Origin of the sequence: Acinetobacter sp. NIPH 817 (genome assembly GCF_000368405.1) — a bacterium.
GTDB lineage: Bacteria > Pseudomonadota > Gammaproteobacteria > Pseudomonadales > Moraxellaceae > Acinetobacter.
Map to the genome: position 1 here is coordinate 1,998,817 of NZ_KB849420.1, position 115,343 is coordinate 2,114,159.

94 protein-coding genes, 2 tRNA genes and 1 other RNA gene (1 of these 97 running past the window's edge) are annotated in these 115,343 nt (G+C 38.9%); 54 read left to right on the plus strand and 43 right to left on the minus strand.

Annotated features, from left to right (window positions below; genetic code table 11):
- Nucleotides 1-408, minus strand: the 5' portion of a protein-coding gene (locus F968_RS13170; protein ID WP_004793785.1) for a TetR/AcrR family transcriptional regulator. It extends 213 nt beyond the left edge of the window; 408 of the gene's 621 nt are visible here — the first part of the coding sequence; its start codon is at nt 406-408; the stop codon falls past the left edge of the window.
- 524 nt (nt 409-932) lie between these two features.
- On the opposite strand from F968_RS13170, the gene F968_RS13175 reads away from it, so the two are divergent.
- The 4 genes from F968_RS13175 to F968_RS13190 all read left to right on the plus strand — a co-directional run bounded on the left by F968_RS13175 (nt 933) and on the right by F968_RS13190 (nt 5,326).
- Nucleotides 933-1,892, plus strand: a complete 960-nt coding sequence (locus F968_RS13175) for a metal-dependent hydrolase (RefSeq protein ID WP_004793786.1) — start codon at nt 933-935, stop codon at nt 1,890-1,892.
- A gap of 65 nt (nt 1,893-1,957) precedes the next feature.
- Nucleotides 1,958-2,791, plus strand: coding sequence for an SDR family NAD(P)-dependent oxidoreductase (locus F968_RS13180; RefSeq protein WP_004793787.1), 834 nt, complete (start codon nt 1,958-1,960; stop codon nt 2,789-2,791).
- A 22-nt stretch (nt 2,792-2,813) separates the two neighbouring features.
- Nucleotides 2,814-4,337, plus strand: coding sequence for a flavin-containing monooxygenase (locus F968_RS13185; protein WP_004793788.1), 1,524 nt, complete (start codon nt 2,814-2,816; stop codon nt 4,335-4,337).
- Nucleotides 4,338-4,450: 113 nt separating this feature from the next.
- A complete protein-coding gene (locus F968_RS13190; RefSeq protein WP_004793790.1) occupies nt 4,451-5,326 on the plus strand; it encodes a class I SAM-dependent methyltransferase in 876 nt (291 codons plus the stop codon).
- 10 nt (nt 5,327-5,336) lie between these two features.
- On the opposite strand, the gene F968_RS13195 is transcribed toward F968_RS13190, so the two are convergent.
- Nucleotides 5,337-6,350 (minus strand): AraC family transcriptional regulator, encoded by a 1,014-nt coding sequence (locus F968_RS13195; RefSeq protein ID WP_034596331.1) that lies wholly within the window; start codon nt 6,348-6,350, stop codon nt 5,337-5,339.
- 136 nt (nt 6,351-6,486) lie between these two features.
- Here F968_RS13195 and F968_RS13200 point away from each other — a divergent pair, with 136 nt between their 5' ends.
- The 4 genes from F968_RS13200 (at nt 6,487) to F968_RS13215 (ending at nt 11,529) form a co-directional block, all read left to right on the plus strand.
- A complete protein-coding gene (locus tag F968_RS13200) occupies nt 6,487-7,974 on the plus strand; it encodes a flavin-containing monooxygenase (RefSeq protein ID WP_004793793.1) in 1,488 nt (495 codons plus the stop codon).
- Between the two features lie 44 nt (nt 7,975-8,018).
- Entirely contained in the window at nt 8,019-8,873 is an 855-nt protein-coding gene (locus F968_RS13205) for an SDR family NAD(P)-dependent oxidoreductase (RefSeq protein WP_004793795.1), read from the plus strand.
- A gap of 70 nt (nt 8,874-8,943) precedes the next feature.
- Nucleotides 8,944-9,837 (plus strand): alpha/beta hydrolase, encoded by an 894-nt coding sequence (locus F968_RS13210; protein ID WP_004793797.1) that lies wholly within the window; start codon nt 8,944-8,946, stop codon nt 9,835-9,837.
- 27 nt (nt 9,838-9,864) lie between these two features.
- Nucleotides 9,865-11,529 carry a GMC family oxidoreductase gene (locus tag F968_RS13215; protein WP_004793799.1) on the plus strand — a complete coding sequence of 555 codons (1,665 nt, stop codon included), beginning with the start codon at nt 9,865-9,867 and terminating at the stop codon, nt 11,527-11,529.
- Nucleotides 11,530-11,594: 65 nt separating this feature from the next.
- Here the strand turns inward: F968_RS13215 and F968_RS13220 are convergent, their stop codons facing one another.
- From F968_RS13220 to F968_RS13230, 3 genes are all read right to left on the minus strand, one after another.
- Complete coding sequence (locus F968_RS13220) at nt 11,595-13,793, minus strand: OsmC domain/YcaO domain-containing protein (RefSeq protein ID WP_004793801.1); 2,199 nt, start codon at nt 13,791-13,793, stop codon at nt 11,595-11,597.
- Nucleotides 13,794-14,045: 252 nt separating this feature from the next.
- Nucleotides 14,046-15,326, minus strand: coding sequence for an OprD family outer membrane porin (locus F968_RS13225; protein WP_004793803.1), 1,281 nt, complete (start codon nt 15,324-15,326; stop codon nt 14,046-14,048).
- A gap of 31 nt (nt 15,327-15,357) precedes the next feature.
- Nucleotides 15,358-16,704, minus strand: coding sequence for an MFS transporter (locus tag F968_RS13230; RefSeq protein ID WP_004793804.1), 1,347 nt, complete (start codon nt 16,702-16,704; stop codon nt 15,358-15,360).
- A gap of 373 nt (nt 16,705-17,077) precedes the next feature.
- Here F968_RS13230 and F968_RS13235 point away from each other — a divergent pair, with 373 nt between their 5' ends.
- The 5 genes from F968_RS13235 (at nt 17,078) to F968_RS13255 (ending at nt 23,208) form a co-directional block, all read left to right on the plus strand.
- Nucleotides 17,078-18,763 carry an arylsulfatase gene (locus F968_RS13235; RefSeq protein WP_004793806.1) on the plus strand — a complete coding sequence of 562 codons (1,686 nt, stop codon included), beginning with the start codon at nt 17,078-17,080 and terminating at the stop codon, nt 18,761-18,763.
- Between the two features lie 25 nt (nt 18,764-18,788).
- A complete protein-coding gene (locus F968_RS13240) occupies nt 18,789-19,742 on the plus strand; it encodes a formylglycine-generating enzyme family protein (RefSeq protein WP_081399666.1) in 954 nt (317 codons plus the stop codon).
- Between the two features lie 12 nt (nt 19,743-19,754).
- Nucleotides 19,755-20,942 carry an OprD family outer membrane porin gene (locus F968_RS13245; RefSeq protein ID WP_004793809.1) on the plus strand — a complete coding sequence of 396 codons (1,188 nt, stop codon included), beginning with the start codon at nt 19,755-19,757 and terminating at the stop codon, nt 20,940-20,942.
- Nucleotides 20,943-21,174: 232 nt separating this feature from the next.
- Nucleotides 21,175-22,251 carry an aromatic ring-hydroxylating dioxygenase subunit alpha gene (locus tag F968_RS13250; RefSeq protein ID WP_004793810.1) on the plus strand — a complete coding sequence of 359 codons (1,077 nt, stop codon included), beginning with the start codon at nt 21,175-21,177 and terminating at the stop codon, nt 22,249-22,251.
- Nucleotides 22,252-22,263: 12 nt separating this feature from the next.
- Nucleotides 22,264-23,208 carry a PDR/VanB family oxidoreductase gene (locus F968_RS13255; protein WP_004793812.1) on the plus strand — a complete coding sequence of 315 codons (945 nt, stop codon included), beginning with the start codon at nt 22,264-22,266 and terminating at the stop codon, nt 23,206-23,208.
- Nucleotides 23,209-23,251: 43 nt separating this feature from the next.
- Here F968_RS13255 and F968_RS13260 read toward each other — a convergent pair whose 3' ends face one another.
- The 3 genes from F968_RS13260 to mhpT form a co-directional block, all read right to left on the minus strand.
- Entirely contained in the window at nt 23,252-23,944 is a 693-nt protein-coding gene (locus F968_RS13260) for a GntR family transcriptional regulator (RefSeq protein ID WP_081399546.1), read from the minus strand.
- Between the two features lie 123 nt (nt 23,945-24,067).
- Entirely contained in the window at nt 24,068-24,523 is a 456-nt protein-coding gene (locus F968_RS13265) for a MarR family winged helix-turn-helix transcriptional regulator (protein WP_004793816.1), read from the minus strand.
- 70 nt (nt 24,524-24,593) lie between these two features.
- Nucleotides 24,594-25,826 (minus strand): 3-(3-hydroxy-phenyl)propionate transporter MhpT, encoded by a 1,233-nt coding sequence (gene mhpT, locus F968_RS13270; RefSeq protein WP_004793819.1) that lies wholly within the window; start codon nt 25,824-25,826, stop codon nt 24,594-24,596.
- Between the two features lie 248 nt (nt 25,827-26,074).
- Between mhpT and F968_RS13275 the strand changes: the two genes are divergently transcribed.
- The 9 genes from F968_RS13275 to F968_RS13315 all read left to right on the plus strand — a co-directional run bounded on the left by F968_RS13275 (nt 26,075) and on the right by F968_RS13315 (nt 36,762).
- Nucleotides 26,075-26,914 carry a p-hydroxycinnamoyl CoA hydratase/lyase gene (locus F968_RS13275; RefSeq protein ID WP_171056853.1) on the plus strand — a complete coding sequence of 280 codons (840 nt, stop codon included), beginning with the start codon at nt 26,075-26,077 and terminating at the stop codon, nt 26,912-26,914.
- 37 nt (nt 26,915-26,951) lie between these two features.
- A complete protein-coding gene (locus F968_RS13280; RefSeq protein WP_004793820.1) occupies nt 26,952-28,403 on the plus strand; it encodes an aldehyde dehydrogenase in 1,452 nt (483 codons plus the stop codon).
- A gap of 82 nt (nt 28,404-28,485) precedes the next feature.
- Nucleotides 28,486-30,372: a feruloyl-CoA synthase gene (locus F968_RS13285; protein WP_171065151.1), complete on the plus strand. Its 1,887-nt coding sequence runs from the start codon at nt 28,486-28,488 to the stop codon at nt 30,370-30,372.
- Between the two features lie 75 nt (nt 30,373-30,447).
- Nucleotides 30,448-31,587: an acyl-CoA dehydrogenase family protein gene (locus tag F968_RS13290; RefSeq protein ID WP_004793822.1), complete on the plus strand. Its 1,140-nt coding sequence runs from the start codon at nt 30,448-30,450 to the stop codon at nt 31,585-31,587.
- An 81-nt stretch (nt 31,588-31,668) separates the two neighbouring features.
- Nucleotides 31,669-32,919, plus strand: coding sequence for an OprD family porin (locus tag F968_RS13295; protein WP_004793823.1), 1,251 nt, complete (start codon nt 31,669-31,671; stop codon nt 32,917-32,919).
- Between the two features lie 57 nt (nt 32,920-32,976).
- The gene (locus tag F968_RS13300) at nt 32,977-33,513 is read left to right on the plus strand and encodes a DUF3237 domain-containing protein (RefSeq protein WP_004793824.1); all 537 of its coding nucleotides are present in this window, start codon (nt 32,977-32,979) and stop codon (nt 33,511-33,513) included.
- 39 nt (nt 33,514-33,552) lie between these two features.
- Nucleotides 33,553-33,942 (plus strand): PaaI family thioesterase, encoded by a 390-nt coding sequence (locus F968_RS13305; protein WP_004793825.1) that lies wholly within the window; start codon nt 33,553-33,555, stop codon nt 33,940-33,942.
- Between the two features lie 35 nt (nt 33,943-33,977).
- Entirely contained in the window at nt 33,978-35,720 is a 1,743-nt protein-coding gene (locus F968_RS13310) for a tannase/feruloyl esterase family alpha/beta hydrolase (protein WP_004793826.1), read from the plus strand.
- 145 nt (nt 35,721-35,865) lie between these two features.
- Nucleotides 35,866-36,762 (plus strand): DMT family transporter, encoded by an 897-nt coding sequence (locus F968_RS13315; RefSeq protein WP_004793828.1) that lies wholly within the window; start codon nt 35,866-35,868, stop codon nt 36,760-36,762.
- A 14-nt stretch (nt 36,763-36,776) separates the two neighbouring features.
- On the opposite strand, the gene F968_RS13320 is transcribed toward F968_RS13315, so the two are convergent.
- Nucleotides 36,777-37,847, minus strand: coding sequence for an AraC family transcriptional regulator (locus F968_RS13320; protein ID WP_004793830.1), 1,071 nt, complete (start codon nt 37,845-37,847; stop codon nt 36,777-36,779).
- 129 nt (nt 37,848-37,976) lie between these two features.
- On the opposite strand from F968_RS13320, the gene F968_RS13325 reads away from it, so the two are divergent.
- A complete protein-coding gene (locus F968_RS13325) occupies nt 37,977-39,437 on the plus strand; it encodes a coniferyl aldehyde dehydrogenase (protein ID WP_004793832.1) in 1,461 nt (486 codons plus the stop codon).
- Between the two features lie 262 nt (nt 39,438-39,699).
- Here F968_RS13325 and F968_RS13330 read toward each other — a convergent pair whose 3' ends face one another.
- The 6 genes from F968_RS13330 to F968_RS13355 all read right to left on the minus strand — a co-directional run bounded on the left by F968_RS13330 (nt 39,700) and on the right by F968_RS13355 (nt 53,072).
- A complete protein-coding gene (locus F968_RS13330; protein ID WP_004793834.1) occupies nt 39,700-40,590 on the minus strand; it encodes a DUF6882 domain-containing protein in 891 nt (296 codons plus the stop codon).
- 14 nt (nt 40,591-40,604) lie between these two features.
- Nucleotides 40,605-46,994, minus strand: a complete 6,390-nt coding sequence (locus F968_RS13335) for a two-partner secretion domain-containing protein (RefSeq protein WP_004793837.1) — start codon at nt 46,992-46,994, stop codon at nt 40,605-40,607.
- 24 nt (nt 46,995-47,018) lie between these two features.
- The gene (locus F968_RS13340) at nt 47,019-48,758 is read right to left on the minus strand and encodes a ShlB/FhaC/HecB family hemolysin secretion/activation protein (protein ID WP_004793839.1); all 1,740 of its coding nucleotides are present in this window, start codon (nt 48,756-48,758) and stop codon (nt 47,019-47,021) included.
- 124 nt (nt 48,759-48,882) lie between these two features.
- A complete protein-coding gene (locus tag F968_RS13345) occupies nt 48,883-50,346 on the minus strand; it encodes an amino acid permease (protein ID WP_004793843.1) in 1,464 nt (487 codons plus the stop codon).
- 399 nt (nt 50,347-50,745) lie between these two features.
- Nucleotides 50,746-51,840, minus strand: coding sequence for an arginine N-succinyltransferase (gene astA, locus F968_RS13350; RefSeq protein WP_004793844.1), 1,095 nt, complete (start codon nt 51,838-51,840; stop codon nt 50,746-50,748).
- Nucleotides 51,837-53,072, minus strand: a complete 1,236-nt coding sequence (locus F968_RS13355; RefSeq protein ID WP_004793846.1) for an aspartate aminotransferase family protein — start codon at nt 53,070-53,072, stop codon at nt 51,837-51,839. Before F968_RS13355 ends, astA begins: the two co-directional genes overlap by 4 nt.
- Before the next feature lie 136 nt (nt 53,073-53,208).
- On the opposite strand from F968_RS13355, the gene F968_RS13360 reads away from it, so the two are divergent.
- The 7 genes from F968_RS13360 to F968_RS13390 all read left to right on the plus strand — a co-directional run bounded on the left by F968_RS13360 (nt 53,209) and on the right by F968_RS13390 (nt 60,718).
- Nucleotides 53,209-53,631 (plus strand): Lrp/AsnC family transcriptional regulator, encoded by a 423-nt coding sequence (locus tag F968_RS13360; protein WP_002001056.1) that lies wholly within the window; start codon nt 53,209-53,211, stop codon nt 53,629-53,631.
- A 326-nt stretch (nt 53,632-53,957) separates the two neighbouring features.
- Nucleotides 53,958-55,388, plus strand: coding sequence for a gamma-aminobutyraldehyde dehydrogenase (locus F968_RS13365; RefSeq protein WP_004793848.1), 1,431 nt, complete (start codon nt 53,958-53,960; stop codon nt 55,386-55,388).
- Nucleotides 55,389-55,416: 28 nt separating this feature from the next.
- On the plus strand, nt 55,417-56,187 hold the full coding sequence (locus F968_RS13370; RefSeq protein WP_004793850.1) for a nuclear transport factor 2 family protein: 771 nt from the start codon (nt 55,417-55,419) through the stop codon (nt 56,185-56,187).
- Between the two features lie 55 nt (nt 56,188-56,242).
- A complete protein-coding gene (locus F968_RS13375; RefSeq protein WP_004793852.1) occupies nt 56,243-56,962 on the plus strand; it encodes a FadR/GntR family transcriptional regulator in 720 nt (239 codons plus the stop codon).
- A 65-nt stretch (nt 56,963-57,027) separates the two neighbouring features.
- Nucleotides 57,028-57,735 (plus strand): cache domain-containing protein, encoded by a 708-nt coding sequence (locus F968_RS13380; RefSeq protein ID WP_004793853.1) that lies wholly within the window; start codon nt 57,028-57,030, stop codon nt 57,733-57,735.
- A 187-nt stretch (nt 57,736-57,922) separates the two neighbouring features.
- Nucleotides 57,923-59,254 (plus strand): APC family permease, encoded by a 1,332-nt coding sequence (locus tag F968_RS13385; RefSeq protein ID WP_004793855.1) that lies wholly within the window; start codon nt 57,923-57,925, stop codon nt 59,252-59,254.
- A gap of 18 nt (nt 59,255-59,272) precedes the next feature.
- Nucleotides 59,273-60,718: an NAD(P)/FAD-dependent oxidoreductase gene (locus tag F968_RS13390; RefSeq protein WP_004793857.1), complete on the plus strand. Its 1,446-nt coding sequence runs from the start codon at nt 59,273-59,275 to the stop codon at nt 60,716-60,718.
- Nucleotides 60,719-60,817: 99 nt separating this feature from the next.
- Here the strand turns inward: F968_RS13390 and F968_RS13395 are convergent, their stop codons facing one another.
- A complete protein-coding gene (locus F968_RS13395; RefSeq protein ID WP_004793859.1) occupies nt 60,818-61,330 on the minus strand; it encodes a hypothetical protein in 513 nt (170 codons plus the stop codon).
- Nucleotides 61,331-61,671: 341 nt separating this feature from the next.
- Between F968_RS13395 and F968_RS13400 the strand changes: the two genes are divergently transcribed.
- A complete protein-coding gene (locus tag F968_RS13400) occupies nt 61,672-63,030 on the plus strand; it encodes an amino acid permease (RefSeq protein WP_081399547.1) in 1,359 nt (452 codons plus the stop codon).
- 376 nt (nt 63,031-63,406) lie between these two features.
- Nucleotides 63,407-63,766 (plus strand): C1 domain-containing protein, encoded by a 360-nt coding sequence (locus F968_RS13405; protein WP_004793863.1) that lies wholly within the window; start codon nt 63,407-63,409, stop codon nt 63,764-63,766.
- A 94-nt stretch (nt 63,767-63,860) separates the two neighbouring features.
- Here F968_RS13405 and F968_RS13410 read toward each other — a convergent pair whose 3' ends face one another.
- Nucleotides 63,861-64,415, minus strand: coding sequence for a TetR/AcrR family transcriptional regulator (locus tag F968_RS13410; protein ID WP_212749652.1), 555 nt, complete (start codon nt 64,413-64,415; stop codon nt 63,861-63,863).
- A gap of 745 nt (nt 64,416-65,160) precedes the next feature.
- Here F968_RS13410 and F968_RS13420 point away from each other — a divergent pair.
- From F968_RS13420 to F968_RS13430, 3 genes are all read left to right on the plus strand, one after another.
- Nucleotides 65,161-65,610: a hypothetical protein gene (locus tag F968_RS13420; protein WP_228128905.1), complete on the plus strand. Its 450-nt coding sequence runs from the start codon at nt 65,161-65,163 to the stop codon at nt 65,608-65,610.
- Between the two features lie 186 nt (nt 65,611-65,796).
- Nucleotides 65,797-66,885 (plus strand): YjgN family protein, encoded by a 1,089-nt coding sequence (locus F968_RS13425; protein ID WP_004793872.1) that lies wholly within the window; start codon nt 65,797-65,799, stop codon nt 66,883-66,885.
- Nucleotides 66,886-66,905: 20 nt separating this feature from the next.
- Nucleotides 66,906-67,997 (plus strand): M48 family metallopeptidase, encoded by a 1,092-nt coding sequence (locus tag F968_RS13430; protein WP_004793873.1) that lies wholly within the window; start codon nt 66,906-66,908, stop codon nt 67,995-67,997.
- Nucleotides 67,998-68,151: 154 nt separating this feature from the next.
- Here the strand turns inward: F968_RS13430 and F968_RS13435 are convergent, their stop codons facing one another.
- From F968_RS13435 to F968_RS13460, 6 genes are all read right to left on the minus strand, one after another.
- The gene (locus tag F968_RS13435; protein ID WP_081399669.1) at nt 68,152-68,469 is read right to left on the minus strand and encodes a hypothetical protein; all 318 of its coding nucleotides are present in this window, start codon (nt 68,467-68,469) and stop codon (nt 68,152-68,154) included.
- Between the two features lie 381 nt (nt 68,470-68,850).
- Complete coding sequence (locus F968_RS13440) at nt 68,851-70,599, minus strand: FAD-dependent oxidoreductase (RefSeq protein WP_004793875.1); 1,749 nt, start codon at nt 70,597-70,599, stop codon at nt 68,851-68,853.
- Between the two features lie 355 nt (nt 70,600-70,954).
- Nucleotides 70,955-71,299, minus strand: coding sequence for a DUF3969 family protein (locus F968_RS13445; RefSeq protein ID WP_004793876.1), 345 nt, complete (start codon nt 71,297-71,299; stop codon nt 70,955-70,957).
- Between the two features lie 240 nt (nt 71,300-71,539).
- A tRNA-Ser gene (locus F968_RS13450) sits at nt 71,540-71,629 on the minus strand.
- An 85-nt stretch (nt 71,630-71,714) separates the two neighbouring features.
- Complete coding sequence (locus F968_RS13455; protein WP_004793877.1) at nt 71,715-73,745, minus strand: NADPH-dependent 2,4-dienoyl-CoA reductase; 2,031 nt, start codon at nt 73,743-73,745, stop codon at nt 71,715-71,717.
- A 127-nt stretch (nt 73,746-73,872) separates the two neighbouring features.
- Complete coding sequence (locus tag F968_RS13460; RefSeq protein WP_004793878.1) at nt 73,873-74,208, minus strand: hypothetical protein; 336 nt, start codon at nt 74,206-74,208, stop codon at nt 73,873-73,875.
- 230 nt (nt 74,209-74,438) lie between these two features.
- On the opposite strand from F968_RS13460, the gene argG reads away from it, so the two are divergent.
- Nucleotides 74,439-75,797 (plus strand): argininosuccinate synthase, encoded by a 1,359-nt coding sequence (gene argG, locus F968_RS13465; RefSeq protein WP_081399548.1) that lies wholly within the window; start codon nt 74,439-74,441, stop codon nt 75,795-75,797.
- A gap of 61 nt (nt 75,798-75,858) precedes the next feature.
- Here the strand turns inward: argG and F968_RS13470 are convergent, their stop codons facing one another.
- A complete protein-coding gene (locus tag F968_RS13470) occupies nt 75,859-77,121 on the minus strand; it encodes a diguanylate cyclase (RefSeq protein WP_004793880.1) in 1,263 nt (420 codons plus the stop codon).
- A 149-nt stretch (nt 77,122-77,270) separates the two neighbouring features.
- Here F968_RS13470 and pyrC point away from each other — a divergent pair, with 149 nt between their 5' ends.
- From pyrC to F968_RS13495, 5 genes are all read left to right on the plus strand, one after another.
- Nucleotides 77,271-78,305, plus strand: coding sequence for a dihydroorotase (pyrC, locus tag F968_RS13475; protein ID WP_004793881.1), 1,035 nt, complete (start codon nt 77,271-77,273; stop codon nt 78,303-78,305).
- Complete coding sequence (gene rnt / locus F968_RS13480) at nt 78,290-78,952, plus strand: ribonuclease T (protein WP_002117536.1); 663 nt, start codon at nt 78,290-78,292, stop codon at nt 78,950-78,952. The genes pyrC and rnt overlap by 16 nt, the downstream gene beginning before the upstream one ends.
- Nucleotides 78,953-78,970: 18 nt before the next feature.
- Nucleotides 78,971-79,046, plus strand: a tRNA-Glu gene (locus F968_RS13485).
- A gap of 185 nt (nt 79,047-79,231) precedes the next feature.
- Nucleotides 79,232-81,355, plus strand: coding sequence for a TonB-dependent siderophore receptor (locus tag F968_RS13490; protein WP_004793889.1), 2,124 nt, complete (start codon nt 79,232-79,234; stop codon nt 81,353-81,355).
- 229 nt (nt 81,356-81,584) lie between these two features.
- Nucleotides 81,585-82,268 (plus strand): glutathione binding-like protein, encoded by a 684-nt coding sequence (locus F968_RS13495; protein WP_004793890.1) that lies wholly within the window; start codon nt 81,585-81,587, stop codon nt 82,266-82,268.
- A 5-nt stretch (nt 82,269-82,273) separates the two neighbouring features.
- Here F968_RS13495 and F968_RS13500 read toward each other — a convergent pair whose 3' ends face one another.
- The 6 genes from F968_RS13500 to F968_RS13525 form a co-directional block, all read right to left on the minus strand.
- Nucleotides 82,274-83,518, minus strand: coding sequence for an NADH:flavin oxidoreductase/NADH oxidase family protein (locus F968_RS13500; RefSeq protein WP_004793891.1), 1,245 nt, complete (start codon nt 83,516-83,518; stop codon nt 82,274-82,276).
- Nucleotides 83,519-83,705: 187 nt separating this feature from the next.
- Nucleotides 83,706-85,301, minus strand: a complete 1,596-nt coding sequence (locus tag F968_RS13505; RefSeq protein ID WP_081399549.1) for an ABC transporter ATP-binding protein — start codon at nt 85,299-85,301, stop codon at nt 83,706-83,708.
- Nucleotides 85,276-86,286 carry an ABC transporter permease gene (locus F968_RS13510; RefSeq protein WP_004793894.1) on the minus strand — a complete coding sequence of 337 codons (1,011 nt, stop codon included), beginning with the start codon at nt 86,284-86,286 and terminating at the stop codon, nt 85,276-85,278. The genes F968_RS13505 and F968_RS13510 overlap by 26 nt, the downstream gene beginning before the upstream one ends.
- A complete protein-coding gene (locus F968_RS13515) occupies nt 86,286-87,338 on the minus strand; it encodes a microcin C ABC transporter permease YejB (RefSeq protein WP_004793896.1) in 1,053 nt (350 codons plus the stop codon). Before F968_RS13515 ends, F968_RS13510 begins: the two co-directional genes overlap by 1 nt.
- A 31-nt stretch (nt 87,339-87,369) precedes the next feature.
- Nucleotides 87,370-89,205 carry an extracellular solute-binding protein gene (locus F968_RS13520; protein ID WP_034596339.1) on the minus strand — a complete coding sequence of 612 codons (1,836 nt, stop codon included), beginning with the start codon at nt 89,203-89,205 and terminating at the stop codon, nt 87,370-87,372.
- 15 nt (nt 89,206-89,220) lie between these two features.
- Complete coding sequence (locus F968_RS13525; protein WP_004793899.1) at nt 89,221-92,436, minus strand: LysM peptidoglycan-binding domain-containing protein; 3,216 nt, start codon at nt 92,434-92,436, stop codon at nt 89,221-89,223.
- A 232-nt stretch (nt 92,437-92,668) separates the two neighbouring features.
- Here F968_RS13525 and dnaQ point away from each other — a divergent pair, with 232 nt between their 5' ends.
- The 3 genes from dnaQ (at nt 92,669) to nudC (ending at nt 96,562) form a co-directional block, all read left to right on the plus strand.
- Complete coding sequence (dnaQ, locus tag F968_RS13530) at nt 92,669-94,045, plus strand: DNA polymerase III subunit epsilon (RefSeq protein ID WP_004793900.1); 1,377 nt, start codon at nt 92,669-92,671, stop codon at nt 94,043-94,045.
- A 130-nt stretch (nt 94,046-94,175) separates the two neighbouring features.
- Nucleotides 94,176-95,819, plus strand: a complete 1,644-nt coding sequence (locus tag F968_RS13535) for a hypothetical protein (RefSeq protein ID WP_004793902.1) — start codon at nt 94,176-94,178, stop codon at nt 95,817-95,819.
- On the plus strand, nt 95,819-96,562 hold the full coding sequence (nudC, locus tag F968_RS13540) for an NAD(+) diphosphatase (protein WP_004793904.1): 744 nt from the start codon (nt 95,819-95,821) through the stop codon (nt 96,560-96,562). Before F968_RS13535 ends, nudC begins: the two co-directional genes overlap by 1 nt.
- 28 nt (nt 96,563-96,590) lie before the next feature.
- Here nudC and F968_RS13545 read toward each other — a convergent pair whose 3' ends face one another.
- The 3 genes from F968_RS13545 to F968_RS13555 form a co-directional block, all read right to left on the minus strand.
- Entirely contained in the window at nt 96,591-97,454 is an 864-nt protein-coding gene (locus tag F968_RS13545; protein WP_004793905.1) for an alpha/beta hydrolase, read from the minus strand.
- A 3-nt stretch (nt 97,455-97,457) separates the two neighbouring features.
- Nucleotides 97,458-98,165: a BON domain-containing protein gene (locus F968_RS13550; protein WP_004793906.1), complete on the minus strand. Its 708-nt coding sequence runs from the start codon at nt 98,163-98,165 to the stop codon at nt 97,458-97,460.
- Nucleotides 98,166-98,242: 77 nt separating this feature from the next.
- A complete protein-coding gene (locus F968_RS13555; RefSeq protein WP_004793907.1) occupies nt 98,243-98,644 on the minus strand; it encodes a YraN family protein in 402 nt (133 codons plus the stop codon).
- A gap of 209 nt (nt 98,645-98,853) precedes the next feature.
- Here F968_RS13555 and rsmI point away from each other — a divergent pair, with 209 nt between their 5' ends.
- Complete coding sequence (gene rsmI / locus F968_RS13560) at nt 98,854-99,690, plus strand: 16S rRNA (cytidine(1402)-2'-O)-methyltransferase (RefSeq protein ID WP_004793908.1); 837 nt, start codon at nt 98,854-98,856, stop codon at nt 99,688-99,690.
- 130 nt (nt 99,691-99,820) lie between these two features.
- Here the strand turns inward: rsmI and F968_RS13565 are convergent, their stop codons facing one another.
- Nucleotides 99,821-100,711, minus strand: a complete 891-nt coding sequence (locus F968_RS13565) for a LysR family transcriptional regulator ArgP (protein ID WP_004793910.1) — start codon at nt 100,709-100,711, stop codon at nt 99,821-99,823.
- Between the two features lie 105 nt (nt 100,712-100,816).
- On the opposite strand from F968_RS13565, the gene F968_RS13570 reads away from it, so the two are divergent.
- Complete coding sequence (locus F968_RS13570; RefSeq protein ID WP_004793913.1) at nt 100,817-101,419, plus strand: LysE/ArgO family amino acid transporter; 603 nt, start codon at nt 100,817-100,819, stop codon at nt 101,417-101,419.
- A gap of 56 nt (nt 101,420-101,475) precedes the next feature.
- On the opposite strand, the gene F968_RS13575 is transcribed toward F968_RS13570, so the two are convergent.
- Nucleotides 101,476-102,117 carry a cation efflux transmembrane domain-containing protein gene (locus tag F968_RS13575; RefSeq protein ID WP_004793915.1) on the minus strand — a complete coding sequence of 214 codons (642 nt, stop codon included), beginning with the start codon at nt 102,115-102,117 and terminating at the stop codon, nt 101,476-101,478.
- A 65-nt stretch (nt 102,118-102,182) separates the two neighbouring features.
- On the opposite strand from F968_RS13575, the gene F968_RS13580 reads away from it, so the two are divergent.
- On the plus strand, nt 102,183-102,584 hold the full coding sequence (locus tag F968_RS13580; RefSeq protein WP_004793916.1) for a MerR family transcriptional regulator: 402 nt from the start codon (nt 102,183-102,185) through the stop codon (nt 102,582-102,584).
- A gap of 61 nt (nt 102,585-102,645) precedes the next feature.
- Here the strand turns inward: F968_RS13580 and F968_RS13585 are convergent, their stop codons facing one another.
- From F968_RS13585 to F968_RS13605, 5 genes are all read right to left on the minus strand, one after another.
- Nucleotides 102,646-102,897: a hypothetical protein gene (locus tag F968_RS13585; RefSeq protein ID WP_004793919.1), complete on the minus strand. Its 252-nt coding sequence runs from the start codon at nt 102,895-102,897 to the stop codon at nt 102,646-102,648.
- Nucleotides 102,898-103,104: 207 nt separating this feature from the next.
- Entirely contained in the window at nt 103,105-104,337 is a 1,233-nt protein-coding gene (locus F968_RS13590) for an FAD-dependent monooxygenase (protein WP_004793921.1), read from the minus strand.
- Nucleotides 104,334-105,542 (minus strand): 2-octaprenyl-6-methoxyphenyl hydroxylase, encoded by a 1,209-nt coding sequence (gene ubiH / locus F968_RS13595; protein WP_004793923.1) that lies wholly within the window; start codon nt 105,540-105,542, stop codon nt 104,334-104,336. The genes F968_RS13590 and ubiH overlap by 4 nt, the downstream gene beginning before the upstream one ends.
- A gap of 31 nt (nt 105,543-105,573) precedes the next feature.
- Nucleotides 105,574-106,893: a Xaa-Pro aminopeptidase gene (gene pepP, locus F968_RS13600; RefSeq protein ID WP_004793925.1), complete on the minus strand. Its 1,320-nt coding sequence runs from the start codon at nt 106,891-106,893 to the stop codon at nt 105,574-105,576.
- Nucleotides 106,894-106,960: 67 nt separating this feature from the next.
- The gene (locus F968_RS13605) at nt 106,961-107,590 is read right to left on the minus strand and encodes a UPF0149 family protein (RefSeq protein ID WP_004793927.1); all 630 of its coding nucleotides are present in this window, start codon (nt 107,588-107,590) and stop codon (nt 106,961-106,963) included.
- 64 nt (nt 107,591-107,654) lie between these two features.
- Here F968_RS13605 and F968_RS13610 point away from each other — a divergent pair, with 64 nt between their 5' ends.
- The 3 genes from F968_RS13610 to ssrS all read left to right on the plus strand — a co-directional run bounded on the left by F968_RS13610 (nt 107,655) and on the right by ssrS (nt 108,869).
- Nucleotides 107,655-108,215 carry a hypothetical protein gene (locus tag F968_RS13610; protein ID WP_004793928.1) on the plus strand — a complete coding sequence of 187 codons (561 nt, stop codon included), beginning with the start codon at nt 107,655-107,657 and terminating at the stop codon, nt 108,213-108,215.
- Nucleotides 108,212-108,496: a cell division protein ZapA gene (locus F968_RS13615; RefSeq protein ID WP_003652859.1), complete on the plus strand. Its 285-nt coding sequence runs from the start codon at nt 108,212-108,214 to the stop codon at nt 108,494-108,496. The genes F968_RS13610 and F968_RS13615 overlap by 4 nt, the downstream gene beginning before the upstream one ends.
- A gap of 189 nt (nt 108,497-108,685) precedes the next feature.
- A non-coding RNA gene (gene ssrS, locus F968_RS19885) (6S RNA) lies at nt 108,686-108,869 on the plus strand.
- Between the two features lie 132 nt (nt 108,870-109,001).
- Here ssrS and F968_RS13620 read toward each other — a convergent pair.
- The 3 genes from F968_RS13620 to F968_RS13625 form a co-directional block, all read right to left on the minus strand.
- Nucleotides 109,002-109,322, minus strand: coding sequence for a hypothetical protein (locus tag F968_RS13620; RefSeq protein WP_004793929.1), 321 nt, complete (start codon nt 109,320-109,322; stop codon nt 109,002-109,004).
- Between the two features lie 92 nt (nt 109,323-109,414).
- Complete coding sequence (locus F968_RS19890; protein ID WP_004793930.1) at nt 109,415-109,528, minus strand: hypothetical protein; 114 nt, start codon at nt 109,526-109,528, stop codon at nt 109,415-109,417.
- A gap of 113 nt (nt 109,529-109,641) precedes the next feature.
- A complete protein-coding gene (locus tag F968_RS13625; RefSeq protein WP_004793931.1) occupies nt 109,642-109,986 on the minus strand; it encodes a hypothetical protein in 345 nt (114 codons plus the stop codon).
- Nucleotides 109,987-110,209: 223 nt separating this feature from the next.
- Here F968_RS13625 and F968_RS13630 point away from each other — a divergent pair, with 223 nt between their 5' ends.
- The 4 genes from F968_RS13630 (at nt 110,210) to F968_RS13645 (ending at nt 115,340) form a co-directional block, all read left to right on the plus strand.
- On the plus strand, nt 110,210-110,794 hold the full coding sequence (locus tag F968_RS13630; RefSeq protein WP_004793932.1) for a 5-formyltetrahydrofolate cyclo-ligase: 585 nt from the start codon (nt 110,210-110,212) through the stop codon (nt 110,792-110,794).
- A 445-nt stretch (nt 110,795-111,239) separates the two neighbouring features.
- Nucleotides 111,240-113,669 carry an endopeptidase La gene (gene lon / locus F968_RS13635; RefSeq protein WP_004793933.1) on the plus strand — a complete coding sequence of 810 codons (2,430 nt, stop codon included), beginning with the start codon at nt 111,240-111,242 and terminating at the stop codon, nt 113,667-113,669.
- Nucleotides 113,670-113,972: 303 nt separating this feature from the next.
- Nucleotides 113,973-114,452 (plus strand): 23S rRNA (pseudouridine(1915)-N(3))-methyltransferase RlmH, encoded by a 480-nt coding sequence (rlmH, locus tag F968_RS13640; RefSeq protein WP_004793934.1) that lies wholly within the window; start codon nt 113,973-113,975, stop codon nt 114,450-114,452.
- Nucleotides 114,453-114,563: 111 nt separating this feature from the next.
- Nucleotides 114,564-115,340 carry a DODA-type extradiol aromatic ring-opening family dioxygenase gene (locus tag F968_RS13645; RefSeq protein WP_004793935.1) on the plus strand — a complete coding sequence of 259 codons (777 nt, stop codon included), beginning with the start codon at nt 114,564-114,566 and terminating at the stop codon, nt 115,338-115,340.
- The last annotated feature ends 3 nt before the right edge of the window (nt 115,341-115,343 follow it).

A 115,343-nucleotide genomic window follows, 5' to 3' on the forward strand; every position in this document is an offset into this window, starting at 1 on the left:
GACTTCCATTAAGGCCTGTTCAATTTTGGGAATGTATTTATCGTACTGCAATTCTCCTGCATAACGTAAAACGGTTAAGTAACGGTCATTATTTTTCTTTAATAAATCACTAAAAGTATAAAAAATCATTTCGATAACAGGCTCTAATTCCAGCTGTAAAATCGTCGGCGTAAGCTCTGTAATCATGTCCAGAATTTCCCGAACAAAAAAATGATTCATCGCATCATAAATTTCTTCTTTATTTTTAAAATATTCATATAAAGACCCGACACTCACGCCTGCAATTTCTGCAATATGACGTGTTGTAGTACCACTTGGTCCATGAAGTGCCACTGCAATAAAACCTGCTTCAATAATCGTGTCGACAGTGACTTTGGCTCGAGTTTGACGAGGTTTACGCGTAGTCATACGATCTAATCAATAATCCGAACATAAAGTCAGATTAGCATGTAATTCGACTGGGTAGAAATAAAAAAACAAAATCCGAATAGTTGTCAAACTTAGCGAAAAAAAATTTAGAAAAACATTCCCAGAGCCATGAGTGAATATGTGTTTCAAGTGGCTATTTTATTAGCTTAAATACAAATTAATTTATTATTTTTCAAATATATAAAATCAAATCAATTAAAAATTTTACTGCAAAAAATGTCTACAAAATACTTTTATATATTTAAAAATTTACCCGAATTGAATCCGAACATAATGTCAGATTAATATGAAAAAATTAAAGAAGAGTCATTAAGTAACTCTTGTCTACATCGGCTCTTCTTCCGTTATTCAGCCAAATAATCAAACAAATAACGGAGCAACAACACCGTAGTCAATGCAGAAAATCATCTGTTTTTGAAAATGGAATTTTATAGTGCTTTGTTGATCATTGAGTTTATCGATTTTCATCAAAATGCACCACTACTTTGCCTCAGGGTGTCGCCATGATCTCGACCGCAGTTAAAAAATCATTCAACAAACTTAAATTTCAGCGTGAAATTGAAGTGCCCGATTTTGCTAGCAAAAGTTCTATCCCAATTCGTCACTTAAATATTGGTTTCGATGGTAAGGAAATTGATGTCAGATTCTATATGGACAACCAATTTGCTACTTTATTTTTTGCCACACTTTCGGTGTTTTTAACCTATGGTGAGGATCTGGTAATTGAAACCGCTCGTCATCACCGTGAATTTATCAAAGATCCTATATTGAAACAGCGCGTTACTTCGCTGATTGGCCAAGAAGCAATTCACTCAAAATTGCACAATGAATATAACGATGCTCTTCAAGATGCTGAATATCCTGTTGCGCTATATCGTTTTCTTGGTTCGAACTTCTTTAAATATGTATTTTTGAAATTTCCACAACCACTAAAATTGTCAATGATGGCAGGTATTGAGCATTTTACTGCGGTACTCGCTGAATACATGATGAAGCATGAAAAGAATTTCTACTACTCAAATGATGAGAAAAGCCGTGCGTTGTGGATGTGGCACATGCTTGAAGAATCTGAACATAAAGATATTGCCTATGATGTTTATCAAATCTTAAATGGCAGCTATCCATTACGAGCTTCTGGTTTCATTCTAGCTCTCATTACCATTTTAGGATTAATTCCTGCCACTACATTATTTGTTCCTGTTTTAAGAAAGCCGCAAGAGATGCTGACTTTAAAATTCTGGAAAGATGCGCGTCGCGGTGTAGGCTTAATCTTTGGTCCAAAAGATGGCGTATTCGGTAGTACGATTGGTCAAATTCTTGACTACTTACGTCCAGACTTTCATCCGAATGATCATGATACAACTGAGTATCTTGAGTATTACAAAAAGAAATTGCTGACCGAAGGCGGTGCAATTGCACCTTACTTTGTTAAAGAATTTACCCCACCAGTACGCATGTCTTAATCGTCCTGTATTTCCAGCTATCGAACAGATAGCTGGTATCTCTTCAAGCTATTTATGGATGAATCATGATTTTATTTGGCAAAAAGAAAGTTAAACCAAGCCAAAAAGCTTATGCCGTAGTAACGGGTGCAGGCAGTGGGATTGGTCGAAGTTTTGCAATGGAACTTGCGAAACGTGGTGGCAGCGTAGTGTGTGCAGATATTAATCTCGAAGCTGCTGAAGAAACAGTAAAACTTCTTGAACAAGAAGGCGCCAAAGCTTTTGCTATGCGTTGTGATGTGGGTAATGCTGAACAGGTTAATCATCTAGCTGAAACTGCTGAAATCTTACTTGGGCATCCTGTGACTCTTGTCATTAATAATGCTGGTGTCGGTTTGGGTGGTAAGTTTGATGAGCTAAGCCTAGAAGACTGGAATTGGGTTATGAATATTAACCTTTGGGGTGTTATTCACGGTTGCCATGCCTTTGTTCCAAAGTTTAAAAAGCTAGGTTACGGCGCGATTATTAATGTGGCCTCTGCTGCATCTTACACTGCTGCACCAGAAATGACCGCTTATAACGTGACTAAAGCGGGTGTACGTGCTCTTTCAGAAACGCTCTCAGCTGAACTGCATAAGTTTAATATTAAAGTGAATGTACTCTGCCCGACGCTGGTTCCAACCAATATCATTAAAAATGGTCGAATTCCCGGACGTTATTCAAAGCTAGCAGACCATGCTCTGATGAACTATGCCCTAACGACAAGTGACGATGTTGCAAGATTAACGCTTAATCGCCTTGATCAGGATGAGTTGTATACCATTCCTCAAATTGATGCAAAGTTATTCTGGCTCATGAAACGTGCATCTCCAAGCTTGTATAACAAGTTCCTTGGCACATCGTACAAATTATTTAAATAAGAAATTTATAGGTAGTACACATATGACTGCTCAAATGAAAACAAATGCTTCAGCAAAAAAAGCTGTCAAATCACCAAACCATATTTTCGATACTTTTATTGTGGGTGCTGGCATTTCAGGGATCGCTGCTGCCATTCGCCTAGATCAAGTTGGTTATACCAATTATAAGATTATTGAAAAAGCTGGCCGCGTGGGTGGAACATGGCGTGAAAACACCTATCCAGGTTGTGGTTGCGATGTACCCTCTGCTCTTTATTCCTACTCATTTGCACCAAGTGCAAAATGGAGCCATTTATTTGCGCGCCAACCAGAAATCTTAAGCTATCTGGAAGATGTGAGTAACGAGTTTAATGTTACGTCTAAAATTGAGTTTAATAGCGAACTGCTCAACGCAGCATGGGATGACTCACGTCATGTGTGGGTACTTGATACTAGTACTGGTCAATATTTATCTAAAACCGTTATTTTTGCCACAGGTCCAATTACCGAAGCTCAAATTCCACGTCTTGAAGGCTTAGAAACATTTAAAGGCGAAATGTTCCATTCTGCTAAATGGAACCATGATTATGATTTGACAGGTAAACGCATTGCCGTGATTGGTACTGGCGCATCTGCCATTCAATTTGTGCCACAAATTCAACCAAAAGCGAAAGAGCTGTTTGTATTCCAACGTACAGCACCTTGGGTACTACCAAAACCAGATACAGACTTAGGTGAATTTAGTAAATCAGTGATTGCTAAATATCCGTCTATTCAGGCGAGCTGGCGTAAAAGTGTAGCGTTAACGCTGAATGCAATTAACTTTGGTTTACGTAATCCACTTGCATTAAAACCAGTAAATGTATTGGGTAAGCAATTACTTAAATTACAGATTAATGATCCTGTGCTACGTAAAAACGTAACGCCAAACTTTGATATTGGTTGTAAACGTATTTTATTCGCTAACAATTATTATCCAGCGCTACAAGCACCAAACACCACCCTAATCCCTCATGGTTTAGTGAAAGTTGAAGGCAATACGGTAGTTGCTGCAAATGGTGAGCGCCACGAAGTTGATGTGATTATTTGGGGTACAGGCTTTGAAGTATCTCACCCGCCAATTGGTAAACGTGTCCATAATGAAAAAGGTCAATGTTTACAAGATATATGGAAAGATAGCTCACCAGAGGCTTACTTGGGGACCAACATTGAAAATGTACCAAATGCATTTTTAGTTTTAGGGCCTAACGTACTGGTCTATGACTCTTTTATTGGTTTGGCAGAAGCACAGCTCGACTATATCGTAGATGGCTTATTGAAAATTAAAAACAAAGGAATTAGCAAGATAAATGTTAAATCTGATGTGATTAAAAAGCATAACGATTTAGTGCAAAAACACCTAAAAACGACTGTATTTAATAGCGGCGGCTGTAAGAGTTACTACCTTGATGCCAACGGACGTAACTTTGCTGCATGGCCTTGGTCATTGAAAAAGCTGAAACAACGTTTGAAAAAAGTAGATTTGAAAGATTATGAAGTGACGTATCAAACCACAAAAACTCACTAATTTGTAATTTCAATCAAATCAGTTGTAAGAAATAGGCAGTGTATTTTAGATTTTCATGAAATACACTGCCTTCTTCGTTGAATATCTTCAAGAAATAAAAAAACAGGATAAAGATGAAAGAAGGTCAATCAAGTCGTACCGCCGAAGCTGCTGCTGCATTACGGGCCAATCATTTTCAAAATACGAAGAACCCTGTATTTTCAGATCCTTATGCTTTTGAACTAACCAGTAAAGGCTGGAAAAAACTGCTCTCTAACCCACTGATTGTTAAAGTCATGAATTCTGCGGTTTTAAACCGTACTTTAGGTCTACTTACTGGGCAAGTGGTCGGGCGCTCGCGTTATGCCGAAGATTTACTTGATCAGGCAGTTCAACAGAACACTCAACAATATGTATTGGTGGGTGCTGGCCTAGACTCTTTTGCCCTACGTGAATCGCACCATTACCCTGCTTTGAAAATTTTTGAAGTGGACCATCCTGACACTCAAGCAGCCAAACAGGCCAAGCTAAAAAAATTAGGAAATATTCCTGCTACCATTGAGTTTGTCGCAATTAACTTTGAAAAAGAGTCAATTTTAGAAGCACTAGCCCGAAGTTTGTATCAGCCATCCGCTCCTGCATTTTTTTCTTGGTTAGGAACGACCCATTACTTAAACCCTCAAACCACCCTACAAACTTTGAAAAGTATTGCGGAATTTGCTGCAAACGGTAGTGAAGTTGTACTCGACTATTCAACCGATTTCCAAGAGTTACACGGTATTGAGCGACTTGGAAGTATGGGCGTTGCACAGTTTACCCACTTGCTGAAAGAACCTTTATTGGGGCAATTTAAACCAATAGATTTACATCAGGCCGTGGAGCAAATGGGATTTGAAGTAGTCGAAGATCTTTCAGGCGAAGCAATTACTGAACGTTATTTTAATGCACGAACAGATGAGATTCGTCACACCTCAGCAACGCGTTTATTACATTTGCGTTTGAATAAATAAAATCTGTTAATTATTGATTGTTTAAGCGCATGGCATGAGGTGTCTTGCCATGCCATCTTTTATAAGCATGAATAAAACTGGCTGTTTCTGCATAGCCTAACCACTCTGCAATCTGCTCAACCGAAGCTTTTGGTAATGCCAAATATTGCTCTGCTAAAACTTGCCTAACTTCTTCCCGAATCTGGATAAACGTCATCTCTTCTTGCGCTAAATGGCGACGTAAAGTGCGAGCATTTAAATGCAATCGATCAGCAACCACTTCCATGGATGGCATTTCACCTCGAATATTCATCAATTGTCTTTGTACCAATGCCGTGAACTTCTTTTGTGACTGACGTTTATCGAGAATTTGCCGACATTGCTCTTCGGCTGTATTTAAAACAAGATCATTGGCCATCTGCAACTTTTGGTCAACTTTGTGCGCATCGAGTAGAACAAAATTCCGACCTGCGCCAAACTCTGGCAAGATACCAAATAAATCTATATAAGGTTGTACATCACCTTTAGGCTGAAAAGAAAAAGCCAAATACTGGCAAAAATTATCTTGCACAAGGTCGCGTTGTACCGTAATAAGCGCGGCGGCATCACGTTGAATAATAAATTGTCTAACCGAAGATGGTATATCTTCATCTGTGAGTTCAATAAGGGGACCGTCTTTAGTGTCTGAAACAATAAAACGGGTAAATGCAAACGTTAATGAAAAATAAGTCAGTGCAAAATCAAGCGCTTCACGGATACTAGCACTACTTATAAGCGCCATACCTAAAGGTCCAAATGTGGTGAAATGATAACGTGTACCTACTTCTAAACCTAAAGTTGGCCGATCTTCAAAGAGTTCGACTAAATTATGGATGAGCTGTAATTCTTGATGTCCCGAAACTACCATATTGGGATCAAGCAACTGCTGCTGGCTAATTCCAGTTCCTTTTAAAATGGTTTGATAAGAAATGCCTGATTCCACTGCAAAATCAGCCATTAACCGAACACTATGTACACTGCGTTCAAATGCCCATGCGTACGTCACTGTACCATCCAAAAATGTCCTCGAATCACAATATTTTGTCCTCATCCATCCTCTAAATCAAGTTAATAAACGATTATGCTGCATACAGGAAATTGCGATTCTTTCGCCCACTGTTTTTAAGGATTTAGAGCAGCCTATGTTTAATTCGTCGACTAATTCAAATAAAAATGTACGCATCGCTATTATTGGCACTGGCTTTGGTGGTCTAGGACTTGCCATTCGTCTCAAACAAGCAGGTTTTGAACAATTTACCCTATTTGAAAAAGCTGCCGATGTCGGCGGTGTCTGGCGTGACAATACCTATCCAGGTGCTGCATGTGATGTGCCTTCTCATCTTTATTCTTTTTCTTTTGAGCAAGAGCTGGGCTGGAAAAATCGCTACGGAACATCTCAAGAGATTTATCAATACTTACGCCACTGTGCGGATAAATATGATATTCGTCCACATGTTCAATTTAATACTGAAATAGCCAGTGCAGAATTTGATGCTCTGCAAGGTGTATGGCACATTCAAAGTACTTCTGGTGAACAGTTCGAAGCTGAATTCTTAGTGGGCGCTGTAGGCCAACTCAACCGCCCTGCCTATCCAAAACTTAAAGGTATTGAAAACTTTAAAGGTAAAGCATTTCACTCAGCACGTTGGGATCATGAATATGATTTAACTGGCAAACGTGTTGCGGTAATCGGTACAGGTGCAAGTGCAATTCAGTTCGTACCTGAAATTGCAAAACAGGTTGCTCATCTCGATGTTTATCAACGCTCTGCACCCTACGTGATTCCTAAACCAGATCGGGTTTACCAACCTTTAGAGAAAAAGGCTTTCCGTAAATTACCAATTTTGCAAAGTCTAGACCGTGCCTTGCAATATGGTCATCATGAAATTCGTTTGCTGGCCTTTACCACTTCATTAAATGAAATGCCTTTGGTCGAATATTTATTCCAGCGTCACATCCGTAAAGTCGTCAAAGATGGGAAGTTGCGTCATCGTTTAATGCCAGATTATCCAATTGGCTGTAAGCGTATTTTAATCTCTAACCATTGGTATGAAACACTGACTCAAGCTCATGTCGATGTGATTAATACGGGCATTCAGGAAATTACCGAAAACGGCATTTTAGATGCGAAAGGAAATCTACGTGAAATCGATACCATTATTTATGGTACAGGCTTTGCCGCAACGGAATTTATGGCGCCAATGCAGATTACAGGTCTTGATGGTCGTACCTTAAAAGACACATGGAAAGATGGTGCAGAAGCTTATCTCGGCTTAACTGTGAGCGGCTTTCCAAACTTCTTTATGCTTTATGGTCCAAACACCAATCTTGGGCACAACTCAATTGTCTATATGATTGAAAGCCAAGTAAATTATATTTTAGATGCCATTCAAACAACCCTACAAAACAAACTTCTGTTCACCAATGTTCGTGCAGAAGTTCAACATGAGTTTAATCAAAGTATTCAAGAAAAAATGAAAAAAACTGTCTGGGCACAAGGTTGTACCAGTTGGTATCAAACTGCTGATGGCAAAAATACCAATAACTGGCCGGGTTTTACCCTTGAATATCGTCAACGTACTCGTCGCTTCGATATTGAAAACTACAGTCAGGTTTCGGCTATTTCTTAAACAAGCTTCACCATAGGAAATGAGAAAAATAAACGGAGAATTTTATGAAGTCTTTTAAAAATAAAGTCGCAGCTGTGACAGGTGCTGGCTCTGGTATTGGACAAGCAATTGCCATTGCACTCGCAAAACAAGGTTGCCATCTGGCACTTTCCGATATTAGTGAAGCTGGATTAGCTAAAACAGTCGAGCTGTTAGCACCCTATTCTGTCAAGGTAACCACTCAGAAAGTCGATGTGGCTAAGCGTGATGAAGTCGCAACTTGGGCAAAGGCAGTTGTAGATGAACATGGCCAAGTTAATTTGATTTTTAATAATGCTGGTGTCGCAATAGGTAGTACGGCTGAAGGTGTGAGCTACGAAGACCTTGAATGGCTGATTGGTATTAATTTTTGGGGCGTGGTTTATGGCACCAAAGAATTTTTGCCTTACTTAAAGCAAAGTGGTGACGGACATATTATTAATATTTCTAGTATGTTTGGCTTAACAGCTCAACCAACCCAAAGTGCTTATAACGCCAGTAAATTTGCCGTTCGTGGTTTTACTGAATCATTACGCCAAGAACTCGATATGCAAAATGCTGGAGTGAGTGCGACCTGTGTGCATCCAGGTGGTATTCGTACCAATATTGCCAAAGCTGCCCGCATGAATAATAGCGTCCAGTCTTTAGGAATGGATCCTTTAAAAAGTCAGGATGCTTTCGATAAATTACTTCGCACCCCTGCTGACGATGCCGCTCAACAAATTTTAGAAGCTGTTCGTAAGGACCGCCGCCGTTTACTTATTGGAGCCGATGCAAAAGCTGTTGATGTCATTCAACGTATTCTTCCACAGGGTTACCAAAAGATTTTTGCAACCGCGACTGCCTTGCAAACTCGTCTACTCAACAAATCAGCAAAATAAAAACAGTGGTCAGCATACTCTTCATTTTAAGAGATGCTGACTGTCATTAGGCTTAGTATGAGTCCTTATTATGAAGCAGCTTCTTGCATGGACTATTCGTACCACACTACGTCCAGCTTTATCCCCTAAAACACCACTAAAGCTACAACGTTTTTGTAGCGATGCAGCCAGTGCAATTGTGCTTGGGCCACGTGGCTATAAAACAAAAAAGCAAACCATCGCTCAAGTACCGACAGTCCATATTCAGCCCAAAACGACTCAATCAGGACGCGGCATTTTGTATTTACATGGCGGAGGCTATGTGGTGGGTAGCTCAAAAAGTCACACTAAGCTTGCTGCTCAAATCGGACATGCAGCTCAAGCACAAGTCTGGTTACCTGAATATCGCCTAGCCCCAGAGCACACAAGCCCTGCTGCTATTGAAGATGTAATTGCAGTTTATAAAGCTTTACTTGCTCAAGGACAAGATCCGAAAAAACTCGTAATCGCTGGGGATTCTGCTGGCGGCGGACTGAGTTTAAGTACTGCAATTGCAATACGAAATGCGGGGTTACCGTTACCAGCGGCATTAGCTTTACTTTCACCTTGGGTTGACTTAAGCCTTTCTGGAAGCAGCATCAAAACTCATGCTGCTCAAGATGCGATGTTGTCAGAGGAATGGTTAGCTTGGTGTGCAAAAAACTATTGCGGACAAAAATCGGCAACCGATCCAACCTGTTCCCCACTCTATGCCGACTTAACTGGATTACCGCCTGTTTTAATTCATGTCGGTACAGAAGAAGTCTTATTAGACGATGCAAAACGCCTTGCTGAACAAACTGAAAAATACGGTATTCCGACGAACTTGAAGGTTTATGACCGAGTCGGACATGTTTTTCAGTTCCACGCGGGTATACTAAATGAATCTAATGACTCGATTGAGCGCATTGGGCAATTCATTGATAAACATACACAGTCAATATAAAAATATCGCCAGAGAGGAGTCCTCGGCATGACAACAAACAATTATGACTATGATTACCTCATTATTGGTTCAGGCTTTGGTGGTAGTGTTTCTGCCTGCCGTCTAACCGAAAAGGGCTACTCTGTTGCTGTAATGGAAATGGGGCGACGCTGGGAAGCTAAAGATTTTGCTAAAAATAACTGGAATACCCGCCGCTGGATTTGGCGCCCGGGCATGAAACTTTTCGGTTATTTCAACATGCGTTTTTTTCGCCATGTCACCATTATTTGCGGTAATGCTGTAGGCGGTGGCTCAATTACCTATGCCAATACCCTACTTGTCCCACCTGAACATATTTGGGATGAAGGCACATGGGCAGATGCGGCGGACTGGAAAAAAGAAATGCCACAGCACTATGCTGAAGCAGAACGTATGCTTGGGGTGACTGATAATAAAATTTTCGGTCCTGCCGACCACATGCTAAAAAAAATGGGCGACGCAGTCGGTGTTGGGCATACATTTAAACCGACTCGTGTTGCAACCTTTTTTCCACCCGAAGGTGAACAAGGCGGCAAGACCTACCCAGACCCTTATTTTAACGGCGAAGGTCCAGACCGCGGAACCTGTACCGCATGTGGCGGCTGTATGACGGGTTGTAAACACAACGCAAAAAATACCTTAGATAAAAACTATTTGTACTTTGCCGAAAAAAATGGTGCCAAGGTTTATGAAGAAACCAAAGTGGTTGATGTTAAACCACTCAATGGTAAAGCCGATGGCAGTGATGGCTATGAAGTCACGACTGAGTGTTCAAGCTCATGGTTTAACAAACAGCGCCGTACTTGGCGTGTTCGTAATGTGATTTTCTCGGCATCGTCCTTGGGTACTCAAGAGATGTTGTTCCGTTTAAAACAGTCCGGTTCTCTGCCAAATATTTCTGATGACTTGGGTAACCGAGTACGTACCAATGCTGAGTCGATTTTAGGCGTTCGCTTTTTTGGTAAAGATGTCGACATGAGTAAAGGTGTTGCCATTGGTTCAAGTATTTACCTTGACCATGACACTCACATTGAAGCGACGCGTTACCAAACTGGTTCAGATGCCATGGGCCTCATGTGTACTTACATGGCTAAAGGTAAACCGGGTTGGACGCGTATATTCTTTTGGTTATGGGCCTTAATCTGCCATCCATTTATTTTCCTTCGCATGAGTAACCCTGTCAGTTTTGCACGTCAGACTTTAATTTTCTTAGTGATGCAAACAGCAGATGCCTCCATTAACATGCGCTTGAAACGTAATTGGTTCTGGCCTTTTGGTAAGGTGTTATCGAGCGAAGGGAAAAAGCTACCTGTTTATATTCCGCAGGCCAATGCATTTACTGAAAAGGTCGCAAAAATGTTTAATGGTCACCCAATGACGACCATTACTGAAATTTTGTTTAACGTGCCTTTTACAGCTCACTGTATGGGTGGCTGTGCAATTGCTTCAAGTGCAGAGCGTGGCGTGGTAGATGGACAAAACCGTGTCTTTAACTATAAAAACTTATATGTTGTAGATGGCTCAATGTTAGGTGCAAATTTGGGGGTTAACCCAAGCCTTACCATTACAGCTCTTGCGGAACGTGCAATGTCTTATATTCCAGCTAAACATACTTTGGATGAGCAGCAAGATCATCAATTAGAAACTGTAGAACTAGCAAAAGTCTCTGCTTAATCTAGCAATTTGTTTTATAAAAAAAGCCTATTTTTAAATAGGCTTTTTTTATTTCGCTTTTTAAATTACATCGCTACGGCTTTAGCACGAGCTGCATGCAACTTTTTATAGCTCTCGATCAGACGTAAATGGCGATCAAGTCCTTCTAGTTTCATGCTTGTTGGCGTTAAACCATAGAAACGAACGCTACCATCGACAGAACCTAATACCGCGTCCATTCGTGTATCACCAAACATACGGCGGAAATTCGTAAGGTAATCTTCAAGCTCTAGTTCTTCATCTAACATCACTTCAAGCACCACGTTCATGCACTGATAGAACAAGCCACGCTCAACGGTGTTGGTGTTGTATTGCAAGTAAGTTTCGACAAGCTCTTTTGCTTCTTCAAACTGTTGTAAAGCAACATAAATCAGCAATTTCAGCTCTAAAATTGTGAGCTGTCCCCAAACTGTATTGTCATCAAACTCAATACCAATCAGCGTGGTGATTTCTGTGTAATCGTCTAGCTCACATTCTTCTAAGCGCTCAACCAACGCCTCAAGCTGCTCATCATCTAAACGGTGTAGATTTAGAATATCTTCACGGAATGAAAGTGCTTTATTGGTATTATCCCAAATCAAATCTTCAACAAGATAAATTTCTGAATAATCTGGTACTAAAATACGGCAAGCAGTCGCACCTAAGTGCTCATAGACTGCCATATATACTTCTTTGCCCATTTCTTCGAGAATGCCGAATAATGTTGCAGCTTCTTCTGCATTCGATTCTTCGTCTTCGCCAGAAAAATCCCATTCCACAAAGTCGTAGTCAGATTTAGAACTAAAGAAGCGCCAAGAGACCAAACCGCTTGAGTCAATAAAGTGCTCAACAAAGTTGTTTGGCTCAGTGACCGCATTACTTTGGAAAGTCGGTTGAGGTAAATCATTTAAGCCTTCAAAACTACGGCCTTGAAGTAATTCAGTCAGACTACGTTCTAACGCAACTTCAAAACTTGGATGCGCACCGAAAGATGCAAACACACCACCCGTGCGTGGGTTCATTAAAGTCACACACATTACAGGGAACTGACCGCCTAGTGATGCATCTTTAACTAATACAGGGAAACCTTGCTCTTCTAAACCTTTAATACCGGCAACAATACTTGGGTATTTTGCTAATACGTCTTCAGGAACGTCTGGAAGTGCAATTTCACCTTCTAAAATTTCACGTTTAACAGCACGCTCAAAAATTTCTGACAAGCATTGAACTTGAGCTTCTGCCAAAGTGTTCCCAGCACTCATACCATTACTTAAGTACAAGTTTTCAATTAAATTTGATGGGAAATAGACAACTTCACCATCAGACTGGCGCACAAAAGGTAGCGAGCAAATACCACGCTCTACGTTGCCTGAGTTGGTGTCATATAAATGTGTGCCAAGTAGCTCATCATCTGGGTTATAAATCTCAAGACAGTATTCATCTAAGATTTCTTTAGGCAATTCACCATTTGGACCCGGTTTAAACCATTTTTCATCTGGATAATGCACAAATTCAGCATTGGCAATATCTTCACCCCAGAACTGGTCGTTATAGAAGAAATTACAGTTTAAACGTTCAATAAACTCGCCCAATGCTGACGCTAAAGCACTTTCTTTAGTCGCGCCTTTACCATTGGTAAAACACATCGGAGATTGTGCATCACGAATATGTAATGACCATACATTTGGGACAATATTACGCCAAGATGCGATTTCGATCTTCATGCCCAAATTTGCCAAAATAGCTGACATATTGGCAATGGTTTCTTCTAGTGGCAGGTCTTTACCTTGAATATAAGTATGGTTTTCAGAAGTTAAGCTTGGCAATAGCAAGGCTTGTGCATCTGCATCAATACTTTCGACTTCTTCAATAATAAATTCAGGACCCGTTTGAATCACTTTTTTAACAGTACAACGGTCAATCGAACGTATAATCCCTTGGCGATCTTTCTCTGAAATATCGGCTGGTAATTCAATTTGAATTTTAAATGTTTGTTTGTAGCGGTTTTCAGGATCAACAATATTATTTTGCGATAAACGAATATTATCGGTTGGGATATCTCGAGCGGCACAATACACTTTTACAAAGTACGCTGCACACAATGCTGATGATGCTAAAAAATAATCAAATGGGCCCGGTGCCGAACCGTCACCCTTGTAGCGAATTGGTTGATCGGCAATTACCGTAAAGTCATCGAACTTAGCTTCCTGTCGAAGATTGTCGAGATAATTAACCTTGATTTCCATGCTGGCACCTAAATATTTTTATGTGTCAGCACAGACACATAAAATTCTAAATATTGAAAAATAAGCCGAATCACAGCGAAGAAATTGACTTAAAAAAATGAGAGATTAAAGCCATGTGTTTAATGAGAGACTCAATTGGCTTTAATAAGATTGGCGCTATTATAGAGTGATTTTGTGCAGTTGATAACTAAAGTTAAAACATTGATGGTCACAATGTTTTAACTTGTCTTAAATTTAGTTAAATATTAATCATTAAAATTTAAAGGTGTAATCGACATTCAAACGCGTTTCATTTGCCGAGTGGAATGTCATATTCGTTGGCATATCGTTGCGGTAGTGAGAAAAACGAGCTCTCATTCCCAAACCTTTCAACTTACCTTCAGGAATTTTATAGCCCAAATCAAATTCCATCGACTCTTCTTTAAAACGCTGATCGCCGTATTGCAATAAATCAATGTCTTCGCCTTTTGCATAGCGGGTCATAAAGCGTAGTCCATTTAACGAAACATCACCTAGTCGCGCATTTTTAAAGTCATATTCGTAACGAATCGAATAGACTTTTTCGTCTTTATTTGAATAGTCAGAGCTCATAAAATCAAGCACGACTGGACTTTCTGTTCCTGACAAAAATGGCAGACCAGTTGAACCAAAAGCCTGCATGTAGCCCAAAGAAACTGTATGGTTTTGATAGTTCAAACCAAATAAACCACTAATATGGCGGTTATCGACTTCTCCTATTTTTTTGCTTCCAGTTTCTTCACTATTAAAAAAACGTACATCACTTAAAAAATTAAGCTGATCATTTAAAGGCTGCTTACCGTTAAAACCCAAAAACTGTTGCTGGTAAATATCTTTGAGTTCAGCATGGTAAGCCCGTAGACGATAGTCCTTTAACTGATAGCTTCCACCCAATGTATAAAAAGAATCGGTAGTTGCCGCTTTGTCAAAACGATGGTTGATATTGTCTGTTCCAACATCGGTATAACGAATTGAATCGCGCTGACGCACTTCATCAACATAAAAGCCTTCGAGTTGAAGATTTGGAATTTCATTTGAAACAAAACGGATACCACGGTAAGTCTGTGGAAACAAACGTGCTGGCGATGAAAATATAGTCGGTAATTGTGGAACTAAATCCCCTACAAAAAGCTCATTTTTTCTAAATTTAGCCTTCCCCGTAATGCCAATTTTTCCATAATAATCATCACGCGAGTTATCGGTATTCACTGGTAATAATCCACTACGCGCATAGTCATCAGCACGGCTTCCCATCAGATTAAAACCTGCCATTGCCAGTACATCTACACCAAACCCAACTGTCCCTTCGGTATAACCAGACTGTCCTTTAAAAATTAAACCCTGCGCCCAGTCTCTGGCTGCTGTATAGGGATATGGGTCTTTTTTATAGTCTCGGTCAAAGTAAAAATTACGTAGTGTCAGCTCAGCTTTACTGTCTGCAATAAACTCGGCATGCACAACTTGACTAAATAATGGGCACAAGCATACCCCCACCCATAATGGTGTCTTTTTCATTTTTTATCTCAACTATTTAATTTTTAATGGATTAAGGTGCTGTTTTAAGAGAGTAGTTTTGCTCTTTTTGACTGCGGTAAAAAGCATTACCTAAACTTAAAATCAGGAAAATAGCCAAAATAAACACCACACCGTAATAGGCATACAGTGTTGCGGGTGCTATACCTTTATCCAGAAAAATGCCTGCGACCGTTGGCGATAAAATTGCCCCAATTCGTCCAAAACCAATTGCATAGCCCACACCGCGACTACGAATTTCGGCATCATAAATTGTTGGAGAAATCGAATATAAACCTGCCACACAGCCATTAATGAGTGTGCCGAGTAATAAGCCGACTATGAGAGCAATACTCACTTGAGCCGAGACTGCGACAAACAGGAAAACACATGCAGACGTTAGTCCTAAAAATAGACTTAAGGCATAGAAAATTTTCATGCGTGATGCCAATAAACCAATAATGGCTGCACCGAAAATCCCACCAATACTAATTAAAATACCGGTACTTACACCTTGTTGTGGTGACATCCCCATTGAAATAAGAATTTTTGGTGTCCAGCTCATCACGAAGTAAAAGCCAAACATCACTAAAAAGAATGCAAACCACAAACAAAGTGTTTGAAATCCAAGTTGTCCAGCAAATAATTTGCCTAGTTCACTACCATTTTGCGTACTGATTTTTTCATAACGCGGCATAATTGGTAATTCATTAAGCCCCATACGATTTACAGTTGCATTAATTCGTTCTAGTGCCTGTTTTGGTCGTTTCGCGAGTAAATAATCTAAAGATTCTGGTAATAACCATGCGCTGATTAGCAGCATTGCAATGGTAGTCACCCCACCTGCTAAAAAGATTGAACGCCAACCTAAATGCTCAATCAATGCCAGTGATAGCACTCCACCGAGTGTCGCGCCAATTCCATAACCAGTAGACATCAAACTCACTGCAAGACTACGCCAACGAGCATTGGCATATTCACTCGCCAACACATTACTGCTGGCAAGAATCCCACCTACCCCAATTCCGGTAATAAACCGAAGTGCAGCTAATATGCCGTGGCTTTGTACTAAAGCACAGCCCAACATGCTAAGACCTGCAATGACAAGACAAACCAAGATGAGTAAACGACGACCGATTTTATCGGCTAAAGGTGCGAGAAAAATGGAACCGGCAGCCATTCCAAAAAGGCCAGAACTGAGCAACAAGCCAATTTGCGCCCCTGAAAGTGACCATTCTGCTGACACCGATGGCGCGGTAAAAGCCATCACCATCACATCGAAGCCATCAATAATATTGAGACAAATACAGATCAAAATGACGAACCATTGATAGCGGCTCATGTTGTTTTGATTGATCTCACTTAGAACGTCTCTTTCCATTTGTGTATCTCCCAATGTGGATAAGAGATACACACGACATTGCCGATAAGAGCGATTGGGTGGTTATGCATATCCGTATCCATAATGACCTAGAGGAATATTTGTTTTGGAGCATCCTGCTCTTTTTCTATACTGAATATTTGGATCCAAAAAATCAACTAAAATTATAAACGTATTATTAAAAACTCTATAAACACATAAATTATATAAGTATAAAATTATTAAAAACATAAAATTAGAATGCTTTAATATTTTTATGGATCCATATTAAAAAATCTATTATGATCGATTCCAGAGCATTTTTTAGCCAAAAAAGTTCAGTTTATTTTTATGGAATGCAAGATGCATTTTCAAACTTCAAAGGATTGTTGTTATGAAACTCAAAAGAGTAAGCCAGCTTACATTGGGACTTTTTTTTGCCAGCCAATTGTTTTACACAGCGCAAGCAGCACCTCCAAAAAATCAACAACCACCTAACATCATGATTATTTTGGCCGATGATCTTGGTTTTTCAGACATTAGCGCCTATGGCGGCGAAATTAAAACTCCTCATATTGATAGCCTGTTAAAGCAAGGAAAAATGCTTTTTAATTTTCATGCTTCATCAATGTGCTCACCGACACGTGCGCAACTTATGACAGGTGCAGATAACCACTTGGTGGGTTTAGGTGCCATGTATGAAACGTCAAAACGACAAGAAAAATTGGTTGGCGCCGATAGTCCGCGTGCACTACTCAAAATTGATGGATATTCAGGTCACTTAACGCAAAATGCTTATACACTCGCAGAAATTTTAAAGACTAAAGATTATTACACCTTCATGGTCGGTAAATGGCACTTAGGTTATGCTCCCGAACAAAACCCTAAAGCCCGTGGTTTCGATCAATCTTTTGCCCTGCTCGATGGCTTCGATTTACACTTTAAAGACCAACCTAAAAACTATCCGCGTAACACCCAGTACACTGAAAATGGTCAAAAGGTTACTTTGCCTGACAACTACTACTCAACCGACTTTTTTACACTAAAAGCCTTTGAGTACTTAGATAAAAATAAAGCACAAAAACCATTTTTTGCTTACCTCGCCTATACGGCTCCACACTGGCCATTACAAGCACCTGCTCATTATAGAGACTTATACAAAGGTAAATACGATCAAGGCTACGATGCAATTCGCAAACAACGCTTTGAACGTCAAAAGAAATTAGGATTAATTCCTGCAAATGCAGAATATCCAGTCGAGCGCGGCAATCAAGCTTTAGGGACCCAAAGCTGGAATGAACTCACCCCACAAGAGCGCAAATATGAAGCGCGCAAAATGGAAGTTTATGCTGGCATGGTCACTCAGTTAGACGATCGCGTGGGTGATGTCATTCAGTATCTTAAAAAGCATCATTTATATGACAACACTTTGATTGTGTTTATGTCAGATAACGGCGCTGAAGGTGGTGATCACAATTTCCCAATGGGTGATGCTGACAATCGTTATGAAAATATAGGCAACGCCAGCTCATATGTTTATATGGGGCCACGCTGGGCCGAAGTAAGTAGCACACCATTTACCCACTGGAAGTCCGCCGCTTCAGAAGGCGGTGTGCGAGTTCCATTTATTGTTAAATCGCCTGTGCAAATTTCTAAACAACGTGGAATAAACAATAACTTTGCGACAGTCAGAGATATATTCCCAACTGTGATGGAGCTAGCTGGCATTCAAAATAATCAAATTTATCCGGCCACAAGCACCAAAATCAAACCATCTGGCTTTAGTCTAATCCCTGCTTTTAAAAACAATAACGCCCGTATTCGACCTGTCAATTATTATGACTTCAAAGAATTACATGGCAGCCGCTACGCTAAAAATGATGAATGGAAACTCATTGAAAACTCACCTTCTAAATTTAAAAGCCACGGCTGGGAACTCTACAACTTAAAAACAGACTTTAATGAGCAACATAATGTTTACGCAGAACATTCCGAGATCGTCAAAGTCTTAAACGATAAATATCTAAGATATGCCGATGAAAATGGTGTCGTGGATTTTGAGCAATACAACAAAAAGTAGAGAAAACCAGATGAAACAGATCATGATGCTTTCATCGTTCCTATTACTTTGTGCATGCCAAAAAACCACGCCTCAACTAGAACAGACCACCTTATCCGACTTAGGTACTCAAGCTAAATGTTCTTCTTATTCAGGCCTTCCTTCGAGTTGGCCTAAAAATAAAGAAGCTGGTATGGTCAAACTTCCGCAAGGAAAAATTGTTTTAGGCACCACACAAGGTTATGAAGATGAACGCCCATTAAACTTACAGGCAACTTCAGTTCCCGCTTTTTTAATTGATGCAACTGAAGTCACCAATGCTCAATTTCAAGAGTTTGTTAAGCAAACGGGTTATGTCACCGATGCAGAAAAGCAAGGTGGTGCAGCTATGTTTGTACAGCCAGATCATCCAGTTGAAGAACTACAGTGGTGGCGATTTGAAAAAGGTGCCAATTGGAAACACCCATGGGGCCTAAATAACCCTAAACAACCAGCACCTCATGAGCCCGTTCGGATGGTGACATGGAATGATGCTTATGCTTATGCAAACTGGCTGGGTCACGACTTACCGACTGAGCTTGAGTGGGAATATGCAGCCAAAGGTTTTCAACAAAACTCCGATATTGGCCCTACTCATGAAGGCCATATTGTAGCCAACTTCTGGCAAGGTGAATTTCCATACAAAAATGTTCAGGAAGATGGTTTTAAGGATGTTGCCCCTGTTGGCTGTTTTAGTAAAAACCCATTTGGTTTATATGACTTGATCGGCAATGTATGGGAATGGACGCAAACACCCTATACAGGTCCAAGGGATCATCATATGGGAGATCCATCGAAGTATCGGCAAAGTCACGAACAGATTTTGCAATACACCATTAAAGGTGGATCTTATTTATGCGCGACCAATTATTGCGCGCGTTATCGTGCTGCCGCGAGGCATCCACAGGAACTCGACCTTGCAACCAGCCATGTCGGATTTAGAACAGTAAAACGCTTTTAAACGGATTTAAAAATGAAGCATATTTTTATTTATGGGATTTTATTCTCAGGGACAACCCTTGCCTGCTGTTTAGTTCATAGTGAAGCAAATGTTAATTTTCAAAATACACTCACACTCAAAACATTCAACTTCGACAGACAATATGAAAATGGCACTAGTCCCGATACTCATAGCCTGAGCCAAGGCTTGATCTATCGTGGTGACTGGTCAACAAAACTTAATGAGGTTCAGCTACACCTCAATCCAAGCATTCAATACGCATATCGCCTAAGTAGCGACCAACACACCAATGATATGGTCCTACCCTTTAACCCTAATACCAAGAAACAAGCACAAGACCAAGTTAAATATGGTCTAGGGACTGGAATTGAATATCAAAACTTTCGCATGAATGTAGGTGAAATCACTCCCGATTCACCACTTACGCCACAAGTCGATACACATCAATTGCGCGTGAACTACAAAGGCTTGGAATTAAAATATAAGACCCCACAACAAAATTTCGAGCTGGGTTTGATTAACCGCTATTCGCCAAAAAATGAAGAGGATTATCAGAAACTTGCCATCTCAAAACATGAATCTGATGGGCTTTACTTTTTCCAGTGGGATGGGAAAACACCTCGATACGACTGGAAATTTTATAATGGTTACTTAACCGATCTCATTAATCAAAGTTACTTTGCTTTTGATTATCAATGGACAAAACAGCACACCACAAAATTACGTGTGTTTCGCCACGACGATGTCGGGAAATCAAAGCTTGGTGAATATGACAATACATCTGTAGGGGCCATGCATTTCATCAAACATGGCAACTTTACAACCGGCATTGGCTATCAAGAAAACTTTGGTAAAGATGGTATTCCAAAACTCGACAATATGCCTATCCCGCACATGGTGAACTGGACCTTAGGCGCGTTTACCAAAGCAGATGAAAAGTCTTATCATTTCGTTGCCTCGTATGAATTTAAAGATTACATCCAGGGTCTAAAAGTGACCTATAAATATATTTATGGCGACTCTTTTCAAACCATGAATCAAAATGATTTTGAGCAAGAAAGTGATGTGCTGGTTCAATATGATCTCAATGCTTGGATTAAAAATCTTAAGTTTCTTTTCTTAAATATTAACTACGATACCAAACACGGCAAAAGTCTGGATGAACAGCGCATGATGCTTCACTACACCGTTAATTTCTAAATTATCACTCTCCATAATGGCCTCAACCATAGCCATTATGGATCCAAATTAAGATTAATAAAAATTTCCTCCTGAAAACTCAAAGAAATATAAAAGCCTTTATTAGCAAACATAAAATACAATTCCATTAATTTTAAAGAACAATATTTTTTTAAAAATATACTGCTTATCAATTGACCATTATTTTTATTTATTATAAATTGGATCCAATAAGTGATAAGGAGTCGTCACAATGTTTATTAAAAATACTTGGTATGTAGCCTGCCGCCCAGAAGAAATCCAAGACAAACCACTAGGTCGCACCATCTGTGGTGAAAAAATTGTTTTTTATCGTGGCAAAGAAAACCAAGTTGCTGCCGTTGAAGATTTTTGTCCCCATCGCGGTGCCCCACTTTCACTTGGTTATGTCGAAGATGGCAATCTCGTGTGTGGTTATCATGGCTTAGTGATGGGGTGTGACGGAAAAACTGTTTCAATGCCAGCTCAACGTGTTAACGGTTTTCCTTGCAACAAAGCATATGCAGTTATTGAAAAGTTTGGTTTTATTTGGATATGGCCAGGCGAGAAAGCTTTAGCAGATGAAGCAAAACTTCCAACTTTAGAATGGGCAGATCACCCTGAATGGAGTTATGGCGGAGGCCTGTTTCACATCCAGTGTGACTATCGTTTGATGGTCGATAACCTCATGGATTTAACCCACGAAACTTATGTTCACTCAAGTAGTATTGGGCAAAAAGAGATTGATGAATCATTGCCTGTGACTAAAGTTGATGGCGACCATGTAGTTACCGAACGCTATATGGAAAATGTGATCGCACCTCCATTTTGGCAAATGGCTCTTCGTGGCAATCACTTAGCAGATGACGTTCCTGTTGACCGTTGGCAACGTTGCCATTTCTTTGCGCCAAGTAATGTGCATATTGAAGTGGGTGTAGCACATGCTGGACATGGTGGATATAACGCACCAAATGACAAAAAAGTTTCTTCAATTGTGGTCGATTTTATTACGCCGGAAACTGAAACCTCACATTGGTATTTCTGGGGAATGGCACGCAACTTCCAGCCTGACAATGCTGAACTCACCGATCAAATTCGTGAAGGCCAAGGCAAAATCTTTACTGAAGATTTAGAAATGCTGGAGCAACAGCAGCAAAATATTTTAAACAACCCCCATCGCAAGTTACTGATGCTCAACATCGACGCAGGCGGTGTGCAGTCTCGTAAAGTGATTGAGCGACTACTTGCCGAAGAAAATAAAACACTTCCTGAAACGTCCGCGCAGAAGTTTCCAAACATACGGATTATTTAACGGAGCATGAACATGGACGTTATTATTCAAAAAATTCACCAGCTCACCCCGACCATTCGTGCTTTTGAATTGATTGCAGCAAATGGTACGGAGCTGCCAAGTTTTGAAGCAGGTGCACATATTGATGTGCATCTGAAAAACGGCCTAACTCGCCAATATTCACTTTCAAACTGCTGCACTGAAAAGCACCGTTATGTGATTGGCGTTTTACATGATGCCAATTCACGCGGCGGCTCACGCTGCATCCACACTGAATACCGCGAAGGCGACCATTTAAAGATTGGTGAGCCGCGTAATTTATTTGAAATTCACCCTCACACAAAGCAGGCGGTTTTATTTGCGGGTGGTATTGGTATTACCCCTATTTTATCGATGGCGTATCGACTTAAGTCGGCCAATATTCCTTTTGAATTACATTACTTTGTTCGTAGTCATGAAATGATTGCCTTCTATGGCAACTTAACCGAGCATTTTGGTGACCGAGTTCATTTTCATATTCAAGACCAACCAGACACGGAATGTAATATGGCAGAGGTTTTGGGCCAAGCTTCACCTGATAAACACTTATATGTGTGTGGACCTACAGGGTTTATGCAGTTTGTCATGAACTCGGCCGAACAAGCAGGTTGGCATAACGAACAGTTACATCAAGAGCATTTTGTCGCTCAAAAAGTAGATACGTCCAAAGATGAAGCTTTCACGATTGAAGTTAAAGGTACGGGCCGTCGAATTGAAGTATTACCAGAGCAGACTGCTACTGAGGCATTAATTGCAAATGGTTTTGATATTCCTGTTTCATGTGAACAAGGCATTTGCGGTACCTGTATTACCCGCGTGGTAGGGGGTACACCCGATCATCGTGATATGTTCATGACTGATGAAGAACATGCTTTGAACGACCAATTTACGCCCTGCTGTTCTCGAGCAAAAACTAAACATCTTGTGATTGAACTTTAACTCGAAAGTTCCTTTATTCAAATATAAAGGAACTTATTTCAGCTTAAGCACTGAGAACATTCTTTAGCGTTTCACCCAAAATTACTACACTGCTGTGTTCACGCATTAAAGTTTCAGCACGCCCTGCCTGACGATGTACCAACGCATCGAAAATCGAACAATGCTGTAAATGCGCATAGTGCAAACGGCGATATTCCGACAAAGCTTGGTTCTGGTCGTAGGTAATGGCTTGAGCAGAAGCCATCGGCAATTGATTGTTTTTTGCTAAAGCTTGTATGAGTGCGACGTTTTGTGCGCCCTCAATAATCGTGTCATGAAAGATGACGTTAAAATGGTGATAACGTTCTAGTTCAACATCGCCAAATTCGTCTTTATCATTAAAGAGTTTTTCAGTTTCTTGAATGCAATGTTGCAGCGTCTTTTTCTGCTCTTCGCTTAAGCCTTGTTCTGCCAAAGTTTTCGCAGCCAATCCTTCCAGCACACCTCGCACTTCAAGTGCATCATGAACAAGTTGTTCTGAAATTTCACGAACCGTGTAACCACGAGTTGGGTTTTTAATGAGGAGGCCTTCTTGCTCGAGCAACCGAAAGGCAATACGAACAGGCTGCCTTGAAACGCCAAGTAACTCGGCAGTCGGAATTTCGGCAATTCTGGCACCGCCTTCAAGTTCCCCTGAAATAATCATTTTTCTTAGTTTAAGTAAAACTTGTTGTCCTGAAGACATTCGCTGCCACACATCACCAAAAACGTCACTTCGATGCTAGCAAGTTCATTTGTAAAATGAAATAAATTTTCTGTGTGAATCAGTGCTTAAGCATTTCTAGTGAGTTTAAGAAATTAAACCGCACCCTACACTCGATTAAAGGTTTTTAAGATTATTCACCATAATATCGAGGTTGTTACGAATTAAATAAGCCAAGTTAATATCAATACCTTCCAGCATTTTTTCTTCGACTTTTAAAACAACTTCATTACATTTATTTAGCTTATCAACACCGCTTTCAGTCAGCGTAATTAAAATACGGCGGCCATGTGTTGGGTCTGGTTTTTTCTCAATCCAGCCATTCACCAGTAAATCTTGCAAAATTTTGTTGGCCGACTGCGGCTTAATGAAAGACCGCTCAGCAAGCTTGGCATTAGATACATTACTTTTTGAAGCTAAAACAGAAAGCGCAGTAAATTGCGGCAAGGTAATCTCAAGCTCTTTTAAATGTTCTGTTAAATGTTTACTAATAATTCTGTCAACACGAGCAATCATGTAACTTAACTTAGGCTCATCTTCTACTTTTTTTTGAACTGAATTCGAACGTACCATAACCTTTCAATCATCATAAGAAAATCTGTAATGAAAGTATGAGGCGCTAACCCCATACTTTCGTTAAAACTTAGCGAGCACCTGAGCTTTGTACTAAATGTACAGGCTGTTTAGGTTTTTTGACAAGAAGTAATGCAGAGATCGCTGCAATTAAAATCACTGGGATACTTGAACCAATCACAATGGTCGAGCTTTGTCCAAGCGACAGTAAAAAACCAGCCATTAAAGGCCCTGCAAAAGAACCAATACGTCCAATTGCAACTGCCGCCCCTACTCCAGTTCCACGCATTTCAGTTGGATAATACATGGCAGCCAACCCGTATAGTGCCGATTGTCCACCCACAATAAATAACCCACAACCTACTGCCGAAAGTGCAAGTAAAGCAACGGTTGGAGAAATGGCTAAACAACAAAGCGAGAATAAGATACCTAGATAAATCAGCTTAATGACAAAACTCATGCGTAATTTATCAAGCAATACACCCATTAAGATTGAACCTAAAATTCCGCCAACGTTGTAGCCCATCTGTACATAGTTTGCTTGCAGCTTCGATAAACCTTGTGCCCCCATGAGTAGCGGTAACCAGTTCAACAAGAAATACAACACGACTAATGTGCAGAAAAAACTTACCCAAAGCTGAATGGTCGACATACGGCGTTCTTTGGCAAATAAAACCTCAAAGAATGGTGTCGTTTTTTGGGCCTGCACTCTACGTTGCAGGTAATCATTTGATTCAGGTAAAAAGCGCATAATCAGTGGAATGAGTAAAATAGGCGCGATACCACCAATATAGAAAATATGACGCCACTCTGCATCGCCTGCCAACGACATGGCAACCACAGAAGTAAGTAATCCACCAAACGGAATGCCACTATACATAACACTTACCGCTTTGCCCTTGTGCTGGTCAGGCACAGCTTCAGAGGCAAGTGTAATCATCATTGGAAGTGCCCCGCCCATTCCCAATCCGGTACAAAAACGAATGAGTAATAACAAACTAAAATTGGCGGCATAGGCGGTTAACAAAGACATCATTCCAAAAAGTAAAATACTAAAAATCAGAATTTTTTTACGCCCAACAATATCTGCAAATCTACCGCCTAATATTGCACCCGGTAGTGTTCCTAAAATTGCAGCACTAAATGCCCACGCCATCTGACCATTGTCTAACATAAACTCTGCCCGCATTCGTGGAGCGGCTACCCCCATCGATTGAAGATCAAAGCCCTCAAAAATTGCTATGGCAAAGCACAGTAGCAACGTGATTTTTGCCCTTGCGGACTGTCCTAATATTTTTTCCATTGTGTTGTCCCTTATTGACTAGTCGTTCCATTTAGCCCTTTGTGTATTATTGTTTAAACACACCAAAAATATCAGTTAAACTTACTAAAAAATCAACACATTTTTATATTAAATTATTTATAAATTTAATTATTTATTAAAATACAATGAATTATAAAATATTTATGAAATTTTATAAAAAAGACTTGAATGTAAGTTTAACTGATATTAAATTAAATCCCAGAACAGCTAAAAATCATTCAAGGAGTATGAAGATGAGTTATGAAAACCGCTGGGAAACAGTAGATGTTAAAGTTGAAGATGGAATTGCATGGGTTACCCTAAACCGCCCAGAAAAGAAAAATGCCATGAGCCCAACACTCAACCGTGAAATGATTGATGTGCTTGAAGCGATAGAACTTGATCAAAATGCACGTGTGCTTGTGTTGACAGGTGCAGGTGATTCTTGGACAGCAGGCATGGACTTGAAAGAATATTTCCGTGAAGTCGACACTCAGCCTGAAATTTATCAAGAACGTATTCGCCGCGACTCATGCCGTTGGCAGTGGCAACTTCTTCGTATGTATTCAAAACCAACCATTGCTATGGTTAACGGCTGGTGCTTTGGAGGCGGTTTCTCACCTTTAGTGGCTTGTGACCTCGCAATTGCAGCAGATGAAGCAACTTTCGGTTTATCTGAAATTAATTGGGGGATCCCACCGGGTAACCTTGTAAGTAAAGCAATGGCAGACACTGTTGGTCACCGTGCTTCTTTGTACTACATCATGACGGGTAAAACCTTTAGTGGTAAAGAAGCCGAAACGATGGGTCTTGTGAATAAAAGCGTACCGCTTGAACAGTTAAAAGCAGAAGTGACTGAGCTTGCAAACTGTCTACTTGAGAAAAACCCTGTGGTTCTTCGTACCGCTAAAAATGGATTTAAGCGTTGCCGTGAACTTACTTGGGATCAAAACGAAGATTACTTATATGCCAAGCTCGATCAATGTATCCACCGCGATACAGAAAATGGTCGCCAAGAAGGTTTGAAACAATTTTTAGATGAAAAATCAATTAAACCGGGTTTACAGAGCTATAAACGTACTGGTTAACTTTTGATTCTCTAATGGCAATGTAAGGACACAACCCATGCAAAATGTACAGTTACTTATTCACGGTCAATCTGTTAATGCATCAAATCAGGCAACTTTTGAGCGTATTAGCCCAATTGATGGATCAGTGGCAACTAAAGCCGCTGCTGCAACTTTGGAAGATGTTGATCGTGCAATCGATTCGGCACAACAAGCTTTCAAAGTATGGTCGAAACTCTCGCCTACCGAACGCCGTTTACACTTATTAAAAGCAGCCGATTTAATGGACCAAAAGACCGAGCAATTCATTGAAACTGGAATGCAAGAAACAGGTTCAACTGCAACATGGTATGGGTTTAATGTTCACCTTGCTGCCAACATGTTACGTGAAGCCGCAGCAATGACCACACAAATTGACGGAAGCTTAATTCCGTCAGATGTGCCGGGCAATCTTGCGATGGGTGTGCGAGTTCCTTGTGGTGTGATTGTAGGGATTGCGCCTTGGAACGCCCCTGTCATTTTGGCAACACGTGCGCTTGCTATGCCTTTGGCTTGTGGAAACACAGTGGTATTAAAAGCATCGGAAGCCTGCCCAGCAACACATCGTCTCATTGGTGAAGTGTTACATGAAGCAGGTCTTGGCGAAGGTGTGGTGAATGTGATTACGCATGCCGCCGAAGATGCACCACAAATTGTTGAGCGTTTAGTGTCTCATCCAACCGTGAAACGTATTAATTTTACCGGTTCAACCAAAGTCGGAAAAATTATTGCCGAGACTGCTGCTAAATATTTAAAACCTGTTTTACTCGAATTGGGTGGCAAAGCCCCTGTCGTGGTTTTAAATGAAGCTGATATTAATGAAGCCGTAAATGCAGTCGCTTTTGGAGCGTTCTTTAATCAGGGTCAAATTTGTATGTCGACCGAACGTGTTTTGGTTCAAGACAATATTGCCGACCAATTTATTGAAAAACTGATTGAGAAAACCCGCTCTATTCAGGCAGGTAATCCAACTTCAAAAGACAATGTACTCGGTGTTTTAGAAAGTCGACGCGCTGCAAACCGTATTCAGCATTTGCTGGAAGATGCACAAAACAAAGGTGCTGACTTACCTTTAGGCATTCATATTGAAGACACCACCATGCAACCGACGCTGGTGCTCAATATTAAACCTGACATGCTGCTTTACCGTGAAGAATCATTTGGGCCTGTGTGCACCATTCAACGTTTTTCAAGTGTTGAAGAAGGCATAGCACTGGCAAATGACAGCGAGTTTGGTCTTTCTTCGGCAGTGTTTAGCCAAAATATTTCGCAGGCATTGGAAGTGGCTAAACAAATTGATTCGGGTATTTGTCATATTAACGGCGCGACCGTACATGACGAAGCTCAAATGCCATTTGGTGGAACAAAATCGAGTGGTTACGGACGTTTTGGTAGTAAAGTCTCTGTTGCCGAATTTACCGAACTACGCTGGATCACCATTCAGACCCAATCACGTCATTACCCGATTTAGTCAGGCTAATGCGAACACAGACATATTAAATAAAAATTGCATGATGCAAAAAAATAAAGCGCAGTGATGCGCTTTCCATGGAGTGAAAGAAATGCAAATGAATGCCACTCAATCACAAGACCGCGAACGGTTCGTAAAATTAGGGCAACATGATATTCATTATCACCATAAAGATGACACGCTCTATATCAGCCCAAAAGAGCAATTAAAACCGTATCCACAAAAACTGACAGATCGGTTAATTCATTTTGCACAAACTAAACCAGACCATATTTTTGCAGCAAAACGCAATGCTCAAGGTGAATGGGTCAAACTGAGTTATGCAGAAGTTTTACAACGTGCATGGCATATTGCTCAGGCTTTGCATGAACGTAAGTTAAGCCAAGAAAGACCTCTGGTCATTTTAAGTGGTAATGATCTTGAACATTTAACACTGTCTATGGCTGCCATGCTGGCAGGTGTGCCTTTCTCTGCTATTTCCCCTGCCTACTCTCTTATTTCTCAAGACTTTGGCAAACTCAAACATGTGTTTGAAGTACTTACACCTGGTATGGTCTATGCCAGCGATGGACAAGCTTTTGCCAAAGCCATTCAGGCATGTATTACATCCGACATTGAAGTGGTGACCAATAAAGGGATTGTGGGCGATCAGATCTGCACATCTTTTCAGTCACTGTTAGATACGCCTGTTTCAAATGTTCAAGAGTTTTATCAAACCCTTGATGAAAACCAGATTGCCAAATTCTTATTTACATCAGGTTCAACCAAATTGCCTAAAGCTGTACCAACCACGCATTTAATGTTGTGTGTTAATCAGCAAATGTTATTACAGACTTTCCCTGAGTTTGAAGAAACACCACCTGTCCTACTCGACTGGCTATCTTGGCACCATACTTTTGGCGGCAGTCACAATGTCGGCATCGCGCTTTATAACGGCGGTACCATTTACATTGATGATGGCAAACCCGTTGCAGGAAAATTTGATGAAACCATTCGTAATCTGAAAGAAATTTCTCCAACCGTTTATTTAAATGTGCCAAAAGGTTGGGAAGAGCTCACCGAGGCTTTAGAAAAAGATGAAGAATTAAGAGACCGCTTTTTTGCCAAAGTTAAAATTTTATTCTTTGCAGGTGCAGCGCTTTCAGAAGCGGGTTGGAATAGACTCGATAAAATTGCTCAGCAACATTGCGGAGAAAAAATTCGCATTATGAGCGGATTGGGCATGACCGAAACTGCTCCCTCTTGCGCTTTTACAACCGGCCCACGTGTGATGGCTGGCTTTATTGGTTACCCTGCTCCGGGATGCGAAATTAAGTTAGTGCCATGTGGTGACAAACTTGAGTTTTGTGTTCGTGGCAAACATGTCATGAAAGGTTATTGGCGTTTAAAGGCAGACCAACAAAGCACTGTGTTTGATGATGAAGGCTTTTTCCATACTGGCGATGCTGTTCGTTTAGTCGATGTGAATGATCCAACTAAAGGTCTAATGTACGACGGACGAATTGCCGAAGACTTTAAACTTAACACGGGTACTTTTGTGAATGTCGGCACACTACGCAATAAAGTGCTCATTCAAGGTAATTTACTGGTTCAAGATGTCTGCATTACAGGTTCAAACCTAAATGCTGTTGGTTTTCTGATTTTTCCAAAACTAGATGCTTGTGCTCAACAAGCTGGCCTTAAGCTGGGTGAACATTCTGCAACAGAGATACTACAGCATCCTAAAGTCCAGCAATGGTTCCGCCAATTTTTAACCACCTTTAATAAAGATGCGACCGGTAGCTCAAATACAGTCTCAATGCTTTATTTAATGACCGAGCCACCTCAACTCGATGCAGGTGAAGTGACCGATAAAGGCAACCTCAATCAAGGCAATATTACCAAGCGTCGTGCTGCTTTAATTGATGAACTTTATCAAAAGCAAACTGATAACCCGTTGATTATTCGGGTGCCCACCTTAAAGCAATAAGCAATTGAAATAAAAAAGGAAGCTCAAACTTCAGTTTGGGCCTTAGCCTCACTTTTGCCTAAAAAAAGGTTCAACATGCCACACGATACAGAATTTGAGCTCTTTCGGGACAGCTATCGCAGGTTCTTAAAAGAACAGGTTGCTCCGTATTATGAACAGTGGGAACACGATGGCCTTATCCCACGTGACCTATGGCTTCGTCTTGGGGAAAATGGCTTTTTGTGCGTCGATGTGCCCGAGGAATATGGCGGTTACGGCGCTCCTGTTCATTACTCACTCATGCTGGTTCAAGAAACTGCTCAAGCTGGCTTTGCATCTTTGGCTGTTGCCATTGGCGGGCAAAATGAGTTGGTCTCTCCTTACCTGCAAAATATTGGAACCGAATCGCAAAAACGTTATTGGCTACCCAAAATGGTGACAGGTGAAGTCGTCACTGCAATAGCCATGACAGAGGCCAATGCCGGTTCAGACTTACAGGCTATACGCACTCAAGCCATTTTAGAAAATGACCACTATCGTGTGAATGGCTCTAAAACGTTTATTTCAAATGGTTTGCATGCTGACCTGATTGTTCTGGTAGCAAAAACAGACCCTCAAGCCAAAGCAAAAGGCATTTCGATTTTTTTAGTTGATGCTGCATTAGACGGCGTTAAAAAAGGTCGCTCTTTACAAAAAATCGGGCTGCATGCCCAAGATACAGCTGAACTATTTTTTGATGATGTCTGTGTGCCTATCACACAACGTTTGGGGGAAGCAGGACAAGGCTTTGCCTATTTAATGCAAGAGTTACCTCGCGAACGTTTAAGTATTTCCATGATGGCTTTGGGATCCATTTTGGGGGCTATTGAAATCACTAAAGACTATGTACTAGAGCGCAAAGCTTTTGGGCAACCCTTAAGTCAAATGCAAAATACGCGGTTTGTGCTCGCAAACGCACACATCAAGGCCAAAGCTGCCCAAGCTTTTGTAGACCAATGTGCAGCCCTGTATCAACAACACCAGTTAAGCGTCACTCAAGTTGCAGCATTGAAATGCTTTATTACCGATGTCCAATGTGAAGTGATTGATCAATTACTTCAGCTTTTTGGTGGCTACGGTTACATGCAGGAATACCCGATTTCACGCTTTTTTGTGGATGCGCGGGTACAGAAAATTTATGGGGGAACCAATGAAATTATGAAAGAAATCGTAGCCCGAGAACTGCTCGGAAAATAATTCGATTTAAAACCAAACAAGGCAGACAGAACAGTCATGCTTTGTTTAAAACAAAAAAATGTTATTTCAGGAAGAAATGCTATGTCGAAATTATGGATGTACTCTACCATTATGCTCTCTGGTTCAGTGTGGGCTGGCAATTTTATTGATAACAGCTCAGTAGAACTCACCACACGAAATTTCTATTTTGACCGCGACTATCAAGAGCAATCCGCTTACCCTGCCGCCAAGGACTGGACACAAGGGTTTATTCTTAAAGCCAATTCAGGTTATACCGAAGGGACTGTCGGTTTTGGGCTGGATGTGCTTGCAACGGCAGGCTTTAAACTCGATGCCGATGCCGAGCACGGAGGTACAGGAAACTTACCTAGAGACACCCGCACCAACGAACCTGCTGACTCTTACGGAGAAATTGGCGTTACAGCAAAAGCCAAAATGAGCCAGACTGAGCTACGCATTGGTACGCTCATGCCCATGAACCCTGTTTTAGTGGCGTCACCTGCTCGTTTGCTTCCTCAAACCTATCGAGGCATTTCACTGACCAGTAAAGATATTAAAGATTTTGATTTACAGGCAGCCTATCTCGATAAAGTGAATCATCGTGATTCGACCAACTATGAAAAAATTAAAATTTCAGGCGTAAATGGACGCTTTAAAAGTGCTGAAACGGATGGACTCTATTATTTAGGTGGAAACTATCAGTTTAATCCTGCACTCAAGCTCACCGCTTTTTACATGGATGTTGATGATCTTTATAACCAAACCATGGTCGGTGCATTACACCAACACAAAATTAATGACACCACCAACTTTAGCTCACAATTACGTTACTACCGCAGCCGAGATGACGGACAAGCAAAAGCAGGCTTAGTTGATAATGACCTTTACCATGCGCATTTCGAACTTAAACATCAAAACCATAAATTTATTTTTGGAACCTTCCAACATCACGGCGACACAGCTTTTCCATATTTGACTGGCGGTGAAACCGGACTTCTCATTGATACATGGCCGGGCGAGTTTTTAAACCCTAAAGAAAAAGCCTATAGCTTCCGCTATGAATATGACTTTAAAGATTATGTACCGGGTTTACGTTTTATGACCCGTTACACCACAGGTCATAATATTTATGCACCCAACTTAGGCGGAACCAATTTAAAAGAACGCGAAACAGACTTTGATTTAGGCTACACCGTTCAAAGTGGCTGGTTAAAAAATCTAGGGCTACGTGCGCGTTATGCCATTTATGACAACAACATGCTCTCTACAGCGAACATCAAGCCTGTAAACGAAACTCGTATCAACATCGACTACACATGGAAATTTAAATAATTCAAAACAAGAGGTTCTGTCACATATAGAACCTCTTTTTATTTCGGGAAATTCATCATGAAGAAAGTTGTAACGCTACTCTGCGGAATTTGTCTCATTAGTCTGACTCATGCCGAAACGCAATATAGCCCGCCACCTATTCAGCTTGAGCCTTTAGCAAAATTTAGTGTTGATCTAAATGCGCCTGTTTGGGAGTTAGGCACCACCAGTGATGCAGGTAAACGCCGAATTATTCCCATTACAGGTGGGACATTCGAGGGCAAATCACTTAAGGGCCGCATTTTAAATAATGGCGCAGATTGGCAAATTGTCGACAGTAAAGGATTGGCCATTATTGATACGCGATATCTGTTAGAAACCGATGACGGTGCACTCATTTATCTTCAAACCAAAGGTTACCGACATGGCTCAGCAGAAACACTAAAACAGCTTGCTCAAGGCAAAGATGTCGACCCGAAAAATTACTATTTCAAAATTACCATGCAGTTTGAAACCAGCTCACCAAAATATTCATGGCTCAACAAAACCGTTGCGGTAGGTAGTGCAATGCGTTTGGGCAAAGCGGTTATTTATGATGCCTACACCCTGAAATAATAATTTTTATAACACTTACAAAAGGATGGACACTTGATTATGGATCAAAAAACTTTAGAACATTTACCCCCAATTCACCATCATTTAGGTGGGCACAATATTCATTGGAATGACAAAAACACTGAGCTGACTATCCATTACACCGCAATAGAAAGCTTTACCAACCCGCGCGGCACAGTTGAAGGCGGCATGATCTGCGCCATGCTCGATGATGTAATGGGACTTTTTGCATATCTCGCCAATGACCGTAAACCAGCCACCACCATCAACTTAACTATGGATTTTTTAAGACCCTGTGCGGTAGGCGAAGTTATTACAAAATGCCGATTCATTAAACAAGGGAAAACTGTACTGAATCTCGAAAGTGAAGCTTGGCAAAACGACAAAATGATTGCACGAAGTACAGCAAATTTTCTGGTTTTAGATTAAACCCATCACCCTTTATAAAATAAGGATATTTATAAATGAATGACAATAAAAAACGTTTTTGGACCCAATCAACCTTATTACTTGCCATTGCAGCAGTATTGGTAGGCTGTGGTAATGACAATGACAGTACAACATCATCACTAACACTTCCCAAGCTTACTCCTGCTGTTGGTGCAAAATTAAATGGAAGCTGTTCCGACCTTACAGGTTTTCATTATGATAATACCGTCATTAGCTCAGCGATCCTTCAAGAAGCGGGTACATTGACTGTAGCCAACAAACCAATTGGTGCTCATTGTTTAGTCAAAGGTTACATGAACCAACGTGTAAGCCCAGTAGATGGACAAACCTATCAAATTGGTTTTGAAATGCGCTTACCTATGGATTGGAACGGCCGTTTTCTCTATCAAGGTAACGGCGGCACCGATGGTAATCTTGTGCCTGCAACAGGTCAGGTTGGTAGCGGTGGCCCACTCACCAATGCACTACATGACGGGTTTGCTGTCATTTCTTCCGATGCTGGACATAACGCCTCACAAAACCCAATGTTTGGTTTAGACCCTCAAGCCAGAATCGACTACGGCTATGGGGCAATTACCAAACTCACACCTATGGCAAAAAACCTAATTAAAACAGCATATGGTAAATTGCCAGACCGCTCCTATGCAGGCGGTACATCGAACGGCGGGCGTCATGCCATGATTGCTGCAACCCGTTTGGGCGACCAATATGATGGAATTTTAGCAAGTACACCGGGTTTTCATTTACCTCGTGCAGCCGCGGCTCAACTCTACACAGCGCAGCAACTTCGTCGTGTTGCAACAAATGAAAATGACCTAAGTACCGCCCTTACTCTTTCAGAGCGTAAAGTATTAGCAAAGTCGATTTTAGATCGATGCGATGCGCTAGACGGTGTTGCAGATGGCTTGGTTCAAGATGTCGAGGCTTGCCGTACAGCTTTTGATATTCACAAAGATGTACCCGTTTGCTCAAGCACAAGAGATGGCACTTGTTTAAGTACCGAACAAATTGATGTATTAGCCAACATTTACCGTGGCCCTGTAAACTCTGCTGGACAAGCGCTCTATGCAACCCAGCCTTTCGACCCTGGTTTAGTCGGCAGTAACTGGGCAAGCTGGAAATTTGAATCTTCGGTAGGCACAGCGCGTGACCCAGTTGCTGTTGGTATTCTTTTTCAGGTTCCGCCCGACCCAACTGTGACTCAAAACTCTAGACAATTTGCCTTTAATTTTAACTTTGATACTGACTATCCAAAACTCTCGGCAACCAATAACGTGTACACCGAAAGTTCGATGTCATTCATGATGCCGCCCGATGAATTGAATCTGGATAAACTCCGTAATCACGGTGGAAAAATGATTGTGGTACAAGGCACAGCAGACGGTGTTTTCTCTGTAGATGACACCCAAAATTGGTACGATCAACTGCTACAACACTATAAAAATGATGCAAAAGGTACAGCACCTGAATTTGCACGTTTCTTTAGAGTTCCGGGCATGAACCATACCCGTGATGGGATTGCGACCGACCAATTTGACGCATTGACTGCTTTAGTTAACTGGGTCGAATATGGCCAAGCACCTGACAAAATCATTGCGACCGCACGCGGCGCAGGTAACCCAAGTGGTCAAGTGAATACTGAGCTTCCGCAAGACTGGGCACCAGACCGTACCCGTCCACTTTGTCCTTATCCACTGATTGCCCGTTACAATGGTCAAGGTGATAGCGAGAAAGCTGAAAACTTTAGCTGTAAATAACACTCTATAAAATTAAAAGAGGGCTGACCTAGGCTCTCTTTTTTATTCTAATAAGTATCACTATTGAATCATTATCGAATGATATTTCATCCAATACCTACTTCGCTGCTAAAATAACATCGAAAATTAAGAACTGTATTTCTCTATGCAAAATCAGACTGCTTCAAACCTCCCCTCAACTCAACTTGGAAAAGCACTGCTTTGTCTTATGACATCGGCATTATTATTTTCCATTATGGGAGTGTGCATTCGTTTTGCTTCGCAAACGGTAGACAATGCGACTGTCGTGTTTTTTAGAAATGCAGTGGGTTTATTTATTTTTATTCCGATGCTGTTTAAACAGGGTTTAGACTTTATTAAAACCGATAAACTCTGGATGCATACGTGGCGGAGCCTAGTTGGGCTTGCCGCAATGTATGGTTTTTTCTATGCCATTGCGAACTTAAAATTATCAAATGCCATGGTTTTTAGTTATTCATCTCCTATTTTTATTCCGCTGATTGCTTGGCTTTTTTTAAAAGAAAAAATCACCAAATCGATGATTTTTGCCGCAGTTATTGGGCTCATTGGAGTTTTATTTGTCGCTAAACCCGACCAAGGTTTATTTAACGCATTATCTTTTATTGGCTTAGGGGCATGCTTTTTATCCGCAATGGCTTTTGTCACCGTAAGAGCCTTAACCAGTACAGAGCCGCCTGAACGTATCGTTTTTTATTTCTGTATTTTTGGTAGTTTAATTTCATCTATTCCGATGTTCTGGCATTGGCGCATTTTCACTTGGCATGAACTAGCCCTACTCATTGCCGCAGGACTTTTAGCTAATATTAGTCAACTGTTTATGTCTTATGCCTATAGCTTAGCACCGGCAGGACAAATTGGCCCAATGAATTACATTGCCATTATTTTTGCAGGAATATGGGGATTTGTTTTTTGGCACGAATTACCGGATCTATTCAGCATTATCGGCATATTTATTATTTTATTTGCGATTTTGCTCTGTAATCCATTTTTGCAGAACAAGTTACTCTCTCGATTTAAATAGCGACATACCTGATTCTAATTTAGGTACTGTATTCGATACTCATTTGGTGAAATGCCTGTCCAATGACGATAGGCTTTTCTAAAATTAGAGGTATCTGAAAAGCCAATTCTCTCAGCAATTTCATCTACGGTTAAAGTTGTTTCTCGCAAATATTCATCGGCAAGACGGCGCCGAGTTTCATCTAATAATTCTTGATAAGTCAGACTAAAACCTGCCAAGCGCCGATGTAAGGTACGCTTTGACATATGTAAGCGTTCAGCCATTTCTTGAGCTGATGGAAAAAGCCCCGTTCCTTCCAATAATATTAAACGGATTGTTTTCACCAACTCAGGCTCTTCAAGTTCAGCTGCACCTAGCATCCGCTCACAAAATGACTTACACATGTCCGCAGTAATCGGGTTGGCATTTGGGCAAGGTACATCGAGCCACTTTAAATCAAAATGCCATTGCATTACCCCAGCATTAAACTGAACAGGACAATGAAACACTTTTTCATATTCTTCTGCATAGCCAGGCGCTGGATAGGGCAACAAAAGTTTCTTCGCTTGAAATGGGCCTTCAAGCACCCGTTCGATTAAGGTTTGCATAGAGCTAAACCAAAACTCGCACACTAAAGGTAGAAGCTTACCAAGTGCAATAATGTCCTGCCCTTCAAAAATTGCAACATCATCTCGGATATAAAAAGATTTCTTTAAAATAGGCCCTGCAAGCTTAATGTGTCGAATGCCAAGCTCTACCGCTTGTCTAAAATTACGCGAAGAGTAGAGTGCGTAACCATACACCCCAAAATCTGATAACCGCTGCTTTTGCCCTGCACGCAGACCAATTAAGGGATCGTGAGATAGTTTTTGAATATTTTGAAATAAATGAATTTTTTGGACTTGAGAAATATATAAAGAGGATTGATTCATCGTATTTGGTGAAATATTTGTGCCAGACAGAACTTCTGATATTGAATGGCCTTGCGAACCCATTTCATCAAATAAACTGGTCAAACCCAGCAAATATGTATTCGAACCTAAGGATGTATTATCATAATTTCCTTCAATAACACTATTTGCATTTTTATAAAGATTTTTAGGCATTTAACTCACACCATCCCTAGAGTGACGTGCATAATGGCACTAAACTACCTCTTGTTGTCTCAATTTAACATCGACCATATAACGCTTCAAGCATAAAGTATGATAAGCAAAAGTATGGAAGGAACAATAATGGAAAGCTCCACTTTAAAAGAATATAACGGCTCTGCCACAGAACATATGGAACTTATTTTTTCCAAACAACGTGCCAATTTTGAGGCGGATCCCTATCCAAGTCTTGAGGCACGTCGCACAAAACTGCATCAACTCAAAAAACAAATTATTCGTTATCAAGATGCTTTGGCTGCTGCGATTAATTCTGACTTTAGTTCAAGATCACTTGATGAATCTAAACTACTCGATTTGCTTGGCTCAGTGTTAGAGGCTGATCATGCAATTCATCATTTACGCCGCTGGATGCGTCCAAGTAAACGCCGTACTGAGCTTTTATTTTTATCAAACCGTTTAAGTGTGCAATACCAACCTAAAGGTGTGGTTGGTGTGATTGTGCCTTGGAACTTTCCCGTTTATTTAGCACTTGGCCCGCTCATTGCCGCTTTGGCTGCGGGCAACCGAGTCATGATTAAGCTGCCTGAAATTACCCCAAATACCAACGCAATGCTACGACGCATGCTTGCTGAAGTCTTTAATGAAGATGAAGTGACCGTGTTTGGTGAAGAAATTACAGACCCAGCAAGATTTACCTCGTTGCCATTTAACCATATCGTCTTTACTGGCTCCCCTACTATTGGCAAGGTCGTCATGCGAGCAGCGGCTGAAAATCTAACCCCTGTTACACTTGAGTTAGGCGGTAAATCACCGGCAATTGTGAGCCGTAATTACCCACTTGCCGATGCGGCAAAACGCATTACCCATGGTAAAGCAACAAATAGTGGTCAAATCTGTGTAGCGCCTGACTACGCGTTGGTTCCCAAAGAAAGTATTGATGAATTTGTTGAAGCTGCAAAATCAAGCTTTATAAAAATGTTTGGTCAAAACATTGAAAGTAATGAGAATTACACATCGATTGTAAATGACCGTCATTTAAAACGTATTCAAGATATTTTGACTGATGCACAAGAGAAAGGTGCCCGCATTATTCCTTGCGATACTTATAGCTTCGACCAACAAGGTCGCAGAATGCCTGTACAGATTGTGCTGAATTGCACTCCCGACATGCGCATAATGAAAGAAGAACTCTTTGGCCCTATTTTACCTGTGGTGGCTTACGATTCTTTAGATGATGCGATTACCTATGTGAAAACGGACGAACGACCTTTAGCACTTTACTTCTTTACACATAGCTCGGTAGAACGTGATCGTATTTTGCGTGAAACTCATTCGGGTGGTGTGACCATCAATGATTGGGGCTGGCATGTAGTTAACCATGATGCTCCTTTTGGCGGTATCGGCAACTCAGGCATGGGGTCATATCATGGCGAAGAAGGCTTCCGTGAACTTTCTCATGCAAAAACTGTATTTATTCGTCATCGGTTTTTCCCGACTCAGCTTTTCCACCCTCCTTATGGAACATTCCTACAAAAGTTAGCAATTCGCTTTTTCTTGAAAAAAGGCGATCCAAATATTAAATAAGGATGATAAAAAAGCCTCGTTATGAGGCTTTTCTATAGGCTCAAAGAATTTATTGATGTAATAGATTTATATTTCAATCACTTATAGGGAAATTCAGAATTTTTTAGAACCAAGACCTAGTATGAGTAATAGCTATACTGTTCCTATTAAAGTAATCAATAAAATGGTACATAATTAAAAAAGCTTGGATTACCAAGCTTTTTTAATACTAATAAAATATCTATATTTAAATAAATAATTCTCTACAACTAATCATCAAAGTTTATTTACTGTCATTTTTAAAAACGATATAAATCCAATTACCATTCACTTTACCTCGATATGCTCCATCAGCTTTTGCCAAATGTGCTGCTAAAGCAGTAAAGTTCCATGCTTCTTCTTCACTACAATAAACTAATTGTTGTTGTAACTCAGCAATTTCATATTGTTCTCCGTACTTTTTAACAATTAAAGCCACTTCTTGCAGATCCTGTGGAATAGAAGGATGTTCCCACGCCCACATAAATGTTTGGTTTCTCTCATCATAAGTTCCTATCACATTAATTTCAAAAAACTCTTGTCGATCACCAATATTAAATGTTATGCCCCCTATAACAAGATCAATATCCCAATCATCTACAATATTCATACCCCAATCATTTGATGCTTTTAAAGTCTTTAGCTCTAGCTCTTTACGACATGCTAGATAAATAGATTGAATATTTAAGCTTTTGACATCATCTTGATATGTATTCGACTGAGTATTACTATCTGTTAAGGTTTCTTTTTTAATTTCTTCTTCAAGGTCAATTGTAGGATTACCCTCATACCATTCAGGTATTCTTGGATTATATTCAACTTTTATTTCTCCATCAAAATGCAAAGTAAAAGTAATACCCCAAATTATTTCTTTTGTTCTTATATAATTCTCTTTCTGAATCTCAATAGCCCTATCACACAAACTAGTAGAAACACTATTAAAGGGATCTTCTCCATCTGTATATATATCCCCTGTTTCATCTATATTTCCATCAAAAACAATAAATTGCTCAAACTTAGAAGAGTGAATAAACATGCCAATTTTTGTGACAATTGAATCCCATGGCCTATTTTTAACAAAAATTAAAGATTGCTTTTTAAATAATTCTATATCGGAACTTAATAATTTATACATTCATTTAATCTCTATTACTGTGAAAATTGATAATTAGTGGATTTTCCATTAATAGTAGCAGTTACTATAAATTTATTAGGTCTACTACTGCCAGTGGGATAACCTACTGCAACTTTCATATTTACATCCTTGCCTAGTTTAACCGCATTTGCTAACTCACTTTCCATAGCTTTCCAACTACCGTTATTTAATGTTTTGGCCATAGGAACTAAATTAATACGATCCCCTGAACCACCAAGAGATGCAGCTATTAAATGTCCTCCTTGATCTCCAGAAATGCCACTTTTACCAGCAATACTTTGTTGATAATTATTTCGATCCATTAAAATATTTCTTAAATTGGCAGTAACCTCTTTAACATTCCCGCTATTATCGGTAACGTATGCAGCACCATTAGGTAACAAATAAGCTGAATTTGCTTCAAGCTTCCCATTGGCTTGCTTAGCCCAGCCACCTTTTGCTCCCACATCTATTTGATGAATTTTTTTAACATCCCCCCGATTTGCAAGTTCCTCTATTTTTTTATCATCAAAAAATTGACCGTTTTTAATATTTGGTAAACGCTTCGCAATAGTATTCCTATCTTTAAGGAGATCCTGAACAATCTTGACATCTTTTTTATCAATTCCAGTTGCAAGATCAATTAATGCCCAAGTTCTTTCAAGAGGAGTTGAACCGGCACTAAATGCTGTTTTAAAAGAATTCAACATATCTTGATATTCACCTGTAGCAGTATCTTTTAAAATATCCTTCCAAACATTGGTATCATTTAAGTTCTTGCCAGCTTTTTGTAATTCAGTAGCTTTTTTAAAAATCTTATAGGCAGCTTTACCCGTAGATGAAAGTACTTTACCCCAATTATTTTCTATAGCAGTTGATGCGGATTGCGAAGCAACAGTTACATCATATCCTGCTGAAGCAGCAACTACACCCGAAATCAATTGGCCAACATTTTTAACTTTATTTAGCTGAGCTTGACTATAATCTCCCTCATTTTCAGGTTCCATATCAAACGATCCAGCAACCATTTCCCCAACTACCGCCCCAATCGCTCCAGCTTCGCATTTTTCTTGTAATGAACTAGCAATACAACCAGCTGCAGCATGAGCTAGTTTATGCAAAATTTGGTCAGAAAGTTCTTTACTACCAAGATCAAGATTTTCACCAATTTCTCCAGCTAAAGAACCTTGTAATGCTACACTCAATCCTGCCACAAGACTTGCACTTAATTTTTCACTTAGACTACCTCCATTAATTGCCGTATCAACACTAGCACTAACAGTAGAATTAACCAAAGCTTGTCCCACTCTACCTGATAAATTTGTAAAGAATTCTCCAGACTTAGCAGTTTCCTGCAAAGCTTTCATCTGATCAATTGTTGCAATTTTACTTAAAATTCCTGCTGTAACAACAGATGTTGCTAAACTCTTAATTGAATCTTTACTTCCTAAATCTTTAAGAGTCTTACCAATATCTCCGCCATTATTAATTAAACTAATACTTGCTTGAGTTGCTAAGCTTGTAACAGCTGCATTCGCCATGGCACCTAGAGCTGATGGAACAATTGCTCCCGCTGCTGTTGTTGTTACACCAGCAGTTCCAATCATGCTTGCGCCTAGACCAACTGTAGTACCACTTGCTGCTGTTCCTCCAGCCGCACCTGCCGCTGCAGCAGTTCCTGTACCCATAGTCACAATTGTTATAATAATCACAATAATTGCAGCACCGGCAGCAGTAAGACCTTGCTGTTTATAGTCCCAGTCTTTTTGAGTTAATAAAACTTTTTGCCAATCTACATCTTTTCGGTTTACTAATTCTTTTAAATATTCGTTTCCTGGTTTTTTAGATAAATCAAGAATCGCATCACGTAGCTCTACCTTATTTGCATCTTTTTCACTAATTGGAATTTGTACACTTAAACCACCTGTAGCTTTAAAGGTAGGTAAAACTGGACCGTTAAAACTTGGTAATTGAGCAGTTTCAGTAATTGAGCCTTTATCCTGCATAGCCTGCCAAGCTAATGAGCTTTTTTCTTTTTTTAAGAGCTCTGTAATAGATGTCTTAGCGGCTATTAACTCAAGTGTTCCTCCAGTTTCAATCGTTGCACCTTTTAAATACTCAAACTCTGTTCCAACAAGCTTCGTCTTATCAACCGCTTGCGTATTAATATAATCTGCTTTTAAAGTTGCAGGTAATTCACTAATCTGAGTTCGTGTTGTATTAGTAGTAGTTTTTGATGAGCCCAAAAGTGAGATAAGTTTAGAATATGAGGTTTTCTTTGTAACATCCACTGTACTGCTAGAAGATTCTTCCACAGTGTAAAAGTTAAGATTTCCACCAGATTTAATCGAAATTGTTCCACCTTCGGCAGTAAAGCGCCCAGAATAAATATCAATATTATTATCTGGAGCTTTAGCATCTACTGACGGATCTAGTTTCTTGGTTTCAATAGAAATATTCTTAGCAGAAATATCAACTGAAGCTGCATTTGTTTCATTATTCTCAGCTACAGTCGTAATATACTTTTTCTTTAAACCACCCCATGATTTTTTCTTTTCAGTTGTAGTAGTCAGGTCATAGCTTTGCTCAATAGCCGCATCAAATAAAATACTTTTATTTGATTCTATTTTCACATCACCATTTTTCGAAGTAATACCCGTAGCTTGTAAAACTAAATTATCGTCTTTGGTTTTACCTACTGTTCTGATATTAACCCCTTTATCACCATTAATAATGGTAGGGCTGACTAGTGTTCGGAAACTATAATTCCCTTCACCTTCAGTACCTTTTTCATAAAAATCTGTATGACCATCGATAATAATACTTGCATTTAATAATTTTGGTGGCTGATTAGCTCCACTATTAATTGTAGATTTATACTGTTCAGCTAAAACTCCACTTGCTTCTAAATTAACTTGTCCCAATTGAGCAGAAATATTTCCTCCACTAATAGATAAACCTTTAGCAGAGGTAATATTTATATTTCCTGATTTTGAAGTTAATTTAGTTTCAGCATGTTCAGATCCATCTACATTCGAATCAAACATCTTTTTTAATATTTCAGCATCATTTAATGACTGTTCATTTAATTCTATAGCCTCTAATAAACTACTATACTTACTTAAACTTTTTTCAATTTTATTTGATTCTTCTATCAAATGCATTGCGAAATCATGATTTCCACTAAATTCTACCAGTTGAGCATATCCCCTCATGCTCTTCATTGTGCCTACCTCTTTTGTATAAGCTTGATATTCTTCTGATGTTTTTAAGCTCTCCAGTGTAGTTTTAATATTATTAAAGTCATCAATTGAGTTTTGGGAATATTTCTTAGATTGTAAGTTTTTTAGAGAATTTTTTATCCCATCAACTAGCACATCATCTTTACTTGAAACAATCTTAATATCTTTTTGTGCAGTTAACTGTGAACCTTGAATATCAACTTTAGCACCTTCTAAATTGATACCGCCATTTGCTGTATCCAACTTAACAACTTGTTCTGATCCATTCCCCGCAGTTCCACCATAGCCCTTTAAAGTTAAAGTGCCATTTTTAGAAACAAGTTCAATATCACCTACCGCCTTTAGACTATAAACTTTCGGGTCAATGGTTAAGTTAGAATTGGTTTGAATTGTTAAGTCACCATTTAAACTATTTAACTTTGTATCATTCTTGAGTAAATCACTTCCGACCGCATTTAAGTTCAATCCAGTCTGGCCTAAAATAAAACCGCCAGCCTCTAATAAAACCGCCCCGCCCGTTAAATTTGTATTTTGTAATACTTGGTTTCCTGTAGCCGTTACAGAGGTCACCCCCTTAGATGTTAGGTTGGTGACTTTATCCGCAATCCATTTGGTCGCTGGCGTATACTCAGCATTGCTATAAACCGTACGACCAGAGCTTACCGCCAGATGCTGGTCTGATGTAGCATTCACCCCCTGTAAAGTCAGTAAATCTTTTGCATAGAGTTCGGTATTACCTTTTGACGTTAATACGCTATCGATAATTGTACTCATGCCCGCTCTACTATTGATCGCAAGTTTACCAACCGTAGAGCTGAGGTCTGTATTTTGGATTTTAATATCGGATTTACTATTTTCTATCGAAACAGTTTGTCCCTTTAGAACATTATTTACCGTTTTAAATCGACCCGTATCCCCAGTAACAACTACATCGGTATTAGCCTTTAGATTGATTCCATTATTACTCGAAACTAATATATCGCCCTGATTTGCATTAACTTGTACCGATTGCAAGTTAACGGTGCCATCACCAATCGAGCCAAGCGTTACCCCTTTTGAACCACTAATAACAGACTGATCAGTTGTTAGTTCATCTTTATCAGCCGAAGGCATCGCCTTGGTTATCTGGGTCGAGTTTAAATTTATATTTTTATTCGCGAGTATAGAAATCTTTCCAGCCGAAGATGTAGCCTTTAAGCTATTTGCAGTAATTCCACCAGCAAGTGCGGTTAGATTAATATCACCTTGAGCCTTGAGTGCCTGACTTAAAACAAGATCAGCAATTTCAGAACTCACGTCGATATTCTTTTGTGAAGTCAGTGCACTATTGAGTGCTATTTGATTGGCATGGAGTTGAATGCTGTCTTTATTGGAAATTTCTTTTGCTGTAACGGTTAAATTATTGGCTGCATCAAGCTGAACCAGACCTGTAATAAGAGGAAGTGCTTTGTCAGCATTGTTCCAGACCAGATCACGTCCACTGTAGGCTTTAATGTTTTTAACACGTGTTGCAGCATTTTCAAGTGAAAATCCAAGATTCTTTAGATTTAGATCTCCTGAACTATACAGGTTTAAATCTTTACCCGCATAAATCGTCCCACCTTGAAGATCAATCAGGTTTTGGGTATTAGCCGAATTTGCTTGTAGATTGATTGAACCTAAAGATGCCTGTATATGGTTCTCTGTAAGTGATAACTTACCGTTACTTAAAACATTTAAATCTTTGGCAGCAATCAGTTTTGCGCCTTTTGCTGCAACCAAATCTTTTTGTACCTGTATGGTTGCTGTACCACGGTTACTTTTGAGTTCTGATCCAGCGGCAAGATTGATATTCGCAGCATCAATATAGACATCTCCACCTTGTGAGTCATCCATAATGCGGGTATCTGCCGCTAAATTGATATTACCTTTGGCATTAACGATTAAAGGTGAGGAAGCCACGCTACCGACATTAATAATAATTTCTTTAGCATTTACATTCAGGTTATTACCTGAATCGATATTTAGCATGCTATTACTGTTAATACTGCCTGATGAGTTGATATCGGCAGCTGCACCCGTACCTGTTGTTTGTATGTTCACTAAACCTTGGGTTTTACTGGTCGAACTGATGGTGCCACTGTGTTCAATTTTTCCGGCACTGGTAATCACCAGATTATTGACTGCCTGAATAGTCCCCGCGTTAGTCACGCCCAAACCTTTTTCAGTCCCCATCAGATAGATATTATTAGCATACATCCCACCCAACGCTTTAACATCTACAGCCAATGTCGGTGCAGTTCCTGTGCCTGTTTTAGCTGTAACATCCTGCAAATCTGCACTGACATTATTTGCCCCAGCAATCACCTGAATATCATTTTTGGCACGTAGTTCAGCACTAAGCTCTAATGCACGCGCATAGAGGTCCACATAATTGGCATCGTTATTATTTCCACCTAGTCCAAATTTAGAATTAGGGTTTGCTGAAACCGTAATTTTTCCTTGGTCAACCGTAAACTGCTTAATACTGCCATCAGCATTTAACTGAGGTTTACCTGTAGTAAAAATTGCCTTGTTGGCATTAATAAAGCCGCCACCTTTAATACTAATACCAGACGGGTTGGCAATAATCACATCTGCCATTTGCCCTGCAACTTCCAAGTTCCCTTCAAAGCGTGAAGCCGCTGACGAATTTACTTCATTTAAAATAACTCGCGCTTCGCCTGTAGCTAAAAATGGGTTGGCTGCAACGTTTCCTACTGTTTGTGTTGTAGCCCCTTGGCGGCTGTTATTCAGGACGGCACCTTCAGCCAGTACATCAAACTGTTTATAAATATTATGGGATATCCCATTTTTGGGAGTTTGAATATTGACTACCGGAACAACTGTACCAGCCGAGTTCTTACCAGCACCAATCACTGCTCTATTCGCAGCATTTGCTGCACTATCCGCTACAATACCCGCATAGACAGGTGCTAAAGGCATCCACAAACTTATACTGGCAACCAATGCTTTCACTTGCCAGAGTTGGTGAAATGCCTGAAATTCAGTGTTATTAATATTGCTCTGGGTACTTGCTTCACTTTGGCCTGATGCCTTGGTTTGGCTCCGTACATTTTCAGCCACAGCCACAAACATTTGACGTGCTTTGCTATAAATAATGCGATAACTATTCTTGTTCATGAATAAAGTCTTTTCTAAAGTAAATTAATAAGAAAGGTTGATACTAAAACCGGTAACCCAGTCTTTTTTTATGCTGTCAGGTGCAATCAGTCCCCGACCTGTAAAGGCATCCAGATAAAAACTATTTTGATAGGTGCGTAGCCCTAAAACACTCCCGAGTAAATAACGCTGGCCCGGTATGCTATTACGCCCATTGACCCAGCCCTGATCGACTGCCATATAAAACTGGGTATTAGGAATTGGTGCATTCAAGCTGATTTCTTGTTGTACATACTGTCCGTTATCTCCGGAGAGCATGAGTTCACCGTCAAAACCACGCACGCTATAGCGCCCGCCAATATAAAAGCGGTCATTCGGTACTAAAATTTTCGGTGCATATTGTCCACGCCAGTTAAGGCGGTACTGAGCAGGTTTTTCGAGCAAAAGGAATGGTGCGCTAAAACGTAAATCGGCACTTAAAAGTGGCGCACGGGAGTAACCTTCAACAGGAAGATGTTTTCCCTCAATATTGGTAATATTTTCTTCTGGTGCAGTTCGGGCACCTACTCCCATCCCACGACGGTAATCGATGCTGCCGTCTAATACTGCATTTCCTAAATATTGACGATGCTGAAACCCTAAATTCCAGCCTGAGGTTCTACGGTGTAAGACATTAATCTCAACATCATCAATAAAACTTTGGCTTTCCTTATGATAAAGTTTTCCATACAGACTAGTTTTATGCTGCCCGCTACGGCTAATCACACGAGACAAATTCAGGTTGGCTTGTTGGCTGTTACCATGGTAAAGCAGTGGACCATTCGCACCTAAGACTGTTTGCTTATATTGATAGTCATTGTAGCTAAGACCTAAATCATAATAACCAACAGGCAATTGATAACTAACAAAATAACTTCGGTTTAAGTCTTCATGAAAGTCATCTAATGAGTGACTCACATTTAACGATAAAATATCATTTAGATGAAACGGGTTATTGACACCTATCCCGATGTTTCCCATATAGGTACCGGTATCCTGATTACCCGAATCATCTACACTTAAATTGAAGTTAACTTTTTGTAGTGGCTGAAGTTTAAGTATTAAATCGCTATAGCCCGTTAATTCTTTATCTTGACTATTTGCAGGCGCAATTTGCATATCTACTGTGTAGACACGTTTGAGATTTTCCAGCCCCTGATCAAGCCTTTTTAGATTTACAATGTCGCCCGCTTTAAAGGGCAAGCCTGTCTTAAGCTGTAATGAGGAAATTTTACCTTCCTGAATTATGATTTTATTCAGGCGACCAATTTGCACACTCAGGTTTAAATTACCCGGATTTAAGTCTTGCGGACTCACGATAATTTGACTGGTAATAAAACCCTTTTTTAAAAGTTCGTTTTGGGCATAGTTCACGATGTTATGTAAACTTTGGGTTCCAATACATTTACCCAAAACATTCTGTGGGTGTTTTTTTATAGCTTTAACCACAAAGTTAAATTGCTGTAGTTCAGACTCAGACTGATCATTTAAAGGGACAAAACTAATTTTTTTAACCGCTACACATGGGCTCTCTTCAACAACCAGATGCTTAAAATCCTGTAATGGCTTGGTGTTTTGGTAAGGAGTTTGCTGGGCAAGCTGGTCTTGTATTTGCTGGTTAAGCTCTTTTAAACGCTGATCTTGAAGCACCTGACTCGGTAAAGAAACATCTTCAATGGCATAGACATATTGGTGAAAACCCGCAAAAAGAATAAGGGAAGAAGTTATAAATTTTTTAGTTAACATCTCATATACAGAATTGTACGTATAGTCACACTATTTTACATAAACACAATATATATCTCAATATTTAGAGCATAAAAAAGCTAGGCACTCACCTAGCTTTAATATAAAAACAACTATACTCGACTTAAATATAATCAACCTTTTGAGCTTTTAAAATATCAAGCTGCAACATCTTTTTCTTTTTATATTTATAGGCAATAAACAAACCAATAAACCATACTGGTGAAAACTCTAAAGCAATCAGTGTGTCATGATCTAAAGCTAAAATTACTATAGTGAAGACTAAAAATAGCATCGTCATCCATGCCATAAATAAACCACCTGGCATTTTATATTTTGACTGAATATGTAATTCAGGACTTTTCTTACGATAATAAATATACGAAAGCACAATCAACATGAATGTAAAAATACATAAAATTGAAGTAAGTGCTGAAATAATCGTAAATGCCGTCATAACATTTGGAACAATAAACAAAATAGATGTTCCAAGCGTTACACAGGCCATTGAAAAAACGAGGCCTCTAATTGGAACCTTTCTTTTCGATAATTTGCTAAAACTTTTTGGTGCATCGTTATCTAAAGCTAGGCCGTATAACATACGGCTGGTCGCAAATATTCCACTATTTGCAGAAGATAGCGCCGAAGTCGCAACAACAAAGTTGATTAAACCTGCCGCAATTGGTAACCCTACCAATGTAAACATTTCTACAAATGGGCTTTTTTCTGGTGAAACCTTAGCCCAAGATGTAACTGCAATGATACAAACCAATGCGCCCACATAGAATAACAAAATGCGTAAAGGAATAGAGTTAATTGCTTTTGGAAGTGAGGTATGCGGGTCTTTAGTTTCAGCAGCAGTTGTACCAACCAACTCAATACCAACAAACGCAAATATGGCAATTTGGAAACCAGCTAAGAAACCTGTTACACCATAAGGAAACATGGATTGTGTTTCAAACAAATGGCTCATTGAGGCCTTAACCCCATTTGGTGAAGTAAATCCAGTACTAATTAAATAAATGCCAGCCAAAATAAACAGAATAATTGCAGTAATTTTGATGAGTGAGAACCAAAACTCAAGTTCACCGAACAATCGAACAGCCACAAAGTTGAGTATGGTTAAGACGGCTAATGAAGTAAACGCAGGAATCCAAACGGGTAAATCGGGATACCAAAACTGCATGTACCCTCCGATCACAATCACGTCTGCAATCGCAGTAATAATCCAGTTACACCAGTAGGACCAACCAAGGAAAAACCCCGCCCATGGGCCGAGATAAGCCGTTGCAAAATCGGCGAAAGTTTTAAAATTAGTGTTCGCAAGCAACAATTCACCCATTGCTCGCATCACGAAGAAAAAGAAGAAACCAATAATTAAATAGGTTAAAACAATTGAAGTACCCGAAACACTTAATGTTTTCCCGGAACCCATAAATAACCCAGTACCAATTGCACCACCAATTGCGATCATCTGAATATGACGATTGGTTAATGAGCGCTGCAATTTCTCTTCTTCTTGTTCAGTCATATGTTGACTACCAAGAAGATCTCCTTCCAGGAACTGCTTTCCGTTATTCTTACTCATGTAATATTTACTCCAATTTATAGCAACCGTCGTAAATGCTTTAATAATAAATAAATTATATGATTATTAATTTAGTCCATTAAATCATTCTAAAAATATTATTAAACCACTTAAAACCTTATAAATTCCTTTTTAAAAGCTATTACCTATAACAATAAAAATTAATCATCAATCCTTTCCTTCATTATTATATTAGCCCGCTTTTCTCAATATAATTTCAATAAATATTTAAAATCTATAGATTAATTAAATACTTTATTTACTTACTCTTTATATAGAAAAACAGGCTAATTAATCCCAGCTCAGCGAGCAAGATTGTATTTATCCATATACCCATCTTGCGCTAGCGATAATATAGTATTCCTTCTTAAATTTGGTGAAATGTATAGTAATTTTTGCTTAATTAACAGCCATTCGAAAATGCTCAGTCGCTTTGAGTTTATTGACCACTTCTGGGCTCGAAACTTGTTTAACTTGAACACTTAGCACCCGAACTAAAGAGCCATTTTCGACATTCAATTGTTTTGCCTGTTCTTTTGTTAACTGCAATATGTTCTGATGAGGCCGGCTATACATAAGAATGGCCCGATAATTTTCATAATCATCATTAGCCACAATGTAAGACTCATCCCCTACAGCGATATTTTGTGGCTGTTCAATTTGAACCGTTACAGACTGACTTTCTTTAATTGCCCGTAAATTTTCGATATCTGCTTGCAGCGTTGCGCCCCCATCAAAAATATCGACATAGCCTTTATAGCGTAGTCCCTCTTCAAGCAGCAGGTTGTAGGCCGGTCGAGTATTCGGATGCACAATGCCAATCGCGGCTTTAGCATCATCAGGTAACATATCGACATAGAGTGGATGTCTTGGCATCAGCTCAGCAATAAAAGCCTTCTGCCCTACACCACTTAAATAATCGGCCTTGGTAAATTCGATATTAAAAAACTTATGACCTACCGCATTCCAAAATGGTGACTGCCCATTGGCGTCAGAATATCCGCGCATTTCGGCAACAATGGTTTCTTCAAAATATTGACGGAATGCTGAGAGAAATAAGAAACGGACTTTAGATAAAAATTTGCCATTTTTATTTAAGCGATAGTCAGGATCTAAAAATAAAGTACAAAGTTCACTACAGTTGGTATGGTCATTACTCAAATACAAAGTCGGTAAAGCGTTATAAACACTTAACGGTTCTGACGCATGCACTTGTGTCCCAACATGGAAGTTATACCAAGGCTCTCTTAACCCAAGTGCCACTTCAATACCGCAAACGCCGACGACTTTGTTGAGTTCAGTATCTTCTAAAACAAATAAATAGACCTGATCTGCTTTTGATAATTCGCCTGCGACAGTTTTACAGGCGCGTTCAATGCGAGCAGCAAGTTTTTCCATATTGGGCTGCAAAGATGTCAAACCAAAACCTGCTTTTTGCGCCAACAGGTAAAGGTCATTAAGATCTTTAGGTTCGATGTAACGAATAATCATCATGCTGCTTGTTCATCCTTTTGAATTTCAACAAAGCGAGCAAGCGCAAGTTCAAAGCGTTTTAAGCCTTCATCAATATCAGCAAATGGAATAATCAAAGACGGCGTAAAACGTATAACGTTTGGACCAGCAATCAGACTCAGTAAACCTTCTACACTTGCAAGGTTATTAATATCTTTTGCTTTACCTGCGAACTTATCTTTTAAGGCACAACCTATTAGCAAACCTTCACCGCGAATCGTTTCAAAGATTTCATATTTTTCATTTAATTGATTTAAAGCTTTTTTATAATAATCATGACGTTCTTTAACGCCATTAAGCACTTCGGGTGTATTAATAAACTCAAATACTGCACCTGCAACCGCACTTGCTAACGGGTTACCGCCATAAGTCGTACCATGTGTACCCACTGAAAAATGTGGAGCAAACTTATCTGTTGTTAACATTGCACCCACTGGGAAACCACCGCCTAGTGCTTTTGCAGTCGTTAACACATCTGGAATAACACCTGAGTTCATGTAGGCATAGAGTGCACCTGTACGACCAACACCCGTTTGCACTTCATCAAAAATAAGTAACGCACCGAACTCATCACATAGCGCACGTAAACCTTTTAAAAATTCGATGTCAGCAGGAATAACGCCGCCTTCACCTTGGATCGGTTCAACAATGACTGCACATGTTTGCTCATTAATCACCGATTTTGCAGCTTCTAAATCATTAAAGGCAACATGGTTGATACCGTTTGGAAGTGGTGCAAAGTCTTGTGAATATTTAGGTTGACCACCCGCTGAAACGGTAAATAAAGTACGGCCATGGAAAGCATTGTTAAATGCCACAATGCTACTTTTACCAGCAACGCCGCTGTCTAAACCAACTTTACGAGCCAGTTTTAAAGCAGCTTCGTTGGCTTCTGCACCTGAGTTACAGAAGAAAACCTTGTCTGCAAATGTATTTTCGGTGAGTTGTTTTGCAAGACGTAGAACGGGTTCATTTGTATAACCGTTGCCTACATGCCAAAGTTTTGTTGCTTGTTCTGCTAAAGCATTTACTGCCACTGGATGCGCATGACCTAATGCGTTTACTGCAATCCCGCCTGCAAAATCAATATATTCTTTATTTTGTTGATCCCAAATACGTGAACCTTCGCCACGTACCGGAATAAAATTTGCTGGTGCAAAAACTGGAACCATCCACTCGTTAAAGTCACTACGTGAAACTGCAAAATTATTCATTTTATCTAGTCCATTAAATTAAAATTATGAGGGTTAGTTGATGACCCTATTATTCAAAATCAAATTGATTCACAAAATTTGTAATTCAATCAAAAATGAATTATTTTTTACCAATCTGATAATTGACAATTACAATATGGATAACATTGATCAAATTATTTTAGGTTTACTTAAAGATAACGCACGGATGTCTGTTACCGAGTTAGCCGAAAAAGTTCACGTTTCAAGAGCAACTATTAAAAAGAGAATGGAGTATCTTGAATCTTCGGGCATCATTACCGGATATACAGTACGGTTTAAACCCAATGCTGAACGCAACGTTATTCGTGCATGGATGAGCATTATGGTTGAAGGGACCAAAGCGCAATCTGTGATTAAAGAATTACGCCTAGAAAGTGCCGTTGAATGTTTGCATAAAACCAATGGCAAATGGGACATCTTGGTCGAGCTACGCTCTGATACTTTAGAAAACTTCGACAAAGTTTTAGAAAGAATCAGGAATATTTCAGGTATTTACAACAGTGAAACCAGCATTCTGCTTGCGAGTCATAAGACCTAATCATTCACTTTAATTTCAAATCATAAAAACGAAATTGATGAGCTAAGCATATGGTTTGGCTCATCAAGCTACTTTTAATTAGAAAAATTCTGCTCTTATCTTTCCTCAAATCTACTGAACTACAAAGATAATCAACCTCTCCTAAAAATCTTCACAAATCTTTAATTTTTTTTAAATAATCAAATCAAAAACTTAAAATCTAATTTGATTTAAATCCCAACTTTTTTCACTCACCCCCCTCATCAAAGCATTTGACAGAAAATTTAAAACATAATACATATAGTATTATATGTTATATGTTAAAACCTAAGGACAAGGTATAAAAAATGGCTAAAACTCAACTACAACACTTTATTAACGGCGAATATGTTGCTAGCAAAGGAAATGATTATTTCGACTTAGTCAGCCCAGTGACTGGTGAAGTTTATGCACAATCACCGAATGCAACCGAGGCCGAAGTTGATACAGCTTATGCTGCTGCAAAAGAAGCATTCAAAATTTGGGGACGTAGTACACCTTCAACTCGTCAAAAAGCATTATTGAATTTGGCAGATGCGATTGAAGCAAATGCGGAGCGTTTAATTGAGGCTCAAAGTCGTAATACGGGTCAATTAAAACACTTAATTGCATCGGAAGAAGTAGGTGCATCGGCAGATCAGGTTCGTTTCTTTGCAGGTGCTGCCCGTTTACTCAATGGCACAGCTTCAGGTGAATATTTAGAAGGTTTAACCTCTTCTATTCGCCGCGAACCTGTCGGAGTGGTTGGTCAAGTTACCCCTTGGAACTATCCACTTATGATGGCTGTTTGGAAAATTGCTCCTGCTTTGGCTGCGGGTAACACAGTTGTACTTAAACCAAGTGACACCACCCCTGAAAGTACGCTTTTACTTGCAGAAATTGCTGCGCCATTCTTCCCTAAAGGTGCATTTAATGTGGTGTTAGGCCAAGCTCAGGTGGGTTCAAAAGTTGTATCACATAAAACCCCTGCTCTGGTTTCTATTACAGGTTCGGTTCGTGCTGGATTACAGGTTGCAGCTTCAGCGGCTGCAAATTTAGCAAAAGCTCACCTTGAGCTTGGTGGTAAGGCACCTGTCGTGGTTTTTGAAGATGCCGACATCGATAAAGCAGTTGAAATGATTGCTTTAACGGGCTATTTCAACGCAGGACAAGACTGTACTGCGGCAACACGCGTAATTGTAGCTGAATCTGTTCATGATGAATTTTTAGCTAAGCTCGTTGAAGCTGCAAAAAATACCCGTTTTGGCGAACCTGATGATCAAGACGCACTTTATGGTCCGCTTAACAATGCCAATCAATTAAAAAATGTTAAAGCCTTTATTGATAACTTACCTGCTCATGCCAAAGTTGAAACAGGCGGTAAACAAGCAGACCGTCCAGGCTTCTATTTTGAACCCACTGTTATTAGTGGCTTAAAACAACACGACGAAGCCATTCAAAATGAAATTTTTGGACCAGTCATCACTGTTCAAAAATTTACAGATGAAAATGATGCGATTGAAAAAGCCAATGACGTTGAATATGGCCTAGCTTCAAGTGTGTGGACTAAAGATCACGCCCGCGCAACTCGTCTGTCTCGTGAACTCGATTTCGGTACAGTTTGGATTAACACTCATATTCCTTTAACCGCAGAAATGCCACACGGTGGTTTCAAAAAGTCAGGTTATGGTAAAGATTTATCTGGCTACGGTTTTGAAGAATATACCCGCGTTAAACATGTGATGAGTTCAAACGAATAATAAAAATGGACTTTGAAAGGAGATCAAAATGAATAAACAACAAATGAAAGACTTGGTGAGCAAAGCCCATCACGAGCTATTTAATTTGCACGACACCACTGCTCTGGACCGTTATTTTTCTGAAGACTTTATAGAGCACTCTCCACTCGTTGCAAATGGTCTTTCAGGCCTTCGCCAACTGGTAGAAGACTGCCCCGACATGCAACATGAAGCTGTACGTGTATTGGCAGATGGTGACTTGGTTGCGATTCATGGCCGCTTTCAGGGTTTAGATGAAAACCCTTTAGTTGGTTTTGATATTTACCGAGTGAAAGACGGCAAAATTGTAGAACACTGGGACGGTCTTGTGGCAGAAGCTGCACCGAATGTAAGTGGTAGAACGCAGTTAGATGGACCAACTGAAATCGTCACTCACCATGATGCAGAGAAAAATCGTGAGATTGTGACCTCTTTCTTTAAAAAGTCATTAATTGATGGCAATTACGAAGCTTTTAAAGAATACACCCACGACGATCAGTTCATTCAACATAGCCCAGATATTGGCGATGGTGTTAATGCAGTAATTGATTTTTTGAACAATATCCGTAATGAAGGACAAGGTTTGGTATACTCCAAAACTCATCGCTCCATTGCTGATGGTCAATTTGTGTTGACACATTCCGAAGGAAATATTGCTGGAAATCGACATGCCTATTTTGAACTGTGGCGTGTAGATAACGGCAAAATTGTTGAACTTTGGGATGCAATACCAGCTGTGCCTGAAGATGAACAGGCCGTCCATCAATATGGCGTGTTTTAATCATTTATCCGTTTCATTAAGCTAAGTCACTGACTTAGCTTTTAGAGAATTCGCCATGTCAGCATATACGATAATTTTTGCACCTATCGCTCAGGCAACTCGATCGGAACAAGTTGTAGAACGCTTAGAAAATGCAATTATCTCTGGATTGCTCAAAAGCAATGAACAGCTTCCTAACGAGGCGGATCTAGCTCGCTTAATGGGAGTGTCACCGATTACAGTACGTGAAGCCTTAAATACTTTACGCGTAAAAGGTCTGATTGATACACGACGCGGGCGAAACGGCGGAAGCTTTGTTTGTGAGTTACCTTCCGATTTACTCTTAAACAAACACCCTCTTCGCCAAGCGTCCAATGAGTATCTAGCTGATTTAGGCGAGTTTCATAGTGCAATTTTAAGCCATGGTGCATATTTGGCAGCACAAAGAACCACTGAATATGAATTAGGCAAAATCAAAGAACTTATTGATCAATTTGAACAGGCCGTTGAAGCAGACACACGTGCCCAACTTGATTTACGTTGCTTGCTGACACTCACCTCTTTTGCTCAATCAGCTCGACTGGCAAATCAAGAGTTAACCATACAAGCCGAATGGGCACCGCTCATTGCTGTGCTTTATCAAGATGATCAGTTTCATCAAACGGTCGTCGCTCAATACCACCAACTTTTATCATCTTTTGTTCAAGGCAATGAAGATGATGCTGTTATTCAGGCACGAAAAATCATTTCGATGCTAACAGACCAAATGCTTCGATATAAGTTATCTATCGAATAAAAACAATAAAGTAGAGCGCTTATAAAGTATCAAGTGAGAAATACGGAATTTTAGGAGTTATAGGAATGACCCAACATTTAGATATAGAAGAGCTTCAAAATTTGTTAAAGACGGTGGTGGAGGAAACGACAGCCATTACAGAAAAGCTGGCGACCAAAGCGAGTAAAATTCTCTCAAAACATGAACCTGAAAAAACGAAAGACGTTAAGCTTTCAGGTTCAGAGCGTTCAGCTTTGCAAAAAGAAATTAAAAAAGCCCTACAGGAAAGCCATTACAGTCAAGGTATCGGCTTTGCAAGTTATAGCCCTGCAACGCAAGAAGAACAAGATTATTGGACACTCGAATGGTGGTATAAAAAAGAAGATCAATTGCAACAAGCTAAGCTTGAAAACTATCAAAATGCTCAGCGATTTCTAGATTTCCGCTCTTTTGAATGGTTTCATAAACCTGCTCAAAATAAGAGTCCGTGCATACATGGGCCTTATGTCGACTATATTTGCAATGGTGCATATACCATCACCCTTGCCCATCCAGTCATGATTCGTGATCAATTTATCGGTGTAATTGCCACCGACATTTTAGTTTCAGCACTTGAGAAACTACTCATGCCGAAGCTTAAAAATATCAAACAAAAAGCAATTGTGATCAACGATTCCTCTCGAGTGATTACTTCAAATGACATCACCATCAGAACAGGCACATTATTTAAAGGCCAAAGCCCACAGCAGGTTCTGTCACGACCGTGTCAATCTTTTCAACTGGTCGTGATCTAAAGTGAAGTCGAAAATATAAATATTTGACTTTGCTTTAGAGCATCACCAAGGCGAAATAGCCCCTAGCTTTTGTACAAACTTTCTTCAAACAGACTTATTTATTCAGGTCTAGGGGAAGTTTTGGCTCAAAAATAGCATCGCTTTTCCGGATGAAAAGCAAAACAACGAAATTTGAGGTTGAAATGACATGGAAAATAAAACGTCTTCCTTAAAAAAACTGTCTCTTTGGCAAGTCACGATTATTGGTATTGCCTACATGACTCCCATGACGGTGTTTGATACTTTCGGTATTGTCTCTGGCATTACCAATGGACACGTACCACTCGCATATTTACTCGCACTTGGTGCCATGCTACTCACCGCTTGGAGCTATGCAAGATTCAGCAAAAATTCAGAAAAATCAGGCTCGGCATATAGCTATACAGCTGAAAGTTTAGGGCCAAAAAGCGGTTTTTTTGTGGGTTGGTGTTCCCTACTCGACTATTTATTACTGCCCCTCATTAATGTTTTACTTGCTGCAATTTATCTCACAGCACTAATTCCAAGTCTGCCTTACTGGTTTTGGGTGCTTGTATCGGCGGGCCTAGTCACTTTAGTGAATTGTTTCCGCATTCGGTTACTCGCCAATTTGAGTCTATTGTTTGTATTTGCACCCATCATACTCATGGTCATTTTTGTTTATTTAGTGATTAAGGGTATTGGCTCGACTCAAGGTTATGAGCATGTGCTTACATTAGCCCCACTCTGGCATGAGCACCAAACTATACTACCGCTCGTTGCGGGTGCCTCAGTTTTGTGCTTTTCATTTTTGGGCTTTGATGCTGTTACCACGCTTTCAGATGAAACCAAACAACCTACCAAAAACATCCCTCGTGCGGTCATGTTAACGACTCTCGCTGGCGGACTTATTTTTTTCACAGCCGCTTGGTTTATTCAGCTTTATTTTCCAAATAATCTACGCTTTCATCATCCGTCAGAAGCACTTCCTGAAATTGTGCTTTATGTCGGCGGTGCATTCTTCCAATCCGTATTCTTATGCGGACAAATTATGAACACAGTCGCCTCTGGTCTTGCCTCTCATGCCAGTGCTTCGCGTTTACTGTATATAATGGGCACCGATAATATTTTCCCTAAAAAGTATTTTGGGACAATTCACATCTCTTTAGGTACACCATTTTTTTCGGTTTTATTTGTTGGTCTTATTTCAATGTCCGCGGTTTTTCTAGATTTAGCACAAGTCGTAAGCCTGATCAGCTTTGGTGCGCTAGTCGCTTTTACAGCCGTAAATTTCTCAGTTTTTATGAAATTTTATATTAAAGATAAACAGCGCTCAGGGTTTAAAAATAAATTTCTAAACCTCTTTTTACCGCTTTTATCCGTCATCAGCATTATTTGCCTCTGGCTTAACCTTGATTCATCTTCGCTCACTTTCGGATGTTTTTGGTTATCGTTAGGCATTCTTTTATTTATCTATAAAACGATTAAAAAACAAAGTATTGCGATTAGTAATGCTTATTAATTTTTAAGGAACTTCGTCATGAATATTATTTCTAAACCTCAACTTTTAAAAGACGTGCAATATAAACCAAGTAAATCTCTACAAGTGGGCAAAGAGTGGAGCTGGTTAAATCCAAAACACGCAAAATTTGACACAGCAAATATAGAAGGCGCAGCGGTAGATAATCCAGCGAACTACTATGAAAGCTCACTTTCTGATTGGCATACATTTGACAGTTTACAAGCTGATATTGAATGCGATGTGGTGGTTATTGGCGGTGGCTTATTAGGTTCATCAAGTGCATTACATTTAGCTGAACAAGATGTAGATACAGTTTTATTAGAAAAAAACCGCATTGGTAGTGCAGCTTCTGGCAGAAATGGCGGACAACTTACCCCTGGTTTAGCTCGCTGGGAAGCTCAAGAAATGGCCGATCGCTTAAGCTATGAAGATGCCAAAAAACTATGGCATTTTACCTCTACGGAAGCGATGCAACTTATTGATGAAATCTCAGAAAAATACCAACTCAACTTTGACCGAAAACATGGTCACATTACTGCCGCCGTTCATGAAGGACATTTGGTTGGTTTAACACAAGGTGCCGATGCACGAAAATATTTAGGTGAAGACCATACGCGCATTGTGGGTAAACATGAACTTATGGACTTTATTAAGTCTGATTATTACACAGGTGGTTTAATTGATGAGTTGGGTGGACAAATCCATCCTTTAGCTTTAAACCGCGGTTTAATTTATGGCTTTTGCCAAAATGGCGGTACTGTTTATGAACAAACAGAAGTCATTTCAATAGAAGAAAAAGCAGATGGTATTTATGTTCAAACAGCAAATGCTGTCGTAAAAGCTAAAAAGTCTGTGGTGTTAGCGGTACACCATGCTTCTTTTAAACTTTTATCAGAGCAAAGCAATACTACTATTCCGTTTTACACCTATGTTGCGACGACTGCCCCACTAGAGCTTGATACAAAAGAGCTTCTGCCATTTGGGCATCCAGTCTATGACACTCAATTCCAGATTGATTACTACCGCCCTGTGTTTAACAACCGTTTATTGTTTGGTGGCCAAGGCACAGGAACATGTTGGGGACCAGAGAAAACTTTAAATTATCTAGAACATCGAATTCATACGGTTTTCCCTCAAATTAAAAATCTAGAAATGGATTTTGTCTGGAGTGGAACAACTGATTTAACCGTAAATGGTGCAGTCGATAGCCGTAAGTTTGGCAATAAATTCCCGATTTATGCTGTTCACGGCTGGAGTGGTCATGGCGTTGCACAGACGGTACGTATTGGTAAAGCCATTGCGAATGACTTTGTTGGGCAATCTAACGATTTTGAAATGTTATCTAAAATTGATCATCAAAATATTATGTTTGGTCGTACCCTTGCTCCCGTTGTTATTCCGCTCGCAAAAAGTATGTATGGCATCGGCGCAATGATTAATCCGGGCAAAATGGTATCTTTCTAATTTATAGAACCACTAATTTTCAGAAAAAGGATTCGTATAGCTTTGTACGGATCTTTTTTTAGATATTAATTAGGCTTAGTTAAATAGGAGTAGGTTTATTTAGGGGTCAACTTGTTTATCCACATGATTCATTAATACTTCTATAAGCTCATCTTGCTTACCGTCAGCTACTGGAATTAGATATACTTTTCTGTCACTAGTAATACCTATACAATTAAAATATTCCTTTTTAAAACCATTCCAGTGACCAATACGATATTGATCAGCAATAATATTAAACTTATTAAATTTAACAGTTTTTATCCCACAAATTTCCAATATCAAATAATCTTTTTCGAAATAGAATCTAAAAATAGTATAACGATAATATTTAAAAAATTTTCCAAATAAATAAAATAGTCCCAACACCCCCATAGAAACAGGATATAAATAATACAATGACACACTAATACCAAATAAATCTATTGCCCATTTATCCGATTCAAAAATTTCAGTCCAAAAAATAACTATACTAAAAAGGAGAAATAAAAGTCCCACAATCTCTCCTTTTATTAGTTTAGTACAATCAGAGTTTATAAGATATTCATATTTATATAGTTCTTTATAATGCATTTTCTACAACCTTCATTCCCTTACTCAATTTTATTCCTTTTACGAATATAAATTTCTCTTGTTAATACTGTTAGAAATACACTATCTCACCAAACTTCATAGATAAAAGTATATTCAGTTTTAACAATCATTTTTACAGCATTACTCTCTTAAAAGACTTACGTAGAACCTTGTCATTTCACTCATCAACTTCTATTTTATTTGTATATCTAATAATTGTCTTTAATCATTTCAAATATCCGTAGTTTTCTATACTTGCAATTCATCACCATTTTTCCGATTAGGCTAATGATGCGCAATCCATTACAATAACGCCAGCTTTTTTATTCAGCGCATATATTTTGAGCAACTCATCTTCCCAATTAAAACGCGGACTTAAAAATCGCCATATCCAGTTAATCGCTATGGGTGGTGCTGTCGGGACAGGTTTATTTTTAGGCTCTGCACAAGTCATCCAGTCTGCTGGCCCTTCTATTATTTTAGGTTATGCCATTGTCGGTTTGGTCGCATTTTTAATTATGCGCCAAATGGGTGAAATGATCGTAGAAGAACCTGTGGTCGGTTCTTTCAGTTACTTTGCACAAAAATATTGGGGAAGATTCCCCGGTTTTTTATCGGGCTGGAACTATTGGGTGGTCTATATTTTGGTCGCGATGACCGAGCTGACAGCAGTTGCTAAATATGTGCATTACTGGTGGCCTCATATTCCTGCTTGGGTATCAGCCTTATTTTTCTTTGTTTTGGTCACATGTTTGAACTTAGGCAACGTTAAATTTTATGGTGAATCTGAGTTTTGGTTAGCCATTATTAAAGTTGCGGCAGTCATTGCCATGATCGTGTTTGGCTTATATTTATTGGTCACCGCAGGTAGTGATTCTATCGCTAGCTTCTCGAACCTATGGCAGCATGGCGGATTTTTCCCGCATGGGTTCTCGGGCCTGTTTTATATGCTTGCCTTCTTAATGTTTGCTTTTGGCGGTATTGAACTGATTGGGATGACTGCTGCTGAAGCCGAAAATCCTGAAAAAAGCATTCCACAAGCCATTAACCAAGTCATCTTTCGAATCTTGGTTTTCTATGTAGCTTCGCTTGCCATCATCATGTCGCTCATTCCGTGGAATCAGCTTGACCTCGGTGGTTTAGATAAAAGTCCATTTGTGATGATTTTCAGCCAGCTTGGTATTGGCTGGGCAGCGCATTTGCTTAACTTTATTATTTTGACGGCTGCACTGTCTGTTTATAACAGTGGTATGTACGCAAACAGTCGCATGTTGTATGGCCTAGCAGTACAAGGTCACGCATCCAAAATTTTTACAAAAGTGAGTAAACAAGGGGTTCCAACACCTGCTGTTATCTTTTCTTCTATTCTGATTTTTGGTTGTGTATTGCTGAACTATTTTATCCCAGAAGAAGCTTTAAGCTATCTCATGTACATGGCTGTGGCTGCATTGGTTTTAAACTGGGCAATCATTAGCTTTACCCATTTAAAGTTTAAACGTGCCATGAAACTTGAAGGTAAGGTTGTTAAATTCCCTGCACTATTTTCACCTTTAAGTAACTATATCGTTTTGATTTTTATTGGCATGATTTTATATATCATGTGGACAAAAGGGTTTGAAAAATCGGTGATTTTAATTCCAATCTGGATTACATTCATGTTTGGATTATATAAATTTTTGAGTTGGAAAAAATCACTCTAATCTTCAAAGAAGGCTTATTCAAACAGGATAAGCCTTTTATCATTTTACAGCTCATTACCCTAAGTAACTTCAGTAAATCTACTAAAAAAACCATTCACATTCTATTCATCATTATTAAATTGTTCTCTACTAGACACATTAATATGTAAGCCTTAGTCATTCTAAACATTGGTATTTAATGAGATAATTATTAAAGTACAAGTGTTTACATGATCTATAAATATTTGTGTCAATGTTCAGCTAAAATCAAAGCAGACCAGTTATCGTTACGATCGCTCAATAGGAAAAAGACACTTCATCGAAAGACAGGTTCTTTACCCACTTAACTGATTTAGCGCCGTACTGTGTCACTCAATGATGAAAGACAGGAAATTTTATGGAAAAAGCTCTGCAATGTCCTAAGTGTGGTTCTACCGAAGTTGAAGCACGTGACCATGACAAATTACTTAGAACAACTGGCGGTGTTTTACTGACAGCTGCTGGTACGACAGCAGGCACTGTAGGTGGTGCTGCAACTGGAGCTTCTGTTGGTGCAGCGATTGGTACGATTGCTGGCCCTTTAGGTGTGATTGTTGGCGGAACTGTAGGAACTTTTGTCGGTGCAATTAGCGCAGGTATTACCGGCGGTGTAGTTGGCAATATTTTTGGTAAAAAAGCAGGCGTAATGATCGATAAAAATATTTTTCAGGATTATCGCTGCCTAAAATGTAAATATCGTTTTAAGCAAAAGAAGTAATGTTTATTTAAATTAAGCTCAGGTTTAATTTATTTTCAAAGTAAGGAAAGTAAGCAATTATTAGTATCTTTCCTTACCTATGTTTTCCTCTCATTTATCCTAAAGTAATAAAAAAATAATCTAATAATTTTTCTTTTTCATCTGGCTTGTTTGGGTCTAAAAGCTGAACCATTGCCCCATCAATCACAAACAAAAACATGTGCGCATCTTGTTTTGAAGCATTTGCGTTGGTTGTTAAAAGTAAATTATAGATTTCATTAATAAACCAGTTTCGATATTCAACGACCACCTGATACGCCTTTGGATGCGTTTTCGCAATTTCAAAAATAGCTTTAAAAAGCAAATGATAAAGTCCGTCTAAATCGGCATGTAAAAAGTAAATTTTGCGGAGCTTTTCAAGCAGCGTTAATTCTTTTTGAACATGAATGATTGAAAGTACTTCATGTTTTAGACCATCTTTTTGAAAGGTTAAACTCATTTGAATTAGCCTTTCTTTTGAATGAAAGTAGTTATAAAAAGTCGCTTTCGGGATTTTCGCCGACTCAATAATTCGATCGACCCCGACATTGTGAAAGCCATAGTGATTAAACAGATATCGGGAAGTGTGAAGCACACTTAAAGCACGAAATGGGAGATCTGAATGTGGCATAGTTTTACCGTTATAAAATAAATTCTTGTTGTATATAAATGAGATAAAAATGCCTTTACTCTTTTTTAAATAAATAAAAGGCATAGCAAAGCCCATAAAGACTGTGCTTGGCACATCTCAAGTTTTATTGTTGATTAAGTTTTGGTTAAGATGGATTAAAGTCTGAAAAGCCAAGTGACTTTCAAACTGCTTTTAAAAGTTCAAGTTGTGTCGTTATAGCTTTTGGCAAAGGCTGCCAAGAAATAATGAATGTGCAAAGCAAACTCCTTTTTATTGGGAGTTCTGCCAAATCATTAAAATTATGGTGGCAGAACGAAAGGGGGTTCGCAGACTGGAAACAAAGGAACCAGCACACCCGAAGGTGTCCCCCTTCCGCCCTACCGTAGAGAAAAAGGGGGCGAACGAGTTCCCGACACACAAAACAAGAGTTTTGCATATCGACTTTGTTTTCCCGGTCTGCGACAACCGACTGGCAATGTGGCCAGCAGGCAAAGGATAGTGCTCTACCATTTGGCAGTCAAGCACACAAAATGACATTTGCTTTAAAATAGATCATTAAAAAGTAAGGATAAATAATTAAAATTTATTGTTAATTTGGGGTTTATAAAGTTACAGAAGTCAAAAACAAATTAGCGAATTATAGGTTTTTTGATTAGGGTTTGTGCCCGTATTTCGTATAAGGGGTATTAGGTTAAATGAATAAAATTTATAATATTAATAATAATCTCTAAGGCTAAAAAAATTAATGCTAACGAACACTCATCAAGACTATATAAATAAGGTAAGTAAAATACTTGAAGCTTTGGAGGAAAAAGGAGAAATAATGATTCTTTCACAATCTTCCGAAATAATATCGAAACTAATAATCCACTCAATTGCAGAAGAAACACTAGAAAAGAGACTAGAAAGTGATTTTATTATTGAATGTGACATTCCTTATTTACTTGAAACTATCACATCTCAGTTGAGCTCAATATTTAAAGAAAATAAAGAAAACGCAGATGGAATTGTGAATCAATTTTATCATAATTTATTAGATAGATTGACTAGGCAGCAAGTTGCAGAGCTTTTACACCATGAAGGAGCCTTTGAAATAGCCTTACGATCATACTATTCCATAAAATTAGGGAATGAAGATTATTTAGATTTAAACTATCTTGATTGGCGAAAACAATATTATTCTCAACTAAAATAATAAGAGGCTTTATATAAAATAAAAGGTGTTTTTCTCCCGTTCCACCGTAGAGGGCCACAAGTGGTATTGTTGTTTGCTTTTCATTCTATTTCTTTCCATTTATAAAAAATATATAATGTTCTCAATAGCTTTCTAATTATCTATTACATTCAATCAAGATCATTTAGTTTCAATAAAGAGAATAAAATGCAAGAACAAGCTTTACCCTCATCTCCTCAAGATTTGAATGAGGATCAAAATATTACGTCCCCACCAATTTCTCAATCAGGAATTTATCATTTTAAGTTTCATGGTAAAGCCTCAGAATATTTTGGAATCTGGATCGTTAATATTCTTTTGACTATTATTACTTTAAGCTTATATGCACCGTGGGCTAAAGTTCGTCGCTTACGCTATTTCTATGGCAATACAGAATTTTTTGAACGCCGCTTTGATTTTACCGGGATTCCAACCAAGATTTTGATTGGACGTTTAATTGCATTAGGAATTTACGCAGTATTTGCAATTTCATCACAGTATTCAATAGTTGCGACTGTGGTTGGACTAGTTGCACTATATACAGCAATACCTTGGCTAATTCGCGCTACTTTGCGTTTTACTGCAAGAAATAGTAAGTTCGGCAACGCACGTTTTTATTTTGGTGGAACGATAAAAGAATCTTATAAAGTCTTTCTTTTGAGTATATTGGTATATATTTTCACATTAGGAATCTTTACACCTGTCGCTATTTGGCTATATAAAAAATATTATCTAAACAACTTATATGCTGGACAATTAAATTTTAAATTAAACGCGAAATGGTCTGAATATATGGCTGCAGTTTATATACCAGTTTTTATTGCAATTGGTATAATTGCTATTTTATCAATAATTTACTTTGCTCTTGCAGGAACAATTGCTGGGTTCTCACCGAACGCTTTAGTCTTCGGAATAGTTATGGTATATGCATTTATTGGATTATTTATTTATCCATTAATTGCTGCACGTATTTTTATTACGACATGGAACAATACGACAGTTGGAAACAGTCAATTTAAAACAGACTGTAATCAATGGCGTTTTGCATGGATTGTAGCTTCAAACTGGATTGTAAAAATCTTAACGATAGGTTTAATGTCTGCTTGGGCTGCGGTTCGTATTCACAAATATCAGATTGAATCGATGAGTTTAATTTTATTAGATGATCCAGATCAAATGATGAATCTCGCTCAGCAAGAACAAAGTGCTTTAGCTGAAGAAATCAGTGATATTTTTGATATTGACATCTCTCTATAATAATCTGAGTTTAATAATTTATGTCCCAAGCAGTAGATATCATTTTCTATGATGGCATAGTGTCTAAACCTCACCGTGCTCAGATTTCAGCTCAATCTAAATCTGAAGTTCTCATTCGGTATGGTGAGCAATTAGAACAACAACGCCATTATCAATATACTGATATGAAATTGATTGGTGCGCTGGGACAGTTACACCCAGTGATTGAATTATCTGATGATGCACGGATTGAATTTCATAGTGCATTACCTGAATGGTTTAATTACACAACTAAAAAGGTTCAACATTCAATCTGGAAATTTGAACGCTCTCCAGCTCTTATTCTTTTTAGTGTAATTTTTGTGGTTACTTTTGCGATCAGTCTAGTGAAATGGGGTGTTCCAGCCACATCCCATTATCTTGCTTTTCAATTACCTGAGAATACTTTAAAGAAATTAGGTGATGAAGCCGAGAATTATGTATTAAATAATTGGACTGCACCCAGCCAATTAGCACAAACTCAAAAAGACCAAATTACTAAACAATATTTGAATACTATTGCTGAAAACAGACCAGCCAAATTAGTCTTCCGTAAAGGCGATCATTTAGGGGCAAATGCTGTAGCGCTACCTAATAATACGATTATCGTCACAGATGAACTGATCAAAATGGCACATACTAATCAGGAAATCTTAGGCGTATTAGCCCATGAACAAGGCCATTTGGTTTATCGCCATAGTTTGCAACAAGGGTTAACTAGTTTAGGCTTAAGTATATTATACATTGCAATGACAGGAGATAATTCAGACTTATTTACCTCATTACCTGCTGCTATGATTGGTGCAAATTACTCACGTAAATTTGAGTCCGAAGCCGATCTATATGCTTTACAGCTGATGGATAGGAAGCATATAGAAGTCTCGCATTTCGCAAATTTCTTACAACGTCTAAGCGATACAACAGAAGAAGGTACCGATAAAAAAAATCAGTCCAACCCACCAACTTCTCAAGAAGAATCTTCAGCTAATAAACTATCTACAGCTGTGCTTGATACTTTATCCTCTCATCCTGCAACTGAAGAGCGTATTCGAATGGTTCATGATTTTGAGAAAAAACAACATGCTAAAGATTAAATAGTAGAAAACGAGGATTCATTTCCAAGACACGATGAAATATAAAGTTAAGCTGAAATCTAAATCGGCTTAACTCAATCCAAATTTCCATATGAGTTGCTAAGTACTAAAACTTTTTTAAAGGCACTCAAAATAATTTATAGGCTCACGGAGTCTATCTAGAAAATTTATGGTCTTTAGGAAGTGGAGCATCACATGGTTGATCCGTCTTTACATTGACCATTTTCACAGGCCCATCGTTGTAGATTGTTACCTTACAGCCTTTTACGACATATTCCTGTTGAATGCCACCGTACATTTCGTCCTCAGAAACAGCAGATGCAACATCACACGCCTCGTCAACACGGCATATATCCTCTTGCCCACCTACAGCTTCTGCTCCAGCAGCTTCCATTACATCTACAGCACTCTCCTGTACTTCAGCATCTACAGCCTGTATTTTTGCTGCATATGTATTTGAAAGATTCATCATAAGAAAAATTGTAAGAAAGAACTTACTACTAGGTTTTATTAAATTCATGAATTATCCATATCTCTTAATTTAAATTTGGTACATATCAGGCGATTTTAGTTTGCAAGTTAGTGATGTAAAAGGGCTAGTATTATAAGAAGCTATTCTACTCATAATTATACCTATAGCAGCAATAGTTGACCCGAAAGAATTCTTCAAACAATGACAAGATATTGACCATTATGAGGATGTAATTAAGTACAAAATATAAAATTAAACTGAAATAAAAATCTACCTAACTCAATCCAAATTTTTATATAGGTTTCTAAGCATTAAAACATTCACATAAAAAAGCCTCTGCTTTTAACAGAGGCTTTTCGAATTTGGTGAAGCAGTCAAATACTAATTCAAACTAAGTATTGATGATATGGCTTTGTGCAATTCATTGTCCGCCGATTCAATTTTGTTGCTTTGCCAAGCAATATAGCCGTCTGGTCTGATCATGATGCAAGCATTTTCATCATTACCCCAAGAGTGAGACAGTTCTCCATAAGAGTCTTCAACATCTCTTTTTGGGCCTACCTGTATAACGTTAATATCCAAGTTGAGCTGGTTATTAAGTTTGTCTACAGCACACTTCCATTTGTCACCTTGCAACCAACAGAACAGCGTAAATTTTCCATTTCCGATTAAGTCTAAGGTTGATATTTTTTTATGATTTTTGACTAGCCATACATGAGGGAGTTTATGACCGGGGGTAAATGAAGGATAATAATGAAGATCTTCATCTCTACTAGAATCTATTTTATTTTCAATAGCAGACTCTGCTCCAACAATTGCAGATGAATAATACCGTACGTTAGTTTCTACGCCTAAAGCAGCAAATTCATAAGCTTTATATTCAATTGCAGATCTTAAATCACGACGTTTAACAGCACCTTTTTCATTACTTTCGCTTAAGGCATTTATACTTCCCTGCATCGTCTCTGTACTGTACTTTCCATCTAACTCTAAAGCAGAAAAGATTGTAGAGAATTCTCTAACACTTTGATTTGCTCGCTTAACAATTCGCTCACCAACAGGTGCTCTTTCTTCATTAAAACTGTCTAATAAACCACTACCCGCTTTGCCATTTAATACAAATGCTAATTTCCAACATAAGTTATAAGCGTCTTGTATAGATGAGTTTGAACCTAATCCATTCGAAGGTGGATGACGATGGACAGCATCGCCAATACAGAAAACTCGACCTTTTGAGTATTGCTCTGCATACATTTCATTTACTGTCCATAACGACTTACTACTTATGTTTATTTCAATGTCGTTATCACCAATAAGCTGCTTGCAAATTGCAATCGCCTCATCATCGGTAAGAGATGGTTCTTCTTTTTCAATGTCATACCCCCAAACAATCTGCCATTCATTCCAAGGTCTGACCATACGCAACAACCCTAGGCCAATCCCACCAATGTTTGCTCCAGGTTGTATAATCCACCAGAGGTATCCGGGTCGATGCGAGACGTATTTGGTTAAATCGGCTTTAAAAATAATGCTTATACTGCCACTTTTCCCCATTTTACCAGCCATAGGTAAATCTAAATCTTTTACGACTTGGCTACTTGCACCATCAGCTCCGATTAAATACTTACAACGAATTAAGTATGTTTGTTGAGTTAATTTATCTAAAACAGTGACTGTTACGCCGTTCTCATCTTGTACATGAGATAAATATTCCGTATCAAATCTTGGATGACTCCCTCGTGATGCTGCATTTGAAAGTAAAATAGGTTCAAATAGGTGTTGAGGAAGATCACACTGTTCACAGGGACTCGCTTTAGCATATTCTGACATTCTTTCTGGATGATTCATTCCATAAGGAAAGCGTCCAATTTCATCACCCGTTAAAGATGTGCAATAAACAACATCTCCCATAACTTCTTTTGGTGCTGCTTTTGCGATTACTTCATCAGAGATCCCTAAATCTCGAACAATTTCCATAGTTCTTTGACTGATATAATGAGCACGCGGACTGTTTGCCAGCCATCTATATTTAGTTATTATGATATTTCTAATTCCATAACTACTTAACATAAGTGCAGCAGAAGAACCAGCTGGACCACTCCCAACAATTAAAACATCAGTTTCTAACATTTTTATCCTATTACTTACATTTTCTTGATAGCTAAATAGTTATTACGTGTATTTAAAGTAAATAACCATTTGAATATAATATTGCTTCTAAAAATCAAGTTCAGTTATTAATAAAGTATTCACAACATTAAGCGTAAAACAAAATTTCGCCCTAATTCTTAAATATAAATTATTCCGATACCCCCTATTTACAAAATAATCATAAATACAATCTCTATCCAATAACAGCTATTTATAAATTTTGATAATTCTTTAAACTCTAAAATTATTCGTAAATTTTCAAAGCTCCTAAACTACTTTCTATAGTATCAAGATCTAATAAGGTGTCAGCAATATTTTTTATATTAAATATATCTCAATTATATTTGTTAAATAAATTTTGATCATACCATTTTTCAAACTCAAAACTAGTTTCAGGAAAATTCTTGATCATATCCTCACATTCCTTAAACATTTTTTCTACTTCACTTTTAAAATCAATATTTAACCCCCCAAGATCTTCTAGTTCGGTCCCATTATGAATTATATTAATTAAGTCGATAGAGCAATTATTTTCTTTCAAAAGTCTAAGCATATATGGTGTATACAAAAAATATTCAGCTTCATTTATATCTATATAATTATTTTTCAAAGAGTACAAAACACCTAGATTAATTAGTAAAATTAACTTTTCCAAATCAGTTTTTCCAGATCTACTCATTTTTCTCTCCAACTATTCTTATATTAATCGAAAAATCTTATTAAACTAGCTTTAGTAATAAATGATATGTTCATTTTATATCTAAGTGACTATATTAAATTTTTCTATTTAAAGCCACTTTAAATCCTACAGAATAAGTATAGTAACCTTCAACCTCCAGACTAAATGCTGACGCAACTCAATCAATTTATGCCATAGAAATAAAAAAAGCCCCTGCTTTTAACAGGGGCTTTTCGAATTTGGCGGAAGCGGTGAGATTCGAACTCACGGAGGACTCACACCCTCGTCGGTTTTCAAGACCGGTGCATTAAACCGCTCTGCCACGCTTCCATGTGCGTAAGAATACAAAGCTTATTCATTTTATTCAAGAAAAATATCATCGCTTTGTGTTCAAGTGCATATTGTTTCATCAATTTTACAATCGAGCAGCTAATTCTGCTCCTTCTTTGATCGCACGCTTCGCATCTAGCTCTGCTGCAAGCTTTGCTCCACCAATAATATGGTAGTTCGCTATAGTCGACTCACCTTCTTTTGGCATCAAGTCTTTTACCGACTCTTGACCTGCACACACTACAACCGTGTCTACACGTAAAAGCTGGTCTTGCCCATTGTGCTCAATCCAAAGCCCTTCATCAGTGACTGCTTTATATTGCACACCACGTAGCATACGCACGCCATGCTTTTTAAGCTGTGCACGGTGTACCCAACCTGACGTCTTGCCAAGGCCAATACCTAATGGTGTTGTTTTACGTTGTAATAAATAAATTTCACGGATTGCTGGTTCAACCACTGGTGGCTGCATACCACCTTCAGAAACATAGTTCGGATCTGGGTCTACCCCCCATTCACGTTGCCACTCGGCTAAAGGTTGAGGCTGTGGTTGATGTGGAGGTTTAAGTAAAAACTCAGATACATCAAAACCAATACCGCCAGCACCAATCACTGCTACTTTTTGCCCAACTTCTGCACCTTTTAAAACTTGAGCATAAGAAAGAACTTGTGGTGCAGTGCTTCCTTCAATTTTTAATGCGCGTGGAATTACACCTGTTGCAACAATCACTTCATCAAAACCTTCGCGTTCAAGCTGCTCACGGTTCACGCGAGTATTTAAACGTACATCCACCCCAGTTTTTTCGAGTTGGACTTTGAAGTAGCGAATCGTTTCGTGAAACTCTTCTTTACCCGGTACAACTTTGGCAAAGTTAAACTGACCGCCCACATCTGAAGTTGCCTCAAACAAAGTAACCGCATGACCGCGGCTTGCCGCAACAGTTGCTGCTGACATTCCTGCTACGCCACCGCCTACTACCGCAATACGTTTAGGCTGCTTGGTTTTTAAATAAACCAGTTCAGTTTCATGACCTGCACGCGGGTTCACTAAACACGACACACGCTGATTTTTAAAAGCGTGGTCTAAACATGCTTGGTTACAAGCAATACAGGTATTAATTTCATCAACACGGTTAGTTGCAGTCTTATTTACCCAAAAAGCATCAGCTAATAATGGACGAGCCATTTGAACCATATCTGCTTTCCCTGCTGTCAAAATCTCTTCAGCAGTTTCAGGCATGTTAATACGGTTTGACGCAATAATCGGAATAGAAATATGCTGTTTTACGTGGGCTGTGTAATCGACAAAAGCGGCTCGAGGCACCGACGTTACAATCGTCGGAACACGAGCTTCATGCCAGCCAATGCCGGTATTTAATAAAGTCACACCCGCTTTTTCTAAAGCTTTGGCTACAGTCACCACTTCTTGCATGGTGTTACCATCATGCACAAGGTCGAGTAAAGACAAGCGGAAACAAATAATAAATTTCTCACCAACTTTGGCACGAATCGCTTTTACAACTTCGACTGGAAAACGCATACGGTTTTCAATATCGCCGCCCCAACGGTCTGTACGCTGGTTCACATGGCTACTTAAAAACTGGTTAATTAAATAACCTTCCGAACCCATAATTTCGACACCGTCATAGCCTGCTTTTTTGGCAATGTCAGCACAATGTGCATAGTCATCAATCGTATTTAAAATATTTTTTTCAGAAAGCTGACGGGGTTTAAACGGTGAAATAGGAGATTTAATTGCTGTTGAAGACACAACAAATGGTTGGTAACCATATCGGCCAGCGTGCAAAATCTGCATTAAGATTTTAGAGCCATGTTTATGCACAGCATGTGTAACCAGACGGTGCTGCGGAATATCTGTTAAACCATTCATGGTTCCACCCATTGGCAGGAGCCATCCTTGACGGTTCGGAGAAATACCCCCCGTCACAATCAGGCCAACCCCACCTTTAGCACGCTCTTCAAAATAAGCTGCTAGTTTTGGGTAATTGTAAAAACGGTCTTCAAGCCCCGTATGCATGGATCCCATCACCACACGGTTTTTAATGGTGGTAAAGCCTAAATGTAATGGTTTTAATAAATTGGCGTAACTTGTCATGCTGCGTCCCAATAGTTTTTGCAACTTGTTGCATAGTACTTTAATACTTTTTTTATGTTTTAGGATGACCATGTAAAGAAATTTATCGGGGCTTATGGTCAATCCATTAAAGCCACTCTTATTACTTTTATTTAATGACGCTAAAGAAATCTAGCTCTTTCTCCCATTTATATAATAAAAACAGCATAATTACGCCAAGAATGGTTCCAATAGGAAATGCAAAAAGTAAAAATACCGTTAAGAAAAGTGAAATATATCTAGAATTTTTTGTGCCATCTAAAACTCTTTTAGCAGCATATAGATGAAGCCCAATCACAACCATTTTTCCAATAACTCCACCGAGTAAATAAGTAGAGCTTGAGCCACTGATTGCCATATAATGATAAATCATATAAATCACGTCGAGTACAGTGATTATAGCCACGACATAGTGTGCACGCGATAAGCCAAAATTTTTCTTCATATTTATCCTATTTTCTTTTTAAGTCATTAAAAGTCTTTTCTTATTTGGAATAACAATACTTCATTCCCCCTTCTCATTCTATAAATAGCCTTAGATTTTTTATCAAATCAAAACTTCAAGCCAGAAGGAATGAATTAATGCTTTTTTTGCCAAAAAAAGCACCATGAATAGTGCTACAATAGCCGCCATTCAGAATTCTCGAGACCACCTGTACGGGGTCTTTTTTATAAATGTTAGGATTAGCAATGACTGATAATGCAACTATCTTGCAGCATGTACCAGTAGGCAAAAAAGTTGGGATTGCCTTCTCCGGAGGCCTAGACACTTCAGCTGCTTTATTATGGATGAAACAAAAGGGTGCAGAGCCTTATGCATATACTGCAAACTTAGGCCAGCCTGATGAAGATGACTACGATGCAATTCCAAAGAAAGCAGAACAATACGGCGCTGTAAAAGCTCGATTAATTGACTGCCGCTTACAACTTGCGCTCGAAGGTATTGCTGCAATTCAGTGTGGTGCATTCCATATCAGTACAGGTGGTGTTCCTTATTTCAATACGACTCCATTAGGTCGTGCAGTAACAGGTACAATGTTAGTTACTGCAATGAAAGAAGATGATGTAAACATCTGGGGTGACGGTTCAACTTATAAAGGTAACGATATTGAACGTTTCTATCGTTATGGTTTATTGACCAACCCGAATCTTAAAATTTATAAGCCTTGGTTAGATCAAAACTTCATCGATGAACTCGGTGGCCGTGCAGAAATGTCACAGTTCCTAATCGACAACGGTTTTGACTATAAAATGTCAAAAGAAAAAGCGTATTCAACTGACTCAAACATGTTGGGCGCAACTCACGAAGCAAAAGATCTTGAATACCTAAATGCTGGTATCAAAATCGTTGACCCAATTATGGGTGTTGCTTTCTGGAAAGAAGAAGTTGAAATCAAACCAGAAGAAGTAACTGTACGTTTTGAAGAAGGTGTACCTGTTGCGTTAAACGGTCAAACTTTTAACAATCCAGTTGAGCTTATTCTTGAAGCAAACCGTATTGGTGGTCGTCACGGTTTAGGTATGTCTGACCAAATCGAAAACCGTATTATCGAAGCGAAATCTCGCGGTATTTATGAAGCTCCGGGTATGGCTCTTCTTCATATTGCTTACGAGCGTTTGGTTACTGGTATTCATAACGAAGATACGATCGAACAATACCGCATTAACGGTTTACGTTTAGGTCGTTTACTTTACCAAGGTCGTTGGTTCGACTCTCAAGCGCTTATGTTGCGTGAAACTGCACAGCGTTGGGTTGCTAAAGCTGTTACAGGTGAAGTGACTCTTGAACTTCGTCGTGGTAATGACTACACCATCATGAACACTGAATCTCCAAACTTAACGTACGAAGCTGAACGTTTAACAATGGAAAAAGGCGATTCAATATTCTCGCCTATGGACCGTATTGGTCAGTTGACTATGCGTAACCTCGACATTACCGATACACGTTCAAAACTTGGTATCTATACAGATGCTGGTTTACTTTCAATCGGTCAAGGTTCTGCTATTCCTCAATTAGACAGTAAGAAAAAATAATTTTCTTATCGCGTCAAAAAAGGCCACCTACTAAGGTGGCCTTTTTATTTTTAAAATTCATTCAGGCAATCTCGGCGACTTGTAAAGGCTGATAATAAATTTGGTTACGTCCCAGCTGTTTAGCCCGATATAAAGCTTGATCGGCAGCATGAATTAAATTTTCCTGAGTGACTTTTAAGCCCTCTGTGTAAACAGTAAAACCCAAGCTAATGGTTACATGCGTAGAAACCAAAGATGCAGCATGAGGAATCGCTTGACGCTCAATCGCTTTATAAATATTGGCAGCCACAGCATATGCACCTTGAGCAGGTGTTTTTGGCAAAAGAACCACAAACTCTTCTCCGCCATATCGGGCAACGAAATCCACATGACGAATCGAATTCTTAATTGCAGAGGCAATAGACGAGATGACCTTGTCCCCCATCTGGTGCCCATAAAAATCGTTATAGTTTTTAAAAAAATCGATATCAATAAATAAAACGGCCAATGGACGTTGTTCTTGTTTTGCCCGATAGTAAAAAAAGTCGAACATCTCATCGAAAGTACGTCGATTAGAAATTTTAGTGAGTGCATCTTGCTGACTTAAATGAAGCAACTCAGATGCCTCAATACGTAGAATCTTTTCGTTAAGCTCAGCAAGCTGATTATTTAAAAAAAGGCTTCTTTCTCTAGAAGTAAGCATCGTACTAATTGAAAAACCTAAAATACAGCTACCAAACAATGCACGTCCCAAAGCAATGTAGTCACAATTCGCCTGCAATAAAATTAATGAAGAAAAAACGAAAATTGCTGCTGTTAAACCCACATAAAGCATGTGCAGAGGTTTTATACCGCTTAAAATAAAGCCGAGCATATATAAAAAAGAAAGGAGTAACATCGACTGATTTTTAAGAGCAGTATTTCCTACACTAAGCAGCAACATTGCATTGAAAATAATGGTAAAAAATACAATCCCGCACGCAGCGATGTAAAAATATTCAGTGAGTTTTTTAAACTTGGCAAAAACCCAAAATAGCAGCAGCGCACAAGCAATATTAATTGCACTAAATAAGCAGTAAATAAAGTCCCAAGTAATGTAAGGTACGCCAATCACTAAGTAGTCTGTAGGGAGCGCTAATAAAATAAAAATTAGATAGGTGAGAACGCCACTTGCTAAAAATTTGGAGATATTTTGTTTAGTTCGTTCAAGATTTAAGCACCAGAACTTTTTTTCTAATTGATGAGGCAAAGGTGTATTGGCATAACGATGAGTATGTAAAGTTACCAGATATTCTATTTCTTCTTTTGCTTTGAGTAATTCCTGTACATTTCCCCTATTTACCACTACCCGATTCCTACCTCTTACACATTAACAAAATATAACATTATTTTTTGAGGCCTCTTGCGCTTTATTTTGCCATTTGTCCGTAATTCTCGTTACCATTTTCACACTTTATCGATTATCATTTGTTTTATTTCGAAGTTTGAACTACCTTGGACTCTATTACCCTGCTCCAGCCAGATGACTGGCATGCACATTTACGTGATGGTTTAGCATTAAAACGTACTGTACCTGATTTGGCTAAACAGTTTGCTCGTGCGATCTGTATGCCAAACCTTGTTCCACCAGTAAAGACTGTGGAAGAAGCACTGGCTTACCGTGAACGTATTCTTGCTCATGTTCCAGAGGGTCTCAATTTTGACCCGCGTATGGTGCTTTATTTTACTGACTTCACCTCACCAGACGAAGTTCGTAAAATTAAAGAATCTGGACATGTAAATGCAATTAAACTTTATCCAGCGGGCGCAACCACCAACTCTGATAATGGTGTGAGTGATATCCGTAAGGTTTATGCAGTTATTGAACAATTAGAAGAACATCAAGTTCCATTATTACTTCATGGTGAAGTAACTCATAACCATGTCGATATTTTTGACCGTGAAAAACGTTTCCTTGACGAAGTACTCAACCCACTCTTAAAACAGTTTCCAAAACTTAAAGTGGTACTTGAGCACATTACAACAAGCGATGCGGCTCATTTTGTTTTAGAGCATGACCGTAATGTTGCTGCAACAATCACTCCTCAGCATTTATTATTTAACCGTAATGATATGTTAGTCGGTGGCATTAAACCGCATTTTTACTGTTTGCCAATTTTAAAGCGCCAAACACATCAAACAACTTTGCTTGAAGTTGCAACGAGTGGTAACCCTAAATTTTTCTTGGGTACAGATAGCGCTCCTCACTCACAAAATGCAAAAGAAAATGCGTGTGGCTGTGCGGGCTGTTATAGTGCACCTAATGCAATTGAGCTTTATGCCCAAGCATTTGACCAAGTGGGTAAACTAGAGCGCTTAGAAGGTTTTGCTAGCCATTTTGGTGCGGACTTCTACGGTCTACCACGTAATACTTCTACCATTACTTTGGTAAAAGAAGATAACCTTGTCCCAGAATCTTTTGATTATTTAGATGATCAAAAAATTATCCCGCTGCATGCCGGGAAAACGCTGCAATGGAGAAAAGTGTGACACAAGAAACCTCTGTCCCGGTCATTGGCCAACGTTTTCGTGGCTTCTTACCTGTTGTTGTTGACGTTGAAACGGCAGGTTTTAATGCCCAGACAGATGCATTGCTAGAAATTGCGTGCATTCCAATTGTGTATGATGCTCAGGGACAATTTGTCCCTGGTCCAGCATTTCATGCGCACATTAACCCGTTTGAAGGGGCTAACCTCGACCGCCGTTCGCTAGACTTTATTGGTATTGATCCATTTAATCCAATGCGTATAGCAATGGCTGAAGATGAGCGGACTGCATTACGCCGTATTTTTAAATCAGTCAATGAAGTTCGCAAACAGCAACACTGTACACATGCAGTATTGGTCGGTCATAACGCCCATTTCGATCTTGGTTTTGTTCAAGCTGCAATTGCGCGTACAAGCACAAAAAACCAGAACCCTTTTCATAGTTTTTCAGTCATGGATACAGTTACTTTAAGTGCTGTTATGTTTGGACAAACCGTCCTTGCTAAAGCCTGCATTCAAGCTGGAATTGAGTTCGATGGTAAAGAAGCACACTCTGCTTTATACGATACTCAGAAGACTGCTGAACTGTTTTGCTATATTTTGAACAAACTGTCTCCTTACCTACTTGACAGTTTGGTGGCGGCTTCTTAAGATACCGCCATCCTCAACGTCCCTATCGTCTAGAGGCCTAGGACATCGCCCTTTCACGGCGGTAACCGGGGTTCGAATCCCCGTAGGGACGCCATTATTCTATTCTTATAAAATTTCTTTTTATTTTCTTAACATTCTATTTAATTGCTTTAACCTCTCTTATTTCCAAATAAAATACATTTGTATTTAAATATCACTGATCCAGTATTTCCTTTACATAGATTTACAATATAATAATTCTTATTTTTATACTGATATTTATTATCAACAAGGTTTTAAATGGATCTTAAGCTTCGTCTCATCTCCCTGAGCATTGCTCAACTATGTTGTATATCAAGTGCGTTCGCAGAAACAGATCAATCTTCAACTACGCTTGCTACCATTAAAATTAAAGCCCAACAGGCCGATGACCAAGCTTATAAGGTAGATAATTCGAGTAGCGCAACACGTAGCGAAGTCGCATTAAAAGATACACCGCAATCTGTCAGTGTGGTGACTCAAAAAGTAATTGAAGATATTGGAGCTACACGCTTAATTGAAGCACTTGATTTAGCTGGCGGTGTTACTCGTGCTAATAACTTTGGCGGTCAAGGCTTAACGGGGTTTAACCTTCGTGGTTTCACCAGCGGTGAGTTTTATCGTAACGGATTCCCAATTAACCGAGGTTATCCGAACGCTCCAGATAGCAACACGATTGAACGCGTAGACGTTTTACGTGGCCCCTCATCTAGCTTGTATGGCCGTGGTGACCCGGGTGGTACGTTTAACTTAATTTCTAAAACACCAAAGTCTGAGCAACAAACCACTTTGGGCGCACAGCTTAACAGTGAAGGTTTATACCGCACCACTGTAGACACGACAGGAACTATACCTAATGCAGAAAATATTGGTTATCGCCTCAATGTGATCGCAGAAGGTGGTGATAGTTATCGTGACCACGTTGAATCTAAACGTTATGGAATTGCACCAGTCATTCAATGGCAAGCTTCCGACACAACAAAAGTTACTTTTGAAGCCGATATTTTAAGAAATCAGCATCCGCTTGATCGTGGACAAACACGTTATGCAGGTCAGAAGTCTTTTAATAGCTCACCAGAAACCTATTTATGGGAAACAGGTAAATACAACAACCGGCTTTACAATGATAACAATATGACTCAATTACGAGTTGAACACGACCTTGGAAATGAATGGAAGCTGAATGCTGGCGTGCAATATTTAAATGGAAAATTGTATGGCTATGCGGTAGAAGGAAGCGGTGTTAATAAAAATGATATAGAAAAAATTAACAGAAATTACAGCTATCGAGAATTAAAGTGGCAAGATACTGATGCGCAGATCAATCTAACAGGTAATTTCCAACTTTTAGGTTTAACACATACCTTAGTGACTGGGCTTGAATATGAAAATTATGACTATAAGTCATACATTATTCGTTCAGACCCAAATTCAAACAACTATCCTATTAATATCTATGACCCAGTTCTAGGACAGCCTTTACCTGAACTTAATAGCGTGGCAACACATGACCGTGAAAATTTAAAAACCACGGCCGTTTTTGTACAAGACCAAATCGATTTAAATGAACGTTTAAGTGCTTTATTGGGTTTACGCTTTGAGCACTATGAGCATGACTATAAAAACCTATTACCAAATACTGCAAACTGGAATACTAGTCATGATGCCTTTATTCCTCGTTTAGGGTTAGTTTTTAAAGCCCGTAATGATCTTTCCATCTACAGTAATGCTGCAAAATCATTTAAACCAAACACTGGTGCTAGTCATAGTGGTCAAGGTTTTGACCCAGAAGAAGGCCTAGCTTACGAGTTAGGCTTTAAATGGCAAGCGCTAGACAATATGTTGTCGGTTGACTCTGCTATTTTTTATGCAGAGAAAGAAAATGTCTTAACGGATGATCCTTTATACCCAAATCAAAATAAAAAAGTTGCTGCTGGTGAAGTTCGTAGTCGTGGTATTGAACTAAATATTTCAGGGCAAATTACACCTGCTTGGAAAATTATTGGTGGATACGCATATACAGATGCGGAAGTGACTAAAGACAACACTTTGCAAAAAGGAACGTCTTTAGCCAATATTCCAAAGAACAGTTTTAATCTTTTAAATATTTATGAATTTCAGGGTGGAGCTTTACAAGGTTTAGGTCTAGGAATTAATCAAAAATATATTGATAAGCGTGCAGGACAAACAGCCAATAGTACTTACACCATGAAAGGTTATGCAGTTACAGATTTGGTTTCTTATTATCAAGCAACACCAAAACTTCGTCTTAACTTAGATCTGAAAAATATTTTTGACAAAGTTTATGATGAAAGTGCTTTCAATTTATATGCTTATCCGGGCGAACCACGTACCGTTCAGTTTGGTATGAGCTATACGTTCTAAACTGAACTATAAAGACATCTGATATACGGTATCCTCTTCAAGACGACAAACTTGTAGGTCAGATCTCGTTAGGGATATCAAACACTAAAAAGCCACTCTATTTTTAATGGCAGTGGCTTTTTATTAAACTACTTTTATATAAAAATATAATTTACTGATTTATAAATATTTTTATAATTAAATTATGTTCTATACTTAACATAGATCAAAACTATAATTTAGACATGACATGCAAATTCGATTATTTCACTTAAAAAATTCGCGCTCTCAACGCATCATTTGGTTTTTAGAAGAATTAGAACTCAACTATGAGCTCACTATTAAAGATCATTCAGTTATAAGCAAAGATAAAAACTCACCTCATCAATTATCAAAATTTCCAACTATCGAAATTATTGAACAAGAAAAGACTTCAGTCTTAGCTGAAACCTCAGCAATTTTAGATTACCTATCTCATTTACACCCACAATTGGGACCAAACAGCCTATCAAGCCAACAACTCCTAAATTTTTATTATTGGAAAAATTATTGTGAGGCAACATTCATTCCCGATTTAGTACTCAAACAAATCTTTCACCAAATTGCACAACGTACACCTTTTCCAATCCGTTTCATTCCTAAATTTTTAAAATATGGATTCGATCAAGGCTATCTCAATCAATCGTTACAACGACAAATGAAAATGATTGATGAACATTTAGAGCAACATGCGTGGTTTGCTGGAGATCAGTTTACTATTGCTGATATTTTGATGTGGTTTCCATTACTGGCTTGCTCACAAAATTACAGTCAGTTTAAACATATAAACCGTTATCTTGCCCAAATAGAAAACAGACCTGCCCTTAACAATGCTTTAATTAAAGGCCAATGGTCTGCTTCTACATTTAACGCTTACTGGACGACTGCATGGTAATGAAATTATGCAGACTTACGCGAATTCACTTGTCCTTGAATCACCGCTTTAATATTGCCTTTGGCATAATTCAAAAACACCACCAGTGGTGAAAGTTTTGGATTTGGTTTTTTACCCTTGCCAATGGTTTTAAATTGAGCGGCATACCAAATAATTTCCATAATTGCCATTTTATCGACAAAAGGTAAACCTGTTTTAATGGGTTTTACGGCATAACGCACGTCTTGCCCTGCAATTAAACGTTCTGTTAAATCGGTTTCTACCGCAAATGGGCGAGCAATACCAATAAAGTCACATGCGCCACTTGCGAGTGCAGCATTCATGCCCTCTACAGTACGGAACCCACCTGTCACCATGAGCTTACATTTAACATGCTGGCGGATTTTCTCAGCAAAATCTAAAAAGTATGCTTCACGCGCAATCGTACTTGCTTTACGTTTATCCGCCTTAGCTCCAGCCATTGCTGGTGCCTCGTAAGTACCGCCTGAAATTTCAATTAAATCGATACCAGCTTCATCTACTGCTTTAAACACTGAAATCACATCTTCTTCGCTAATACCGCCACGCTGAAAGTCAGCCGAGTTAAGCTTCACGGAAATAATAAAATTTTCTGAGGTTGCTTCACGTACCGCTTTATAAACCTCTAATAAAAAACGGCTACGATTTTCAACTGAACCGCCCCATTGATCTGTACGCTTATTAGTTAATGGTGATAAAAACTGACTAATTAAATAACCATGTGCGCCGTGCAATTGCACGCCTTCGAAACCTGCTTTTTCACAGATCTGAGCTGCTTTCGCAAAACGATTAATAATATCTAGAATTTCATCATGAGTAAGTTCACGTGGCGTTCCAAACATGGTTGCTAAAGCTGGGCTAAAAGGTACTGCCGATGGCGCCACGGTTTCTTTATTTAAACCTTTTGGACACTGGCGGCCTGGGTGTGACAATTGAATTAACTGCACCATGCCATATTTTTTACCTAAGGCCGCCCACTCTTTTAAGCGATCTAGGTCACGTTCAGTTTCAATAACCACAACACCCGGTTCATTTTTTGCTCCAGCATTTACCATGACATTGCCCGTAATGGCACAGCCAAGTTCACCTTTTGCCCAAGCACCATATAAGCCCAAATGTAAATCATTTGGTTGGCCTTCATAATTTGCAAGCGCCTCACTCATCGCACCTTTAATAATGCGGTTTTTAAAGGTGGTATTACGAATTGTGATGGGTTGAGCAATCTGGTTCATGGTTAACCTCTTTTTTTGAATTATAGAGTAATTACTCTAATTTAAATGAGTTATTGAGCGTGTCAAGACATAATCGATAACTGACAATAGCACATGTCAATTTTAAAGAATATAAAAATATGCAACTTTTTGCATAAGTCAAAAATTAAATTTATTCTATTAAAAAACAAATGATTAAAATAAAATCTTAAAAAGATGCTCTAATTAACTGTCTAGTATATTCAGTTTGAGGCTTAGAAAATAGAAGTTCAGTTTCCTGATATTCAACAACTTTGGCATGACGTAATACCATCACTTTATGGCACAGGGCTTTCACTATATTAAGATCATGACTAATAAAAATATAACTTAACTGCTCGGTTTGCTGTAATTGTCTCAACAACTTGATTATAGCTTTTTGCGTGGTCCGATCTAAGGCCGATGTAGGTTCATCCAAAATTAAAAGTTTCGGCTGAACCACTAAAGCTCTGGCTAAGGCGACACGTTGACGTTGCCCGCCTGAAAGTTCATGAGGATAACGATGTTGAAAATCTTCAGCCAATTCAACTTTTACCAAAGCAGATTCAACTTGCTGGGTTACCTCTTTTTCATTCATAGCTTTTAACTTTAACCCTTCAGCAATAATCTGCCCCACAGTCATACGCGGGTTTAAACTGCCAAATGGGTCTTGGAATACAAGTTGAAAATCTGATCTCATCAACCGTAGCACTTTTGGCTGTAACTGATTCAAATCTTGCTCTAAAAAAACAATTTGCCCTTTACTCTTAACAAGCTGAACCAAAGCCAGACCTAAAGAAGATTTACCCGCACCACTTTCACCAACTACCCCAAGCGATTCACCTTGAGCAAGATCGAAACTCAAATCTTCTATTGCAGTAAAATACCCTTGAATGCGATTTAAAATTCCTTTTCTTATAGGAAATTGCACGCTGAGCTTTCGAACTGATAAAACATTCTGTTGAGCGGGTCTAGACTCTACACTTCCAAAATCATGATCTAATAACTGTGCTGTATAAGCTGTTTTAGGATTTGTAAAAATTTGGCTCAGTTCACCTTGCTCTACTACACGCCCACTTTGTAATACAATTAGTTTCTCAGCATAGCGATGTACTAAATTTAGATCATGGCTAATTAAAATAAGTGCCATTCCATATTTTGCTTGTAAAGATTTTAATAGCTCTAAAATTTGTATCTGTAAGACCACATCCAACGCAGTCGTAGGTTCATCAGCAATCAAAATTTTAGGCTGAAGCGCCAATGTCATCGCAATCATGACACGTTGTTTTTGTCCACCAGAGAGCTCATGTGGATAGCGTTTTAAAATTTGTTCTGGTTCAACAATTCCCACATCTTTTAGCAGCTCAACTATTTGTTGTCGAACTTCAAGTTTTGAAAAACCTGATAAAAGAAGGTTTTCTCCTACAATTTTTTCAACCCGATGTAGCGGATTTAAGGCAGTAGCAGGCTCCTGAAAAATCATTGCGATTTGTCGACCACGTAAATTTGATTGAGCTCTTTCATCTAACTCAAGCATGTTTTGTGAGCCAATCCAGACCTGACCTGTTATTTCTAATTTTTCTTGTAGCAACCCCATTATTGCTAAACAGCTCATCGATTTACCTGAACCGCTCTCGCCAACAATAGCGAGTGTTTCCCCTTCACTTAAGTGGAAATTCAGGTCATCCAATAAAACCTTGTGAGCTTTGGTTTGAACTGAAAGATGTTCTACCTTCAATAACGTTGAGGCGATATTTAAATTATTTTCTTGGGTCAAACGCATCACGGGCTGCCTCCCCAATATAAATTAAAAGTGAAAGAACGATAGCCAGACTAAAAAAGCCCGAAATTGCTAGCCATGGCGCATCTAAATTATTTTTACCTTGTAACAATAACTCGCCTAAAGAGGCTGCATCGGGTGGCAGGCCATACCCTAAAAAATCAAGAGCAGTTAAAGCACTAATATTAGTTGTTAAAATAAATGGCAATTGAGACAAACTCGAGCTCATCGCATTTGGCAAAATATGCCTAAAAATAATAGCGCGATCAGTCACTCCCAAAACTTGGGCTGAACGAACATAATCTAGCTGGCGAGCTTTCAAAAACTCTGCTCTAACGATGCCCACCAAAATGGTCCAGCCGAAAAACAACATAATGAAAAATAACCAATATACATTTGGCACAAACATACTGACTAAAATCATGACCATAAAAAGCATGGGTAAGCCATTCCAGACCTCAACCAAACGTTGTCCTAATAAATCTACCCAACCGCCATAGTAACCTTGAATGGCACCTACGGTAATTCCAAATAAAGCGGAACAAAAGGTTAAGGCTAAACCAAAAAGCAACGACACTCTTAAGCCATAAAGAATACGAGCAAAAACATCTCTGCCCTGATCATCTGTTCCTAACCAGTTTTGTTTGGAGGGTGGTGACGGCACAGGAACGGCCAAGTCTAAATTGGGCGTTTGATATGAAAACTTAACGAGTGGCCAAACTGCCCACCCCTTAGTCTCAATAAGCGCTTGTACAGCAGGGTCTTTATAATCAGCCTCTGTTTCAAAAACCCCACCAAACGCCGTTTCAGGATAAGTTTTAAACACTGGCAAATAGTAAGAATCTTCATACTTCACTAACAGTGGTTTATCGTTAGCAATTAACTCCGCAGCTAAGGATAAGACCAAAATCAGACTAAATAAAATAAAGCTGGCCCAGCCCAATTTATGCTGCCTAAAACGCTGTAATCGAGTACGCACAATTAAAGACATTATTTGCTTCCTTGTGCATCAAAGTGAATTCGAGGATCAATCCATTGGTACAGCACATCACAAATGAGACGTAAAATTAGGCTAAATAAAGTAAAGAAAAATAAAACCCCAAAAATAACAGGATAATCACGCTGAACAATTGCTTCAAAGCCCAACAACCCCACCCCATCTAAATGAAAAATAATTTCTACAAACAGGTTACCTACAAAGAAAATGCCCGCTAACACTTCTGGTAATCCTGCGAGCACAACTAAAATGGCATTACGAAATACATGCTTATATAAGACCTGTTGGCCATTCAATCCTTTTGCATAGGCTGCCAAAACATAGGGTTTATTGAGTTCTTCTAAAAATGAGTATTTAGTTAAATAGGTTAAACTGGCAAAACCGCCTAATACCATGGTAATCAGTGGCAAAGTCATATGCCATAAATAATCGGCAACTTTGCCCCAAAGACTAAGTTGATTAAAGTTATCCGATACTAAATTTTGTAATGGAAACCATTGGAAATAAGAGCCGCCCGCAAAAAAAACAACTAACAGAATGGCAAATACAAAACTTGGTACAGCATATCCCACCACAAGAACTAATGAGGTGGACCGATCGAACCACGAACCTTGTTGTCTTGCCTTCTTAATTCCCAGCGGAATAGAAATTAAATAAATCAGAAAAGTGCTCACCAGCCCAAGCGAAATCGAAACAGGTATTTTTTCCCACAACAATTCCACGACTGGTTTATCTTTAAAGAAGCTTTGTCCAAAATCTAAAGTTAAATAGCCTTTTAACATTAGAAAAAATCGTTCAGGGGCAGAACGATCAAAGCCGTACTGAGCCTTAATTTGCTCAACCATTTCAGGGCTTAAACCTTGAGCACCTTGATAATAAGTTTCTGCACTCAATGCACGACCAATTCCCAAATCGCTTTGTGCCTGATGTATTGCTTGCTCAACTGGCCCACCCGGTGCAATTTGCACAACCACAAAGTTAATCAATAAAATGGCAAGCAATGTGGGAATCATTAAAAGAAGTCGCTTGAGAATATATGAACCCATACAACAGGATTTCCTTTATGGCAGGTGCGTTTTATTGTTGATGTAAATATTTGGCAACTTTTTTGGCTTTATTTGCATCACTCCACCAATATTCTATCCCAGAAGAAAGTGCTGGTTTAACTTTAGGTTGTTGATACATATTCCAATAAGCATACCAGTTTTCACCTTTACCATAGGTCGGAATTTGATAATAACCAGCTCTAAGCAACCGATCGAGAATGCGAGTATAAATAATCTGTTGTTCACGGCTTTTACTTGCAACAAGTTTAGAAATCACTTGATCAATTACGGGGTTGCGAATACCTGAATAATTATAATTTCCATCCTGCGCTGCGGCGATACTTCCCCAAAACTGAGTTTGTTCATTGCCTGGGTTGAGAGATTGCGGCAGATTCATTGTGGTCATATCAAAATCGTAACGACGAGTCCTTTCTAAATATTGCGGAGCATCGACCTGACGCAAATTAACTGCAATGCCTAACTTTTTTAGGTTACGAATAAAAGGTAAAAGTGTTCGTTGTTTACCATCTTGCTGAATTAAAAACTCAAGCTGAACTTTTTTTCCTTCTGGTGTAAATAGTTGCCCTTCTTTAACTTTATAGCCAGCCTGTATGAGTAATTGCCGTGCAGTTAACAAGTTCTGACGATTGAACCCACTTGCATCCGACACTGGATATTTCCAGTTTGCTAAAACACCTTGTTGCATGAGTGGAGATAACTTAGGCAATAATGGTTTTAACAAGTCTAATTCAGTTTTTGAAGGTCGACCTGTTGCTGCTAATTCACTATTTTCAAAATAACTTTGAAGACGTTGATATTGACCATAAAACAAAGCTTTATTTTGCCATTCAAAGTCATAGGTATAGGTTAAGGCTTGTCTAAAACGAATATCATTTAAAGGTTTTCGCCTAGTGTTAAACACATAGCTTTCAGTGGCAATCGGGTTATGGTGACGAAATTTATATTGAGTAACCAGCCCTTCTTTTACGGCAGGAAAACGATAATCTGTTACCCATTTTTTAGGATTAGTTTCTTCATGCAAAGTGTATTGCCCAGATTTAAATCCTTCAAAAGCAATATCCCAATTTCGATAATAGACATATTTTAATCGGTCAAAATTATAACGTCCCTTGTTAATAGGCAAATCTTTTGCCCAATAATTTGGGTTTCTTTTATAACTAATGCTTCTACCTGCATCAACTCGTTCAACTACATATGGCCCCGAACCAATAATCGGTTGTAGGGTAATTCGGCTAAAATCTCTTCTTTGCCAATCTGCTTTTGAATAAATCGGTAATGTTGCCAAAATAAATGGCATTTTAGGATTATGGGTAGACTTAAAACTAAACTTTACCTGATGGGTGTTTATTACTTCTGTTTTTGCCAAATCAGCAAGGTACATCTGTAAACCTAAATTGGACTTCTTCTGATAGGCATCAAAACTAAATTTAACATCTGCCGCAGTGACTGGCTGTCCATTACTAAAACGCGCCTTTGGGTTTAAATAGAAAGTAACAGACTGCGTTTTTTCTGGGTCATAACTCACTTTCTCGGCTAAAAGCGGATATAAAACTCCGACCTCATCTAGCGACTGGGTCATTAAAGTATCAAAAAGATAATTAACGCCCTCTGTAGCATTCCCCTTACCATTCATACTATTGAGGTTATCAAAAGTTCCTTGAGCGGCCTGACTTAACAGACCACCTTTAGGAGCATTCGGGTTTGCATATGGCATAGCCATCATTCCTAAATATTTAGGCTTGGAATGAATCGCTATATATGAGGTGGTTTGCTGTGCAGAAAAAACTGCATGCGAAATGACACTGAGCCCGACTAGCAGGCTCAGTTGAAAAGATGATTTATGCATAAGTTGCTAATTATTTTATAAATTAGGCACTTTAATAACATCACCAATGCGAAGCTGAGTAGAAGGCGTTAAATTATTCAGCTCAGCCAAGAAATTGGTTTCTAAACCATATTTGCTAGCAAGGCCAATTAATGTATCACCACGCTTCACTTTGTATTCCACAACAGTTTTTGGAATCACAATATTCTGGCCGCGCTGTAAATTAGCACTCGCTTTTAATGCGTTCATTTCAGCAAGTTCGCGCACTGAAATGCCTGCACGGCTCGCAATACTATTTAAAGACTCACCAGATTTCACAGTATATCTTTCAGTGTTTTTACCAGCCGCAACTGTTTTAGTTGAAGACTTGGTATCTACTTTAGCTGTTTCTGCTGTAGGTACATCACCTGTTAGCTTTAAACGCTGCCCTACACGAACGCTACTGGTACGTGAAAGACCATTTAATGAAGCAAGGTAGTCCAACTGTAAGTGATAACGGTTAGCAATATTACCTAAGCTATCACCAGATTTGACTGTATACGTTTCTGGCGTTTCTTCTTTGGTATTTTTAGAAGATTTAGTTGGCGCTTCTTCAACCGTACCTGTTAGTTTTAAGCGTTGACCAGCACGCAAACCGGCAGTACGAGACAAACCGTTTAGATCAGCCAAATAACTTGTTTGCAAATTATATTTACTCGCAATCGCATTTAAGCTATCGCCAGACTGTACAACGTATTGTTCTGGAACACTTAAGCCTGCTGGTACTTTTAAAGTTTGACCAAGTTGCACATGGCTATTTGCTTTTAAGTTATTTAACTCGGCTAGCTCAGCTAGACTAATTTTTGATTTAGTTGCAATACTCGATAAAGTATCACCACGTTGTACTTTATAGCCTTCTGTTTTATAAGAAACATTTGCTAATGCTTTCTCAGATTTACTAGAAGCCTTAGTTTCAGCAACTTCATCTACAGAAATATCTTGTGTAGGCACATTAATTTTTTGGCCAGCCATCAAGTTACTGCCCGCAGATAAACCTGGCGTTAATTCAGCAAGTTCTTGATTAGAGAGCGCATAACGATCTGCAATCAACTTAAGGTATTCACCGCGCTTCACAGTATAACTTTTTGTTGCTATACGTTTCGTTGCATTTGACTGAACTGCTTTAGGCTCGGCTTTAGCACTTGAGCGACTATTCTTTGGCTCTTTTAACTGTAGTTTCTGTCCAACAAACAGACCATCTGTCACTGATAAATCGTTATATTCAGCTAACTGTCTTACTGACAAATTAAACTGATTAGCAACACCGCTTAAACTGTCGTTAGCTTCAACCACATATACATCTGGTTTAGCTGTACTTTTAGATGTTGTTTGAGTTTCTTGTGGTTTAGCATCATATAGGTAAAGCGTTGAACCAACATATAACGTCTTTTCAGGGTCAATCTGGTTCCATTTAGCAACATCGCGCCAGTTTACGCCGTTTTTCATTGCAATAACGGCCAACGTATCACCCGGTAAAACCGTATAAGTACTACGCTTACCTTTAGGCTGTACAACCACTACATCTGTATCAGTTTTAATGTAAGGCTTGCCTTTATTGCGCTGTCCATCTTCAGAGTTAGCTACGGTCACGTCTTCAGCTAAAGTTTTTGGATAAGCAAAACCTCTACTGACCTCTTTACCTTGTTGCTCTGCAACTGACTGGCTCGTCTGAATTGCGGTTAACCTAATTTTGCCATCATACGGATCGACAATTTCAGTTCCTTTAGGCGCAATTGCTTTTAATTCAGCAACGACTTGATCTTTTTCAGCTTGAGTTGGTTGTGGCTCTAAAGCTTGCTGAACTGTTTCTTTCTCACCTTCAGCTCGAACTGCCGCTAAAATCTTTTCACGTTCAGAAGCTGAAATTGGTGGTTCCATCTTAACAGGCTTCGTAATGTTAGCTGCATTGGTCACAGCTACAGGAATACGCGGCGCACTTGGTACATCCGCTGATGCTGCAAAGGCAGCTAACGCATCGGAACCACGTGGTGTAGATTTTGAAATCGTTGAAGTATTCTTCACTGGTGAAGAAGGTTTAACTGGCTGAACTTGTGTTGTTGGTGTTGTTCTTGTTGTCACTGTAGTAGAAGGACTAACAGTTGTAGGTGTAGACGGTGAAGTTGCATTTGCCCACCAACCTGAGCTACCACCCGTTTTTTTCCCTTTTAATTTATTATCAATTGAAGGACTTAAATCTGCAGGAATCAAAATACGCATTGGACTCGCAGGGTCTACTGCTTCACCACGATATCCCGGGTTCAATGCATAAAGTTCTGCACGGCTTAACCCTGCTGTAGAAGCAATTTCATTTAACGTTAAAGGTGCTGATAAAGTCACTTCACGGAAATGGGGTCTATTTGCAATAGGCGGTAGTTCTACACCATAAGCCTTTGGATTTTTAATAATTTGAGCAACAGCTAAGAAACGTGGAACATAGTTCATTGTTTCTTGAGGTAATTTTAATGACCAATAATCAGTTGGCAAACCAGCAGCTTGGTTGCGGTTAATCGCCTGCTGAATACGTCCAGGGCCAGCGTTATATGCAGCTAACGCAAGTTCCCAAGAACCAAATTGGTTATAAAGACTTCCTAAAAACTCATAAGCTGCGCGAGTCGATTCAACCACATCTCGGCGCCCATCATACATACCAGTTTGCTTTAAGCCATAAATACGACCAGTACTTGGAATAAACTGCCATAGCCCCGCTGCTGCTGCACTACTTGTTGCAGCTGGGTCATAAGAACTTTCAATTACTGGTAATAATGCAAGTTCTGTCGGTAAGCCACGGCGTTCAGCTTCTTTCACAGTATGGTACAAATAACGACTGGCACGAGCACTCAAGCGATCAAGGTAAGGCTGACGAGAAATAAACCAGCTACGCTGAGCTTCAATACGTGAATCCCAATGATTCAAGTCCATTTTGAAACCAACAGACATACGCTTCCAGACATCACCATGCTTCAAAATAAGCAGACGATCACCTTCTACAGCGCGCATATCGGTTGCTGAAAGTAAGTCTTCCAAAGAGTCAAGACTACTCGCATCTAAATAACCTGCACCACTGACCTGTTTCGATTTTGAGGTTTTTGCAGATTGCGGAGTCGATGAACAGCCTGTTGTAATACCCAACGCAGCTAAAGCAGAGCTAAGTACGGTAATTTTGAACAATGATGCCGCAGATGGCTGCCACACAAATGTGGTTGGTTTATACATAAAAACTTCCAAACAACTCGCGTAATATTTTTTGGGGTTTGGCCACAAACCCTAGGTCTTCGATGCCATTGTAGTAAAGCGTGCAAGATAGACAAGGCAATAATTTGATGTCATTTGCATGGAAATGTTACAAGAAATTAAAAAAACCTTGCTTTGTAACGATGGAACCGAACTTTTTGCGTATACAATACACCATATTCAGTTCTTTTTCTTTTAGTTTAGGTTTCGATTTATGTCTCAAACAATCACACTGTATGTTGATGGTGCATGTCGTGGCAATCCGGGTTTAGGTGGTTGGGGCGCATATGTCATTACCGAGCAGGGTGAGCATAAATTATTTGGCGGTGAACCTGAGACAACTAATAACCGCATGGAGCTTACTGCTGCGATTGAAGGCGTTTCATTTTGCCCACCCGATGCTCACTTAATTATCTGGACAGATTCAAATTATGTGAAGCAAGGCATTACTGAATGGATTCATAGCTGGAAAAAGAAAAACTGGAAAGATGTTAAAAATCCTGACCTTTGGCAAAAATTAGATGCTGTATGTGCAGGTAGAAATATTGAGTGGAACTGGATTAAAGGCCATGCTGGACATGCAGGCAACGAAATGGCCGATGAGCTTGCAAATATCGGAGCCGATCAAACCGCACTTCAAAAAAAAACAGTTCAAGCGACTGCCCTGCAAGATATAAAAAAGCCTGAAGAGGATTGGTTGCTTGATGACCCTTTTGGGTTTGATATGGCAGAAGTAGCCGAAGAAGATAATATTGATCTTGAACAGCCCGAAGAAGTTGAGATGATTATTGTGGAAGAAGAAGTTATTGAAGTTGAAGCTGCTGAGCCAGAAAGTAAGCAACCCGTTAATAATATTCATCCTCAAATTGTTGTGACTGAAGCCAAATTACAATTACAAGGGCCTCGACAACTGATTCTCGATACGGAAACCACTGGTTTTTATTTCCAAGATGGCGACCGAATTATTGAAGTGGGCGCTATTGAAATGATTAACCGGAAACTCACCGGTAGCTCAATTCATATTTATATTAACCCGCAAAAACCAGTGGGCGACTCAGAAAATATCCATGGTATCAGTGATAATTTCTTAAAAGATAAACCGCTCTATGCAGAAATTGCCGATACGCTTTTTGATTATCTAAAAGGCGCAGAGATTATTGCCCACAACGCAACCTTCGATATGAACTTCCTTGATATGGAGTTTAGACGTGCTGGCCTTCCCGCACTTTCTGAAGTATGTGAAGTAACAGATACATTAGCTTTAGCAAAAAGCAAACATCCAGGACAAAAAAACTCGCTTGATGCCCTTGTAAGACGTTATGAAATTCCGGCACGTGACCGTACTTTCCACGGCGCATTACTCGATGCTGAAATTCTTTCAGACGTTTACCTAGCAATGACAGGTGGACAGGTTTCTTTTGATATAGATGCCCTATCCCAAAGTGAAAATAGCCAGAACACAACAAATAAAACTAGGATTCAAATTGACTTACCAGTTATTTACCCTTCTGAAGAAGAGTTAAATACACATGAGACTTGGGTCAAAGAATTTGAGAAAAAACATGGAGAACCTTGCCTTTTTGCAAAATAAATTTTTGATTCTTTAGCGTTTTTAGCTTTTCCCCTTTGTAAGTTAAGTTATATTAGTCACATAGATTTTTAGCTCAAATTACCGAGCACTACGAATATAACAATTGATTTTTTTTCAAAGGGGAACGTTTATGTCTGAGCATACTTCGATTCATTTCGATCCAACAGCTTTACTCATCATCAAACATGAAATTGATCGCTCAATAAAACTGGTTGAAGGTGCAGTAAGCACTTTAATTGAAGAACAAACGCTCCCTTTTGGTATTGATGATGCATTAGAACAATTTAAGCAATGCACTCAAGTCTTACGTTTAATTGATATCCCCTATCTTGCAAAAATCACTCAATATTCAACTGAGCTGATGCAAAAAATTATTGCGAAACCAACGCAAATTAATACCGATGATGTCGTTGCGCTGAGTGAAGGCACGACCATGGTAAAACGATATATTGAGTTTATCTGCTTGCGTGAATTACAAGTCCCTCAGTTTCTTCTTAATACCTTAAATAATTTAGAATTAGCTTTAAATAAACCACTAACATCTTCTGGACAAGCGATTGCTCCGTTACTTGCAAATGCTTCACTTGAACTTCCACTTCCAGAAGTATTCATTAATGAAAAAACTCAGTTTATCCATCAACTCTATAAGCTATCTCTACATCATTTTTTAAATAAAACAGAAGCTACTCATCATTATCAAGCTTTTAAACTTATTAGTACCTATTTGGTCAGCATGGCAAAACACCAGCCAAGCCAACAATACTGGCAACTCGTAAATTATGCTTTCGACCATATTGATAACCTACTTTTAAATGATTCACGGTTACGTGTACTCATTAATATTGAAAGTTATATTGGTCAATTCTTAGCAACGCCAGAAACTTTCAAGCCTGATTTGCCTGCACTTGCAGATATTTTAAGTATTGTCATTGCTCAAGAAGATGAAGTTGCTCACCATATTCGCAACCAACTTCATATAGGCGATGAAACACCGACAGACACGCAACTACTGGTTTTAAGCCGTCATCTTTTTGGTCCTGACTTCGATACCATGCACGCAGTTAGCCAATTAATTTTGAGCGAGATGAACAAAGTGCGTAATGACATTGAATATAACTATCAAAATATGTCGACTGAAAAAGCACAACAATTGCAAACGAGTCTTTTACAGCTCGCTTATACATTCAAACTACTTAACCTTGATGAAGCCTCAGTTGAGCTTTCTCAACAAGCTAACAGTTTAAGTCAGCTCAATCTGTTAAGTAATGAAAACTACGCACAGCAGCTTATGGACAGTATTTTATCTGCCATGAACTCAATTGGTATTTTGGTCCGCCAATATACGTCTAGTCGCTTACAACTTAACGTGAATAATACGAATATTTCTTTAGATCGCCTTGATGAAGCACATCAAGCCTTACTCACCGAGACAAAAAATTTAATTGATTTTATTTGTCAGAGTCTTACCTTATATGCAAATGATTCAACACAGAATATTGAAGCAATTGCAGGTTCACTAAAAGAGCTAGCAGGTGCGGCCGAGTTTCTAGGAAGTACCATTCAACAAAATGCTTTACTTCAAACTGCTCAATTTGTTCAACAACAACTTGAACAAAACCAGCCGTTTAATACAGATCAAATTCACTGTATTTTTAACGTATTAGCGGGCCTTGACATGTTGGTTGACAATTTAAAAAATAAACAACCTGTTCTACAATCCATGTTTAATGTAGCATTGTCGAGTAGTCAACAACTTCAAGAAAAGGCAGCTTAATGTCTGAATTATCACTTGCTTATATTTTTCATCATCAACAATTACTGGTTGACCAAAACCTTCAACTACCCAAAGTCGAAAAGTTAGCAAGTGATTTACTTTTTACTCATGATGAGCAGGTCATTGCACGTGATTTGCTTGCTGAGGAAACTATCCCCGAAGGCTTACAACTGGTTCCCATTCGTCAACTCATTACAAGTTGGTCGAAAGAACAGTTCTTACAAGCAAGCCGAGCTGTACAGTTACTTGAATGGCGACGCAATCATAAGTTTTGTAGCCACTGCGGACACCCGACAGAAGTTCATCCAACCGAATATGCAATGGTGTGCCCTTCTTGTCGTTATCACCAATACCCTCGTGTAAACCCGTGCATTATTACTGTCATTACTCGAGGCGATGATGAAATCTTGCTAGCGAAGTCAGTCCACAACAAAACCAACATGTATGGTTTGATTGCAGGTTTTGTTGAGGTCGGTGAAACGCTTGAAGAAGCGGTACAACGCGAAGCTTTTGAAGAAGTAGGCCTAAGACTCAAAAATGTTCAATATATGTCAAGTCAGCCTTGGCCTTTCCCTAGTAACCTTATGGTAGCTTTTCGGGCAGAATATGAGTCGGGTGAAATTAAGCTTCAAGAAGAAGAAATTGCAGATGCACAATTCTTCAAAATTGATCAATTACCTGAGATTCCATTTAAGGGAAGTATTGCTCACTCAATGATTATGCAGATTACCCAAGCAGGGTAATCTGCCGTGTTTTAAACGAGACTCTCGTTTAAAACACTTCTTCAAGAAAATGTAAGATCGTTCTTTTCGTTCTGAAATAATGACTAATAAAACTAGAAAGGCTGGCCAAAATTGTAATATGCCCAGTTTTAGGAATCACGGCAATATGGCTGTGATTTCCCTTTTCTCTAAGTGCTGAATCCATATCTAAAGTATTGTGCTTTTTCACAATCTGATCATTTTCAGCCATCAAAAGGTAATGTTTAATATTATTTTGATTGACGAAATAATATGGCATAACTTCTTTATAAGAGATAGCTTGATCAAAAGCATCTTCGGCCAGTGGGTCACCCTTATAGTCAAAATGATAAGGTCCAGCTAAACCAATTATTGCCTTAATTTTCCCTAGACACTCAATTTTAGTTGAATCAGGATGATAAACAGCGGACATGACATTAAATGCACCTGCAGAATGCCCCATAAGTACAATATTTTCTGTAGAGATTTCTAGCTTGTCTTGGTTTTGATGCAAATAATTCAATGCCTGAGTCAGGTCATCAACAAAACTTGGAAAAATATTCTTAGGAGCTAACTGATAGTTAATAACAGCAACGTCATAGCCTTCTTTGGCAAAGGTCTCACCAATAAAGAGATAATCTCGTTTATTACCATGTTGCCACGCCCCTCCATGCACAAAGACGATAAGAGGCTGGTGGGAAAGCTTTTTAACAGATCGGTAAACATCCAAACGGTGGCGAGGCTTTAGGCCATAACGAACATTTGGAACCTGTTCAAAACCATCTTTTGGCGTAAAACGGTTTAAAGCAAAACTCCCCAAATCATACAGGCGGAAATCTTTATAGAAAGTTCGCGCCTGTTCAATTTTGCTTTGTACTTGTTCAATCAGATTCATATATTACTGTGCAGTCGAAGCAGGATCTGTTTGGTCAGGATCAATTGCAACAGGTGTTTGAACTGTTGGTTGAGCAATGACGTTATTAATAATTGGTGTAGTCGTTGCGCTACCAGTACTTGCTGCTGGAGCTGGCGCCAAATCGACATTATCAATTAAAGTGACAATTTTGGTAACGTTACCAACGTTTTGTAAGACGCTATTTAAATCGTTAATTTCAGCTGTATTTAAACGGCCCATTACATAAAGTACACCGTCTTCGGTATGTACAAGTACCTTACTATCAGAAACCACAGGTGCCTTCATTAAAAGAGCACGTGTATTTGCTGTTACACCCGCATCTTGCATGATGGTGTTATAGCTAACTTTATTACCCACCGTAATATAGTTATGTACAGCTTTCACATCACTCATGGCTTTAAGATTGTCTTCTGCTAATTGTTTCAAGTACGGGTCTGGCACTTGGCCAGTTAATAAAACTGTACTGTGGAAGCTTTCAATATTAATACGTGACTGCTTGAAACGTTGATCAAGTTTATAAATGTTGATATTTGCTGTACGTTTAATTGAAGAGTCAATGAATACTTGGCCTAGACTGCGGACACCGCTATCTGTGCCCACTGGAGCTGTGCCTGTTCCACCAGAAATAAAACTTGCGCAACCTGATAAACTTGCGACACAAAGCATTGTTACAGCAATACGGTTTAACACTCCACCAGACTCCTATCAATTTCTTGGCTTGATCATAAAGCATCAGACTTAAATTTGCTCAAAAGAGTAATGAACTCTTAATCCAAAGTAAATGCATTTTCGATCCATTGCAGATCATAATGGAATTTTGAAAAGTCATGCTGTACTGTTTTTGCAATTTTCTGTGGAAAATCAAAACAAATCACATCAAAACGACAATAAAAATCCTGATAAGATGGATAGCGCTGTAAAAAACGCATCGCAGTTTTGATAATTTTCTTCTGTTTTGTCCACGTTACCATTTCACAAGCTTGTCCATAGTTTCCTATAGTGCGTGCTTTTACTTCAACAAAAACTAACTCTTGCCCTCTTTTGACGATTAAATCCACTTCGCCACGGCGTGAATGGTAATTACTTGTGACCCATACATAGTTTTGTGCTTGTAAAAGGCTTAAAGCAGTTTGCTCTGCCCATTTACCCAACTGCTGTGCTAATAACATTTTTATTTCTCCCCAATGAAAAGCATCTCTACATGTTTTTATGCGTAAATTATTTTCTTAAAATTATCTGCCCCATCAGATCTGAATTGAACAAATGAAAATCAGATCATTTTCGAAAAGCTTAAGCTAACAGACATTGTTCACGCCCAAATCATAATTTCGGGTAAACTACCCGATTAAAATTGTTTATCTGTACGGAGTAAAACCAAATGAGTGCTCAGTTATTTGTTGTAGCCACCCCTATCGGGCACTTAGATGACATGACTTTCCGTGCAATTGATATTTTAAAATCAGTTTCTATTGTTGCTGCCGAAGATACTCGTCAATCAGCACAATTATTTAAGCACTATAATATATCGACTCAACTTACTGCATGTCATGATCACAATGAGAGCAATAAAATTGAGCAATTAGTTCAAAAATTACTTGCGGGCGATAGTATTGCTTTAATTAGTGACGCAGGTACACCGCTCATCAGTGATCCTGGCTTTAAATTAGTCCGTGCTGCTCAAGAGCATGGCATTAAAGTTGTTCCTGTGCCTGGTGCATGTGCTGCTATTGCTGCCTTAAGTGCGGTAGGTTTGCCAAGTGACCGTTTTAGCTTTGAAGGATTTTTACCATCTAGAGCTTCGCAACGTATTTCTCAATTAGAAAAACTTAAGAATGAAACCCAGACCTTAATTTTCTATGAAGCACCTCATCGTATTTTAGAGTCTATTAAAGATATGGCTCAGGTATTTGGTGAAGACCGTCCTGTAGGGTTTGCTCGTGAAATTACCAAAACCTTTGAAACCATCAAAAAAATGACTTTAAAAGATTTGGTCAACTTTATTGAAAATGACCACAATCAAGAAAAAGGTGAAATTGTAGTGATCGTGGGTGGTGCAGCTGCAAAAACAGATCTAGAACAAGAAAAACTAGATGAACTTTTAAAACGTTTACTTCAAGATTTGTCTGTTAAAGCGGCATCTCAACTTGCTGCCGATTTAACAGGAATTAAGAAAAAAGTCGCTTATCAACGTGCGCTCGAGTTAACACAATCTTAATTTTTAATTAGGTATGGTGATGACACAGGATATTTGTCATCACCATCTGTTAATTTTGCATAATTAATCTTATAGACAAAATTACTTCAAAATCAGAACAAACTTTCTGGCTTTTTAAAACACCTAATCGCTATCTCAATATATATTTCGCTGACTGAACAATCGTTTCAGTCAGTGCATCAAGTTGCTTCGACTGCCTTTTCCAGTGATGCCAATATAATGGGATGTCGAGTTCAGCTTCAGGTATAACGTCTACTAAAGTTCCATTGGTTAATAAAGATTGCACCTGAAGCTCGGGTACCATGCCATATCCCAAACCTAATTGGATTGCTTTCACAAACGCATCTGTCGCAGGAATAAAACTATAAGGATAGCTCTGCAAAGGCAAACCATAATATTTCAGTAATACTTCTGAATGCATAAGATCTTTATGGTTAAAAATTACAGCTGGTGCATTTCTTAAAGTTTCTCGGTTTACGCCATGTTTAAACCAGTCAGCTGCAAATTCAGCAGAAGCCAACATTTTATAACGCATTTTCCCAAGTGGTTGAGCTAAACAGCCTGGCATGACTTGCTCTTCTGCCGAAATACATGCGTTGACTTGCCCTGTTTCTAATAAAGTGTGCGTATGCGATTGATCATCAATTTTTAGTTCTAAGACTATTTTTTCTTTAAAAAGGGTTTGCTGAATGCTCGGTAAAAGCCAAGTTGCTAACGAATCTGCATTGGACGCTAGAGCAATTTTATAGAATTCCGATTCAGATGATTTGCCCATCAAACCTTGTAATAAGTTTTGCTCCATTAATCTCGTATGACGTAAATGTTGCAATAACGTTTGTCCCGCTTGTGTGAGTACACATGGACGCCCACGGATAATTAAAATTTGGCCTAAATACTTTTCTAAAGCTTGCACGCGTAAAGACACTGCCGACGGCGTAATATATAAATACTCACCTGCTGCATCAAAACTTCCCACTTCTGCGACTGCAAGAAAGGCTTCACACTGTTTGCTATCTAACATATCAAACCTAAATTTTTTTTAGCCAAACCTAAATATTCTTAATTTTACTTATTTCTTAAGAAAAAGTCAGATAATTCTCACATCTGATTTTTTCACCTTATTGTTATGTTCTCTCTTAGTATATTTTTTAAAGGTTTCGGTATTGGTAGCGGGCTTATTGTAGCAATTGGAGCACAAAATGCTTTTGTTCTAAAACAAGGTCTTAAACAGCAATATGTATTTTGGCTATGTTTAATCTGTGCACTTTCCGACTCAATTCTAATCGCGTTTGGTGTATTAGGTTTTGCCGAAATTATGACAGCATCACCCATCTTAATTACGGTCGCAAAATATTTAGGGGCAACGTTCTTATTGGTTTACGGTGCGAAAGCATTCTATGCTGCCTTAAAAACCACCCAAAGTATGGAGCTTGATAGCAGCCAGAAACAGACTTTAACTCAAGCACTAGTGACCTGTCTCGCCTTTACTTGGCTTAATCCACATGTCTATTTAGATACCATTGTTCTGATTGGTTCAGTTGCAACTCAACTAGAAGACAAAATTAGTTTTGCTTTGGGCAGCATTGTTGCCTCTTGGATTTTCTTTTTCAGTTTAGGTTATGGCGCAAGGTTGTTAAAACCATTATTTATCAATCCTAAAGCATGGAAAATCTTAGATTTCATTATTGGTTGTGTTATGTGGAGTATCGCAATATCACTACTCATCTAACGCATTCACACAGTAAAAAGTACCATGTCTGAATGGTACTTTTTATGCAATCAAAATTAAGCTTCTGAACCCAACATTACCTTTGACTGTTTTCTTTCTTGCTGTGACTGCTTTATAACAGCATAACCAGAAGACACACCTAAGTAAGCAATTACAAAAGCAACAAATAAATCTGGAAATATGCTACCTGTTCCAAATACACCAACGGCCGCTAAAATCACCGCAATATTGGCAATAGAATCGTTTCTGCTACACAACCAAACAGAACGCATATTGGCATCTCCATCACGGTACGCATAGAGCATAAGCGCGACTGAAACGTTAGCAATTAAAGCCATCACGCCAATTGCTCCCATCACCATAGGTTCGGGTGGAACACCATGAAAATATGACCAAACCACTTTTGCAATAACAAAAACACCGAAAGCGGCCATCGTTATTCCTTTAAGTAATGCAGCTGTTGCACGCCAATATAAACTCATCGAAAGCACAACTAAAGATAATGCATAATTTGCTGCATCTCCGGCAAAATCTAATGCATCAGCCCATAGTGAAACAGATTGAGCCTTATAACCGCCCAATATTTCTACTACAAACATCAACGCATTGATCACGAGTGCGATCCATAACGCTTTTCTAAAACGTGGACTCACTTTCTTTGAAGGAGAACATGTTGAAGCACAACCACATCCAGCCATTTTATTTCCTCAAGAACTCTTTTATAGTAATTAAAAACCCTTGAGTAGCTCCAGAGTCAAGCCTTATGAGTCTTTCTATTGGTCAATTATCAAAAAAAGCGGATGTTCCAATTGATACGATCCGTTATTACGAAAAAGTAGGTGTACTTGATCGTATCCAACGTTCAGAAAATAATTATCGTGTTTATACCGAGCAGACTCTCAACGACCTATTGTTTATTAAGCATTGCCGCGAATTAGATATTTCACTCAGTGATATTAAAACGTTAAAAGAAATGAAAGCTGAGCCTAAACAGGCATGTACGAAAATTGATAATTTAGTAGATAAATACTTAAATGAAGTATCAGAAAAAATTGAACGATTATTACTTTTAAAAGAATCTTTAATTGATTTAAAACAGCACTGCTCTACCAATCGAACAGTGGATGAGTGTGGAATTTTAAAAGAACTGCAAAGCTCGCCTTAAACCTATTTTGATAAGTTCATACAAATAAAAAAGCACCACTCATGTGATGCTTTTTTTAAGATTAATGGTCGCTATGTTCATCAGGAGGAACTTCGGTAATTCTACCACCTCGAGCTAAAAATGCGGCAACTTCATCTTCCAACGCTTGGCGCTGTTTCTGTTTAGCAGTTACAGTCAGCGTTTCTGCCTCGGCAAGGTCAGTATCACTCATACTGCCTGCTTCTTCATCAGCTGCACCGCTTTCGGCTGCTTTCGCTTCATCTTCATCTACAGCAGAATCTTCTGCATCTTCATAATCATTGATATCTGACATTTCACACTCCCCACAATGATTTTTATTGCATCATCGCTATGGTTCCAAGACCTCAGAAATTTAGCAATCTCTTTGCATTTAGCAAAGAGCCAATTTGGTCAATTCCGTATCTTTTTTAACCAAATTGGTAATGATATATAAATGATTGTTCAAAAAATATCTACTGGTATTTAATTCATTCAGTAGAGTATAGACCCAGTAAATATTTTAAGGCCTATAGCGGGTACTTTGTAAAGCCCCTAACCCATTTGCTTGTTGCATAAATCGGTCTTTTAAAACCGGAGTCAGCTCAACTTGCTTAAGCCCCATATTGCGAGCCCAAACGACTGGAAATAGCTCACTGCTTTCAAGCCAACCAATTGCTGACATGCTATGCATCATTGCATCATTCTGACCTTTACGGCGATGTTCATAGCGCAATAAAGTTTGCTCATGTGCCCATACACCACGCTTTAAATCATGAAGCAACACATCACACAGTACTGCCGCATCGAGACAGCCAATATTTACCCCTTGTCCAGCAAGTGGATGAATTACATGTGCTGCATCACCAATCAAAGTTAAGCCTGCTTTAACATATTGTTTTGCTGCACGAGCTTTGAGCGGAAATTGTGCTCTTGAACGAACCTCTAACACCTCACCCAACATGTGTTGGCTTTCTTGAGTTAAAAGCTGCATAAAGGCGGTATCGTTTAAAGCCGAATATTCATCGGCGTAATCATCTGGTAGTGTCCAGACAATTGATTGCCAGTATCCATTTTCAGTTTCTTCAAGACTTGCCATTGGTAAATATGCCAATGGTCCCGTAGGTAAGAAAATTTGGCGGGCAACATAATGATGGGGCTTTGCTGTTCTAATTGCACAGCTAATAGCTGCTTGTTTGTAATCTAGTACATCAAGGTCAATAAAAGCCTGTTCACGTACAAATGAATTTGCACCATCTGCACCAATAAGCAGTCTAGTTTTAAGCGTAGTACCGTCTGCTAATTGAATATGCCAACATCCAACACCTTGCTCAATACGCGTCACACGCACTTGAGTACGGTAATCTGTAAGCTGCTGCAACATTTTTTGCTGAATAGCAACGTTCAGTACACTGGGTTCCACCATTGAACCCAAGGCTTGCTCAGCTAAAGGCTGACGTGCAGAGTCTTGACCAAAATTAATTTCACCATAGCCATTAATATTCCAGACCTGCATGCCTGTATAAGGCATTTGACGTGCAAGATCATCCCAAACATTTACGGTTTTAAGCAAATGAATGGTCGCTTGGCTAAGTGCTAAAACACGTGGATTCATTACGCTTAATGTTTTCTCAACATCAAGCACAGGAGCCGCATCAAGCACAGTGGGTTGTACGCCACCTTGCGCAAGTAATAAAGCAGTTAAACCACCAACCAATCCACCACCAACAATGACGACATCCAACACTTCACTCATGCTTTTAACCCCATTGCATAGTTAGCCACCAATGGTTTTACACCTGGGATAACATCAAACGCAATTAATCCTGTATTACGAATTAATTTTAATAATGGATTTTGGTTACTAAAACCACGAACTACAGTGTCACAGAACTTAATCACGCGCTGCTGATCTGATAAACGAGCTTGCTCATAGGCAAGTAAGTTATCAGGGTTACCTAAATCATCAGAAGTGGTTAATTGGTTCACTAAATAACGTACTAAAACATCGGCATCACGTAGGCATAAATTAAAACCTTGCCCTGCAACCGGATGAATTGTATGCGCTGCATTACCCATTAGAATAACGCGACCAACAGCTTGTTTATGTGCAAGCACTTGCGAAAGTGGATAGCTAAAACGTTTACCCGTTTTTTCAAATTTACCTGCTCGGTCACCATAGGTTTGTTGTAAAGCACTTAAGAAATGCTGGTCATTTTCATCACCCAACCATTCATTTTCAGTGCCTTTTTTCACAGGCCATACCACTGAGCGGCGGTACTCACCCGGTAAAGGTAATAAGGCTAAAGGACCTAATGCGCTAAACCGTTCAAAACCTACCTGTTCATGTGGTTTGGATGTCTGAACCGTAGTCACAATTGCAACCTGATCATAATCGTGAACATCAACACCTACCCCAATTGCCTGACGACAAAAAGAATCACGTCCATCAGCCGCAATTAATAATTTTGACTCAAGTTTTAAGGTTTCCTCACCACGCAAAGCTTCAATATGTACTTGTTCGGCATCTTGAGTTAAAGCCGTAACCTGTACACCATCAATGAGCTCAATCAAAGGTTGTTGGCGCACTTGAGTTAATAACACACGACCAAGCCAAGCATTTTCAATTACCTGACCAAAGCTTTCGACTTTCTCTTGTTCTGCAATTAAACGTGCTTTACCAAAACTGCCTTGCTCAGTAATGTGGACTTGCAAAATTGGGGTCGCATGTTGCTGTAATGCATCCCATAACCCCAGCTTCTGATAAATCTGTACGCTACGACGCGATAAAGCCGTATTACGCGCATCAAAACTCGAATGGTAAGGAGCAACATTTTGATCATCATAGTTTGGATATTTCACAGCTTCTAATAGCTTTACCGCAATATTAGCCTTCGCGAGCATGAGTGAAAGGCTCAAACCCACCATTCCCCCACCTACAATAATCACTTGTTGTTGCATCGAGTTTTGCTCCTTTGGCGAATACGTTTAATTATGCTTTAGCTTGCGCCATTAAATGTTCAATATCTGCAATATCTTTAACCACATTAGCAGTTAAAACTCGTGGTCCTTTCGAAGTTGCGACCACATCATCTTCAATACGAATACCAATACCACGCCATTTTTCATCTACAGTTTCATCATCTGGTGCGATGTATAAACCAGGTTCAACTGTAATGACCATACCCTCTTCATATTGACGCCAGTCTTCACCTTTTTTGTAAGACCCAACATCGTGTACATCCATGCCTAGCCAATGACCTGTTCCATGCATATAAAACTGACGGTATGCTTCGGTTTCGATGAGTTCGTTAACATCACCTTTGAGCAAACCTAAATTAACTAGACCTTCAGTTAAAATTTTAACTGCTATTTCATGAGGTTCACGGTATGAATTACCAATACGAACTGCGTCAATCGCTGCATATTGGGCAGCCAATACAACTTCATATAATGCTTTTTGCTCAGCACTAAATTTACCATTGACTGGAAAAGTACGGGTAATATCCGAAGCATAAAATTCATATTCACATGCGGCATCAATTAAGACTAAATCACCATCTTTGAGTGGCTTGTTATTTTCAACATAATGTAAAACACAAGCATTGGCGCCGCCACCAACAATACTGTTATAAGACGGAACACAGCCATTTTTCCCAAAAATATAATTGAGTTCAGCTTCAAGAGCATATTCCATCATTTCTGGGTGTACTGTTTGCATCGCACGCGTATGCGCTTCAGCACTAATATTTGCAGCAATTTGCATTAGCTCAAGTTCTTGTGGTGACTTAACTAAACGCATTTCATCAACAATACGGTCGAGCTGGAGTAATTGAGCTGGAGCGTTTTCATGTCGGTGCTCGGCATCTGCTTTTTTAATCCACTGGCTCACGCGCGCGTCAAACTCAGCATCGTGCCCAATCCGATAATAAAGACGCTCTTTATTTAATAATTTTTCAATAATTTCTTCATCAAGCAAATCAATTACATATGCTTCATCAGCATCGTAGTCTTCAACTGCACCATCAACTCCAGCACGGAAACCATTCCAGATTTCCATCTCGCGATTACGTTCACGGCAAAAAAGACTATAGCTATATTCTTCATCGTCGAAGGTTTCAATGACAGCAACTGCCTCAGGCTCAGCAAAGCCCGTCAAATAGAAAAAACTACTATCGGCACGGAATTTATAATCCGCATCACGATTACGGTACATTTCCTCACGCGTTGCAATAATTGCAATGCTGTTTGGACCCATTTTTTCTGCTAGACGGTCTCTACGATGTCGAAAATCAGCTTGAGGCAATTTCATAATGATCTACTTGATTTAGAATTTTAAAGTCAAAAAATAAAATACAACCAATAACACATCGCCTCAATTAACTTGGACGATGTGGAGTAAACATTTCTACAATATTTTGTTCTGTGTCTGTAGCAGCAGATTTACTTTTTGCATGAAATTTTTTCAATAAAGAACTTTCAGCTACAGTAATTTTTTTTCTGCCAATAGACAAACTTACAGGAATTAAGCGTACAAATTCATATAACTCTTCGTAGCTGCTTTCACCTTCTTCATCATTGTCAGAGTCTTCAAATTCGACTGCTGCAATATCTTGAAGGTTCTCAATCAACTCAAGTTCATCTTGACGAATATGACCTGATGCCAATCCAAAACCTAATACAACGCCTGCACACCAATCTGATAAAGCTTGTACACGCTCTTGAAGTGGGTGCTCATCATCAGGAAGCATTGGTAAATAATCTAATTCATCATCAGATATAGCGTGAACGACATCTTCTGCTTCATCAGTTAAAAGTGCTAAAGCATCTTCACTTAACTCTGGCACATTAAGGGTTGTTAAAATTTGTGACCATTGTTCACGCGTTGGCGCTTCTGTCACACAAACAATACCTGTTAATAGACCATGTAACTCACTAGGGCTTGAAATTTCTTCAATTCCTTCAAAATGAGCGTTCCAATCTGTCCAGCCTGAAATATCGTCTTGCATTCGTTTATCCAATCTCTATACTTTGTATATATTACCTTTGATTGCAATTCTGTGCGACCTCGTTATGTTAGAACAATTACAGCGGCTACAAGCGCATATTAGCGTATTAAAAACACGCTTACATCATTTAGAGAGTGAACATGCGGCACTCTCAGAAGCTAAAGAACTGGCTGAAACAGAGCATCACGCACAAGTTGTGCAAAAAAATAGTATTATCACTAAAAAACAAGAGGAAATTGAGTCAGTAACTGAGCAACTATCTCAGTTAAAAGGTCAATTTCAACAATTGAATCAGGATGCTAACACACTTGCCGAGCGTTATAGCCGATTAGAAAAAAGTACGACTGATTTAAAAAATCGTTTTCAAGAAATTCTTGCCGAGCGCAATGAATTACGTGTTGCAAAAGAAAAGTTACAAGCCCACCAGCGTCAAACCCAACAAGAGCTTCATGATTTACAACAAGATCGTGATCGTTTGTTACAAAAAAATGAGCTTGCTAAATCAAAAGTTGAAGCGATTATTCAACGTTTAGGAATTTTAGGCACTGCTCAAGATCAGCATGCTCAAGAAATTCAGCAGCTTGCCCATCCTAATGCTGAAATTGGTGAGGAGACACAATCATGAGTGAACAAGTCATGGTAGAGCTTAGGCTGATTGAGCAGACCTTTAGACTCGCGACTACTTTAGACAAAAAAGATGAACTTGAACGTGCAGCAGAACTTCTCAATGAGAAATTTAATGAGATGCGTCGTAGTGCTCCACGTGTTGAGCACAACAAACTGGTCATTATGGTTGCTCTACAATTGACTCAAGAAGTACTGAGCCTTAATAAGTCTTTGCAAGAATACACTCACTGTGAACGTTTACTGCAAACGATATTGGATGATGTTGAACAAATTGTTTAAATAAATTATCCATACAAAAACGCCTTGCTCTATGAATAATAGTTGCAAGGCGTTTTTTATTGGCACTATTAAGCGTAATTGAAATTACTTCATGCCTGTTAATGTACAAAGCTTCATCAAACGCAAACTAAGTTTACAGTTCCAGAGGTTTAGGTGATTGCCAACATGGTCAGATCGGTTATACTTAAACTGTCTCTGGGATGTTCGCCAGCGGGTCTATTCCCCTGCCGATACTTAAACTTATGGATGTGTTCTGTATATTTAGAGTGTATGCCTACCTTCGTGTAGGAAACCCAGCAAGTATACGTCGCGTCCACCTTGAACTCATCGGGTTCAGGGTAACGACACATGCAGCGGCATCTTCGGAGCATTTAGTTTTAACTTTAAGAAAAATTCAAAATATTTATTTTAATTTAGCTTTCCATACAGACCTTTCAGTCTAATATTTTCTTTTTAAACATTAAATTACAGCTTAGCTGATTAATCTACTCCCCCTTCTCTAATATTATTTTTTATTTCTATTCAGACACTCTTCATACCAGCCTGTTTGAAAATCTTCTATTGCCTTTCTTTTAAAAAAACTAGTTCTAAATACTTTGGCAGAGTAAGCCGAATTAATTAAATCTTGGTAAAGTTGTTTGGCTTTTGGGTCTTCAAGACCATTCGCTATCTGTTGCAAGTCTTGAGATGGAACTTTTTTTTGACGTGCTTCCATGACAGTATAAGCGACTTTTTTTACTACATTACAAATATCAGGATCACTTACATTTTCGTCGGCATGACATCCTAAAGCTAAAAAACCAAGAAAAAATAATTTAAACTTCATGACTCTACCTTATTTTTATAGTTTGAAATTTATAACAAAATTTAATTATAAAAAAAGAAATAGAAGATTTCTTACTATTTCTTTTTAAAAGATTACGCTGGATTAATCACGTAAAAATAAATAATAAGCCCAGCTAAAACAGTTGAAGCAATCGTTAAGTATGTACCGACGGTATTAAAACTCTGTAAGAATTTCAAGATTTCCATATCTAGAACCCCCTAAATTAGCAACTATAAAGACAAAATGAAATTTACCACAACTTAATAATGCCAATCAATTCACACTTATCGGATTTTTTGAGAGTTAACACATCAATTAATTATTGGTTACACCTAATTGCAAAGGCATCTTTGTAGTAATCAGTTGCACTCTTCAAATCTGACAATAATTTTTCTTCGGTATAAGGTTTAGGTGAAATTCTAATTAATGCAGGCATATATTGGGTCTTATAAACCTCAGGATAGTCATGGCACAAGATTTTGACTTTAACTTCTTGTGGCGTATTCGGATTATCCAGTTGATCTAAAAACTCTCCAATTTTACGGTCAGACTCTTCGAATTGAGCTTTATAGTCCACTTCAGCAGCTTCAGGTTCTGTTTGTTTTGTACACCCGCCTAGCATCAATACGGCGCTTATTGTAGTGGTTAAAATTTTTAACTTCATAGGCTTAACAATTTCACATTCATCCTTTTAAATATTCTTATCTGATTAAATGTAAATAAATACTGGTAATACGTAAAGAAATAGAATTTTTTATCCCTAAAGAAAATACCTCGCATCAAGTAAATTTTAAGTTATTTCTTAATTAGTCCTCTATTTCCATAAATCTTAAGAAAAATAGGTATAATTTTGCTCGACTGATCTCAAATCTTTGTTAGATTTACGCATGAATGAACTTACTTTTATTAGAAAAAATTTAAAATCTAAAAGACGCTCTTTGTCCCCCTTAGTGCAAAAAAAAGCTCAGCTTAATATTCTGCATCATTTAAACAGTCTTGCTATTTTTCATTCATCAAAAAAAATTGGTTTATATCTGCATGCCTTCGGAGAAGTTCATACAGATCTGATCATAAAATTATGTTTTCAAAAAAATAAACAAGTTTATTTACCTATGATTTGTTCTATGAATCAACGTTTAGTTTGGGTAAAAATATCTAGAAACCAATATTTAAATCGACGTTTTTCTCATCATCCATTGGGTATGAAAGAACCCATGGCAACAAGAGGAAAACATGTATCAAAACTTGATTTACTGTTAATGCCACTTTTAGCTTGTGATCACTACGGTACGCGTATTGGTATGGGAGGCGGCTATTATGACCGTACATTGGCTAGTGCAAAACATAAACCTTATCGTTTGGGAATGGCTCATCAATTTCAATTTATTGAACATACTTTAAAACGTCAAAGTTGGGATCAACCTTTAGATGCTTTACTCACCCCTCAACATATTTATTATTTTAAAAGATAATATTTATATGAAAATTAAAATTAGTCTTAAGTTTTTAATGCCCCTAAAATCATAAAAGTAACCACCCTAAGGATGGTTACTTCTACGTGACAGACCGATTTACCAATTTATAGTAACACGGCTATTTAATGTTCAACATTAAATAAGTTTTGCATTATTGTTAATTATACAATGCCGATAAATGACACAAGAAAATGGTTGTTTTCCATCCAAACGTCTTTTCTACTATATGAATATTTCATAATTATTAAGCTAAATTACCTATCCTTTCTACAAAATTATATTCTTCTTAAGAATTAATCCATTGATTCATAATATTTTAATAAAAAAGTTGACTAAATTAGTCATTTTTTCCACATTTTCTATAGAGAGGCCCTTGTAATTTTTGAAATACACATCACTATAAAAAACATGGCAACCTCGTTGTCACTCATTAGGAGTGCCCATGTCTGAACTTATTATGAATGAAAAAACTGACTTAGAGCCTCAGGTTCCAAGTGTATTACCACTTTTAGCGTTACGTGATGTAGTGGTCTATCCACACATGCAAATTGCGTTATTCGTGGGTCGTGAAAAATCGATCAATGCAGTTGATGTGGCTCGTAACAGTGACAATTTAGTATTTGTAGTTGCGCAAAAAGATTCGCTTACAGAAGATATTGATCACGATAACCTTTATCAGTACGGAACTGTCGCTAAGATTGTTCAGGTTGTAAATCATGAGAATGATGAAAACTGTATCAAAGTACTGATTGAAGGGTTACAGCGCTCTAAGCTTGAAAAAATTATCGATGAAGATAGCCATTTGACTGCTGAGCATAGCTTAAGTCCAATGACAATTAACGTAGATAAAGCTACTCAAGAAACTCGTTTACAAGAGTTGCGTAATTTATTTGCTCAATATGCTGAAGCAAAATTACGTAATGCACGTGAACTCGTTGCAGCTGCTAATAAAATTGAAGACTTGCTACAGCTTATGTTCTTCGTGGCTACACGTGTACCTCTAAATATTGAAATTAAACAGAAGTTTTTAGAGCACGATGAATTTGAAGCACATTTGCAAGAGCTTATGAGCTACTTGGTTAATCAATCTGCCGAACAGCAAATTGAACAAACTTTGCATGACAGCGTAAAACGCCAAATGGAAAAAAACCAACGTGAATACTTTCTAAATGAAAAAATGAAAGTCATTCAACGTGAACTTTCTGACATGAATGGTGGCGCTGAAGATGACGTTGCTGAAATAGAAAAACGTCTAACTGAAGCTGATTTACCTGAACACGTACGTAAAAAAGCTGAAGCTGAGTTCCGTAAGCTTAAAGCAATGCAACCTGCATCTAGTGAAGCGGCTGTTGTACGTAACTATCTAGAAGTAATTTTAGATACACCGTGGAATAAAGCGAGCAAAGTCAGCATTAACCTTGCGAAAGCTCAAGAGATTCTTGATACCGATCACTACGGCTTAGATGACGTTAAAGATCGTATTGTTGAATACTTAGCTGTTCAGTCTCGTGTTAAAAAACTCAAAGGTCCTATCCTATGTTTAGTAGGCCCTCCTGGTGTAGGTAAAACTTCGCTTGGTGAATCAGTTGCGAAAGCAACAGGTCGTGAGTTTGTTCGTATGGCACTCGGTGGCGTACGTGACGAAGCTGAAATTCGTGGTCACCGCCGTACTTATATTGGTGCGATGCCAGGTAAAATCGTGCAGTCTTTAACAAAAGTTGGCGTGAAGAACCCACTGTTCTTACTCGACGAAATTGACAAGATGGCACAAGACTACCGTGGTGATCCTGCTTCTGCATTGCTTGAAGTATTAGATCCATCACAAAACAGTAAGTTCAACGATCACTATTTAGATCTTGATCTTGACCTATCTGAAGTGATGTTCATCTGTACTGCAAACAGCATGAATATTCCTGAGGCATTGCTTGACCGTATGGAAGTTATTCGTCTACCGGGTTATACCGAAGATGAAAAAGTTAACATTGCTGAACGTTACCTTGTTCCAAAAGCGATTAAGAACAATGGTCTGCGTGCAAAAGAGTTAACAATTCATGAAGAAGCGATTCGTGACATTGTTCAGCGCTATACACGTGAAGCTGGTGTACGTAATTTAGAACGTGAAGTGTCTAAAATTGCGCGTAAAGTGGTAAAAGAAGCAGTAAGTAAAAAGTCTAAAAACTTACAACTTGATGTGACTTCTGCCAATCTTCCAGAATACTTAGGTCCACACAAGTTTGACTTTGGTATTGCAGAAGATGAAGCGCAAGTAGGCCGCGTAAATGGTTTAGCTTGGACATCTGTAGGTGGTGAGTTGCTTACCATTGAAGTTGCAGCTGTCAAAGGTAAAGGTAAATTCATTACGACTGGTTCACTCGGCGACGTAATGAAAGAGTCTATTACCACAGCAATGACTTTAGTACGCACACGTGCTGATGAGCTAGGTATTGAAGCTTCTCGTTTTGAAGAAACTGATGTACACGTTCACTTACCAGAAGGTGCAACACCAAAAGATGGTCCATCTGCTGGTTTAGCATTAACAACTGCGCTTGTATCAGCATTTACAGGTATTGCGATTCGTCCTGATATTGCAATGACTGGTGAAACAAGCTTAGGTGGTCGTGCAATGCGTATCGGTGGCTTAAAAGAAAAACTTCTTGCAGCACACCGTGGTGGTATTAAACTTGTATTTATTCCACAAGATAACGTTCGTGATTTGGCAGAAATTCCAGCCAATGTTAAAGAAGGTTTAGAAATCAAAGCTGTGAAAAGTATTGATGACATTTTGCCTTTAGCATTAGTTTCGATGCCAAAGCCTTTACCTAAAACACCGATTGTAAAACCGGTGGAAGGTTCAAAAGCAGCACGTCACTAATTAAAATGTGAAAAAAGAGAGCTTCGGCTCTCTTTTTTTTGTTACACAATTTGATTGAAAAATATCCAACCATCCTCATAATAGGTATTAAGAGTATTTAATTAAATTAAGTATTCTTCGTTATCTATTATTTTATAGATAGCCTTGTTTTATTCTCTATGATCATCTGAACTCCAGACAGATGATCATTTGATCGCAGTCCAACACCGTTTTTTGGACTGCGTTTTTTATGCCTATTTTACTACCACGAACTTATCTCTTCCTCAGGTATAATGCGCCAGCTGTTTTAAATGAATAGATAATATGAAAATTCGTATTCTGACCATTGGTCAAAAAATGCCTGCTTGGGTTCTCACTGGTTTTGAAGATTACTTCAAACGTATTCAACCTTTTGTGCAAACTCAAGTCATTGAACTTCCTATGGCCAAACGTGGTAAGAATGATTCAGAAGCGGATATTTTAAAATATTGTCAAATTGAAGGTGAAAGTATTTTAAATGCTTTAAAACCGAATGAAACTTTAATTGCTCTAGAGGTTGGTGGCCGAGAACTCAGCACAGAGAAACTGGCTGACACCATGAAACAGTGGATGCTTGAAGGTAATGATGTAGCACTTGCTATTGGTGGACCAGATGGTTTATCAGATCAAGTACGTAAAGCCGCCGCATGGCATTGGTCACTTTCAAAACTCACAATGCCCCATCCTTTAGTACGTGTTTTATTAATTGAACAACTATATCGGGCAATGACTATTAATCATAATCATCCCTATCACCGTGCATAAAAACAACAACCGTTTCATTTTAGGAACAATCCGTTGAAATCAGGATACTTTTAACATGTCCTGATTTTGGCATAATAACTATTATTCTGCTTTTAACTCAGGTGTAATGCAATGGAACTACAAACCCTTCCCGGACTGTTTATTTCACATGGTTCACCCATGCTTGCACTTGATCCAGAACAAGTAGGCCCTGCTCTACACCGCTTAGGAGCAAACCTTCCCGTACCAAAGGCAATCATTGTGATGTCTGCGCATTGGGAAAGTAAAGCACTTGAAGTGAGTATTTCGACTCGCCCTGAAACATGGCATGACTTCCGTGGTTTTCCTAAAGAGTTATATGAAATTCGTTACAGCGCACCTGGGCAACCAGAACTTGCTGAAGAAATCTTAAAATTACTGGCAGATGCTCATTTAGTTGCACATGCGAATAGTACACGTCCTCGTGACCATGGTGTATGGATGCCTCTATTGCATATGTATCCTGATGCTGACATTCCTGTCGTTGAGATTTCTTTACCAACCAATTTAAGCGCACAAGAAATTTATCGCATAGGACAAACACTAGCGCCTTTACGTGACAAACAGATTTTACTCATTGGTTCAGGCAGTATTACTCATAATCTTGCAGAGCTATCTTGGCAAGGAGACAACTCTAAAGTTCCAGAATGGGCCTCAACTTTTAGAAATGCTGTTGTGAATAAACTTACCCACCAAGATTATGATGGCGTACTGGACTGGCAATCGTTGCCGTATGTAAAACGCAATCATCCTACCCTAGAACATTTTGCCCCGTTGTTTTTTGCTATGGGCACAGGTAATCGTTTTACGATTGTTCACAGCAGCTTCACAATGGGCTCACTAGGCATGGACATCTATCGTTTTGATTAATTA

Bases quoted from the DNA above. Each gene is read 5' to 3' on its own strand.
- F968_RS13175 (WP_004793786.1), top strand. From the start codon at position 933: ATGATCTCGACCGCAGTTAAAAAATCATTCAACAAACTTAAATTTCAG.
- F968_RS13180 (WP_004793787.1), top strand. From the start codon at position 1,958: ATGATTTTATTTGGCAAAAAGAAAGTTAAACCAAGCCAAAAAGCTTAT.
- F968_RS13185 (WP_004793788.1), top strand. From the start codon at position 2,814: ATGACTGCTCAAATGAAAACAAATGCTTCAGCAAAAAAAGCTGTCAAA.
- F968_RS13190 (WP_004793790.1), top strand. From the start codon at position 4,451: ATGAAAGAAGGTCAATCAAGTCGTACCGCCGAAGCTGCTGCTGCATTA.
- F968_RS13200 (WP_004793793.1), top strand. From the start codon at position 6,487: ATGTTTAATTCGTCGACTAATTCAAATAAAAATGTACGCATCGCTATT.
- F968_RS13205 (WP_004793795.1), top strand. From the start codon at position 8,019: ATGAAGTCTTTTAAAAATAAAGTCGCAGCTGTGACAGGTGCTGGCTCT.
- F968_RS13210 (WP_004793797.1), top strand. From the start codon at position 8,944: ATGAAGCAGCTTCTTGCATGGACTATTCGTACCACACTACGTCCAGCT.
- F968_RS13215 (WP_004793799.1), top strand. From the start codon at position 9,865: ATGACAACAAACAATTATGACTATGATTACCTCATTATTGGTTCAGGC.
- F968_RS13220 (WP_004793801.1), bottom strand. From the start codon at position 13,793: ATGGAAATCAAGGTTAATTATCTCGACAATCTTCGACAGGAAGCTAAG.
- F968_RS13225 (WP_004793803.1), bottom strand. From the start codon at position 15,326: ATGAAAAAGACACCATTATGGGTGGGGGTATGCTTGTGCCCATTATTT.
- F968_RS13230 (WP_004793804.1), bottom strand. From the start codon at position 16,704: ATGGAAAGAGACGTTCTAAGTGAGATCAATCAAAACAACATGAGCCGC.
- F968_RS13235 (WP_004793806.1), top strand. From the start codon at position 17,078: ATGAAACTCAAAAGAGTAAGCCAGCTTACATTGGGACTTTTTTTTGCC.
- F968_RS13240 (WP_081399666.1), top strand. From the start codon at position 18,789: ATGCTTTCATCGTTCCTATTACTTTGTGCATGCCAAAAAACCACGCCT.
- F968_RS13245 (WP_004793809.1), top strand. From the start codon at position 19,755: ATGAAGCATATTTTTATTTATGGGATTTTATTCTCAGGGACAACCCTT.
- F968_RS13250 (WP_004793810.1), top strand. From the start codon at position 21,175: ATGTTTATTAAAAATACTTGGTATGTAGCCTGCCGCCCAGAAGAAATC.
- F968_RS13255 (WP_004793812.1), top strand. From the start codon at position 22,264: ATGGACGTTATTATTCAAAAAATTCACCAGCTCACCCCGACCATTCGT.
- F968_RS13265 (WP_004793816.1), bottom strand. From the start codon at position 24,523: ATGGTACGTTCGAATTCAGTTCAAAAAAAAGTAGAAGATGAGCCTAAG.
- mhpT (WP_004793819.1), bottom strand. From the start codon at position 25,826: ATGGAAAAAATATTAGGACAGTCCGCAAGGGCAAAAATCACGTTGCTA.
- F968_RS13275 (WP_171056853.1), top strand. From the start codon at position 26,075: ATGAAGATGAGTTATGAAAACCGCTGGGAAACAGTAGATGTTAAAGTT.
- F968_RS13280 (WP_004793820.1), top strand. From the start codon at position 26,952: ATGCAAAATGTACAGTTACTTATTCACGGTCAATCTGTTAATGCATCA.
- F968_RS13290 (WP_004793822.1), top strand. From the start codon at position 30,448: ATGCCACACGATACAGAATTTGAGCTCTTTCGGGACAGCTATCGCAGG.
- F968_RS13295 (WP_004793823.1), top strand. From the start codon at position 31,669: ATGTCGAAATTATGGATGTACTCTACCATTATGCTCTCTGGTTCAGTG.
- F968_RS13300 (WP_004793824.1), top strand. From the start codon at position 32,977: ATGAAGAAAGTTGTAACGCTACTCTGCGGAATTTGTCTCATTAGTCTG.
- F968_RS13305 (WP_004793825.1), top strand. From the start codon at position 33,553: ATGGATCAAAAAACTTTAGAACATTTACCCCCAATTCACCATCATTTA.
- F968_RS13310 (WP_004793826.1), top strand. From the start codon at position 33,978: ATGAATGACAATAAAAAACGTTTTTGGACCCAATCAACCTTATTACTT.
- F968_RS13315 (WP_004793828.1), top strand. From the start codon at position 35,866: ATGCAAAATCAGACTGCTTCAAACCTCCCCTCAACTCAACTTGGAAAA.
- F968_RS13320 (WP_004793830.1), bottom strand. From the start codon at position 37,847: ATGCCTAAAAATCTTTATAAAAATGCAAATAGTGTTATTGAAGGAAAT.
- F968_RS13325 (WP_004793832.1), top strand. From the start codon at position 37,977: ATGGAAAGCTCCACTTTAAAAGAATATAACGGCTCTGCCACAGAACAT.
- F968_RS13330 (WP_004793834.1), bottom strand. From the start codon at position 40,590: ATGTATAAATTATTAAGTTCCGATATAGAATTATTTAAAAAGCAATCT.
- F968_RS13335 (WP_004793837.1), bottom strand. From the start codon at position 46,994: ATGAACAAGAATAGTTATCGCATTATTTATAGCAAAGCACGTCAAATG.
- F968_RS13340 (WP_004793839.1), bottom strand. From the start codon at position 48,758: ATGTTAACTAAAAAATTTATAACTTCTTCCCTTATTCTTTTTGCGGGT.
- F968_RS13345 (WP_004793843.1), bottom strand. From the start codon at position 50,346: ATGAGTAAGAATAACGGAAAGCAGTTCCTGGAAGGAGATCTTCTTGGT.
- astA (WP_004793844.1), bottom strand. From the start codon at position 51,840: ATGATGATTATTCGTTACATCGAACCTAAAGATCTTAATGACCTTTAC.
- F968_RS13355 (WP_004793846.1), bottom strand. From the start codon at position 53,072: ATGAATAATTTTGCAGTTTCACGTAGTGACTTTAACGAGTGGATGGTT.
- F968_RS13360 (WP_002001056.1), top strand. From the start codon at position 53,209: ATGGATAACATTGATCAAATTATTTTAGGTTTACTTAAAGATAACGCA.
- F968_RS13365 (WP_004793848.1), top strand. From the start codon at position 53,958: ATGGCTAAAACTCAACTACAACACTTTATTAACGGCGAATATGTTGCT.
- F968_RS13370 (WP_004793850.1), top strand. From the start codon at position 55,417: ATGAATAAACAACAAATGAAAGACTTGGTGAGCAAAGCCCATCACGAG.
- F968_RS13375 (WP_004793852.1), top strand. From the start codon at position 56,243: ATGTCAGCATATACGATAATTTTTGCACCTATCGCTCAGGCAACTCGA.
- F968_RS13380 (WP_004793853.1), top strand. From the start codon at position 57,028: ATGACCCAACATTTAGATATAGAAGAGCTTCAAAATTTGTTAAAGACG.
- F968_RS13385 (WP_004793855.1), top strand. From the start codon at position 57,923: ATGGAAAATAAAACGTCTTCCTTAAAAAAACTGTCTCTTTGGCAAGTC.
- F968_RS13390 (WP_004793857.1), top strand. From the start codon at position 59,273: ATGAATATTATTTCTAAACCTCAACTTTTAAAAGACGTGCAATATAAA.
- F968_RS13395 (WP_004793859.1), bottom strand. From the start codon at position 61,330: ATGCATTATAAAGAACTATATAAATATGAATATCTTATAAACTCTGAT.
- F968_RS13405 (WP_004793863.1), top strand. From the start codon at position 63,407: ATGGAAAAAGCTCTGCAATGTCCTAAGTGTGGTTCTACCGAAGTTGAA.
- F968_RS13410 (WP_212749652.1), bottom strand. From the start codon at position 64,415: ATGCCACATTCAGATCTCCCATTTCGTGCTTTAAGTGTGCTTCACACT.
- F968_RS13420 (WP_228128905.1), top strand. From the start codon at position 65,161: ATGCTAACGAACACTCATCAAGACTATATAAATAAGGTAAGTAAAATA.
- F968_RS13425 (WP_004793872.1), top strand. From the start codon at position 65,797: ATGCAAGAACAAGCTTTACCCTCATCTCCTCAAGATTTGAATGAGGAT.
- F968_RS13430 (WP_004793873.1), top strand. From the start codon at position 66,906: ATGTCCCAAGCAGTAGATATCATTTTCTATGATGGCATAGTGTCTAAA.
- F968_RS13435 (WP_081399669.1), bottom strand. From the start codon at position 68,469: ATGATGAATCTTTCAAATACATATGCAGCAAAAATACAGGCTGTAGAT.
- F968_RS13440 (WP_004793875.1), bottom strand. From the start codon at position 70,599: ATGTTAGAAACTGATGTTTTAATTGTTGGGAGTGGTCCAGCTGGTTCT.
- F968_RS13445 (WP_004793876.1), bottom strand. From the start codon at position 71,299: ATGAGTAGATCTGGAAAAACTGATTTGGAAAAGTTAATTTTACTAATT.
- F968_RS13455 (WP_004793877.1), bottom strand. From the start codon at position 73,745: ATGACAAGTTACGCCAATTTATTAAAACCATTACATTTAGGCTTTACC.
- F968_RS13460 (WP_004793878.1), bottom strand. From the start codon at position 74,208: ATGAAGAAAAATTTTGGCTTATCGCGTGCACACTATGTCGTGGCTATA.
- argG (WP_081399548.1), top strand. From the start codon at position 74,439: ATGTTAGGATTAGCAATGACTGATAATGCAACTATCTTGCAGCATGTA.
- rnt (WP_002117536.1), top strand. From the start codon at position 78,290: ATGGAGAAAAGTGTGACACAAGAAACCTCTGTCCCGGTCATTGGCCAA.
- F968_RS13490 (WP_004793889.1), top strand. From the start codon at position 79,232: ATGGATCTTAAGCTTCGTCTCATCTCCCTGAGCATTGCTCAACTATGT.
- F968_RS13495 (WP_004793890.1), top strand. From the start codon at position 81,585: ATGCAAATTCGATTATTTCACTTAAAAAATTCGCGCTCTCAACGCATC.
- F968_RS13500 (WP_004793891.1), bottom strand. From the start codon at position 83,518: ATGAACCAGATTGCTCAACCCATCACAATTCGTAATACCACCTTTAAA.
- F968_RS13510 (WP_004793894.1), bottom strand. From the start codon at position 86,286: ATGTCTTTAATTGTGCGTACTCGATTACAGCGTTTTAGGCAGCATAAA.
- F968_RS13515 (WP_004793896.1), bottom strand. From the start codon at position 87,338: ATGGGTTCATATATTCTCAAGCGACTTCTTTTAATGATTCCCACATTG.
- F968_RS13520 (WP_034596339.1), bottom strand. From the start codon at position 89,205: ATGCATAAATCATCTTTTCAACTGAGCCTGCTAGTCGGGCTCAGTGTC.
- F968_RS13525 (WP_004793899.1), bottom strand. From the start codon at position 92,436: ATGTATAAACCAACCACATTTGTGTGGCAGCCATCTGCGGCATCATTG.
- dnaQ (WP_004793900.1), top strand. From the start codon at position 92,669: ATGTCTCAAACAATCACACTGTATGTTGATGGTGCATGTCGTGGCAAT.
- F968_RS13535 (WP_004793902.1), top strand. From the start codon at position 94,176: ATGTCTGAGCATACTTCGATTCATTTCGATCCAACAGCTTTACTCATC.
- nudC (WP_004793904.1), top strand. From the start codon at position 95,819: ATGTCTGAATTATCACTTGCTTATATTTTTCATCATCAACAATTACTG.
- F968_RS13545 (WP_004793905.1), bottom strand. From the start codon at position 97,454: ATGAATCTGATTGAACAAGTACAAAGCAAAATTGAACAGGCGCGAACT.
- F968_RS13555 (WP_004793907.1), bottom strand. From the start codon at position 98,644: ATGTTATTAGCACAGCAGTTGGGTAAATGGGCAGAGCAAACTGCTTTA.
- rsmI (WP_004793908.1), top strand. From the start codon at position 98,854: ATGAGTGCTCAGTTATTTGTTGTAGCCACCCCTATCGGGCACTTAGAT.
- F968_RS13565 (WP_004793910.1), bottom strand. From the start codon at position 100,711: ATGTTAGATAGCAAACAGTGTGAAGCCTTTCTTGCAGTCGCAGAAGTG.
- F968_RS13570 (WP_004793913.1), top strand. From the start codon at position 100,817: ATGTTCTCTCTTAGTATATTTTTTAAAGGTTTCGGTATTGGTAGCGGG.
- F968_RS13575 (WP_004793915.1), bottom strand. From the start codon at position 102,117: ATGGCTGGATGTGGTTGTGCTTCAACATGTTCTCCTTCAAAGAAAGTG.
- F968_RS13580 (WP_004793916.1), top strand. From the start codon at position 102,183: ATGAGTCTTTCTATTGGTCAATTATCAAAAAAAGCGGATGTTCCAATT.
- F968_RS13585 (WP_004793919.1), bottom strand. From the start codon at position 102,897: ATGTCAGATATCAATGATTATGAAGATGCAGAAGATTCTGCTGTAGAT.
- F968_RS13590 (WP_004793921.1), bottom strand. From the start codon at position 104,337: ATGAGTGAAGTGTTGGATGTCGTCATTGTTGGTGGTGGATTGGTTGGT.
- ubiH (WP_004793923.1), bottom strand. From the start codon at position 105,542: ATGCAACAACAAGTGATTATTGTAGGTGGGGGAATGGTGGGTTTGAGC.
- pepP (WP_004793925.1), bottom strand. From the start codon at position 106,893: ATGAAATTGCCTCAAGCTGATTTTCGACATCGTAGAGACCGTCTAGCA.
- F968_RS13605 (WP_004793927.1), bottom strand. From the start codon at position 107,590: ATGCAAGACGATATTTCAGGCTGGACAGATTGGAACGCTCATTTTGAA.
- F968_RS13610 (WP_004793928.1), top strand. From the start codon at position 107,655: ATGTTAGAACAATTACAGCGGCTACAAGCGCATATTAGCGTATTAAAA.
- F968_RS13615 (WP_003652859.1), top strand. From the start codon at position 108,212: ATGAGTGAACAAGTCATGGTAGAGCTTAGGCTGATTGAGCAGACCTTT.
- F968_RS13620 (WP_004793929.1), bottom strand. From the start codon at position 109,322: ATGAAGTTTAAATTATTTTTTCTTGGTTTTTTAGCTTTAGGATGTCAT.
- F968_RS19890 (WP_004793930.1), bottom strand. From the start codon at position 109,528: ATGGAAATCTTGAAATTCTTACAGAGTTTTAATACCGTCGGTACATAC.
- F968_RS13625 (WP_004793931.1), bottom strand. From the start codon at position 109,986: ATGAAGTTAAAAATTTTAACCACTACAATAAGCGCCGTATTGATGCTA.
- F968_RS13630 (WP_004793932.1), top strand. From the start codon at position 110,210: ATGAATGAACTTACTTTTATTAGAAAAAATTTAAAATCTAAAAGACGC.
- lon (WP_004793933.1), top strand. From the start codon at position 111,240: ATGTCTGAACTTATTATGAATGAAAAAACTGACTTAGAGCCTCAGGTT.
- rlmH (WP_004793934.1), top strand. From the start codon at position 113,973: ATGAAAATTCGTATTCTGACCATTGGTCAAAAAATGCCTGCTTGGGTT.
- F968_RS13645 (WP_004793935.1), top strand. From the start codon at position 114,564: ATGGAACTACAAACCCTTCCCGGACTGTTTATTTCACATGGTTCACCC.